This is a genomic window from Gammaproteobacteria bacterium, from assembly GCA_015709635.1.
Classification (GTDB): Bacteria; Pseudomonadota; Gammaproteobacteria; order Burkholderiales; family Nitrosomonadaceae; genus Nitrosomonas.
This window is the reverse complement of record CP054180.1, coordinates 2,479,870-2,595,212: the sequence shown is the minus strand read 5'-3', so window position 1 is coordinate 2,595,212 and position 115,343 is coordinate 2,479,870. Positions and strand designations below refer to the sequence as shown.

General features: G+C 49.1%; 82 protein-coding genes, 6 tRNA genes and 2 pseudogenes (2 of these 90 only partly in view). 61 read left to right on the top strand and 29 right to left on the bottom strand.

The window, feature by feature from the left end:
• Together HRU78_12345 and HRU78_12340 are read right to left on the bottom strand one after the other, a co-directional pair.
• Positions 1 to 1,746: the 5' portion of an EAL domain-containing protein gene (locus HRU78_12345; GenBank protein ID QOJ24337.1), read on the bottom strand. Its footprint begins 1,353 nt before the window's first position; 1,746 of the gene's 3,099 nt are visible here — the first part of the coding sequence; it begins with the start codon at positions 1,744 to 1,746; its stop codon lies beyond the left edge, outside the window.
• 339 nt (positions 1,747 to 2,085) lie between these two features.
• Positions 2,086 to 3,573, bottom strand: a complete 1,488-nt coding sequence (locus tag HRU78_12340) for an FMN-binding glutamate synthase family protein (GenBank protein ID QOJ24336.1) — start codon at positions 3,571 to 3,573, stop codon at positions 2,086 to 2,088.
• 111 nt (positions 3,574 to 3,684) lie between these two features.
• On the opposite strand from HRU78_12340, the gene nadC reads away from it, so the two are divergent.
• On the top strand, positions 3,685 to 4,539 hold the full coding sequence (nadC, locus tag HRU78_12335) for a carboxylating nicotinate-nucleotide diphosphorylase (GenBank protein QOJ24335.1): 855 nt from the start codon (positions 3,685 to 3,687) through the stop codon (positions 4,537 to 4,539).
• Positions 4,540 to 4,565: 26 nt separating this feature from the next.
• On the opposite strand, the gene cobA is transcribed toward nadC, so the two are convergent.
• From cobA to HRU78_12305, 6 genes are all read right to left on the bottom strand, one after another.
• Positions 4,566 to 6,017 carry a uroporphyrinogen-III C-methyltransferase gene (gene cobA / locus HRU78_12330; protein QOJ24334.1) on the bottom strand — a complete coding sequence of 484 codons (1,452 nt, stop codon included), beginning with the start codon at positions 6,015 to 6,017 and terminating at the stop codon, positions 4,566 to 4,568.
• A gap of 146 nt (positions 6,018 to 6,163) precedes the next feature.
• On the bottom strand, positions 6,164 to 7,162 hold the full coding sequence (locus tag HRU78_12325; protein QOJ24333.1) for a PstS family phosphate ABC transporter substrate-binding protein: 999 nt from the start codon (positions 7,160 to 7,162) through the stop codon (positions 6,164 to 6,166).
• 178 nt (positions 7,163 to 7,340) lie between these two features.
• Entirely contained in the window at positions 7,341 to 8,705 is a 1,365-nt protein-coding gene (gene glmM, locus HRU78_12320; GenBank protein ID QOJ24332.1) for a phosphoglucosamine mutase, read from the bottom strand.
• A 9-nt stretch (positions 8,706 to 8,714) separates the two neighbouring features.
• Positions 8,715 to 9,533 carry a dihydropteroate synthase gene (gene folP / locus HRU78_12315; GenBank protein ID QOJ24331.1) on the bottom strand — a complete coding sequence of 273 codons (819 nt, stop codon included), beginning with the start codon at positions 9,531 to 9,533 and terminating at the stop codon, positions 8,715 to 8,717.
• Positions 9,534 to 9,662: 129 nt separating this feature from the next.
• The gene (locus HRU78_12310) at positions 9,663 to 11,585 is read right to left on the bottom strand and encodes an ATP-dependent metallopeptidase FtsH/Yme1/Tma family protein (protein ID QOJ24330.1); all 1,923 of its coding nucleotides are present in this window, start codon (positions 11,583 to 11,585) and stop codon (positions 9,663 to 9,665) included.
• A gap of 173 nt (positions 11,586 to 11,758) precedes the next feature.
• Positions 11,759 to 12,376 carry an RlmE family RNA methyltransferase gene (locus HRU78_12305; protein ID QOJ24329.1) on the bottom strand — a complete coding sequence of 206 codons (618 nt, stop codon included), beginning with the start codon at positions 12,374 to 12,376 and terminating at the stop codon, positions 11,759 to 11,761.
• 30 nt (positions 12,377 to 12,406) lie between these two features.
• Between HRU78_12305 and yhbY the strand changes: the two genes are divergently transcribed.
• Positions 12,407 to 12,763, top strand: a complete 357-nt coding sequence (gene yhbY / locus HRU78_12300) for a ribosome assembly RNA-binding protein YhbY (GenBank protein ID QOJ24328.1) — start codon at positions 12,407 to 12,409, stop codon at positions 12,761 to 12,763.
• A 13-nt stretch (positions 12,764 to 12,776) separates the two neighbouring features.
• Here yhbY and greA read toward each other — a convergent pair whose 3' ends face one another.
• The 3 genes from greA to carA all read right to left on the bottom strand — a co-directional run bounded on the left by greA (position 12,777) and on the right by carA (position 17,709).
• The gene (gene greA, locus HRU78_12295; GenBank protein ID QOJ24327.1) at positions 12,777 to 13,253 is read right to left on the bottom strand and encodes a transcription elongation factor GreA; all 477 of its coding nucleotides are present in this window, start codon (positions 13,251 to 13,253) and stop codon (positions 12,777 to 12,779) included.
• A gap of 64 nt (positions 13,254 to 13,317) precedes the next feature.
• Complete coding sequence (carB, locus tag HRU78_12290; protein ID QOJ24326.1) at positions 13,318 to 16,527, bottom strand: carbamoyl-phosphate synthase large subunit; 3,210 nt, start codon at positions 16,525 to 16,527, stop codon at positions 13,318 to 13,320.
• Positions 16,528 to 16,554: 27 nt separating this feature from the next.
• A complete protein-coding gene (carA, locus tag HRU78_12285) occupies positions 16,555 to 17,709 on the bottom strand; it encodes a glutamine-hydrolyzing carbamoyl-phosphate synthase small subunit (protein QOJ24325.1) in 1,155 nt (384 codons plus the stop codon).
• Between the two features lie 399 nt (positions 17,710 to 18,108).
• On the opposite strand from carA, the gene HRU78_12280 reads away from it, so the two are divergent.
• Both HRU78_12280 and HRU78_12275 read left to right on the top strand, forming a co-directional pair.
• Entirely contained in the window at positions 18,109 to 18,603 is a 495-nt protein-coding gene (locus tag HRU78_12280) for a PH domain-containing protein (protein QOJ24324.1), read from the top strand.
• A 141-nt stretch (positions 18,604 to 18,744) separates the two neighbouring features.
• On the top strand, positions 18,745 to 21,063 hold the full coding sequence (locus tag HRU78_12275; protein QOJ24323.1) for an EAL domain-containing protein: 2,319 nt from the start codon (positions 18,745 to 18,747) through the stop codon (positions 21,061 to 21,063).
• 289 nt (positions 21,064 to 21,352) lie between these two features.
• Here HRU78_12275 and HRU78_12270 read toward each other — a convergent pair.
• The 5 genes and pseudogenes from HRU78_12270 to HRU78_12250 form a co-directional block, all read right to left on the bottom strand.
• A pseudogene (locus tag HRU78_12270) lies at positions 21,353 to 21,569 on the bottom strand (type II toxin-antitoxin system HicB family antitoxin).
• A gap of 39 nt (positions 21,570 to 21,608) precedes the next feature.
• Complete coding sequence (gene oadA / locus HRU78_12265) at positions 21,609 to 23,435, bottom strand: sodium-extruding oxaloacetate decarboxylase subunit alpha (GenBank protein QOJ24322.1); 1,827 nt, start codon at positions 23,433 to 23,435, stop codon at positions 21,609 to 21,611.
• A gap of 32 nt (positions 23,436 to 23,467) precedes the next feature.
• A complete protein-coding gene (locus HRU78_12260; GenBank protein ID QOJ24321.1) occupies positions 23,468 to 24,886 on the bottom strand; it encodes an acetyl-CoA carboxylase biotin carboxylase subunit in 1,419 nt (472 codons plus the stop codon).
• 164 nt (positions 24,887 to 25,050) lie between these two features.
• Positions 25,051 to 26,361, bottom strand: coding sequence for a porin (locus HRU78_12255; protein QOJ24320.1), 1,311 nt, complete (start codon positions 26,359 to 26,361; stop codon positions 25,051 to 25,053).
• Between the two features lie 229 nt (positions 26,362 to 26,590).
• Complete coding sequence (locus HRU78_12250) at positions 26,591 to 28,084, bottom strand: bifunctional metallophosphatase/5'-nucleotidase (GenBank protein ID QOJ24319.1); 1,494 nt, start codon at positions 28,082 to 28,084, stop codon at positions 26,591 to 26,593.
• A 375-nt stretch (positions 28,085 to 28,459) separates the two neighbouring features.
• Here HRU78_12250 and HRU78_12245 point away from each other — a divergent pair, with 375 nt between their 5' ends.
• Both HRU78_12245 and HRU78_12240 read left to right on the top strand, forming a co-directional pair.
• The gene (locus HRU78_12245) at positions 28,460 to 30,568 is read left to right on the top strand and encodes a ribonuclease E (GenBank protein QOJ24318.1); all 2,109 of its coding nucleotides are present in this window, start codon (positions 28,460 to 28,462) and stop codon (positions 30,566 to 30,568) included.
• A 45-nt stretch (positions 30,569 to 30,613) separates the two neighbouring features.
• Complete coding sequence (locus HRU78_12240) at positions 30,614 to 31,888, top strand: cytochrome P450 (GenBank protein QOJ24317.1); 1,275 nt, start codon at positions 30,614 to 30,616, stop codon at positions 31,886 to 31,888.
• Between the two features lie 184 nt (positions 31,889 to 32,072).
• Here the strand turns inward: HRU78_12240 and HRU78_12235 are convergent, their stop codons facing one another.
• Positions 32,073 to 32,264 carry a hypothetical protein gene (locus HRU78_12235; GenBank protein QOJ24316.1) on the bottom strand — a complete coding sequence of 64 codons (192 nt, stop codon included), beginning with the start codon at positions 32,262 to 32,264 and terminating at the stop codon, positions 32,073 to 32,075.
• A gap of 130 nt (positions 32,265 to 32,394) precedes the next feature.
• Here HRU78_12235 and HRU78_12230 point away from each other — a divergent pair, with 130 nt between their 5' ends.
• The 3 genes from HRU78_12230 (at position 32,395) to HRU78_12220 (ending at position 34,659) form a co-directional block, all read left to right on the top strand.
• Entirely contained in the window at positions 32,395 to 33,156 is a 762-nt protein-coding gene (locus HRU78_12230; GenBank protein ID QOJ24315.1) for a Mut7-C ubiquitin/RNAse domain-containing protein, read from the top strand.
• A gap of 208 nt (positions 33,157 to 33,364) precedes the next feature.
• Positions 33,365 to 34,408: a hypothetical protein gene (locus HRU78_12225; protein QOJ22218.1), complete on the top strand. Its 1,044-nt coding sequence runs from the start codon at positions 33,365 to 33,367 to the stop codon at positions 34,406 to 34,408.
• A gap of 77 nt (positions 34,409 to 34,485) precedes the next feature.
• Positions 34,486 to 34,659, top strand: coding sequence for a hypothetical protein (locus HRU78_12220; GenBank protein ID QOJ24314.1), 174 nt, complete (start codon positions 34,486 to 34,488; stop codon positions 34,657 to 34,659).
• Positions 34,660 to 34,666: 7 nt separating this feature from the next.
• On the opposite strand, the gene HRU78_12215 is transcribed toward HRU78_12220, so the two are convergent.
• The 3 genes from HRU78_12215 to HRU78_12205 are packed head-to-tail and all read right to left on the bottom strand — an operon-like array spanning position 34,667 to position 38,981.
• On the bottom strand, positions 34,667 to 35,158 hold the full coding sequence (locus tag HRU78_12215; protein QOJ24313.1) for a lipoprotein signal peptidase: 492 nt from the start codon (positions 35,156 to 35,158) through the stop codon (positions 34,667 to 34,669).
• 33 nt (positions 35,159 to 35,191) lie between these two features.
• Positions 35,192 to 37,990 carry an isoleucine--tRNA ligase gene (gene ileS, locus HRU78_12210; protein QOJ24312.1) on the bottom strand — a complete coding sequence of 933 codons (2,799 nt, stop codon included), beginning with the start codon at positions 37,988 to 37,990 and terminating at the stop codon, positions 35,192 to 35,194.
• 19 nt (positions 37,991 to 38,009) lie between these two features.
• The gene (locus HRU78_12205; protein QOJ24311.1) at positions 38,010 to 38,981 is read right to left on the bottom strand and encodes a bifunctional riboflavin kinase/FAD synthetase; all 972 of its coding nucleotides are present in this window, start codon (positions 38,979 to 38,981) and stop codon (positions 38,010 to 38,012) included.
• Between the two features lie 168 nt (positions 38,982 to 39,149).
• Between HRU78_12205 and HRU78_12200 the strand changes: the two genes are divergently transcribed.
• Together HRU78_12200 and slmA are read left to right on the top strand one after the other, a co-directional pair.
• The gene (locus HRU78_12200) at positions 39,150 to 40,187 is read left to right on the top strand and encodes an IS5 family transposase (protein ID QOJ24310.1); all 1,038 of its coding nucleotides are present in this window, start codon (positions 39,150 to 39,152) and stop codon (positions 40,185 to 40,187) included.
• A 294-nt stretch (positions 40,188 to 40,481) separates the two neighbouring features.
• Positions 40,482 to 41,084 (top strand): nucleoid occlusion factor SlmA, encoded by a 603-nt coding sequence (gene slmA / locus HRU78_12195; GenBank protein QOJ24309.1) that lies wholly within the window; start codon positions 40,482 to 40,484, stop codon positions 41,082 to 41,084.
• On the opposite strand, the gene moeB is transcribed toward slmA, so the two are convergent.
• The 4 genes from moeB to gpmA are packed head-to-tail and all read right to left on the bottom strand — an operon-like array spanning position 41,085 to position 45,380.
• Positions 41,085 to 41,861 (bottom strand): molybdopterin-synthase adenylyltransferase MoeB, encoded by a 777-nt coding sequence (gene moeB / locus HRU78_12190; protein ID QOJ24308.1) that lies wholly within the window; start codon positions 41,859 to 41,861, stop codon positions 41,085 to 41,087. It lies immediately after the preceding gene.
• A gap of 11 nt (positions 41,862 to 41,872) precedes the next feature.
• On the bottom strand, positions 41,873 to 43,318 hold the full coding sequence (locus tag HRU78_12185) for a S41 family peptidase (GenBank protein QOJ24307.1): 1,446 nt from the start codon (positions 43,316 to 43,318) through the stop codon (positions 41,873 to 41,875).
• Positions 43,319 to 43,367: 49 nt separating this feature from the next.
• Complete coding sequence (locus HRU78_12180; GenBank protein ID QOJ24306.1) at positions 43,368 to 44,612, bottom strand: peptidoglycan DD-metalloendopeptidase family protein; 1,245 nt, start codon at positions 44,610 to 44,612, stop codon at positions 43,368 to 43,370.
• An 18-nt stretch (positions 44,613 to 44,630) separates the two neighbouring features.
• A complete protein-coding gene (gpmA, locus tag HRU78_12175; GenBank protein QOJ24305.1) occupies positions 44,631 to 45,380 on the bottom strand; it encodes a 2,3-diphosphoglycerate-dependent phosphoglycerate mutase in 750 nt (249 codons plus the stop codon).
• Positions 45,381 to 45,674: 294 nt separating this feature from the next.
• Between gpmA and HRU78_12170 the strand changes: the two genes are divergently transcribed.
• From HRU78_12170 to HRU78_12130, 9 genes are all read left to right on the top strand, one after another.
• The gene (locus HRU78_12170) at positions 45,675 to 46,109 is read left to right on the top strand and encodes a rhodanese-like domain-containing protein (GenBank protein ID QOJ24304.1); all 435 of its coding nucleotides are present in this window, start codon (positions 45,675 to 45,677) and stop codon (positions 46,107 to 46,109) included.
• 9 nt (positions 46,110 to 46,118) lie between these two features.
• Positions 46,119 to 46,376, top strand: a complete 258-nt coding sequence (gene grxC, locus HRU78_12165; GenBank protein ID QOJ24303.1) for a glutaredoxin 3 — start codon at positions 46,119 to 46,121, stop codon at positions 46,374 to 46,376.
• 79 nt (positions 46,377 to 46,455) lie between these two features.
• The gene (secB, locus tag HRU78_12160) at positions 46,456 to 46,893 is read left to right on the top strand and encodes a protein-export chaperone SecB (GenBank protein QOJ24302.1); all 438 of its coding nucleotides are present in this window, start codon (positions 46,456 to 46,458) and stop codon (positions 46,891 to 46,893) included.
• Positions 46,894 to 46,925: 32 nt separating this feature from the next.
• The gene (locus HRU78_12155; GenBank protein QOJ25046.1) at positions 46,926 to 47,408 is read left to right on the top strand and encodes an SH3 domain-containing protein; all 483 of its coding nucleotides are present in this window, start codon (positions 46,926 to 46,928) and stop codon (positions 47,406 to 47,408) included.
• The gene (locus tag HRU78_12150) at positions 47,405 to 48,397 is read left to right on the top strand and encodes an NAD(P)-dependent glycerol-3-phosphate dehydrogenase (protein QOJ24301.1); all 993 of its coding nucleotides are present in this window, start codon (positions 47,405 to 47,407) and stop codon (positions 48,395 to 48,397) included. Before HRU78_12155 ends, HRU78_12150 begins: the two co-directional genes overlap by 4 nt.
• Before the next feature lie 236 nt (positions 48,398 to 48,633).
• Positions 48,634 to 48,906, top strand: a complete 273-nt coding sequence (locus HRU78_12145; protein QOJ24300.1) for an HU family DNA-binding protein — start codon at positions 48,634 to 48,636, stop codon at positions 48,904 to 48,906.
• 15 nt (positions 48,907 to 48,921) lie between these two features.
• Positions 48,922 to 48,997 (top strand) — tRNA-Val (locus HRU78_12140).
• Between the two features lie 18 nt (positions 48,998 to 49,015).
• Positions 49,016 to 49,092: transfer RNA gene (locus HRU78_12135), tRNA-Asp, on the top strand.
• Positions 49,093 to 49,163: 71 nt separating this feature from the next.
• Positions 49,164 to 51,050, top strand: a complete 1,887-nt coding sequence (locus HRU78_12130) for a SurA N-terminal domain-containing protein (GenBank protein ID QOJ24299.1) — start codon at positions 49,164 to 49,166, stop codon at positions 51,048 to 51,050.
• Between the two features lie 23 nt (positions 51,051 to 51,073).
• On the opposite strand, the gene fabI is transcribed toward HRU78_12130, so the two are convergent.
• Positions 51,074 to 51,859 (bottom strand): enoyl-ACP reductase FabI, encoded by a 786-nt coding sequence (fabI, locus tag HRU78_12125; GenBank protein ID QOJ24298.1) that lies wholly within the window; start codon positions 51,857 to 51,859, stop codon positions 51,074 to 51,076.
• Positions 51,860 to 51,995: 136 nt separating this feature from the next.
• Here fabI and HRU78_12120 point away from each other — a divergent pair, with 136 nt between their 5' ends.
• The 41 genes and pseudogenes from HRU78_12120 to HRU78_11920 all read left to right on the top strand — a co-directional run bounded on the left by HRU78_12120 (position 51,996) and on the right by HRU78_11920 (position 105,362).
• On the top strand, positions 51,996 to 54,188 hold the full coding sequence (locus HRU78_12120; protein QOJ25045.1) for an ABC transporter substrate-binding protein: 2,193 nt from the start codon (positions 51,996 to 51,998) through the stop codon (positions 54,186 to 54,188).
• Positions 54,189 to 54,202: 14 nt separating this feature from the next.
• Complete coding sequence (locus HRU78_12115; protein QOJ24297.1) at positions 54,203 to 55,180, top strand: ABC transporter permease; 978 nt, start codon at positions 54,203 to 54,205, stop codon at positions 55,178 to 55,180.
• A gap of 192 nt (positions 55,181 to 55,372) precedes the next feature.
• Positions 55,373 to 55,457 (top strand) — tRNA-Tyr (locus tag HRU78_12110).
• 85 nt (positions 55,458 to 55,542) lie between these two features.
• Positions 55,543 to 55,616: transfer RNA gene (locus HRU78_12105), tRNA-Gly, on the top strand.
• Positions 55,617 to 55,660: 44 nt separating this feature from the next.
• Positions 55,661 to 55,735, top strand: a tRNA-Thr gene (locus tag HRU78_12100).
• Positions 55,736 to 55,786: 51 nt separating this feature from the next.
• A complete protein-coding gene (gene tuf, locus HRU78_12095) occupies positions 55,787 to 56,977 on the top strand; it encodes an elongation factor Tu (protein QOJ24296.1) in 1,191 nt (396 codons plus the stop codon).
• Between the two features lie 60 nt (positions 56,978 to 57,037).
• A tRNA-Trp gene (locus HRU78_12090) sits at positions 57,038 to 57,113 on the top strand.
• Positions 57,114 to 57,258: 145 nt separating this feature from the next.
• Complete coding sequence (secE, locus tag HRU78_12085; protein QOJ24295.1) at positions 57,259 to 57,603, top strand: preprotein translocase subunit SecE; 345 nt, start codon at positions 57,259 to 57,261, stop codon at positions 57,601 to 57,603.
• Positions 57,604 to 57,624: 21 nt separating this feature from the next.
• Positions 57,625 to 58,158 carry a transcription termination/antitermination protein NusG gene (gene nusG, locus HRU78_12080; GenBank protein ID QOJ24294.1) on the top strand — a complete coding sequence of 178 codons (534 nt, stop codon included), beginning with the start codon at positions 57,625 to 57,627 and terminating at the stop codon, positions 58,156 to 58,158.
• Positions 58,159 to 58,283: 125 nt separating this feature from the next.
• Positions 58,284 to 58,715, top strand: coding sequence for a 50S ribosomal protein L11 (gene rplK, locus HRU78_12075; GenBank protein ID QOJ24293.1), 432 nt, complete (start codon positions 58,284 to 58,286; stop codon positions 58,713 to 58,715).
• A gap of 1 nt (position 58,716) precedes the next feature.
• Positions 58,717 to 59,409, top strand: coding sequence for a 50S ribosomal protein L1 (rplA, locus tag HRU78_12070; GenBank protein QOJ24292.1), 693 nt, complete (start codon positions 58,717 to 58,719; stop codon positions 59,407 to 59,409).
• A gap of 318 nt (positions 59,410 to 59,727) precedes the next feature.
• Positions 59,728 to 60,243 (top strand): 50S ribosomal protein L10, encoded by a 516-nt coding sequence (rplJ, locus tag HRU78_12065; protein ID QOJ24291.1) that lies wholly within the window; start codon positions 59,728 to 59,730, stop codon positions 60,241 to 60,243.
• A 53-nt stretch (positions 60,244 to 60,296) separates the two neighbouring features.
• Positions 60,297 to 60,680, top strand: a complete 384-nt coding sequence (gene rplL / locus HRU78_12060; protein ID QOJ25044.1) for a 50S ribosomal protein L7/L12 — start codon at positions 60,297 to 60,299, stop codon at positions 60,678 to 60,680.
• Between the two features lie 153 nt (positions 60,681 to 60,833).
• The gene (gene rpoB, locus HRU78_12055; protein ID QOJ24290.1) at positions 60,834 to 64,907 is read left to right on the top strand and encodes a DNA-directed RNA polymerase subunit beta; all 4,074 of its coding nucleotides are present in this window, start codon (positions 60,834 to 60,836) and stop codon (positions 64,905 to 64,907) included.
• 97 nt (positions 64,908 to 65,004) lie between these two features.
• Positions 65,005 to 69,207: a DNA-directed RNA polymerase subunit beta' gene (rpoC, locus tag HRU78_12050; protein ID QOJ24289.1), complete on the top strand. Its 4,203-nt coding sequence runs from the start codon at positions 65,005 to 65,007 to the stop codon at positions 69,205 to 69,207.
• 240 nt (positions 69,208 to 69,447) lie between these two features.
• Entirely contained in the window at positions 69,448 to 71,160 is a 1,713-nt protein-coding gene (locus HRU78_12045; GenBank protein QOJ24288.1) for a hydroxylamine reductase, read from the top strand.
• Complete coding sequence (gene haoB, locus HRU78_12040) at positions 71,157 to 72,191, top strand: hydroxylamine oxidation protein HaoB (protein ID QOJ24287.1); 1,035 nt, start codon at positions 71,157 to 71,159, stop codon at positions 72,189 to 72,191. The genes HRU78_12045 and haoB overlap by 4 nt, the downstream gene beginning before the upstream one ends.
• A gap of 100 nt (positions 72,192 to 72,291) precedes the next feature.
• A complete protein-coding gene (locus HRU78_12035) occupies positions 72,292 to 73,011 on the top strand; it encodes a cytochrome C554 (GenBank protein ID QOJ24286.1) in 720 nt (239 codons plus the stop codon).
• Positions 73,011 to 73,712 carry a NapC/NirT family cytochrome c gene (locus HRU78_12030; GenBank protein QOJ24285.1) on the top strand — a complete coding sequence of 234 codons (702 nt, stop codon included), beginning with the start codon at positions 73,011 to 73,013 and terminating at the stop codon, positions 73,710 to 73,712. The genes HRU78_12035 and HRU78_12030 overlap by 1 nt, the downstream gene beginning before the upstream one ends.
• Before the next feature lie 229 nt (positions 73,713 to 73,941).
• A complete protein-coding gene (locus tag HRU78_12025) occupies positions 73,942 to 75,438 on the top strand; it encodes a DEAD/DEAH box helicase (protein ID QOJ24284.1) in 1,497 nt (498 codons plus the stop codon).
• 188 nt (positions 75,439 to 75,626) lie between these two features.
• The gene (locus tag HRU78_12020; protein QOJ24283.1) at positions 75,627 to 76,856 is read left to right on the top strand and encodes a pyridoxal phosphate-dependent aminotransferase; all 1,230 of its coding nucleotides are present in this window, start codon (positions 75,627 to 75,629) and stop codon (positions 76,854 to 76,856) included.
• A 149-nt stretch (positions 76,857 to 77,005) separates the two neighbouring features.
• Positions 77,006 to 78,319 carry a homoserine dehydrogenase gene (locus HRU78_12015; GenBank protein QOJ24282.1) on the top strand — a complete coding sequence of 438 codons (1,314 nt, stop codon included), beginning with the start codon at positions 77,006 to 77,008 and terminating at the stop codon, positions 78,317 to 78,319.
• A 91-nt stretch (positions 78,320 to 78,410) separates the two neighbouring features.
• A complete protein-coding gene (locus HRU78_12010; protein ID QOJ25043.1) occupies positions 78,411 to 79,826 on the top strand; it encodes a threonine synthase in 1,416 nt (471 codons plus the stop codon).
• A gap of 73 nt (positions 79,827 to 79,899) precedes the next feature.
• Entirely contained in the window at positions 79,900 to 80,418 is a 519-nt protein-coding gene (locus HRU78_12005; protein ID QOJ24281.1) for a hypothetical protein, read from the top strand.
• 265 nt (positions 80,419 to 80,683) lie between these two features.
• Complete coding sequence (locus HRU78_12000; protein ID QOJ24280.1) at positions 80,684 to 81,403, top strand: DUF2971 domain-containing protein; 720 nt, start codon at positions 80,684 to 80,686, stop codon at positions 81,401 to 81,403.
• A gap of 659 nt (positions 81,404 to 82,062) precedes the next feature.
• Positions 82,063 to 86,121 (top strand): RHS repeat protein, encoded by a 4,059-nt coding sequence (locus HRU78_11995; GenBank protein ID QOJ24279.1) that lies wholly within the window; start codon positions 82,063 to 82,065, stop codon positions 86,119 to 86,121.
• 4 nt (positions 86,122 to 86,125) lie between these two features.
• On the top strand, positions 86,126 to 86,350 hold the full coding sequence (locus HRU78_11990; GenBank protein ID QOJ24278.1) for a hypothetical protein: 225 nt from the start codon (positions 86,126 to 86,128) through the stop codon (positions 86,348 to 86,350).
• A 245-nt stretch (positions 86,351 to 86,595) separates the two neighbouring features.
• Positions 86,596 to 87,240 carry a PEP-CTERM sorting domain-containing protein gene (locus HRU78_11985; GenBank protein QOJ24277.1) on the top strand — a complete coding sequence of 215 codons (645 nt, stop codon included), beginning with the start codon at positions 86,596 to 86,598 and terminating at the stop codon, positions 87,238 to 87,240.
• A gap of 568 nt (positions 87,241 to 87,808) precedes the next feature.
• Complete coding sequence (locus HRU78_11980; protein QOJ24276.1) at positions 87,809 to 88,504, top strand: succinate dehydrogenase iron-sulfur subunit; 696 nt, start codon at positions 87,809 to 87,811, stop codon at positions 88,502 to 88,504.
• On the top strand, positions 88,501 to 88,734 hold the full coding sequence (locus HRU78_11975; GenBank protein ID QOJ24275.1) for a succinate dehydrogenase assembly factor 2: 234 nt from the start codon (positions 88,501 to 88,503) through the stop codon (positions 88,732 to 88,734). Before HRU78_11980 ends, HRU78_11975 begins: the two co-directional genes overlap by 4 nt.
• A gap of 224 nt (positions 88,735 to 88,958) precedes the next feature.
• Complete coding sequence (gltA, locus tag HRU78_11970) at positions 88,959 to 90,260, top strand: citrate (Si)-synthase (GenBank protein ID QOJ24274.1); 1,302 nt, start codon at positions 88,959 to 88,961, stop codon at positions 90,258 to 90,260.
• A 29-nt stretch (positions 90,261 to 90,289) separates the two neighbouring features.
• Positions 90,290 to 93,130 (top strand): 2-oxoglutarate dehydrogenase E1 component, encoded by a 2,841-nt coding sequence (locus HRU78_11965; protein QOJ24273.1) that lies wholly within the window; start codon positions 90,290 to 90,292, stop codon positions 93,128 to 93,130.
• 12 nt (positions 93,131 to 93,142) lie between these two features.
• Positions 93,143 to 94,390 (top strand): 2-oxoglutarate dehydrogenase complex dihydrolipoyllysine-residue succinyltransferase, encoded by a 1,248-nt coding sequence (odhB, locus tag HRU78_11960; GenBank protein ID QOJ24272.1) that lies wholly within the window; start codon positions 93,143 to 93,145, stop codon positions 94,388 to 94,390.
• A gap of 243 nt (positions 94,391 to 94,633) precedes the next feature.
• Positions 94,634 to 97,009 carry a fatty acid cis/trans isomerase gene (locus HRU78_11955; GenBank protein QOJ24271.1) on the top strand — a complete coding sequence of 792 codons (2,376 nt, stop codon included), beginning with the start codon at positions 94,634 to 94,636 and terminating at the stop codon, positions 97,007 to 97,009.
• Between the two features lie 117 nt (positions 97,010 to 97,126).
• Positions 97,127 to 97,261 (top strand): annotated as a pseudogene (locus tag HRU78_11950) (dihydrolipoamide succinyltransferase).
• 551 nt (positions 97,262 to 97,812) lie between these two features.
• Positions 97,813 to 98,325: a chemotaxis protein CheW gene (locus tag HRU78_11945; GenBank protein ID QOJ24270.1), complete on the top strand. Its 513-nt coding sequence runs from the start codon at positions 97,813 to 97,815 to the stop codon at positions 98,323 to 98,325.
• Positions 98,326 to 98,448: 123 nt separating this feature from the next.
• Positions 98,449 to 99,206, top strand: a protein-coding gene (locus HRU78_11940) for an IS5 family transposase (protein ID QOJ25042.1) whose coding sequence is annotated in 2 segments (ribosomal slippage) — positions 98,449 to 98,764 and positions 98,764 to 99,206 — 759 coding nt in all. Because the reading frame shifts where the segments join, the coding sequence is not laid out codon by codon here.
• Positions 99,207 to 99,232: 26 nt separating this feature from the next.
• Positions 99,233 to 100,900, top strand: a complete 1,668-nt coding sequence (locus HRU78_11935; GenBank protein ID QOJ24269.1) for an MCP four helix bundle domain-containing protein — start codon at positions 99,233 to 99,235, stop codon at positions 100,898 to 100,900.
• A gap of 398 nt (positions 100,901 to 101,298) precedes the next feature.
• On the top strand, positions 101,299 to 101,811 hold the full coding sequence (locus HRU78_11930) for a chemotaxis protein CheW (protein ID QOJ24268.1): 513 nt from the start codon (positions 101,299 to 101,301) through the stop codon (positions 101,809 to 101,811).
• 42 nt (positions 101,812 to 101,853) lie between these two features.
• Positions 101,854 to 103,578, top strand: a complete 1,725-nt coding sequence (locus HRU78_11925; GenBank protein QOJ24267.1) for an MCP four helix bundle domain-containing protein — start codon at positions 101,854 to 101,856, stop codon at positions 103,576 to 103,578.
• Positions 103,579 to 104,129: 551 nt separating this feature from the next.
• On the top strand, positions 104,130 to 105,362 hold the full coding sequence (locus HRU78_11920; protein ID QOJ24266.1) for a D-alanyl-D-alanine carboxypeptidase: 1,233 nt from the start codon (positions 104,130 to 104,132) through the stop codon (positions 105,360 to 105,362).
• Between the two features lie 218 nt (positions 105,363 to 105,580).
• Here the strand turns inward: HRU78_11920 and HRU78_11915 are convergent, their stop codons facing one another.
• The 4 genes from HRU78_11915 to HRU78_11900 all read right to left on the bottom strand — a co-directional run.
• On the bottom strand, positions 105,581 to 106,129 hold the full coding sequence (locus HRU78_11915) for a FecR domain-containing protein (protein QOJ24265.1): 549 nt from the start codon (positions 106,127 to 106,129) through the stop codon (positions 105,581 to 105,583).
• 175 nt (positions 106,130 to 106,304) lie between these two features.
• Positions 106,305 to 108,215: a hypothetical protein gene (locus HRU78_11910; GenBank protein QOJ24264.1), complete on the bottom strand. Its 1,911-nt coding sequence runs from the start codon at positions 108,213 to 108,215 to the stop codon at positions 106,305 to 106,307.
• 2 nt (positions 108,216 to 108,217) lie between these two features.
• Positions 108,218 to 113,866 carry a hypothetical protein gene (locus HRU78_11905; GenBank protein ID QOJ24263.1) on the bottom strand — a complete coding sequence of 1,883 codons (5,649 nt, stop codon included), beginning with the start codon at positions 113,864 to 113,866 and terminating at the stop codon, positions 108,218 to 108,220.
• A gap of 43 nt (positions 113,867 to 113,909) precedes the next feature.
• On the bottom strand, positions 113,910 to 115,343 hold the 3' end of the coding sequence (locus HRU78_11900; protein QOJ24262.1) for a hypothetical protein. 1,887 nt of this gene lie beyond the right edge of the window; only the last 1,434 of its 3,321 coding nucleotides appear in the window; the start codon falls outside the window, past its right edge — the gene reads right to left on this strand; its stop codon occupies positions 113,910 to 113,912.

Sequence of the window (115,343 nt, the reverse complement as noted above, 5' to 3'; positions counted from 1 at the left end):
GCGTTCGAACCAACGGCCCAGATCATGCGCAATCGTATCGGTAAGATGCTGCTCGTAAGGTAAGGCAAATGGAAAATCCTGCGTGTAGGATACTTTTAATTCCCCGCATATTTGTCCATTGACAATAATCGGAGCGCTCAGGCTATTCGGAAGATGATCTTGAAATCCGGTGGTAGCGGATTGTTTGCCTCCAAGAATAATCGAAGCGACGGCTATATCCGGGAACTGCAACGCTTGCGTTAACGATTTCAATACGTGCTGACAGGTTATTTCACTATCTTGATCCCATTCCAGATAATTGCGCACCTGATACAGGCAATTGCTTTCCTTGAGCCGTTCGTTCAGATCAAGATCCTTTTGCTTGTGTGCGGTAACGTCTACCCGTACGGAAAGGTAACGATCGATTTTTCCGTTCGCATTGGTAAGCGGCACTATCGTTGAATCGACCCAATAGAGTTTGCCCGATTTATTGCGGTTACAGATTTCCTGATGCCAGGTTTGGCCTTTTGAAATCGTTGCCCACATTTCGGTGAAAAACGACTGGGGATGCGTGCATGAATTCAGAATGCGATGATTTTGACCGATCAATTCTGCTGGCGTATAGCCGCTGATTTCACAAAATTTCTCATTGACTTGAATGATCTTGCCTTTACGATCCGTGATTGAAATTAACGTAAGCTTGCCGATGGCATTCAAGTATGCGGTCAGCTCCGCTGAAATTTTCTCAGCGTTGTTTTTTGCTTGTATCAATCCCTTATGTGCTCTGATCGAAGCATTCTTCGATTTTATTGTTTTGTGAATGAGCGGTCTGGTCAACCAATAAACCATTGTCATACCGGCAAAGACAAGCAAAATCAGATAAAACGAAATCTTTTTTAACTGATACGGAAGATCACCGTACAATTCTTCTTCATCCATCTTGAGCACTGCGCCCAAGCCATAGGCAACGGGCGAGTGGGCTGCTACGACGTTAATTTGCCGGTAATCCTTGGTGAATTGAATGCCGTGTTGTCCTGCCAACGCAAAATGTACCGGCAACGGCTTGCCGTGCATGATGCGCTGCATGCGTTTCAATTGATTTCCATCCGTTGTGCGCAGGAAGCAATTTACCTCACGATTGCTTCCTTTGGCCGCTGCGCACAGGAGGAAGTCGCCTGTTCGGCCGATCAAGGCAGTCTCTGCGAAGATCTCCGTGAGATCCGGTATGAGTTCTTCGGTGACGACCCGGCCAATGAAATGATTCCTGTCATTCAGAATCTGCAGGGTGTTACGAATAATGAACTGCTTCTCCCATAATAATACCGAGAGAATATCGGGTTCCGTATTCAGTTCGATACCTGGACTCGAGTGACCGGAATTGATACCGGCATCCACGATGAGATTATTTTGGGCATCATAGATCCTAATGCCGACAAGACCGGTATTCAGTACTTTCCTCGCACCCTGCCATAGTTCGGAAATGTCTGCAGCATTGGATTCAGCGGAATAAATTTTTTCCAGGCTTTGGGACAGATTGATATTTTCAGAGACTGTCCGGGTATTGGATAGGGAGTGTGAAATCCGATTCTCGATCAGCTTGACGGTATTTTCTAACGCGATTCTGAGCCCTGAGGTGACCGTAGCCTCCGTTTGCGGTTGTATGACCCTGTAACCAAAGAAACCTGCTGCCAGGATAAGGATACTCAGCGTCAGTCCGCTGACAACACGGATCTTCTTGTCATCCTGATTGATAAAAAAACGAAACATTGTTTGATTTGTTGGTGGCCAGTAGGTGAGTTTTACGCGTAAGGCATACATTATCGGTAATTGAATAATAGACTTAAGCGCTGTTTAGGAGGCTTTTTTCCCCTTATTCTCAGTATGATGAAAGTGTGTAAATTGAGGGGTTATGTTTGGGAAAGCTCTGAAAAACTACTGCACTCGGCCGTGCTGCGTTGAAATCAGGTTCAAGAATGCTCATTTTTACCACTCATAAAATGCGCTTTTTTTCTTGATTTCACCTTGTTTGGCCGTCGCTCGCTACCTTTTTCAGAGTTTCCTTGGGATCGATACCGAGTGGAATAAAACAGTGAACCAACTGAGAAACTACATTTTTTTCCTCGAAGGTTCCGGGTAAGGGTAAAGAATATTCAGCGCTACGCTCTTTCCGGCGGTTTCGACAATACGCACATGTTCGCGTTTGAATTCCCGTGCATGGCGTAAGCCGCATGAATGGGCGATCATGTTAATCTCTTTGCTAACATTCCGGGCGTAGTTTGCGACGCGCAGATATTTTTCTTCCACGACCAAACCGTTTTGCAGCCGTTCATCGTGCGTTGTAATACCGGTCGGGCAGGTATTCAGATGGCAGCGCATCGCCTGGATGCAACCGAGTGAAAACATGAAACCGCGCGCGGTGTTGACAAAATCGGCACCGGCGCAGAGCGCCCAGGCGCCTTCCGCCGATGTCACCAATTTTCCGGCAGCCACTACATAAATGCGTTTCTTCAGATCGGATTGCAGCAAAGCATCGACTACGCGCGGCAACGCTTCTGCGATCGGCAGGCTGACGTGATCCATCAGCGTTTGCGGTGCGGCGCCGCTGCCGCCTTCGCCGCCATCGATGGTCAGAAAATCCGGCGCATAGTCGAGGCCGCGGCGGTTGATGTTGTCGCACAGTTCATTGATGAAATTCCACCCGCCAATCGCGGTTTTGATGCCGACCGGGCGACCGGTCAATTCACGGATATAACTGATTTTGTCAAGCAATTCGTCGATATTGTTGATGTCCTTGTGGCGGTTCGGGCTGATCGAGTCCTGATGCACCGGGATGCCGCGGATCGCGGCAATTTCTTCATGCACTTTACCCGCCGGCAGCAAGCCGCCCTTGCCGGGTTTTGCGCCTTGCGACAACTTAATCTCAAAGGCTTTGACCACTTTGCTTAACTCTTTCGCGCGTTGCGGCGAGAAATTGCCGTGCTCATCGCGGATGCCGTACTTTGCAGTACCGATTTGCATGATCAAATCGCAGTTGCCTTCCAAATGGTACGGCGCCAATCCGCCTTCGCCGGTATTCATCCAGCAACCCGCTTGTGCGGCGCCGAGCGACAATGCCCGCACTGCCGGTTTGGAAATGGCGCCGTAACTCATGCCGCTGATATTGATGATGGATTTTGCTTCAAACGGTTGCTCGCAGTAACCCTCGCCAATATACAGTGACGGCGTCGGCAACTGATCTTCTTCCTGAATCGGGAAAGCGGCGTTGACGAAAATGATCGAACCCGGCTGGCGCAAGTCGTTAGTGGAGCCGAAACCAACCAGGCTGCCTTTATTTTTGGAGTTTTTATAGATCCAGCCGCGTGTGGCGCGATTGAACGGCATCTCGTCGCGGTCGTTGGCGAAGAAATATTGCCGGAAATACTTGCCCTGGATTTCGAAAAAATAACGCAAACGGCCGATGACTGGATAATTGCGTAGAATCGAGTGCTTTTTTTGTGTTACGTCCTGGATAAACCAGACGACGATTAAACCGACAGCGGCCACACCTAGCATTGTGGCAATGCTAAAAAAGATCAAGTCAAATGCACCGGACATACCGTCTCCTTATTCCGCTGGTCAATCGATATACTAGCCGTTCGATGGGCGTAAGGGAACAGTTTGAGTAAACTATAATGCACGGTTTGACAGAGTAGCTAAGGATAAAAATTGCAAAATTTACACGACGAAATTTGCGACAACGTACAGCGGGCGTTACATGAGGATATCGGCAGCGGTGACCTGACGGCATTACTGATTCCAAGCGGAAAAGTACTGCAAGCCGCGGTGATCAGCCGTGAAAGTGCTATTTTGTGCGGTACGCAATGGTTTGAGCGATGTTTTGTATCGTTAGCACCCGATACGGTGATTGACTGGTTTGCCCGTGATGGCGATAGCGTGCAAGCGGGGCAGAAGCTGTGCGAAATTAAAGGGCCAGCGCGTACATTGCTGACAGCAGAGCGCTCCGCGTTAAACTTTCTGCAGCTATTGTCCGCCGTGGCGACGCAAACGCGGCGGTTTACAAGTGCCATCGCGGGTACTCGGGCGGTGATCGTCGATACCCGCAAAACGTTACCGGGATTGCGGCTGGCGCAAAAATTCGCGGTCACCTGCGGTGGTGGTGTCAATCACCGTATTGGTTTATACGACGGCATCCTGATCAAGGAAAATCACATCATCGCGGCAGGCGGCATCCAACCGGCTTTACAGAAAGCGATGAAAATTGTGCCACCCAACGTTTTTATACAGATTGAGGTGGAGTCACTGCAAGAATTGCAGGAAGCTTTGGCAGCAGGTGCCCGCATGGTGTTGCTGGATAATTTCGCGCTGGATCAGCTAGCGGATGCGGTGGCGCTGACCCGCAGACAAGCGGGTGAACCGGTGATACTGGAAGCATCCGGTAACATTTCATTGGAAAATGTACGCCAGGTGGCCGAAACGGGTGTTGACCGGATATCGATCGGCAGTTTGACCAAGAATATCCAGGCGATCGATTTATCGATGCGCTTTGCCGAGCCGGGATAAAAATGGTCGTGTGCAAGCTGGCTTTTTTATTCGAGTGGCTGCTTGGTTTCAGGTTCCAATGTCATAATATTTGCTTGCGCATTTTCTGAATCTAAAGCTGGTTCGAACCATGCAAGATTCCGATGGAGCTTGACGACTTCGCCAACGATGATCAGTGTGGGCGGAGTCAAATGGGCGGCTTCTGCCAGACCGGGTAATGTTTGCAGTGTGCCGGTCACGATTTTTTGTTTCTGCATCGTGCCCTGCTGAATGATGGCGGCGGGTGTGCTATCCGGCAGGCCATGCGCGATCAACTGCTGGCAGAGTACGGACAATCCCAGCAATCCCATATAGATCACGATAGTTTGATGGGGGCGTGCGAGATGCAGCCAGTCGAGGTCGATGCTGTTGTTCTTCAGATGGCCGGTGACGAAAATACACGATTGCGCATAATCCCGGTGCGTCAATGGAATACCGGCATATGCCGCGACACCCGAAGCGGCGGTAATGCCGGGTACCACCTGAAAGGGAATATGGTGTGCGGCCAAGGTTTCGATTTCTTCACCGCCACGGCCGAAAATAAACGGGTCGCCGCCTTTGAGCCGCAGTACTCGCTTGCCTTCTTGCGCCAGCCGCACCAGTAATTGATTGATCGACTCCTGCGCCAGCGTATGGCGGTTGCGCTCTTTACCGGCATAAATGCGTGTGGCGTCGCGGCGCACCATATCGAGAATCGCGGGCGATACCAGGCGGTCATAAACGACGGCATCGGCTTGCTGCATCAGGCGCATGGCGCGAAACGTCAGTAAATCCGGGTTACCTGGTCCCGCACCGACGAGATAAACCTCACCTTGCGGCGATTCGTCTTTTTCCTGCTGCAACGATTGCAACAAATAATCCTGTGCGGCTTTATCCTTCCCGGCCAATACCATTGCCGCAAAGCGGCCTTGCAGCGTTTTTTCCCAGAAAATGCGACGCTTCTCCGGGTGCGTGAAGTGTTGTTTGACGCGCTCACGGAATTTGCCCGCAATTGCAGCAAGGCGTCCATAAGCGGCCGGGATCATGGTCTCGAGCTGAGCGCGCAGTAATCGCGCCAGAACCGGAGATTGGCCGCCGCTGGAGATAGCAATCAGCAGCGGTGAACGGTCCACGATGGATGGCATGATGAACGTGCAAAGATCCGGATTATCCACGACATTGACGGGGATCTGCCGTTGTTGCGCGGCTGCGGATACTTGCCGGTTGGTGTCGCGATCATCGGTTGCGGCGATGACAAGCGCCGGGTTTCTCAGCTGATCGGCTTGAAAATTTGTAGCTAAATGCTGAATCTTGCCGAGCATGCGGTATTCATTCAGTTCGAAATTTAATTCGGGTGATACCACCGAGACCTGAGCGCCGGCTTGCAGCAGCAACTGGACTTTGCGTGTGGCAACTTCGCCGCCGCCGACAACCAGGCACATTTTATTTTTAATATCGAGAAAAACGGGTAGAAAATCCATGACAGCTTTTTCATCCAAAAATAAAGGAAGCGCCGATTCATTCTAAGCCAAATATTGGCTCATGCGTTAATCAGCGCTTCCTTGCTTTTACTGGGTTATTTCCAATCGATGCTTGAGATTGGGAAGATTTCTAGCCGGTTAGGATGCTATAAGCTGGACTCCAGTTTAAGAATATCTTCCAGTTTTATGTTGATCCCAGAACCTTTGAATACCGTACCCAGCTTCCTCTTGTTGAAGTGTTCGATATTGAGGTTGTAGACTTCTTTGGACAGTGGGAAATATTTGACCTCTTTTACCAGCTCGGTGGCGTTCTGCATATAGAAATTGACAAATTCCTTAATTTCCGCTTTTTCTGCCGATTTGGCATTCACATAGATGAAAATCGGGCGCGATAACGGTTTATAGCTGTTATTTTCCACGCTCTCGGCCGATGGCAGCACGCCACCGCTGCCATTATCAATCGCGACGGCGTTTATTTTTTTACTATTTTCGACGTAATACGCGAAACCGAAGAATCCCAGTGCATAAATGTCACTGGCAACACCCTGAACCAGCACGTTATCGTCTTCCGAGGCGGTAAAGTCACCGCGGCTGGATTTTGCTTTGCCGACGACGGCTTCGGTGAAATACTCAAAGGTACCGGAGTCGGCGCCTGGGCCATAGAGTTTGATTTTTTTGTCCGGCCATTCGGGGTTGATTTGATTCCAGCTCACGATATTGCTTTGCGCACCGGGTTCCCAGATTTTTTTCAATTCTTCAACGGTGATGGTTTTGCTCCAGGTGTTTTTGGGATTCACAACCACCGTCAGCGCATCGAATGCAATCGGCATTTCGATATATTGCACACCTGCTTCTTTGCAGGCATCCATTTCCAGTTGCGTGATGGGGCGTGAGGCATTGACGATATCAATTTCATTGCGGCAGAATTTTTTGAATCCGCCGCCGGTGCCGGAAATGCCAACGGTGACACGAACCGCGCCGCGTTTGGCGATTTGGAAATCTTCCGCGACCGCCTCGGTAATGGGAAAGACAGTGCTGGAGCCGTCAACTTTAACGATCGGGCTGGCGATTGCGGATGTGGAAGTCACAGATGCGCTCAACAGCGCAAGCGCAAGAAATGCTCTGAAGTTTAACGAGATTGACATCGATATGTTCTCCAAATAAGTAAATAAAGAGTAATGAAAGATTCTTGCAAGCAGGTGCGCTATCTTATTGCAGAATTATTACAGGATTATGACAATAATATTTTTGTCTTAAAACGGATGCGCATACAACTGCATGGGCGGCTGCATTAGAAAAGCCGGTAGTGAAAATGACCGGACACTAGGAATCGCTGCTGGCGGATTGTATGGTTTCAGCGATGCGTTCAGCCCAGTGATTGATTTTATGTTTCGATTCACCTTCCACCATGACGCGGATAAGCGGTTCGGTGCCCGATGCGCGGATCAAAACGCGCCCTTTGCCATTCAAATCGGTCTCAGCTTCTGTGCGCGTGGTTTGGATCGCTTTATTGGCGCTGAAATTGAAAGATTTGGGTATTTTTACATTAATTAGGCGTTGCGGGTAAAGCGAGACGCCGCGCATGAATTCAGCCAGTGTTTTATGGCTATCGCGCAATGCGTATAGCACTTGCAAAGCGGAAATGATGCCGTCACCGGTAGTGTGTTTGTCCATGCAGATGATATGTCCGGAATTTTCACCACCAAGCTGCCATCCTTTTTCTTGCAACAATTCCAGCACGTAGCGATCACCGACATTGGCGCGGAGAAATGGAATATTCATTTTTTTGAATTGATCTTCGATCGCCAGATTGGTCATCAGGGTGCCGACAACACCGCCGGTCAGCGTTTTTTTCTGCAAGCGGTGTTTGGCGATAATATAGATCAGTTGATCGCCATCATAGATTTGGCCTTTTTTGTCGATCATCATGAGCCGGTCGCCGTCGCCATCCAGTGCGATACCTAAGTCGGCACGATGCTGTTTAACCGCTTTTTGCAGTGCGGCGCAATGCGTCGCGCCACACTCGAGGTTGATATTCAACCCATTCGGCTGCACGCCAATGGTCACGACATCCGCACCCAATTCGTGCATGACGTGACCGGCGATATGATAAGCGGCGCCGTGCGCGCAATCGACAACGATGCGCAGTCCGCGCAGGTCAAGGTGATAAGGGAAAGTGCTTTTGCAAAATTCGATATAGCGGCCGGCGGCATCGTCAATCCGTTGTACTTTTCCCAACTGTGCCGAAGGTTTGGTTTCGATCGGTGCATGGATACCGCTTTCGATTTTATGTTCCATTTCATCCGGCAGCTTTCTCCCTTCGGCGGAAAAGAATTTGACGCCATTGTCCTCGAATAAATTGTGCGAGGCCGAGATCACGATCCCAGCTTGTAGTCGCAAGGCGCGAATAAGATAAGCGATGGCCGGGGTCGGCATCGGCCCGGATAGAATGACATCCACACCGGCGGCGCATAATCCCGCCTCCAAGGCGGATTCCAGCATATAACCCGATACCCGGGTATCCTTGCCGATCAGAACTGTCGGGCGTTTCCCTTGTATCAGATGCCAATCGGCTGCGGCGAGAACTTTACCGGCTGAATAACCGAGGTGAAGAATAAAGTCGGGTGTGATGGGTTCTTTGCCTACACGTCCGCGAATACCATCGGTTCCAAAATATTTTTTAGTCAATTTGAGCAGTTATGAATTGCGGTTAGAGACGGTTGAATCGGCTTCTTGGGTATCACAATTTCTCATTGCATCGTAGATAGCCAGCGCTTCCTTAGTTGCCTTAACATCGTGCACGCGTACAATTTTGGCACCTTTGACTACTGCTAGCAAGGCTGCCGCAGTGCTTTCATGGATGCGGTGATTCACGCTGTTCCCAGTGATGGCTCCCAGCATGGATTTGCGTGATAGACCGGCTAATACTGGAACACCGAGGTCAAGCAATTGATCCAGCCGGTTTAATAGGGTGAAGTTATGCTGCAACGTTTTGCCGAAACCAAAACCGGGATCGATGATCAGCCGGTCTTGTGACATGCCTGCGGTCTTTGCCGCCTCGATGCGTTGTAGTAAAAAGTCCTTTACTTCTTGGATGATATTGTTGTACTGCGGGTTTGCTTGCATCGTTTGCGGTATGCCTTGCATATGCATTAAGCAGATCTGCACATGGGTACTTTGCGCAACCGCTTCCAATGCACCGGGGCTTCGCAGCGCATTTACGTCATTGATCATGCAAGCCCCGGTTGCTATCGTGTGTTTCATCACCTCGGGTTTGGAAGTATCAACGGATATTGGAATTTTTGTATCGATGAGTGCTTCGAGCACGGGAATAACGCGCTTTAATTCCTCATCGATGCTGACTTGTTGACTTCCCGGGCGCGTCGATTCTCCGCCGATATCCAAAATATCGGCGCCTTCTTCGATCAAATTCTTTGCATGGGCAATTGCTTGCTGTGTTGATAAATAGCGTCCGCCATCAGAGAAAGAATCGGGTGTGACGTTGATAATTCCCATGATCAAAGGGCGATTGCTCGAGAGAATAAAGTTTGGCTGTGATGAAGACACGGTGCGGTAAAGAAGTTGTAGAAGTAAAAACGGGATACGATGGAATGATCGTATCCCGTTTGTTCAAGTTGTTGACGGTTAATCTGCTTCTTTAGCTATTTCTTGCGGTGCGGCAGGCTCTTTGGTGCCATTCGTTTTTGCCGCAGAAGAAGACTCCTCGCTCGTTTTTGAAGAAGACATGGATTGAGGTGGTTTGGGAGGACGTGGCGGACGGCCATCCATGATGTCCTTGATTTGATCGCTGTCGATCGTTTCCCATTCCAGCAAAGCCTGTGTCATGGCTTCAATCTTGTCTTTATTTTCTTCAATGAGCTTGCGCGCCAAGGCATATTGCTCGTCAATGATACGGCGGACTTCAGCATCCACTTTTTGCATGGTCGCTTCGCTCACATTTTTATGCGTTGTGACAGAGCGACCAAGGAAAACCTCGCCTTCATTTTCACCATACACCATTGGACCCAGCGAATCGGACATTCCCCATTGGGTGACCATTTGCCGTGCCAATTCCGTGGCGCGCTCGAAATCGTTAGATGCACCCGTAGTCATTTGATGCATGAAAACTTCTTCAGCAATACGACCACCGAACATGACGGAAATTCTTTGCAGAATCTCTTCGCGCTCCATGCTGAAGCGATCTTCCGTCGGCAATTGCATGGTTACACCTAATGCACGGCCGCGCGGGATAATCGTTACTTTATGCACCGGGTCGGTTTTTGGCAGCAATTGTGCTACTACCGCATGACCCGATTCATGGTAGGCGGTATTACGGCGTTCATGTTCCGGCATAACTACCGAGCGGCGTTCCGCACCCATGAAAATTTTATCTTTGGCACGTTCAAAATCGTCCATATCGACCAAACGCTTGTTGCTGCGTGCAGCAAACAACGCGGCTTCATTGACCAAGTTAGCCAAATCGGCACCCGACATACCGGGGGTGCCACGTGCCAGAATCTCGGCTTTTACATCAGGCGCTAACGGCACTTTGCGCATGTGTACATGCAGAATTTGCTCGCGTCCGCGGATGTCAGGCAACGGTACGGTTACTTGACGGTCAAAGCGGCCGGGGCGCAGCAATGCCGGATCCAATACATCAGGGCGGTTAGTTGCTGCGATGACGATTACGCCCATTGCACCTTCGAAACCGTCCATTTCCACCAGTAACTGGTTGAGCGTTTGCTCCCGTTCATCGTTTCCACCACCGAGTCCGGCACCCCGTTGACGGCCCACTGCGTCGATTTCATCGATAAAGATGATGCACGGTGCATGTTTTTTGGCCTGCTCGAACATGTCACGCACCCGGGATGCGCCTACACCGACGAACATTTCAACAAAATCCGAACCGGATATGCTGAAAAAGGGCACTTGCGCTTCACCTGCAATTGCGCGCGCCAGCAATGTCTTACCGGTTCCCGGACTGCCGACCATCAAAACACCGCGTGGAATACGTCCACCGAGTTTCTGGAATTTTGATGGGTCGCGCAGGAATTCAACCAATTCCGCTACTTCTTCCTTCGCCTCCTCGCAACCGGCAACATCGTTGAAAGTAACGGTGTTGGCTGATTTATCCAACATACGCGCTTTACTTTTGCCGAATGAAAATGCACCGCCATTGCGTCCGCCACCTTGCATTTGCCGCATGAAGAAAATCCATACGGCAATCAGCAACAGCATTGGGAACCATGAAATGAAAATGCTCATCAACATGGATGGCTCTTCTTCCGGTTTAGCTTCTACGATGACGCCTGCTTTGAGTAAATCGCTGACCATCCAGGGGTCGGACGGTGCATACGTTGTAAAGCGTCTGCCATCGGATTTGGTGCCTTTCAGGGTACGGCCTTCGATAACGACCTTGGCAATTCTGCCTTGATTCAATTCCGAAATGAACTGGGAATATTCCATCGGTACTTGCGCCGGTTGACGTACGCTGAATTGATTAAATACGGTCATCAACACAAGTGCAATTACCAGCCAAATGGCCATGTTTTTAATTAAGTTATTCAAGATAGCTCCTTGGTTTGCACCTTAAAAATCATTGATTGGACATTCTAACTCTATTCTGTCAAATAGAACAGAATAGTTCAAATAATACAAATTTGCTATCAAACTATATCCTACTCTCAACATTTATCTTTATTACCTAAGGGGGGCCATTCATTTCTCGGTAATCAGCACTATTACTTTTTTCCGAGGCCGACCAAGTATAATTCGTTGCTGCGATTTCGCGAGGCTTCTGGTTTTCTTATCACCACGCTGTTAAACCCTGCGCGCATGTCACGAAGAAACGATTCAAAATCCCTGCCCTGAAAAACTTTGACCAGGAAATTTCCGCCATAGTTCAGTTGCTCCATTGCGAACACCAGCGCCAATTCGGCCAAATACATACTTCTCGCTTGATCGCTGACTACAATACCGCTCATGTTGGGCGCCATGTCGGAAATGACAAGATCCGGTTGTTGTTCCCCTAGACGTTTTCTTAATTCAAGCACAGCACGTTCTTCTCTGAAATCATCTTGAATGAATTCAACACCGGGTAATGGTGCCATTTCCAGGATATCCAATGCAATTATTTTTCCTTTATGGCCCACTTTCTGACTGGCAACTTGTGACCAGCTGCCGGGGGCCGCGCCCAAATCGACAACAATTATGGCCGGCTTTAACAAACGATCCCGTTCAGCAATCTCAAGCAGCTTGTAAGCGGCGCGCGAACGATAACCCTCTTTCTTGGCTTGCTTGACGAAAAAATCGTTAACATGCTCTTTCATCCAAGCTTTACTGGTTTTGGCTCGTTTCATGAAGTAAAATATTACGTTTTAAGGGAATTTATGTTAACACTAACGATTGCTCAGCGGCGTGAACTAAAAGCGCAAGCCCATGCACTCAATCCGATCGTAATGATTGGAAAGTCCGGATTATCTGATACGGTTATTGGAGAGCTGGATCGTGGACTTACAAGTCATGAGCTGATTAAGATTAAGGCTCAAATCGATGATCGGGTTGCCAGAAATGCGCTTTTTGAAGAAATCTGTGACAAGCTGAGCGCTGCACCAGTGCAGCATATCGGTAAAGTTTTCGTTATTTACCGCCCTAAGTCGGAAGAGACTAACAGAAAAATTGAACGTTCCTCTCATAAAAAAAAGAAACAAGAGCCGTTTCGTACCAAACGTAGCTATCAGAACTGAGTTTTACCGGCATTCAAATGTATTTGACATCAAGTATTTCGTATTCCCGTATCCCGCCGGGTGCCTGAACTTCGGCGATATCTCCCGCATACTTGCCGATTAATGCGCGCGAAATCGGCGAGCTGATGGAAATTTTTCCCTCTTTGATGTTGGCTTCGTCGTCACCGACGATTTGATAGGTAACGGTTTCACCGCTTTGCAGGTCTTCCAATTCAATCGTGGCGCCGAAAACACAAGCACCATCCGCATTAATCAGTGCCGGATTGATGATTTGAGCGCTGGAGAGTTTGCTTTCCAGCTCGGCGATGCGGCCTTCAATGAATCCCTGTTTTTCCTTGGCAGCATCGTATTCGGCATTTTCGGAAAGATCGCCGTGAGAACGCGCTTCAGCAATCGCCGCAATCACTGCGGGGCGATGGATGGTTTTCATTTCGTGCAATTCTTTGCGTAGCGCCTCTGCTCCGGCTACCGTTAAAGGAATCGTGCTCATTGTCGTTTTTTGCCTTTCATTTTCATCCTGTTTTTTTAATCATCAAGAAGAGCTGATTTATGATCTATGCCTTCAGTTGCACATGCAATTTCTGCAGATTATACGCTTGCAGTTCGCGTCTATTGGTAATGCCGACACACGCAGCGCGCGCACCCGCTAATGTTGTATAGTAAGTCACTTTTGCCTGGAGTGCAGCGTGGCGGATCGAATAGGAATCCTTTATCGCGCTACGTTGATTTTTGACGGTGTTGATAATCAAGCTGATTTCACCGTTTTTAATCATATCGACAATGTGCGGACGACCTTCCGCAACCTTATTGATAATGATGACGTCGATCCCCGCTTCGGTTATTGCAGCGGCGGTACCGCGGGTAGCATAAAGAGTAAAGCCGAGTTCCGCAAGGTTGCGCGCGATTTCGACCGCATGCGGTTTGTCGGATTGACGCACACTGATAAAAATCTTGCCCGCGGTGGGAAGGCGGACATCGGTTGCTAATTGGGATTTGACAAACGCTTCGGCAAAAGTGGTGCCCATTCCCATGACTTCGCCGGTCGACTTCATTTCCGGTCCCAGTATCGTATCAACGCCGGGCAATTTGATAAAAGGAAAGACCGCTTCCTTGACCGAATAATACTCAGGGATCACTTCTTCGGTAACGCCTTGATCAATCAGGCTCTTGCCCGTCATGCAACGCGCCGCTATTTTGGCCAGTTGCAAGCCGGTGGCTTTGGAAATGAAAGGGACCGTACGCGATGCGCGAGGATTGACTTCAAGCACATATACGATGTCGTCTTGAATCGCAAACTGCACATTCATCAGTCCGATTACCTGCAGTGCCCGTGCCATCTCGGCGGTTTGGCGCCGCAATTCGTCGAGTACTTCCGGTTGCAGATTGAAAGTCGGTAGTGAGCACGCCGAGTCGCCGGAATGCACACCGGCCTGTTCAATGTGCTCCATGATGCCGCCGATCAGCACGGTTTCCCCATCGAAAATAGCATCGACATCGACCTCAGTGGCATTGGTCAGAAAATGATCCAGCAGCACCGGAGAGTCGTTGGAAACCTTGACGGCTTCGCGCATGTAGCGTTCCAGATCGGCTTTTTCATGCACAATTTCCATGGCGCGTCCGCCCAGTACGTAACTGGGCCGCACCACCAGCGGGTAACCGATTTCCTCGGCGGCGACCAGGGCAGCTTCGGGATTGCGGGCGGTACGGTTAGGCGGTTGTTTCAGGCCGAGCTGATGCAGCATTTTTTGAAAGCGTTCGCGGTCTTCGGCGCAATCGATCATGTCCGGGCTGGTACCGATAATCGGCACGCCGTTGGCTTCCAAATCGCGCGCAAGCTTGAGCGGTGTTTGCCCGCCATACTGCACGATTACGCCATGCGGTTTTTCCACCGCAACGATTTCAAGCACGTCTTCCAATGTCAGCGGCTCGAAATACAAGCGATCGGACGTGTCGTAGTCGGTTGAAACCGTTTCCGGGTTGCAGTTGACCATGATGGTTTCAAAACCGTCTTCGCGCAACGCCAGGGCTGCGTGCACACAGCAATAATCGAACTCGATACCTTGCCCGATGCGGTTGGGGCCGCCGCCCAGCACCATGACTTTCTTTTTATCGCTCGGATGAGATTCACACTCGTCTTCATAAGTGGAATACATGTACGCGGTGCTGGTTGCGAACTCGGCTGCGCAAGTGTCGACACGTTTATAGACCGGCCGCAGATTGAACTGATGCCGCTGAGCACGAATCGCAGTTTGCGCGGTATTCAGCAGTTTGGCCAGGCGCCGGTCGGAAAAGCCGCTGCGTTTCAGCTTACGCAGTGCCGGACGATCAAGCGCTGCTAGCGTTATGCCGGCCAGAGCTTGTTCCTGTTTGGCCAAGTCTTCGATTTGCGCCAGGAACCAGAGATCGATATGCGTCAACTGATGTACTTCGTCCAGCGACAGATTGCAGCGGAACGCATCGGCGATAAACCAGATTCGCTCGGGACCGGGGTTTGCCAGTTCGGTGCGGATCGTTTCCAGGTTATCGGTTTTTTCATCCAGACCGTCAACACCCGTTTCCAGTCCGCGCAAAGCTTTTTGCAGCGATTCCTGGAAGGTACGGCCGATCGCCATGACTTCGCCGACCGATTTCATTTGCGTGGTCAGGCGGTCGTTGGTTTGCGGGAATTTTTCAAAGGCAAACCGCGGTATCTTGGTGACGACGTAGTCGATGGTGGGTTCGAACGATGCCGGAGTAATACCGCCGGTAATATCGTTGCCCAGTTCGTTCAGCGTGTAACCAACGGCAAGCTTGGCGGCAATTTTAGCGATGGGAAAGCCGGTGGCTTTCGAAGCCAGCGCGGAAGAGCGCGACACGCGCGGATTCATCTCGATGACCAGCATGCGGCCGTTTTCCGGATTGATCGCAAACTGCACATTGGAACCGCCGGTTTCCACGCCGATTTCCCGCAATACAGCGATCGATGCGTTACGCATCAATTGATATTCTTTGTCGGTCAGCGTTTGCGCCGGTGCGACGGTGATGGAGTCACCGGTATGCACGCCCATCGCGTCGAGATTTTCGATCGAACATACAATGATGCAGTTATCGTTTTTATCCCGCACCACTTCCATTTCAAACTCTTTCCAGCCGATCACCGATTCTTCGATCAGTAATTCCTTGGTAGGCGAGGTTTTCAATCCGCGTTCGCAGATATCGAGAAATTCTTCGCGGTTGTAGGCAATACCGCCGCCGCTGCCGCCCATGGTGAAAGAGGGACGGATAATGACCGGATAACCCAGCATGGCTTGAACCTGCATGGCTTCCTCCAGGCTGTGCGCCACTGCGGATCGTGCGGAGCCCAGACCGATACGGGTCATCGCTTGTTTGAATTTTTCCCGGTCTTCCGCCATGTCGATGGCTTCGCGCGAAGCGCCGATAAGTTCGACGCCGTATTTTTCCAGCACGCCGTGCTTGACCAAATCGAGCGCGCAATTCAGCGCCGTTTGTCCGCCCATCGTCGGCAACAATGCTTGCGGCCGTTCGATTGCGATGATCTTCTCGATCATGGCCCAGGTGATCGGCTCGATATACGTCGCATCGGCCATTTCCGGGTCGGTCATGATGGTGGCGGGATTGGAATTCACCAGAATGATGCGATAGCCTTCCTCGCGTAAGGCCTTGCAGGCTTGCACGCCAGAATAGTCAAATTCGCAAGCCTGGCCGATGATGATCGGGCCGGCACCGATGATAAGAATGGATTGAATGTCGGTACGTTTAGGCATACTCTCTAACGGATAAATAGGGTGTGATTATTGGGAATGCCGGTTTTTGTGGTGCTGCATCATGGCGATGAATTTGTCGAACAAATAATCCGCTTCGTGCGGTCCGGGGCTGGCTTCCGGATGACCCTGAAAACAGAAGGCGGGTTTGTCGGTTAACTCGAATCCCTGCAGGCTGCCGTCGAACAGCGATACATGCGTGACCTTTGCGGTTGCGGGCAAGGTATTGCCGTCGACAGCAAAACCGTGATTCTGGCTGGTAATGATCACTTTGCCGCTGGCAACATCCTGCACCGGATGGTTGGCGCCATGATGGCCGAATTTCATTTTGACGGTGCGCGCACCGCTAGCGAGTCCGAGCAGTTGATGACCCAGGCAAATGCCGAATATCGGAATATTTTTATCAAGTAACGTTTGTGTGGCGGAGATGGCGTAATCGCACGGTTCCGGGTCGCCGGGGCCATTCGACAGAAAGACACCGTCGGGCTGTACTTTCAGAATATCCGCCGCCGCAGTCTGAGCTGGAAATACCGTGACCTTGCAGCCGCGCTGTGCCAGTTTGCGCAGAATCGTGCGTTTCATGCCGAAATCAAAAGCGGCAACGTGAAATTTGGGATTATCTTGCATCCGGAAACCGGATTCGAGCGACCACTCGCCTTCATTCCACGTGTACGATTGGCGGCAACTGACCACTTTGGCGAGATCCATTCCGGCCAACCCGGGAAATGCCCGGGCTGCTTGCAACGCTTTTTCCTCATCGATATCGCCAGCCATGATGCAACCGGCTTGCGCGCCTTTTTCCCGCAAAATCCGCGTCAGTTTGCGCGTATCGATTTCAGCGATGGCAACGACATTCTGTTCTTGGAGAAACTGCGGCAATGTGCGGGTTTTGCGAAAATTGCTCGCCATCAGCGGCAGATCGCGAATCACCAAGCCGGCGGCGTATACTTTATCGATATTACCGGATTCGTAATCTTCCGGATTGGTGCCGGTGTTGCCGATGTGCGGGTAAGTCAGCGTGATGATCTGCCGGCAATACGAGGGATCGGTCAATATTTCCTGATAACCGGTCATGGCCGTATTGAACGCGACTTCACCGGTACTGATGCCTTCAACGCCAATAGACACGCCATGAAAAATTGTCCCATCGGCAAGTGCGAGGATGGCGTGCGGCGGTTGTGACACAAAAACTCCTTGGAAACTGACAAGATCTGGAAAAAAGGACCGGCAACGATCGTTAAAATGCCCCGGCGATCGTTAAAATGCCCCGGCTATTGAATGCGGAATTATACGTGAAAACGGCTCATTTTTGTATGCGCGCGCTTTTGCTCACGAAGAAATAGCTTTATGAACTTTTGTTGATCGGACAATTTCGTCTGGTGCCAAAGCAGTATCGGCACAAGTTTTGCCCTTAAGGTGCTTGTAAGGCAAAATTTCCAGACTTTTCTTATCCAAATTTTTATTACACGAACATTAACCAAGATTAAGAATGGGTAAAATGAGCACGGTCTTATCTGTTCGTGAAATAACACTTCATTGATTTCTGGTAATTACGCAACTATTCAATTTCATAAAGATTAAATCATGCATGTCTTCAAGTCTAAAATCGATAACTGGGTACTGATTTGTTTATTGCTATCCATCTCAGCCTGTCTGCTGGGGGCATCCGTCGCGTTGTCGGTTGGCGGAACCGCCAATTATGTGTTTGCAGCGATCATATTGATTCTGGGTGCCGGTTTCCCGGTCTGGCTCTATGCTTCAACCCGGTACATCGTGACTGGCGATGATCTCAAGATCGTCAGCGGTCCGTTTTCCTGGAATATCCCCATTCAATCGATCGTATCCGTGCAAGAGACGCAGAATGCATCGGCCAGTCCGGCTTTGTCGTTTGACCGCCTGGAAATCATCTACGGGGAAGGCAAAGCCATCATTGTCTCGCCGCTTGATAAAGCAAAATTCATACAAAAACTGGGCAAGGAGAGATTCATTTTTAACCGCAGAAATGCCCGGTCAAAAGCTGCAGCTAAGGATTTCCGTAACAAAGCTAAGAGAAACAAAACGAACCGGAGCAATACGTAGCGTAGGCTCGATTGCATGCGGAAAAGACTCAGCAATAGCGTGCCGCAATGCGATTTTTCCGGGATCGCGCCTATCCGACATACTTGCATAATTCTGATTTAGATGGTTATCTTTGCACATTGATTTATCATTGAGGTAACCATGGGTAATGCTAAGCAAACCAAGTCTCAACTATTGCAAGAGCTGCAGCAGCTGCGTTCCGAATTGGCTGCGGTCAAGTTGATGACAGAAATGCGTACCCATGAGCTTTATGTCAGTGAGGAGCGGTTTTCGCTGGCGATGCGCGGCGCCAACGATGGATTGTGGGATTGGAATCTGGAAACGGATGAAGTGTATTACTCGCCGCGCTGGAAAAGCATGCTGGGTTACGCCGAAAACGAACTGGCGGGTCACTTAAGCACATGGGAAAACCTGGTTCATCCCGATGATAAAATCGTCGCACTGGAAAAAGTTCAGGATTACTTCGATGGCCGCAAAGATTCGTTCGAAGTAGAAATGCGCATGCGTCATAAGGATGGTCACGAAGTTTTTGTGCTATCCCGCGCGCTTCTGGTCACACGCGGATCGGACGGTAAACCGGTTCGTCTCGTCGGTACGCACGTCGATATCAGCGAACGCAAAAAAGCAGAGGCCTTTGACAATCAATACGCTGAAATTCTTGAGATGATCGCGATAGGGCGTCCTGCACCAAATATCTACGATGCCATTGCGCTGATGTATGAATCCCGTCACCCTGGCATGCGCTGCTCGATGCTTGAATTGAGCGGTAATAAACTTCTGCATGGCGGAGCGCCCAGCTTGCCGCAGGAATATTGCGAAGCCGTGCACGGCCTGGAAAACGGGCCGAGCGTCGGTTCCTGCGGGACATCTACTTTTACCGGGCAGCGTGTACTGGTAGAAAACATCGACACCGACCCGAAGTGGTCAAAAATCAAACATTTTGCGCTACCGCATGGTATGCGGTGTTGCTGGTCCGAGCCGATCAAAAACTCCAGCGGAAAAGTTTTGGGTGCGTTTGGCATGTATTACAATCATCCCGCACTGCCAGACGAGAAGGAATTAAAAGATCTGATTTCCGCTGCCCGGCTGACGGGGATCGTCATGGAACGGGATCAAGCGCAAAAACGCATCCGCACGCTGGCATATACCGACGAGCTGACAGGACTTGCCAGCCGTGCCTCGTTCATACAACACATGGAAGAAATCACCAAATCGTCTTCCCGGCATGGCCGCCGCTTCGGGCTGCTGTACATCGATCTGGATAACTTCAAATACATTAACGACAGCCTGGGGCATGACGCTGGAGATTTGTTGCTTAAAACCATTGCAGCGCGATTGATCCATACCTGCCGCGATATAGACTTCATTGCGCGGCTTGGCGGTGATGAGTTCTGTATCCTCATCGAAGAAGTCGAAGCGGATTACGCCGCCAATGTCGCAAAGCGCTGTCTTGAAGCTATATCTCAACCGATCGAAATTTATTCCAGAAAACTTACGCCGGCTTGCAGCATTGGCATCGCCTATTACCCCGATGATGGCGAAAATCTCTCCGCCTTATTGAAAGCGGGCGATATCTCGTTGTACACCGCCAAGGAGAATGGAAAAAATCAGTATGCATTTTATAAAGCCGAACTGACTCACAAGGCTGAGTATCGTTTTCAAATCGAACAGAATCTGCGGGAAGCCATCGAAAAACAACAGCTGTCCCTGGTGTATCAGCCGCAAATCAATATCAAAAGCGGGGAGATTTTTGGCGTCGAAGCGCTTTCGCGTTGGCATCACCCGCAATTGGGACAAGTTCCGCCCAACGATTTTATCGTCATCGCCGAAAGAATCGGCATGATCAAACCGCTGACCGAATGGGTGCTGCGCACCGCTTGCGGGCAACTGGTAGCCTGGAAACAAGAAGGTTTCCGCACGCTTCGCATGGCCGTCAATATTTCCCCCAGTCTTTTTCTGGACAATGGATTCGTGCTGCTGGTTAAGCGCATCATCAATGAAGTCGGCATCGTGCCAGCCGAATTGGAATTGGAGGTAACGGAAGGCATCGTGCAAACCGACCCGCGCAATCTAACCATTTTTCAGGACCTGAAAGATCTGGGCGTGCTACTGTCCATCGACGACTTCGGCACCGGCTATTCTTCGTTTGCCTCGCTGAAACACCTGCAAGCGGATTACCTAAAAATCGACAAATACTTTGTTGACGACATGCTGGCCGACAAGAAAACCCTTACCCTGGTCAGCTCGATGATAGAAATGGGACAAAAACTCGGCTATGGCATCATCGCCGAAGGTGTTGAGACACTGGAACAACTGGATATTCTCAAGAACCTCGGTTGTGAAATCGTGCAAGGCTATCTGTTCAGTAAACCGGCCGGTGCCGACAGCATTTCAGATTTGATGAACAATCAAATGCACAAAAATATTCTCGGGCAATGCCGGTTGGATGAGATGGCATAGTTGATGATGCTTTGCAGATGATCGCTGCATCGGCGGCGTAAACCTTCAAGAAAGACAAGAGCATCAACTTGCGATTCCCCACGGTTTTGCCACGAGGATAGGTGCAGGTGCGTAGAGCAATTTATTCGTCTTAAGGAAACGCTGATTAATTCGGCGGACGAGATGAAGCACGAGGCGCACGGAACACAGCAACCGAGACATATCAATAAGATAGGCGAGGAAGCGAGTACTGCGCAACGAAGTGATTCGCTCGTATAGTCAATTAATCAGCGTTTCCCTAACAATTCCATCATGTGTACATCAACCTGCCTTTGGGTTCCGGAATCAGTTTACCCAGCTTACGAGCGGTATCTAACCACTGCTCGATGACGATTTTTGCATTGGTGACCGCTAGTTCGTAGATTTCTCCGTCTGACATATAACTGGGTAATTCCGGAACTTCAACGATAAAAACGTGACCTGCTTTGCCCCCAAGAAATAATTAGCTCGTATTTTATCAATGCAATAATCCTTTACTTGGGTATGGTGACAATAAATATTGATCATCACCCCACTCCAATCTCAATCAACACCTCATTCGGATTCACCGATTCGCCTTTGATCACGTGCACGGCTTTGACGGTGCCGCTGATCGGGGCGGTGATTTCGGTTTCCATTTTCATCGCTTCGGTGATCAGCACCGGTTGTCCGGCGCTGACTTTCTGGTCGATTTTGACCAGTACGTCGAGGATATTGCACGGCATGCTGACGACGATATCGCCTTCGTTGGAAGGGCTGCGGCGTTTGCTGCCGATGGTGCTTTTGACGGCGCCTTGGGTGCCGCCATCGAGTACGATTTCATCGAGGGTTTCGACGACGATTTCTTCCGGCATGCCGTCGACCATGAAATAGAAGTGCCGCAACGACTGGTTTTTCGGGCTGGTACCGGTAACTTTGACGTGGTACGACTCGCCGTGCAGCGCGACATTGAATTCGGTCGGCGCTTTTTGCACGCCGTTGGCCGTTGTTGCCGCCAACTCCAGCGGTTCGGGTACCAGGTTGCCGGTTGAACGCAGTTCCAGAAACTGTTTGCCGACTTCCGGGAACATGGCGTAACTCAACACGTCTTCGTCGTTCAGCGCCAGATGGCCGATTTCCCGGCGCAGGTGGTCGAATTCCGGTTTTAGCAGATCGGCGGGGCGGCAGTCGATGATGTCTTCCTTACCGATCGCACGTTTTTGCAGTTTGGCATCAATCGAGGCTGGCGCTTTGCCATAGCCACCTTGTAAATAACGCTTCACTTCGTTGGTGATGGTCTCATAGCGTTTACCGGTCAGTACGTTCAACACCGCTTGCGTGCCGACGATTTGCGACGTCGGTGTGACCAGCGGCGGATAGCCCAGGTCTTTGCGCACGCGCGGGATTTCCGCATAAACTTCGTTGATGCGATCCAGCGCGTTGCGTTCCTGCAATTGATTGGCGAGATTCGAGATCATGCCGCCGGGCACTTGGAACACGTGCACGCGGGTGTCGACACCGGTGAATTCGCTCTCGAAACGGTGATATTTCTTGCGTACTTGCGCGAAATAATCGTTCACTTCCTGCAGCTTCTGCAGATCCAATCCAGTATCGTGTTTCGTGCCTTGCAGCGCCATCACCAAACTCTCGGTCGGCGGATGGCTGGTGCCGCCTGACCACGATGACAACGCCGTGTCGATATGCCGGCAACCGGCTTCGATCGCTTTCAACTGGCACATTTCGGCCAAGCCGGAAGTGGCGTGCGAATGCAGATGGATTGGCACGTCGACAGTGTTCTTCAATGCCTTGACCAGTTCGCCGGTCGCATAGGGCGTCAACAGTCCGGCCATGTCCTTGATCGCAATCGAGTCGCAGCCCAGCGCGGCCAGCTCTTTGGCCAGCGTGATAAAACTGGCGGTATCGTGCACCGGGCTGGTGGTGTAGCAAATGGTGCCTTGCGCATGCTTACCGGCTTCCTTGGTCGCTTCGATGGCGGTTCTGAGGTTGCGCACGTCGTTGAGCGCATCGAAAATGCGGAACACATCCATGCCGTTGGCCGCGGCGCGTTTGACGAAAGCGCGCACGACATCGTCGGAATAATGCCGGTAACCGAGCAAATTCTGTCCGCGCAGCAACATTTGCAGCGGCGTGTTCGGCAAGGCGGCTTTGAGTTTGCTCAGGCGTTCCCACGGATCTTCCTTCAAAAAGCGCAAACAAGCATCAAACGTCGCGCCACCCCAGCATTCCAGCGACCAGTAGCCGATGTTGTCGAGCATTTGACAGGCCGGCAGCATGTCTTCGGTGCGCATCCGGGTGGCGATCAGGGATTGGTGCGCATCGCGCAAAATGACATCGGTGATATGAATTTTTTGCATGGATTTTCCTTCGCTGTCCGATACGCCGGACACTATAAACCGGTATGCGAAGCGACGACGGCAGCGATGACGCTCGCCAGAACTTCCGGCCGGGGTTTATCGGAATAATGGATCAGGTTCGGGTTTTGCTCGACAAAACCGGTGTTGAATTTGCCGCTGCGGAATTGCGGGTGCTTCAGGATTTTCAAATAATACGGAATCGTCGTTTTGATACCGAACAATCCCATGTCGCGCAGCGTGCGCTGCCCGCGCTTGATCGCGTCCTCCCAGGTCAGCGCGCTGACGATGACTTTCGCCACCATCGAATCGTAAAACGGTGGAATTTCGTAGCCGGTATAAATCGCCGTATCGGTGCGCACGCCAGGGCCGCCCGGGGCATAGTAACGGGAAATGCGGCCAAAACTGGGTAGAAAATTATTTTTCGGATCTTCGGCGTTAACGCGGAACTGGATTGCGTAGCCGCGCCGGATAATTTCTTCTTGTTTAAAGCGCAACGGCAAGCCCGCCGCTACGCGGATTTGTTCCTCGACGATGTCGACGCCGGTGATGGTTTCGGTGATGGTGTGCTCGACCTGCACGCGCGTGTTCATTTCCATGAAATAAAACCGCCCGCTGTCGTCGAGCAAAAACTCGATCGTTCCGGCATTGGTGTAACCGACCGATTTCGCTGCAATCACCGCCAGGCCGCCGATATACTGGCGCTGTGCTTCATCCAATTGTGGCGACGGCGCGATTTCGATGAGTTTTTGATTGCGGCGCTGAATCGAACAATCGCGCTCGTACAGATGAATCACATTGCCGTGATGATCCGCGAGCACTTGAACTTCGATATGTTTCGGATTGACGATGCATTTTTCCAAAAATACGTCGGCGCTGCCAAACGCTTTGGTCGCTTCGGAAATCACCCGGGCGTAATTGCGTTTTAATTCCTCGGCATTGTCGCAACGACGGATCCCGCGCCCGCCGCCGCCGGAAGTCGCTTTCAACATCACCGGGTAACCGATATTTTCGGCGACCTTCAGTGCTTCTTCGACCGAATGCAGATTACCGTCCGATCCCGGTGTCACTGGAATCCCTGCGGCGATCATCGCATTGCGCGCCTCGGTTTTGTCGCCCATGCGATGGATCACGTTCGGTTCCGGACCGATGAAAATCAGTCCGCGCTCCTTGCAGGCGCGCGCGAATTGCGCGTTTTCGGACAAAAATCCATAACCGGGATGTATTGCATCGCAACCGGTCGCCAATGCCAGATCGACCAGCGCGTGAATATTCAGATAACACGCCATCGGCTCGCTACCGATGCAATACGATTCATCGGCTTTTTTGACGTGCAATGCGAAACGATCCGCTTCCGAATAAACCGCCACCGACCGGATGCCCATCTCGGCACACGCCCGGATGATGCGCACAGCAATCTCGCCGCGATTGGCGATGAAGATTTTACGTAACATTTTTGACCTGTTTTGAAAACGTAATGCCGGTATTTTACCCGATCAATTCCGGTTAGGGCGGTCGAAAGGAAATTTGCGAAACGATTGTGCTTTTAAACCCGATGATCGTCTTCTGGCAACCGTTCGTTTCCGTTTTCCGGGTTTCCTTGGATTGGCGTCTATTTTTAAAAAGGAATCATTGCATCCAGCGAGAATAAAAGTTGATCCTTTTTGCCATCGAACGGGTGGAAAGCCATGTCGATGCCATCTGCCCGGTCGTAGCGGATATTCTTGCGGATATTGAGATTGCGCACCGGCTTCCAGCCTTTGTTCCAGCGCATCGCCGGTTTCCAGTTCATGCCCAGGGTAACGGCGTAATAATCCGCAGGCGCGCTGACGAGAGGAACATTGCCGGCGTAGCTGACGCCCTTGTTGTTCATTGCCGACAGAATACGGTAAGGGGAAAATACCCGCCAGCCGTTACGGTCGTGAAAACGTTCGGCGCGAATGCCGATCGACAGGTTTTTTTGCAGATCGTAAGTCAGGTGGGTATTGATGCTATACCAGGCAGCATTGCGGATTCCTTCGGGCAGATTGATATCGGCCGCCCAACCGTGGGTATGTTGCAATACGGTATGCATCTTGGGTGTGAGCCAATGTTGCAGTACTACGCTGTACATCATCCAAGGTTGATTTACCGCCGTTTGGCCATAAGTGCCGCCCAATGCCATGCTGGTTCTTTTATCGTCGCTACTCCATGATAGATTGGCCAGTCCGCCCCAGTTGTCGAGCTGTTTGTCAAAGCCGCCGTCCCATCCGCCGGTGGCGCTACCGGTAGTCGCCGCGCCCTGGATGGTCCAGTTTTTATCGATATTGTAAGTACCTAAAAAACCGGTATGCGTGAACGGTTCGCCGCTATTCAGGATATAAGCGCGGGTGTAAAAAAAATTGTCGGGCGCGGGAACGCTTTCATAGCCCAGCGGTGTATAAAAATGCCCCGCCTTGATGTTCAGGCCGTTGCCGACCGGTACGTGTGCTTCCAGATAAGCTTGCGGCAGCGCGATGCCATAGGTGCGTGTCGACTTGCAGCAGAGATTCAGATCCCAGTTGCCGCGCTCCGACGGTTCGCCGGTATTTTCGTCGAACGCGGAAATACCGAAGGCCTGAGTGTAAATGGCATCGGTTCCAAATAGGAAATCGAAGCGCCCGCCAAGGCTCCAATTCGAGGTATCCGTTTCGACGCTGCGTTCGATAAAGAGGTTTAGCTGGTTTAACTGAAACCGGTTGGCGCGATCAGCGAAAGTAACCGCGCCGTTGAAACCATCCGACGGGTTATTGGCATTGTAGGTTGCTCCGCCGTTGATCCAGCCGCCGATTTCCAGGCCGCTGCGCTTGTATAAATCCGCTAAGCTGTTGGCATGAGCTTGGTCAACCGTGATGATTGCCGATGAAACCATTCCAAGTGCTGCACTGATCGTTTTAATGGGGTAATTCATAGTGTTGTTCCTTGTGTTTAGTCAAAATAACGCAAAGTTGATATGCTGCACGAAGCGATCCGCTGCTTCCGAATAAACCGTCACCGGATAGATCCATTACCTAATCAATCTGGGAAAGTTTATGCAATGTTTTCAATCAGAGTTGTTTTAGGAGGCCGCTGTTGTGTTTGAATTTAGAGCACACAATTCGCCATGAGAAATATTTCAATTACCGATATTCTCAAACTTTTCAATTATTCTTCAACTGATCGATGACCGTTTGACGGATGTCGGTGTTTTCACCCGAATTGACGATGACGAAATCCGGGTTGCCGGGTTTCAAATAATCCAAACCATGCTCTTTACCGGAAGCGAGAAAATCGTTGATCGCCAGTTGGTAGGTTTTTTTGACATCTATCGGTTTGCCGTTAATTTGCCAGGCGCCGTTAACCTGCTGCGCATTGGCGGATTGCAGAAAACCGCCCGCACCGGTATTTGCTGTTCCTTGGTTCAATACTTTTAACAACAGGCTGCCTTTGATCGCGGCCAATTGGACTTTGCCGCCGAACGGCAGTACCCGGATGACGTCGTAAACGGTGATTTGACCCGCGGGCAGCACGTCGTCGATGCGGATCGAACCGCTGTTGTAGAGCGAGAGTTCGGCTTCGGGGTAAGGACGCAGCAGGCTTTTGGCGATCAGTTCGGTGAGGTTGGTTTTGCGGGTGCGCACATTGGATTCGAGTCCATCCAATGCTTCGGTGGTGGTCGTGACCACCGCTTCGGGTTCAAATCCTTGCTGCCGGAAGGCGTCGAAGGCGATGTTCATCCATTTGTCGACCACGGTTTTGACGGCGGGATCTTCCGGGAGGCTATCGTTGATCGGGACAAATTCCGGTTTGACTTGGGTTTTACCGGTTTGCGGATCGAAATAAAGGTCGACCACGTACACCGAACGCACGTTGGCGTCGCCTTTCAGTAGTGGGGTGAAATTGCCGCGCCAGTTCTGATAGTTGACATGCTCATGTCCGCCCAGCAGCAGGCCGATTTGCGGAAATTTTTGCAGCAGTTCGATATCGTCGTCGATGGCTTGGTGCGTCAGGGCGATCATAAAATCGGTTTGTCCGCTGAGTTGTTTGATTTGCTCGGCGGTGGCCGTGATGGGATCGGAATAGCGCACGTAGCCCGGATTATTGGCCGCCAGCGTCAATCCGAACATGCCGATTCTGAATGTTTTCCCGCTTTTTTTATCTGTGACCGGAATGACTATGTTCTGTTTGACACCGGCATACGGCTGACCGCCGGCGGCAAAGACATTGCTCGATACCCAGGTGAATTTCGCTTCTTTCATACGCTGGTTGAATTGATTTTCTTTGACATCGAATTCATGGTTGCCGAAGGTGGCGTAGTCGAGTGCAAAGTGATTCAGCACATCGATCATTTGCCGCCCGGCGAGCTGGTCGCCTTCAAACTGGGCGGTGCCGATCGCGGATGGGCTGAACAGATCGCCGCCGAGTGTGGTGATGGTATTGGGATTGCGCGCCAGCAATTGCCTGCGTAACGTGGCGACGCGTGCAATGCCGCCTTCCTTGCCGCCGCTGACCGGGGTGATTTCGTAAATATCGTTAAAGTGCAGGATGGTGACATGCACCCGACTGTCGTTGACTGATGGGGCCGGTGTTGTGGCGCAGGCGGCCAGTGCGAAGGCAATGATGACCGGGATCAGGATGGCAAAAGATTTTTTCATGATAACACCTTGTAATTTAGGGAACTGTTTTGTTCAAAATTTCGTTTGCTGCGAATGTATGACAAATCGCATTCATCCGGTAGCCGTCGATGCGCTTCCGGTTCCAGTGTTCTCGCCCATCTGAAATATGTATCCGGGATGTGAGAATCTTGCTATCAACGGCAGCCGATTGTGAATATAATCCGAAGCTGCACATAATAACAATACAATCCGCCAAGATTGAGCGTTAAGCACGGACCTCGGACAGGATGATCCAAAGTCAAGTAACGTAAGGAATAAGCGCTGATTACAGAGCGATTGGCTGATTCGATTCCATGGCCTGCACTCGTCCTTATCAATACTGATTCAACAAATTCAAGCGAAAGGGGAATTATCGTGAAAAAAAATTTTGTATCGTCGCAAAAGCGGTTTTTATTTCTTTATTCAGTCTTGGCTCTTTCCATCGGCGTGCTATCGGGCTGTAAAGTAGGCCTGATCCCCGAGACCGAAGAGGCGCAAAATCGCTATGCCGCTACTGTTGAACAAGATCATCTTGGCGATAGTTATACTCAGATCAAGTACCTTGATCAGGGCTGGAAACCGGAAGATAGTTTGTGGTTTTATAACACCACGCAAGGCTCGAACCTGATGCCCTATGATTTCTTTCTGGCACTGGAAAAGCCGGGGGAATCCCAGCTTTTCCGTTCTGATGAGAATATGAATTTCTACCGGTATTTACCGCAGAAAGCTTCATCGGGCAACCCGGATGCACTGCCTGTTGGATGGGTTAAAGATGTCTACAAGGGTAAAGAATATGTCGGTTTAACTTGTGCCGCCTGCCACACTGGGCAGATAAATTATAACGGTGTGGGTATCCGCATTGATGGCGGTCCGGCTACGGCGGATATGGAAAACATCATGATCGATCTTGCAAAAGCTTTGCAATATACGCGTGAAAATGCGGAAGCTAAGCAGCGGTTTGTCAAGAAAGTGCTGGAACGGGGCAATTACAAAACGGAAGCTGATGTACTCGCTGATTTGAGTAAATATGAACAGCGCCTATACAGCTACACGTTCATCAACGCCAGTCAAACTCCCTATGGCTATGCACGGCTCGATGCCTTTGGCCGCATTTATAATCGCGTGCTGGAGCATGTCATCAACGAAAAGGAGTTGAGAGAATTATTGCATGATCGGAAGGTACGGTTTGATAAGGAGTTGACGAAGGCGCAAATCGAAGAGATTTCACGGTTGGATAAGGCGGTGACTGAGAAAGAAATCGACGAGATCCTGTCGAAAGTGGATAAAGTAATAACGGGAGAACAACGTGATCATTTGATGGAGCAGCTTAAAAAGCATCTTACTCCTTTGCAAATAGCGCTATTGAATGATGCAGTGTTCAATAGACCGGATGCACCTGTCAGCTATCCTTTTTTATGGGATATTGCGCAACACGATTATGTGCAATGGAATGGGATAGCCAATAATGCCGGGTTGGGACCGATTGGCCGGAACACGGGTGAAGTGATTGGCGTATTTGGCACGCTTGACTGGAGGGAGGAAAAGGGCATTTCATTGCCATCATTACTGTTCCAAGGTTCCGGCAACACGCGTGTCAGATTTGATTCTTCCGTTGATGTGCAAAACTTGCACAGAATTGAATCGCACTTGAAAAAATTAAATTCCCCGGTATGGCCGCAAGAGATTCTCGGAGACATTGATAAGGAAAGAGCTGCTAAAGGGGAAATATTGTTTGCCGAGTATTGTGCCGCCTGCCATGCTGCGGTCGATCGCACGGATCCCGATCGTCGCATCATTGCTAGCATGACGAGAGTCAGCGACGTGGGAACGGATTCAACCATGGCGAAGAACAGCTTTGCCTATCAAGGATATTCCGGCATTTTGCGCAACCAGTATGTAAGTCTTGAGGTAGGTAATCTTTTGCTGGATAAAAAGGCTCCTGTTGCCGCTTTGCTGACCCAGGCGACTAAAAACGTAGTGGCTACCCCCGATCCTGATAAATGGTTTTTCCAGCGGTGGGCGGATTGGGCTGTTAATCTCGTGACCGCCTATACTGAAAATGAGATTAAATCTTCCATCAAGAATGGTAATTACGATCCGGACACTACAGTCAATCCACTGGCTTCACTCAACGCCTACAAGGGACGGCCTTTGAATGGAATCTGGGCAACCGCGCCTTATTTGCATAATGGTTCGGTGCCGACGCTTTACCATTTATTGTTACCCAAAAAACGCGAAGGTGACTCGGATGACGGAGAATACCGTCCTGATCAGTTTAAGGTTGGATCACGCGAATTTGATCCGGAAAAAGTCGGCTTGAAGAGCGGTGATAAGGGTTTTACTTTTGATACCCGTTCACCTGCCAATAGTAATGCCGGCCACGAATATGCATCCGGTAAAACAGCGCAGCCTAATGGAGAAACTTTAAAGCCGCTGAGCAAGGAAGAAAAACTCGACTTACTGGAATATCTCAAGACTCTGTAATTTGAACGATCCATCATCATTAATGAATGAACAGGGAGGAATGAAATGAGTACAAGTTATCTTGAACGGTATGATGCAACCCCCGATGCAGAAAAATTCCCGCTGGTACGGCGCTGGATGGATACGGAACCTTTGCCGTTTTTCAAGGAATTGCGCGCCAATCGTCCGATTTTAGTAACGCCGGACTGCACGCTGGTAACCCGCTTTGACGATGTCAGGGAAATCTTGAAGATGTACAAGGTATTCACCGTCAAGCCCTATGTGCCTAAGATGGATAATTATCTGATGATGCACGATGACGATGCGTTGCATACCCGGGAGAAATCGTTGATGCAATTTATGCTGAATCGCGATGATCTGCCCAAGGTACGCAATTTAGTTGCGGAAATCGCCAGCGGGATTCTTGATGACGCCAACGGCAAGATCGAAATCGTGAACAGTTTTTGCCGGATGGTGCCGGCGACATTGGTGCAAAAATATTTTGGCCTGACCGGTGCAAAACGGGAAGATTTGATCGAATGGTCTTATTGGAATCAATACGATACCTTTCACAATCAGCCATTCGACCTGGTGCCGGCGGAATTATCGCAACGGATTATCGATCGTCACAGTGAGACTTCCAAAAAACTGGGCGACTATATCACGATGCTGATTGCAAAGCGTTTGCTGGCTGTGAAACTCGAGAAATTGACGTTCTCGACGATTGTCCGGTTGGATGACGATATTGTCACTCGGATGTTGCGTACCAGTTTTGCCAAAGAACTGGATTTCGATATTAAACGGTTGGGGATTAACGCCGGCGGTCTTCTGATCGGTGCAATCGAGACCACATCGCAAGCGGTAGCTCAGGTGTTGCAATACTTGTTCCAGCATCCGCAATGGCTGGCTGCGGCCAAATCCGCCGCGCAGAAGGAAGATGCCACCGAGTTCGACGGTATCGTGTGGGAAGCGCTGCGGTTTGTGCCGATCACGTCGTATTTGTTCCGCACCACCGTGAGCGACTATACCGCAGCGAAGGGAACTAACTATGAAACAGTTTTGCGTGCCGGTACTTATGTGCTGCCGGTGACGCTGTCCGCAATGTTCGATGAACGGGCCTTCGAATCGCCGGATGAATTCATTCCGCAACGCAACTGGTACAACTATTTCCATTTCGGCTTCGGTGACCATGAATGCCTGGGCCGTTACGTGGGTATGGTAATGATTCCTGAAATGGCGCGTCAGGTATTTCTGAGGAAAGAAATTGAGCCTAAGAGCAATATAGATTATAAATCCGGCCCGTTCCCGGAATCGTATGACCTATCATGGACTGCGGCGTGAACCTTGGGGTTTATGCTGTAATTGAACAGTATGGCGCTGGAAATGAAATTCAGTCTATTGCCTAGAGCATTTCATTTTTGGTGTTGCAGGAAGATTTTCAGTAGTGATTGATATAAAGACAGTGTTCTATAGCCCAAGTTGCTTGTGATTACTGACTATAGAACACTGGCCACCCTCTAAAACTCTAGTAACTCGATTTCTCTGTGGTTGATCTGGCTTTACCGCCGCCTTCCTGATCACCTGCTGGTATTTGGTGGAAAGGCTGAATGGTTTTGCCATAAGCATCCGGATTAGGTGTTTCTGGGGCTGTTGGTTTGCCGCCACATGCAACTAAAACTAAAACCGCTGCTACTGCTAAAAAATATGTAATTCTCATATAAAACCTTCTGAATGTTAGTTGTTAATTGATATTGTGTTACAACGATTCGCAGAATACAGTTAACAGTTATGCTAAACATTGATCTTGATCAAACTAAATCAACGTCGGCTAAAGGGTATTGTCATCAGTGGCGCAAATCGGCATCCGTTTTTATCGCACATTAAATGATTTCATCGCGCCAACGCTGGCCGATACCGAGATTATTCACAATTTTGACCGGAAAGCTTCGATAAAGGACATGATCGAATCTTTCAATGTGCCGCATACGGAAGTTGAGCGTATCGTGGTAAATGGCATTGCAGTCGGTTTTAACTATATTGTGCGGAATGGAGACTGTATCGAGGTTTTCCCGGCCTGTGAGAATCTCAGCACTATACCCGCATGTCAGCTCCGGCCTGCATTATTACCTCCGCTGTTATTCGTGGCCGACAGTAATCTTGGAAGATTGGCGCGCTATCTGAGATTGCTTGGATTCGATTGTCTGTATCGCAACGATTATGACGATGACGCGGTGGCAATAATAGCCAGTGAGCAGCAGCGCGTCGTGCTTACCCGCGACCGCTCGCTATTGCGGCGGAAAATTGTTACGTATGGGTATTTTGTGCGCGCGGATCAACCCAAAATTCAAACGAGCGAAGTTCTGAAACGATTTGCGTTATATTCTTTGATCAAGCCTCTGACACGGTGTACGCACTGCAACGGGGTGTTGGCAGAAACCGGGAAAAGCCAAATTGAATGCCGTCTCGAGCCATTGACAAGGAGGTATTACGATAAATTTTTAATGTGCCCGGATTGCAGCCGGATTTACTGGCAAGGAAGTCACTCAATACGTATCAAGCAACTGCTCGCTGAATTGGTTGATGAGAATAATAGCCAGGCTATACTTTAATTAAAGAACTCGCTATTGGTTTTATTCAGTAGATATTCAGATTGAACGCACTATGATGAAGTCAAATTTAGACAAAGCTGATTTGTAAAGTATCGGTGCGCTTTGTTTTCGAATCTAGAGGCAATGGCTTCAGTGAGTTCTGATCGAGGTTGATGTGAAGAAAATTAAATTAACGTGTTTGGCTATCGTCCTCTGCGGAATATTTTCCGTGACCCTGGTAAACGCGGAAGGGGATGGCGGCGGCGATTTCGATGGCGGGTTCGACGGTGGTGATTTTGGCGGCGACTATGGGGGTGACTTCGATCCCGGTGGTCATTCCGATTATTTCGAGCAGAGCGATTTTGATTCAAGTGATGCTTTTTACCAGCATGATCAATTTAATCAGCCTGAAGATTTCGGGTCGGTTGATGCTGCAAACCACGAAAGTCATTCCGGTGAGACCGGTATGACGAATCAATCAAATGATTTTGCTATAGAAGATACTGCGAGTCACCGTGCTGAAACGGCACCCAATGGTGATGGATTCGCACCTGAATCCTTAAAGAAAGAATTATCGGATCAAGCCGCTGATCTTGCGCAAACTCATACAACAGATCAGCGGAATGATGTTGACACAAACCCTAATGCACATCCGGGCGCAGCATCTGCGGATTCCATGCAATCCACTGGCGCATCGGATTCAGCTGGATCTGCCGATAATGTTACTACCGGTATCGACTCTTCTACCCAGACCGATACATCCGTACAAAATGTGAATACCCAGAATAATACGCAAATCGATCAAAATGCCGGGCACGACAACCATCAACATCACCACCACCACGGCGGAGGGCATCATTACTACGATAATTTCGGTTTGGGGTTTGGATTGGGTCTGGGAATAGGATTTGGCGGCCCCTTTGGTTATTACAGTCCGCTCGCTCCCTTCGGTTATTATGGCGGTTTTGGCGTGCCGTTCAACAGCTTCGGTTTTTACGGTGGCCGTGCCGGTGGGTTCTATGGGAATTACGCCGGTTTTGGATTGTATCGCTATTTTGAACCGTATTATCCGTTAGGCGGTTATCCGGCGGCTTCTCCCGTTTTTTCAGCACCCCTCAGAACCCCTACCTATGTGCAACGTAACGATGTTTCCAGACCTGCTGCACCGCAGCAAAAAAATTACTGGTACTACTGCCGCAATCCCGAAGGATACTATCCTTATGTGAAGCAATGCGCGGAGCAATGGATAAAAGTTCCACCGCAACCTTCCTGAGGATTGAAGCGGGCAGCGCTGTCCGGCGCGTTTTTTAGAAATCTGAGCGCAATAAATCTTAATTTTGACAGGAATCGATGATGACGAAACAAATAGCGAGCGTAATAATTTGTGTGATGGCAGTGCCGCTGTTATCCGGCTGCTGGATGCTGGTTGCGGCCGGTGTGGGTGCGTACGGCGGATATAAAATGAAAGAAAATGGCTATACCCTGCAAAATCCGATTACCAAGGAAAAGAAATCCAGCAAATGAGATTTGATTATTTTGTTTCTTTCGCTGCATCTTCCGGATTCTCTTTTTTCCGGAAGCTATCGTAAATCATCAGCGCGGCGCCGACAAAAATGGCGGAATCGGCAATATTAAACGCCGGCCAGTGATAGTTCCCAATATAGAAATCGAGAAAATCGACCACATGACCCAGCGTGATACGGTCGTACAAATTTCCCAGCGCACCGCCCAGGATCAAGCTCAACGACAGACAAAATAATTTCTCATGACGGTATTTGCTGAGCAGAAAGATGATCAATAAGGCCGCGCTGCCTGCGATGCCGCTCAGGAACCAGCGTTGCCAGCCGGGCTGCTCGCTCAAAAAGCTGAATGCGGCGCCGGGATTGTACGTCAACACCAAGTTAAAAAAGCCGGTGAGCGGAATGCTCTGGCCAAATTCCAATGCAGACTCGACCCAGAATTTGCTGGCAAGGTCCAATACGAGGACGATCAAAGCGATACTCAGGCTGATGTAAAGTTTCATAATTCCAAGTTTTTTTCAAAAGTAGCAAGGGCATTACGCAAAGTGCCGTTCTTCGCCAGCGCCGTAAAGATTGGTAATGCAGCGTGCGCACAAAGTAGGGTGCTCGGTATGCTGGCCGACATCCCGGCGATAATGCCAGCAACGCTCGCATTTGGTGTGAGTGCTGGATACCACAGCGATGCCTTCCGGTTGCGTATCGTCAGCCTGGGTTAAACGCACTTCGGAAACGATCAACACGAAGCGCAAGTCATCGCTGAGCGCATTGAGCACAGTGAAATCTTCTTTGCCAGCACGGATTTCGACGATGGCCGCCAATGAGGAACCGATTTCTCCTTGTGCACGTGCGTCTTCCAGTTTTTTTAGCACTTGTGAGCGCAATGCGCGTATTTCCGCCCAGCGCTGCTGCAATGGCGCGGTATCCGCTTGCGCCGGGAAGGTATGCCAGGTATGCAACAGCACGCTATCGTTGTTATCTCCTGTCAGATGTTCCCAAACCTCTTCCGAAGTAAAGCTCAGAATCGGTGCAAACAGCCGCACCAGACTATGCGCGATATGGTGCAGCACCGTTTGAGCCGAGCGGCGCGGCAGGCCTTGGGTTGCTGCCGTATATAAGCGATCCTTGAGGATATCGAGATAAAAGCCGCCCAAATCTTCGGAGCAGAAATTGTGCAATTTATGCACCACTTGATGGAATTCATAGCGCTGATAGTTTTGCGTCAAATCATACTGAAAGCTTTGTGTCAACGCCAGCATATAGCGGTCGATTTCCAGACAATCCGTGGCGGCAACTGCATCGGTATGCGGATTGAAGTCCACCAGATTGGCCAGCAAGAAGCGCAGCGTATTGCGGATACGGCGGTAGCTTTCCACTACCCGTTTGAGAATTTCTTCGGAAATGGAGAGCTCGCCCGAGTAATCGGTCGAAGCAACCCACAGCCGCAAAATGTCGGCGCCGGAAGTATCCATGACTTTTTGCGGTGCAATGACATTGCCTTTGGATTTGCTCATTTTGTGGCCGCTGCCGTCTACGACAAAGCCGTGCGTGAGCAAGGCATCGTACGGTGCGCGTCCGTCGATGGCGCAACCGGTCAGCAGCGAAGATTGGAACCAGCCGCGATGCTGATCGGAACCTTCCAGATACAAATCGGACGGAAATTTGAGCTGTGCATCGGCTTTCACCACGGTATCGTGTGTAGTGCCGGAATCGAACCAGACATCCAATGTGTCGGTCAGTTTTTTATACTCGATGGCTTCGGCGCCGAGCAATTCGGCCGCATCGAGCGCAAACCAGGCTTCGATACCTCGCTGCTCCACCTTTTGCGCTACTTGTTCAAGTAACTCAAGCGAACGTGGATGCAATGTGTGAGTGTCTTTATGCACAAAAAAAGTCATCGGCACGCCCCAATTACGCTGGCGGGACACGCACCAGTCCGGGCGGTTTTTGATCATCGCTTCCAGGCGTGCTTGGCCCCATGCCGGAAAGAATGCGGTGGATTCGACCGCTTGCATGGCCAGATCGCGCAAAGTTTTTGTCTGTGTCGTAGAATCGGCGGTATTGTGCAGATTCATACCGATGAACCACTGCGGTGTTGCGCGGAAAATGATGGGGGTTTTATGCCGCCAGCAATGCGGGTAACTATGGTCGATTTTTTTCAGGCAAAACAAATGATCGCTGTTTTTGAGTGTCTCGATAACGACATCGTTAGCTTTCCATACCGAAAGTCCGCCCACCAATGGCGTGCCGACGGTAAATTTGCCATCGCCAGCGACTGGACTTTCGCTCGGCAAGCCGTAATTCTGCCCGACAAAATAGTCATCCAAACCATGTGCGGGTGCTGTGTGCACCAACCCGGTACCGGCTTCCAAAGTGACATGCTTGCCACAGATGATTTTTACCGTGCGCGGCTCGAACGGGTGCTGCAGCGGCACATGCTCCAGTGCTTTACCCTTGCAGGTAGCAAGGGTCTCACCGGCAAGATCGTAGCGCGCCAGGCAGCTTTGTTTCAATTCGCTGGCAAGTATCAGCAATCCGCGTGCTGTTTGAATCAATTCATAATCGAAATCAGGGTGTACGCTGACTGCTTGGTTGGCGGGTAGTGTCCATGGTGTGGTGGTCCAGATAATGGCGTAAGCTTGCGCATTCTCAGGGATCGTGATGGCAAAAATACTGCCTAGTGCTGCCGCTGCGGAAGCAACGGAAAATCCGACATCGATTGCCGGTGAAGTTTTGTCTTCGTATTCCACTTCCGCTTCGGCCAAGGCGGAGCCGCAGTCGATACACCAATTGACCGGTTTTTGTCCTTGATACAGATAGCCGTTCTGATAAATTTTTCCCAATGCGCGGATAATGCCGGCTTCGGTTTTGAAATTCATCGTGAGATACGGATTATCCCAGTCACCCAGCACGCCCAGACGGATGAAATCGGCTTTTTGACGCTCGACTTGTTCCTTGGCAAAAGCACGGCAAAGTTCGCGCACTTTATCGGCAGGCAGATGCTTACCGTGTTTTTTCTCGATTTGGTGCTCAATGGGCAGGCCGTGACAATCCCAGCCGGGCACGTAGGGCGCATCAAAGCCGGCTAGTGTTTTGCTCTTGACGATGATGTCCTTGAGGATTTTATTGACGGCATGACCGATGTGAATGTCGCCATTGGCATAAGGCGGGCCATCATGCAGAATGAATTTGGGGCGTCCTTTGCTGGCGGTGCGGATTTTTTGATACAGATTTTTTTCCTGCCAGGCTTTCAGCATACCCGGTTCGCGGCTGGCCAGATTGCCGCGCATCGGAAACGGTGTGTCGAGTAAATTGAGCGTTTTCTTATAATCAGTCATGAAAGTTACGATGAATTAGTTAAAGGACGTTGCACATGCTATTGGAATGGATTGGAGTCGTCGTGAAGAAGCTTTTAGCTTGGGCGACATCTTGCTCGATCTGCCGGATGAGTGTGTCGATATCCCTGTATTTTTCTTCATCGCGCAATTTGTGCAGAAAATTAACTTGCAAATGCTGTCCGTAAATTTCTTGGTTGAAATCGAACAAATGCACTTCCAGCACAGGCTTGCCATTGTCATGCGTTGTCGGCCGCACGCCCAGACTGGCAACACCAGGCAGTGGAGTGACGGGCGAAGCATAAATGGCACCGCAGACCGAAACGGCGAAAATTCCCGACAACGGCGGACGATTATGTTTCAGTTGAATATTTGCGGTCGGAAATCCAAGTTGTTTGCCTAACTTATCCCCATCGACTACCCGTCCGCTGATGCTGTAGGGTCTGCCGAGCAATTTCCCGGCTTTATTCAGATCGCCACTGGCCAGCGCTTCACGTATCGCGGTACTGGAAACGCGCTGACCGTCGATAGTGACGCTCGGCGTGGCTGCGACGGTAAAATTATTTTCCGCGGATAACGCTTGCAACATGGCAAAGTCACCGGCGCGGCGCGCGCCAAAACGGAAGTCATCGCCTACCAGCAGCCAGCGTACGGCAAGTTCCTTTTTCAGGATGTCTGCGATAAATTGCTCCGCGCCGATTCTGGCAAAGTCATAATTGAAACGGCAAATGTGGATACAATCAACTTCCGCTTGGATCAAGCAGGTTAACTTTTCCCGCATGCTGGTCAGACGGATAGGCGCTTGGTCAGGAGCGAAAAACTCGCGCGGATGAGGCTCGAAAGTCATGACACAGGCAGGAAGTCCTAATCGGCTGGCGGCATCTTTCAAACGAGAAAGCATGGCTTGGTGACCGAGATGGATACCATCAAAATTGCCTATGGTTAGTGCGATCGGTGTTTTAGCACCGGATGACACCCTTCGCCACGTATGCATGCGCTCGAACCCAAAAAAGTAGCAATTCTAGCGTGTTTGAGGTGAACAGGTCTAGTTTGCATTGCGTGGCTGTGTACGTTGAATTCAAATAAGGGTACCTCGAAGAACCTCCCTTTACTGGTTTTTAGTAAAATCACAATATCATGAATTTTGTAGCTGCCCGACCCGATGAAACTGCGTAGCGCCATTAAGACCGACCTGTTTGCTGAAGAACACCACCGCCAGAAGATTGACTCGCTGGGGGACCCATTGGCTGATATCGAGTCGCACATTAACTTTTCGGCATTGGCGGCCAAGGTTGATGCGATTGCGCCGCGGTTGGTCAGTCCTCAGGGAGGGCGTCCGCCGTACCCCACTGAAACGATGGTGCGTATTCTGGTGTTGAAGCGGCTGTACAACCTGTCAGACGAGCAGATGGAGTACCAGTTGCTCGATCGCATGAGCTACAAGCGTTTCTGCGGACTCGCGAACGCAACGAACATTCCGGACCGCACTACGGTATGGACATTTGAGAACCGGATTGGTGAAGCGGGTGCGAAGGCGTTGTTCGATGGCGTGTCCTCGCAATTATTGAAGAAGGGCTTCATCGCACGGGGCGGCCAGATCATCGACGCCACGCTGGTGCCTGCGCCCAAGCAACACAACAGCCGTGGCGAGAAGGAACTGATTGAGCAAAGTGCGACGCCCGCTGACTGGAAGCCTGCGAAGCGGCGCCAGAAGGACATCGACGCGACTTGGACGAAGAAGCATGGCAAGAGCATCTTCGGCTACAAGCTCTCGATCAACATCGACAAGAAGTACAAGATTATCCGCAAGATCGAGACCGACACTGCCAGCACGCACGACAGTCAGGGCTTCGACACCGTCTTTGATACACTGAACATGAAGCGGGACGTGTATGCCGACCGGGGCTACCCATCCGAGGCGCGCCAAGCCTGGCTCAAGGAGAACGGCTTTCGCAACCAGATCCAGCGCAAGGGCAAGCGGAACAAGCCGTTATCCGAATGCCAGCAGCGGCGCAATCACCGGATCGCCAAGACTCGTGCCCGTGTCGAGCACGTCTTCGCCGCCATCACGCAGATGGGCGGCAAGATAATCCGCACGATCGGTGAGAAGCGGGCTAGCTTCGCTATGACGATGATGGCGGCCTGCTACAACCTGAAGCGGCTTGTTTATTTCCGCAAAGCCGGAATTAAAGCCTTCTGACGCCCGAATTGGGACGAATCGCCGAAGCCCAAGGCGATTCGAGGCAGACACGGGGCAACACCGCATTGGAAATGCCGTAATTTACCGAAGAAATCGAACCAAAATCGCTCGCCTACATCGTTGCGCAGCAGGATTCACCAAAAATCCGGGTTATTAGAGGTGCCCATAATTATAAATACTTACTGGAAAGAATGACGCATGGAGAATTAGTGATGGGATAGATTAGTACTCGCGCTGGTTTATTAATTTCGTTATATTTCTGCAATCGTTTTTGTTATGTTTGCGGCCAAATAATTGAAACATTCGAATCAACCAATCAAACCAAGTGAAAGAGAGGATCGAATCTTGCAGGCGCTGGCTTGTTTGCTGGAACATCCGCACAGAATTAAAATTACCACGGCTGCGTTGGCAAAGCAGTCGGGAATCTCGGCATCTGCGATCTATCGCTGCTTTTCCAATAAGTCGCACATGTTTGCGGCTTTAATTGAATTTATTGAGAAGACATTGTTTGTACTGATCAATAAAATTCTGCAAGAAGAACAGTCGAGTACCAAACAGATTGAGAGCTTGTTACTGCTATTATTAGGTTTCTCGCAAAAAAATCCGGGCATGACGCGGATTCTGATTGGCGATGCGCTAGTGAATGAGCATGATCACTTGCAATCGCGCATCCAGCAGTTGCATGATCGTCTTGAAGCTACTTTTAAGCAAGTATTACGATTTGCGGTCAGTGAGCAACAATTGAAACTGGACGCGGATATAGCAGCGCAGGCGAATTTGCTCATGTGCTTTGTGATTGGCCGCTGGTATCAGTTTGTAAAAAGTGAATTCCGGCGCGATCCGCTGGCTAATTGGGAAGTGCAACGGTTGATTGTGCTGCCGCGTGAGCTACTTTAGTTACTCATTGCATGTATTCTTTACTGGCTGCTGCGACCGGCACACGGGGCAAGCAGGATCTTTGTTTAGCCGGATGGAGCGCCAGTTCATTGCGAGACTATCTAACAGAAGCAGGCGCCCATTCAGATTTTCGCCAATATTCAGCAGAATTTTGAGTGCTTCCGCCGCTTGCATGCTGCCGATGATGCCGACTACCGGTGAAAATACGCCCATGATGGCGCACGGCATGTCTTCCTGATCGCCGTCAACGGGAAATAAGCAGTGGTAACAAGGGCTGTCGTCATGGCGTAAATCAAACACGCTGACTTGGCCGGAAAACTGCACCGCAGCACCGGAGATCAGCGGTTTTTTATAGGTGATGCACGCTTGATTAACGTCATGACGTGTACTGAAATTATCACTGGCATCAATGACGGCATCGGCTTGCGGCACAAGTAACGACAGTTTCTCAGCATCGACGCGTGCTTGAATGGCCGTGATATCGATTCCGGGATTGACTCTGAGAAGCGCTTGTTTAGCCGATAGCGTTTTTTCCATACCGATGGAGCCGCTGTCATGCATGATCTGACGTTGCAGATTGGTCAAGTCAACCTGATCGCCATCGCAAATCGTCAGCTTGCCAATGCCGCTCGCCGCAAGATATAAGGCGGCGGGAGAGCCTAATCCGCCGGCGCCGATGATTAATACATGAGATTGATTGAGTTTTTCCTGCCCCGCAATGTCAATTTGCGGAAGCAGGATGTGACGGCTATACCGCAGTAACTGATGATCATCCACAAGCCTTGTGATTAGCTTTCGCTTTTCTCAGTCTGTTTTTTCTCAGGTGATGCGATAATGCCTTTGAAGTAATTCATGGCTTGCTTCAGCAAAAGATCTTCCTCGGAGCCGAATTCCATGGGTGCTTTATTTTTGTCTTTGTTTTTCTTCTCTGCCTTTTCTTTCTTCTCTTTTTTCTCGCCGGTTGGTTTCAGTGCTGCTTTTTCAGCTTCGGAAGCAGCTTTTTTCTCCGTTTTTTTGCCATTCGACAGGTGTCGGTTTAAATCTGCTTCCCGCAAACGTTGCTCATCACCGCTGTCGGCTTCGTCCAGAATGTCGGGCGTAATACCTTGTGCCTGGATAGATTGACCATTGGGCGTGTAATAGCGCGCTGTCGTCAGTTTGATCGCGGTATTGTTTCCCAATGGCAGAATGGTTTGCACCGATCCTTTGCCAAATGTTTGCGATCCCATGACGATAGAACGTTTATGATCCTGTAAGGCGCCTGCAACGATTTCCGATGCGGAAGCAGAACCGCCATTGACCAGCGTGATCATGGGTACCGTTTTAACTTCGGCAGGCAATCCTTTCAGATAATCTTCATCCGGTCCGCGCAAATAATATTCCGGGTTGGCGTGCAATTTCATTTTGGCATCGGGGCTGCGTCCTTCGGTGTAAACGACCAAAGCATTTTCCGGCAGAAAAGCGGCTGATACGGCAACGGCGCCGTTGAGTAATCCACCCGGATCATTGCGCAGATCCAATATCAATCCTTTCATCGTACCGTTACTTCCGGCAAAAAGTGTTTTGATGGCTTGCGCCAGATTCTCGCCGGTTTGCTCCTGGAATTGCGTGATGCGGATATACGCATAACCGGGTTCGATCATTTTCGATTTAACACTTTGGATTTTGATGATGTCGCGCACCAGATTGAAAACCAGCGGTTCCGTTTCTCCTTCCCGTACAATCGTGATCTTGATCGAGGTATTGGGTTTGCCGCGCATGAGCTTGATTGCATCGTTCAGTGTCATCCCCTTGACGACAGTATCATCCAATTTGACGATCAGATCACCGGTTTTAATTCCTGCACGGAATGCCGGTGTGTCTTCAATCGGCGATATGACTTTTACGACACCGTCTTCCATCGTGACCTGAATACCTAATCCGCCGAACTCGCCTTGAGTGCCAATTTGCAGCTCTTTATATTCGTCTTTATCGAGATAGGAGGAATGCGGATCCAGTCCGATCAGCATGCCATTGATAGCTTCGGTAATCAGCTTTTTGTCTTCTACCGATTCGACATAATCGCTTTTGATACGCCCGAATACCTGTGCAAATGTCCGTAATTCCTCGATGGGTAGCGGATGAATTGCCTCAATATTATCTTTCTTGGCAATAGCGGAGAAATTCAAACTGAGCATTATGCCAGCGATTGCACCAACCAGAATTAAACCTGTTTTTTTGATTACGTTACTCATTTTGCTATCTCCGCACTGGTCAAATTTATGTAAATGGCTGCTGCTCTGTTCATTCTATTTTTATCCACGTCAACGGGTCAAACGGCTTTCCCCCGTGACGAAGCTCAAAGTATAGGCCTGAATCGGTATTTCCACTGCTATTTCCAACAGTTGCAATCGTATCGCCACCGCGAATAGTATCGCCTACTTGTTTGTGAAGTGTTGCATTATTGCCATATAGGCTCATATAGTTGTTTCCATGATCCAAAATTATCAAATTACCGAAACCTCTCAGCCAATCCGCAAATACGACTCGACCCGCGGAAATCGCTTTAACTTCACCACCATCCGGTGACTGTATAAATAAACCTTTCCATGTCACATGCTTACCTGCACGTTGACCACCAAATGTGTTTACAAGTTTCCCGCGCACCGGCAAATTTAATTTGCCCTTTAATGTTGAAAATGCGACACCAGTAGCGGAAGTATCAGGAAGCTTGTTGTTAATTACTGCATCTTTGGATTTTTCTTGAACAAGTAGTTGATTAATCTCATTTACTAAGTTTGTTAGGCGCTTTTCATCTTTTTCGAGCTTATTTAATTCTTGTTGTTGCTGGCTGATTTGATTGGATAATTGCACGAGGATCGTTTTGTGCTTGGCTTTCTCTTGTTCAAGTTTTTTGCGCTGATCGAAATATTCTGCCTGGATAACGGCAATTTTGTCTTTTTTTTGACGGCTGACTTGCGTCAGAGTTTCAATTTCATTCTGATTATGCTGAAGATTTTTGATGCTATTGGCGCGAGCTTGCGAAAATTGCTGGTAATAATAAACATCGCGCGCAATCTGGTGGGGGTTTTTCTGATTCAACACCAATCGCAAGTAATCTTGTTGTCCACCGATATATTGCTGATAGAGCAATCTGTCTAACTGGCTCCGCTCAATTTCAATTTCATCGCTTATTTTTTTGTGCCGTATTTGCAGCAATTTGTATTCTTCGACAGCTTGCCGGTCATGCTCGATAAGTTTAGCCATTTTTTGCGCAATGCTATTGATAGCACGCTCCGTATCCTGTAATACATTTGTTGTATCTTGTTTTAGCGCTTCTTTATCTACCAAGTCCTTTTGCAGCGACTGGATGCGCTCACGCAGTAGCTTGAGATTTTCCTGGTTGTTCGCAAATGCCGTTGGTGAGCAAAAAAGAATCAGAGTGCAAGCTGCTAGTGCTGATCGAACGCGTTTTGTATGGATTAAATTAAACGTATGAACTTCCGGATAGATGAGTTTTATTCGAAATAGTGTACAAGCTACACCCATTTTTGAATAAATGAACATTTAAGCCGACGATTTACCTTGGTTGGCTACGTTTTGCATCGCTTCCTGAATTTCAGCCGGGTTTCCGAGATAGTAACTCCGTATCGGTTTTAGATTGTCATCCAATTCATAAATCAGCGGGATGCCGGTCGGGATGTTGCAGTTTAAGATATCTTCGTCAGAAACATTATCCAAATATTTAACCAGCGCACGCAAAGAATTACCGTGTGCTGCGATGATGACACTTTTGCCTGCCTGAACTTGTGGTGCGATAGTTGCGCTCCAATAAGGTAAGAAGCGTGTGACTGTATCTTTCAGACATTCTGTCAGAGGGATATCGCCATGCGCCAAATTTTGGTAGCGCGGATCAGCGCCTGCATAGCGGACATCGTCAACGTTTAACGCCGGCGGTCTAATGTCATAGCTGCGCCGCCAGATGAGGACTTGTTCGTCGCCATATTGCGCTGCGGTTTCCGCTTTGTTCAACCCTTGCAGTGCGCCATAGTGCCGTTCATTCAAGCGCCAGGTGTGTTGTATGGGAATCCACATTTGATCCATTTCGTCCAGCACAATCCATAAGGTGCGGATGGCGCGTTTGAGGACAGATGTATAAGCAATATCGAATGCGAATCCGTGTTCGCGTAATAGCCGACCGGCATTTTGAGCTTCCTGTATGCCTTGGGGCGTTAGATCAACATCTGTCCAGCCAGTAAAACGGTTTTCTTTATTCCAGGTACTTTCTCCATGCCGCAGGAGAACAATTTTCTTCATATTGATCTTTTGATAAAAGGGGGATGAGTTTCGTCAAGCAGATTAAGAATGTTCGTATTTTATTATATTTTTGCTAATAAACACAGCATTAGACTGATTCTTTTACGACAAATAAACCGTGAGTGTTTTTTTCATGAAAATAATAACGAATTCTGTTTTTTTATTCTGGCATATAAGTCTATGAGCATAAAGCTACTATACTGCAGTCAATTGTCCGGAATTAAGAGAATCCCTTAATTTTTTAGTTTCTGATAAAATCAGCGATTTGAAAAAATCGAATAAAATAAAGCGAATATGGAATTATCATTATTTCAAGATCATTTTCTTCTCAGGTTAGAGAACCTGCTCTTCGTTATTACGGCTGTCATCAGTGGCGCAATGCTGTTATGGTCGATGTTGACGCAACGTGGTATCAAGGAAATCGATACGCGTACCGCGGTACAGCTGATAAATTACCAGGATGCTGTGGTGCTGGATGTGCGGGATGACAGTGAATTTGCCGCAGGTCATTTGCCAAACGCTAAACATATACCGGCTGAGAAAATTGAGGAGCGTTGGACTGAGTTGCAAAAATTCAAGGAAAAGCCGATTGTGGTGATCTATCGGGGCGGTATCCGATCCAACAATGCCAGCCTGGTTTTAAAGAAGAATGGCTTTTCCCAAGTAGTGAATCTAATGGGGGGTATTGATTCCTGGAAGCGTGCCGGTCTGCCAATGGTTAAGCGATAGAGGAAGTAAATGCCCAGAGTTATCATGTATACAACAGGTTTTTGTCCTTATTGCAGGATGGCGGAAAATTTATTGCGTGCAAAAGGAGTACAGGAAATTGAGAAAATCCGTGTTGATCTTGAGCCGCAACAACGTATTGAAATGATGGGAAGAACGGGGCGGCGTACCGTTCCGCAGATTTATATCGGTGACAAGCATGTTGGCGGGTATGATGATCTGGCGCAGCTGGATCGCGAAGGCGAATTGACAGTTTTGCTGGCGACTTAATCAAGGGATTATGGTTGATGCGATAGCAATTTGTAAATTTAAGTTAGCTTTTTAATTCACTATTGGATAAGGTCAATATATGAGCGAGCAACAGCAACCGATTTTTGCTATAGAAAAAATCTATGTGAAAGATTTGTCCTTGGAAATCCCCAATGCACCGAATATCTTTCTGGAAAGAGATACACCGGAAATTAATCTGCAGCTTGGAACAAAGAGTCAAGGGATCGATGAAGGATTATACGAAGTGCTGCTAACGGTAACGGTTACTGCAAAGATAAAGGACAAGATCATGTTCTTGGTTGAAGCTCAGCAAGCAGGGATTTTCCGTATCCGCAATATACCCAATGGAGAAATAGATCCGGTGTTGGGAATTGGCTGCCCCAATATTCTCTTTCCTTATTTGCGTGAAGTGGTGTCCGATGTCGTGACGCGCGCCGGGTTTCCACCGGTTATTCTCAATCCGGTTAATTTTGAAGCTATTTATCAGCAGAAAAGAGCGGAAACAAAACCTAATTAAGGGAAACTGCGAATATGGAAGTGAAGGTGGCAATGAAGAAAAGCTCGCTGATTCGTTCATACTGGTTAAAAAACAGAGTCGGTATTTCGCTGATTGGTATGTTGTTGTTTCTTCCTGGTTATACGATCGCTGAAATCGAGTTTCTCTCAATTGCTGAGAGTGCCGTTGTGATGTACGACGCACCATCGCTTAGAGCTGACAAACTATTTGTGGCCGATCGCCATCTTCCGGTCGAAGTTGTGGTGGATGTTGATGGTTGGGCTAAAGTGCGTGACAGTAGCGGAAGTCTTGCATGGGTTGAGAAAAAGGCTCTAAGTCCGCAACGTTATGTCGTCGTGACGGTACCTCTGGCCAGCATTCACAAATCAGCCGATATGAACTCGGAATTAGTGTTTCAAGCCGAGGAAAATATTGTCTTGGAGTGGTTGGATTCAAATAGCAATGGCTGGGTAAAAGTGCGTCATTCCGGCGGACAAACGGGTTACGTCAAAGTCAATCAGGTTTGGGGGTCATGAAAATTGCTGTACTGGGTGCGGGTGCATGGGGTTCCGCTTTAGCAATTAGTCTGTCTACGCGCCATCTGATTCATTTGTGGACAAAAAATCCTGATCATGCCATTGACATGGATCATCAGCGAATTAATCAAGCGTACCTGCCGGGCTACTCGCTACCTGAATCTTTGAAGATTACTTCAATACTTACCGAGGCATTGAGTGGTGCCGATCTGGCATTAATAGTTGTTCCTGTTGCTGGTTTGCGTGACACATTGCGGGCTATTGTTGACTGTAAGATCAAGGTGCCGATCATCTGGGGATGTAAAGGATTTGAATCAGAAACCGCTTATCTGCCGCATCAAATTGCTGCAGAAGAATTCTCCGATCTATTGCCGCCTTGTGGTGTATTATCCGGTCCGAGTTTTGCGAAAGAGGTGGCGCAAGGCTTGCCAACCGCTTTAACGCTGGCATCTCAGGATGTTGATTTCGCACATAAAATGGCGATGGAGCTACATGGTGCCAAACTGCGCATTTATACCAGTCAAGATGTTGTCGGTGTTGAAACGGGTGGAGCGGTAAAGAATGTGATCACTATTGCGGCAGGTATCTCCGATGGCATTGGTTTGGGGCACAATGCCCGGGCGGCGCTGATTACGCGAGGATTGTTAGAGACTATGCGATTAGGGCTCGGCTTGGGCGGAAGTATGAAAACCTTCATGGGATTGGCAGGTGTTGGTGATTTAATCCTGACGAGTACCGGCGATTTGTCCAGAAACAGACAAGTCGGATTGATGCTGGCCGAGGGCAAATCGCTGGATGATATTTTGAGCACATTGGGACATGTCGCCGAAGGTGTGCATACAGCGAAATCGGTTTTGCAATTAAGTCAACGATTGGATATCGAAATGCCCATTACTCAAGCGGTTTGCGATATTCTGCATGGCGTGGTGTCAGCCAAGAAAGCGGTTGAGGTGTTGTTAAATCGCGAACAAAAGTCAGAAATTTATTAGTGTAGAATTCCTCATGGAAACTTAAGGTTGATTCTGTCTCTGTGGGTTAATTGTTTGTTTGTAATGATTTTTGTTGTTTTATTGAACAGATACTTCCTCTAAAATAGTTGATTCGCTTGATAAATGATGCAATGAGCCGACCTTAATTTGCTTGACCGGGCGTTAACAGCTTGATATAAGAACGGCTGCAGTACTTGCTTGTGATTTAATTACCATTAACTAAGAAGGGGAATTATATGAACAAATCCGAACTTATCGAAGCTATCGCAAAATCGGCTAAAATTTCTAAAGCTTCAGCGGGCAGTGCATTGGATGGTGCATTAACTGCAATAAAAGGGGCGCTTAAGAAAAATGAAAGTGTAACTTTGGTCGGATTTGGGACTTTTAAAGTAGGTACAAGAGCTGCACGCACAGGCCGTAATCCCCGTACGGGTGCTGCTATCAAAATCAAGGCAGCGAAGGTTCCTAAATTCAGTGCTGGTAAAGCGCTCAAAGATGCAGTAAACTAGCGCTCTTTTTTGACCGGGTGCTTAGCTCAGCTGGTAGAGCGTCGCCCTTACAAGGCGAATGTCGGCGGTTCGATCCCGTCAGCACCCACCAGTCATTTTGCTAGTTCTAGGAGTGGTAGTTCAGTTGGTTAGAATACCGGCCTGTCACGCCGGGGGTCGCGGGTTCGAGTCCCGTCCACTCCGCCAAATCAAGTCAGCTTGCAGCAGCAAATTCTTTAAAAGTGATCTTCACTATCTGACATTCATAGGTTCTAATTGTGTTTGATTTTGTCAACCGTAAAAAACGTATCGTTCAAGTCTTTATGGGCTTGTTGATATTGCCTTTTTTGTTCTGGGGTATTGAGTCGTATCGCAACACGGGAAGGGAGGGTTATGTTGCCGTTGTTGATGGCGAAGAGATTTCGCGGCGGGAATATGAGCAGGCGTTACGTGATCACCATGAAAGAATGCGCTCTATGTTGGGAGCAAATTTCGATAGTGCAATGCTGGATACTTTTGAAGTAAAAAATTCGGTACTTGAGAGGCTCATTCAGCAGCGGTTACTATACCGGGAGGCGGCCGGTAACGGTTTTACCGTTCTGGATTCGCAAATCGTCAAAACCATCCGGGATGTTCCGGCATTTCAGAAGGATAGTAAGTTTTCTAAGCAGCAATATGAACAGCTGTTGCGTAGTCAGGGTCTCACTCCAGCGATATTCGAGTCGCGCGTTCGTCAGGAGCTTTTGCTGCAGCAGTTATTGGACGGTTATAGCGATAATGCGTTTGCTCCCAAAGTAGTCGCCGAGAAAGTGCATTATTTAAGTGAAGTTAAGCGCGAAATCAGTCAATCACAGATTACACCCGAACAATTTTTAGCGCAGCTGCTGGTACCGGAGGAAACGGATATAGCAGCTTATTATGACAAGCATAAAGCTGACTTCGATTTGCCGGAACGAGCACGGATTGAATACCTGGTTTTGTCGCTGGATGCGGTGGCTAAAAATGAAACGGTTAGTGATGAAGCTGTCACTACTTATTTTTCCGAACATCAGGAAGAATTCGGTCAACCGGAAGAGCGCAAAGCCAGCCATATTTTGATCAGCGCAGCAGCTGATGCCACAGACGAGGAAAAGCAAGCAGCTAGAGAAAAAGCCACAGGTATATTGGAACAAGTTAAGCAAAGTCCGGAGCAATTTGCGGAAATTGCCAAAAAGAGCTCAGACGATCCTGGCTCGGCAATGCGGGGCGGAGATCTTGGATTTTTCGGTCGTGGCGTAATGGTTAAAGCTTTTGAAGATAAAATTTTTTCAATGCAGTTGGATGAGATCAGTGACATTGTAGAAACGGATTTTGGTTTTCATATCATTAAACTAACAGCAATTAAAGAAGAAAAGCGACCTAATCTGGATGAAGTGCGCGAGCAGATTGCGGATAAGCTCAAGTTGGAAATGGTGCGCAGTGTTTTTGGCGAGATAGCCGAAGATTTCAGCAACATCGTTTATGAACAAGGCGATAATCTGCAAGCCGCCGCAGAAAAATTTGAATTGCCTATTCAGCAAAGCGACTGGATCACGAAAAACTCAATGGATCCTGCAATTCTGAGTAATGACAGATTATTGTCAGCCATTTTTTCAGAGGATGTTATTACAAATCATCGTAATACCGAAGTCATTGAAGTGAAACCGGATACCTTTGTGGCTGCACGTATTCTTGAACATAAGCCGGCGACGACGCAATCCCTTGAAGTTGTCAGAGAACAGATCGTAGAGAAGCTCAGAAAGCAAATGGCTGAAGCGAAGGCCGTTGAAGACGGACGAGCAAAGCTCGTGCGCTTGCAAACGGGAGAAGATGTGAACGATGTTGCCTGGGGCGATGCAAAACAGATTTCCTATATGCAGCCGCTAGGGTTGGATCATGAAGCTTTGCGCATAGTTTTTAGCGCTGACACTCGCACATTGCCAGTCTATGTGGGGGCAGTCAATGCAAAGGGCGGATTTGATTTGATAAGGATTAATCGCGTTGTAGAACCCGAATCTCCGGAAAAAACAAAGCTGGATAGTTTTACCAAACAACTTCAGCAAATGATCACACAAGAGGAAATGTCCGCCTACTTAGCCGCTATCAGACAGCGTTATGATGTAAAGGTCAAGCAGGATAGCTTTTAGTAGTCGAATTTTTACTGTTGGGCCTAGTCATTGAGATTAAACGCAACCGTATTAAAGCCTGCATCCACGTAAGTTATTTCTCCGGTGATGCCGCTGGCCAGATCGCTGCATAAAAAAGCGGCAACATTACCGACCTCCTCGGTAGTTACATTGCGACGTAGCGGTGAAACCTTCTCGGTGTAACCCAACAATTTGCCGAAATTTCCGATGCCGGCAGCGGCCAGAGTTTTGATCGGTCCGGCAGAAATGGCGTTGACGCGGATTCCCTTGGGGCCCAAACTGGAAGCCATGAAACGGACATTCGCTTCGAGGCTGGCCTTGGCTAAACCCATCACATTGTAGTTCGGCATGACCCTGACTGCACCGAGATAGCTTAACGTTAAAAGAGCGCCGTTGCGATTCTGCATTAAAGGTAATGCCGCTTTGGCAAGCGCGGAAAAGCTATAGGCGCTGATGTCGTGTGCGATGCGAAATGCTTCCCGATTGACGCTTTCCAAATAATCACCGGTTAATGCCTCGCGCGGTGCAAAGGCAACGGAATGGATAATGCAGTCCAAGCTATCCCAATGTTTCTGCAGATTCTCGAAACAGAACGCTATTTCAGTATCGCTGGCAACATCGCAAGGAAACAACAGATTGCTTTCAAATTCGGCGGCTAGTTTTTCCACACGGCCACGGACATCTTCCCCTTGGTAAGTAAAAGCCAGCGATGCGCCTTCTCGTTTCATGGCTTTTGCAATACCGTAGGCAATAGACCGGTTACTCAGCAATCCAGTGATGAGGACGCGTTTATTTGCCAGAAATCCCATATTTTTTCCTTGTAAAATTGTACAAACTGGCGAATTATAGCTGAAGGCGAGGAAAGTTGGGGTTGTGTGAAGGAAGAGATGAAAAGATGGCGGAGTTTTTTGTTGTGTACGCGAATTGCATCGCATAATGTCGGTTATGTATAAGCTGAATATTTCATCATATCTGCTGTTGATTCTGGTTTTGCTGACGGCATGCGGTAAACATAATTGGAATAATCCTTACGCGCCGGAGGATACGGGGAAAAACATTCTTTACACGGTGTTCACTGAACGCCCGAAACATCTTGATCCGGTGCAATCGTACAGTTCCAATGAGATTCAATTCACCGCACAGATTTACGAACCGCCCTTGCAGTATCATTATTTGAAACGGCCCTTTGTGTTAATTCCCGCTACAGCCAAGGAAATACCCACGGTGAAGTACTTTGACGCAGCAGGTGATCAATTGGCGGATGATGCGGAAGCGAGCAGTATCGCCTACAGTGTGTATGAAATTTCAATTAAGCCGGGCATTCTTTTTCAGCCGCATCCGGCCTTTGTTCGCGATGCGCAAGGTAATGGATTATTTTATAACCTGAATCGACAGGAATTGGCATCCATACGAAAACTTTCCGATTTTTCCCAAACTGGCACAAGGGAATTGGTGGCGGAAGACTATGTTTATCAAATCAAGCGCCTGGCGCATCCAAAATTGCACTCGCCGATATACGGGCTCATGGCTGATTACATTGCGGGACTCCGGGAGTATGCCGAGGTGTTAAAACAAGCCGAGCGGAGGAATCAAGCGGAAGAAAAAACATTTTTAGATCTGAGAGAGTATCCATTGGCAGGGGGGCAAGTAGTTGACCGGTATACTTACCGTATCACAGTTATAGGTAAGTATCCGCAGTTTGTCTATTGGCTGGCGATGCCTTTTTTTGCACCGATTCCATGGGAAGCGGACCGTTTCTATTCACAGCAGGGATTAATACAAAAAAACATTACACTGGATTGGTATCCGGTGGGTACCGGGCCCTATATGCTGACCGAGAACGATCCCAATCTGCGGATGGTATTGGAAAAGAATCCCAATTTTCATGATGAATATTATCCCGCTGAAGGCATGCCGGGAGGCGAGGATGATAATTTGTTAGCGGATGCCGGAAAGAAATTACCTTTTATCGATAAGATATTGTTTGTAAGAGAAAAGGAAAGCATCCCGCGGTGGAATAAGTTCCTGCAAGGGTATTATGATGCCAGCGGTATCGGTTCGGATAGTTTTGATCAAGCCGTGCAATTGGTGGGACAAGGCGAGGCGATGGTTACCGACGCGATGGCTGAGCAAGGGATAAGACTGGAGACGGCAGTGGCGGCATCAACCTATTACATGGGGTTTAATATGCTCGATCCGGTGGTTGGCGGAGTTGATGAGAAATCACGGGAGGCGGCCAGAAAACTGCGGCAAGCGATTGCAATCGCGGTCGATTACGAAGAATTCATTTCAATTTTTGCCAACGGCCGTGGTATGCCCGCGCAAAGCCCAATTTCACCTGGTATTGCAGGCTATCGCGATGGTGAGGACGGTATCAATCCGGTGGTGTACGATTGGGTGAACGGTCAACCGCAGCGTAAATCCATTCGCGTTGCAAAGGCATTGCTTGCAGAAGCGGGCTATCCGGATGGCATAGATCAACGAACCGGTGCACCGCTCATTCTGTATTTTGATGTGACGGCGCGTAGCACTGAGGATAGATCCCGGCTTGATTGGATGCGCAAGCAATTCCAGAAACTAAATATCCAGTTGGTGGTGAGGAGCACCGACTACAATCGTTTTCAGGATAAAATCCGGAAAGGAAATGCGCAGATTTTTGAATGGGGCTGGAATGCGGATTATCCGGATGCGGAAAATTTCTTGTTCTTATTGTACGGACCGCAGCGTAAAGTAGGGAATAGTGGCGAGAATGCGGCGAATTATCACAATGCGGAATATGATCATCTGTTTGAACAGATGAAAAATATGGAAGATGGACCGCAGCGGCAGCTCATTATCGATCGCATGGTGGAGATCTTGCGCTTCGATGCGCCGTGGTTGTGGGGTTATCATCCGAAGGATTACGGTCTGTATCATTCTTGGTATCAAAATGTTAAACCCAACCGGATATCGAATAATAATCTTAAGTATTTCAGAGTCGATACTGCGCTAAGGGCGCAAAAGCGGCAGGAGTGGAATGAGCCCATCGTCTGGCCGATCGCATTGATTTTTGCTGCATTGGCAATAAGCATTATTCCGGCGGTAACGGCTTTCCGCCGGCACGAGAGCAGCATCGCGCTGCGTGCTTCTTCATCATGAATCAGTTTGGTTAAATGCTGAGTTATATTGTCAGACGTATCTTTTACGCAATACCGATTCTGATCGGTGTCAATCTCATCACATTCATTCTGTTTTTTGTCGTGAATACCCCCGATGATATGGCGCGCATGCAACTGGGTATTAAGTATGTAACACCGGAAGCAATTGAAAAATGGAAAGCGGAGCGGGGCTATAACAAGCCGCTGCTTTTCAACCACGAAGCGGAAAAGCTGGATAAGTTTGCCGATACGATTTTCTTTGAAAAATCGATCTCAATGTTTGTTTTCGATTTTGGCCGTGCGGATGATGGACGTGATATTGCGCAGGAAATTAAGTCACGGATGCTGCCAAGTATGGCGATTGCGTTGCCGGTATTTGTTCTGGGACTGATCGTGTATATCACGTTTGCGCTGTTGATGGTTTTTTTTCGTGCCACTTATGTTGATTTCTTCGGGGTGATACTGTGCGTAGCGCTGATGTCTATTTCCAGTTTGTTTTATATTATTGTCGGGCAATTTTTGATCAGTAAGCTTTGGCATTGGGTGCCCATATCCGGTTACGAAACGGGATTGGATGCTGCAAGGTTTTTGCTGTTGCCGGTTATTATTGGCGTAATCAGTAGCGCCGGATCCAATATCCGCTGGTATCGCACCATATTTCTGGAAGAGATGAATAAGGAATATGTGCGTACAGCCCGGGCAAAAGGCTTGTCGGAGCGTATTGTTTTGTTCCGGCATGTTCTGAGGAATGCATTAATCCCAATTTTGACCGGTGCAGTCGTCGTGGTGCCTTTGTTGTTTCTCGGCAGTTTGTTGGTTGAATCGTTTTTTGGTATACCAGGATTGGGCAGTTATACCATTGACGCGATTAACTCGCAGGATTTTGCAATTGTCAGAGCGATGGTTTTTTTAGGCTCAGTGCTTTACATCATAGGTTTGGTCTTAACCGATATATCGTATACCTTGGTTGATCCTAGAATCCGTTTGGCATAAAGCCAACAGTAAATTTGTTTATTGATTTCTTTTATCGGTTGTGAAAATTCAACTGCCCAGTGCGCATACAATCAAATGCGATCTGGGTTTTTACAAATGCTGATGATGCATCGGTTGCTGCTGGCATATAACCTGTCGTTAAAACAAGATTGACTTATGAGTGCAAAATATTCATAATTGCCCGTTTCGTTTGGAGGGGTTCCCGAGCGGTCAAAGGGATCAGACTGTAAATCTGACGGCTCTGCCTTCGAAGGTTCGAATCCTTCCCCCTCCACCAATTTAGTAAACGGTAAGAAAATTGTGAGGTCGATAGTTTGCTGAATTGATTAAAGGCTTGCGCTTCCTTGCAATTGGTGAATAGCGCGGGTGTAGCTCAATGGTAGAGCAGAAGCCTTCCAAGCTTACGACGAGGGTTCGATTCCCTTCACCCGCTCCAAATGAGAATTAGAAGGTAAACGGTAGAGGTTGTTGTTTATGCTTGCCCATGTAGCTCAGTGGTAGAGCACTCCCTTGGTAAGGGAGAGGTCACCAGTTCAATCCTGGTCATGGGCTCCATAGATTGTACGTAGGATTGTATGGTTAAAGCACGCAAAGGGGAAACAAGACATGGCAAAGAGTAAATTTGAGCGGTCGAAGCCACACGTAAATGTTGGAACGATAGGACACGTGGATCATGGTAAGACGACGCTAACGGCGGCGATTACGACGATATTGACGAAGAAATTTGGCGGAGAAGCGAAGAGCTACGATCAGATTGACTCGGCGCCGGAAGAGCGTGCGCGTGGAATTACCATTAATACAGCGCATGTGGAATACGAAACAGCGAATCGTCATTACGCGCATGTGGACTGTCCTGGACACGCGGATTATGTGAAGAACATGATCACGGGCGCAGCACAAATGGATGGAGCGATTCTGGTTGTATCGGCCGCTGACGGCCCGATGCCGCAAACGCGTGAACATATACTGCTGGCGCGCCAAGTGGGTGTTCCCTACATCATTGTATATATGAACAAAGCGGACATGGTTGACGATGCTGAATTGATCGAGCTAGTCGAAATGGAAATACGCGAACTATTATCCAAATATGATTTCCCGGGCGACGATACCCCGATTATTGTCGGTTCGGCACTGAAAGCACTGGAAGGTGATCAAAGCGATATCGGCGAACCCTCCATTTTGAAATTGGCGGAAGCGTTGGATAGTTATATACCGCAACCGGAGCGCGCAATTGACGGTGCTTTCATCATGCCTGTGGAAGATGTATTCTCGATTTCAGGTCGTGGAACGGTTGTAACGGGTCGCGTGGAAAGAGGGATCATTAAAGTAGGTGACGAGATAGAGATTGTTGGTCTCAAACCGACACTGAAAACGGTATGTACGGGTGTGGAAATGTTCCGCAAACTGCTGGATCAGGGGCAAGCGGGGGACAATGTGGGAATATTGCTGCGGGGCACGAAGCGGGAAGAAGTGGAACGTGGTCAGGTATTGGCAAAACCGGGCAGCATATCGCCGCATACCAAATTCACAGCAGAGATTTATGTGTTAAGTAAAGATGAAGGTGGAAGACATACACCTTTCTTTCCCGGTTATCGTCCACAATTTTATTTTAGGACGACGGACGTGACGGGAGCGATCGAACTGCCGGCTGGCACGGAAATGGTGATGCCTGGGGATAACGTATCGGTAACAGTGAATTTGATAGCGCCGATTGCGATGGAAGATGGATTGAGGTTTGCGATACGTGAGGGTGGAAGAACGGTAGGTGCCGGCGTGGTCGCAAAAATCATCGAGTGATTCTTGATACAATAATAATTGTTTTTTTGTAGTTTTAGCTTCGGATATATTGTAGTTAGAAGGCCAGTAGCTCAATTGGCAGAGCGTCGGTCTCCAAAACCGAAGGTTGGGGGTTCGATGCCCTCCTGGCCTGCCACACTAACGGATAGTATTCAAGTATATAAGCCTGGTATGGTTAAGGTTGTTGTCAGCTAAAAAGAATAGAATTTGACCGGAATTGAGGTTTAGTGAGTAATCAGAAGGTTATTCATGATTTTAAGAAATATAAGGATTCGATAGACGTGAATAAACTGAAGCTTGGGCTTGTATTTGTATTCATCATTGCCGGGATAGCGGGATTCATTTATTTAAGTGAAAGCGCTATGGTCGTGCGTATATTGTCAATATTGGCAGGATTTGTGTTGGCAGCAGTTATTGCGAGATTTACAACCCAGGGTCAGGATTTTTATGTGTTTTGCAGAGAAGCCTCTGAAGAAGCGAAAAAGGTAGTATGGCCCAGCCGCAAGGAAACACTCCAAACATCAGGAGTGGTATTTGCATTTGTCATTGCCATGGCGTTATTTTTATGGATGATTGATGCTGCCTTGATGTCACTTGTAAAAATTATGATGAATCAAGATGCTTGATCACATTTCTCAGAGGAAAGAATGAGTAAGAAATGGTATGTGATTCACGCTTATTCAGGTTATGAGAAAAGTGTACAACGTGCATTGAAGGATCGCATTGAGCGGGCTGGTATGCAGGATAAATTTGGCCAAATTCTGGTACCGGTTGAAGAAGTAATAGAAATGAAAAGCGGTCAAAAGAATATCAGCGAACGGAAATTCTTTCCCGGATATGTGTTAGTGGAAATGGAGATGTCTGATGATTCCTGGCACTTGGTTAAGAATACTGAGAAGGTGACAGGATTTGTCGGAGGTTCTGTTATGAAGCCTACTCCGATCAGTCAGAAGGAAGTTGATAATATACTTCATCAAATTCAAGAAGGCGTTGAGAAACCGAAACCGAAGATCCTATTTGAAATAGGTGAAGCTGTGCGCGTTAAAGAGGGACCTTTCACAGATTTCCATGGAAATGTGGAAGATGTCAATTACGACAAGAGCAAACTTAGAGTTTCGGTTTCTATATTTGGGCGGCCAACCCCCGTTGAATTGGACTTTAATCAAGTAGAAAAATCCTGAGTAGTTAAGAACATTTGTGTTTCTGAAGGTTGAACAAACTGAACCAAGAGTGCTAGGCGATATTTTTATCATTTGTAACCGGGGAGAGCGAGTGATCGTTCGATTGCACCCGACAGGAGGATGAAGTGGCAAAGAAAATTATTGGATATATTAAGTTACAGGTACCTGCGGGAAAAGCTAATCCGAGTCCGCCTATTGGTCCGGCATTAGGTCAGCGTCAGCTGAATATCATGGAATTCTGTAAAGCGTTTAACGCGGCTACGCAGAAAATGGAACCAGGCTTGCCCGTGCCCGTCATCATTACTGCATATGCGGATAAAAGTTTTACATTTGTAATGAAAACAACGCCAGCGTCGGTTTTGATCAAGAAAGCCGCTGGTATCGGTAAAGGAAGCTCTAAACCGCATTTGGATAAGGTCGGAAAACTAAGCCGTAGTCAAGCTGAAGAAATTGCCAAAACAAAAATGCCAGATTTGACTGCGGCGGATTTGGATGCTGCCGTGCGAACGATTGCAGGAAGTGCAAGAAGTATGGGCATAGAAGTGGAGGGTGTATAGAATGGCGCGCTCATCAAATCGCTATAAAGCTATTGCCGGAAAAGTGGATCGCACTAAGGTGTATCCGGTAGATGATGCATTAGGGTTGATCAAAGAAGCAGCGACTGCAAAATTTGATGAATCTATCGATGTTGCGGTTAATCTTGGAATTGATGCGAAGAAATCTGACCAAGCCGTGCGAGGCTCGGTCGTTTTGCCAGCAGGAACTGGAAAAACAGTTCGTGTCGCGGTATTTGCACAAGGAGATAAAGCAAAAGAGGCTCAAGAAGCAGGGGCTGATATTGTAGGTTTTGATGATCTGGCGGCCGAGATTAAGGCTGGTAATATCAACTTCGATGTCGCTATTGCAAGTCCCGATGCGATGCGCGTGGTTGGTCAATTAGGTCAGATTCTGGGGCCGCGTAGTTTAATGCCGAACCCGAAAGTTGGTACAGTGACTGCGGATATCGCGGGTGCCGTTAAGAATGCAAAAGCTGGGCAGGTTCAATTTAGAGCGGATAAAACCGGCATCATTCATTGCACGATTGGTAGAGCATCGTTTGGTGTGGATGCATTAAAACAAAATTTAAAAGCGCTGATTGAAGCGCTTAACAAATCCAAACCGGCTTCGTCTAAAGGTGTTTATCTCAGGAAAGTATCGGTTTCGAGCACCATGGGTATTGGTGTGCGGGTTGATCAAACAAGTATTTCGTAGTATGTAAAGAACTTTGGGCCATTGAATGCGATAAGTATTGAGTGGAATATCAAAGACCGCTGGGGCGCACAAGAGTAAATGAATTGTAAAACTGGATTTTATTTGCGTCGCTTAATTTCTCGGCTATATGAAAGATGAAGTTGTACAAGTCATGTGATTTGTTTTCTTCAGTGTATCCGACTACCCAGCGTAGATGGTGAACCCAAAACAGGAGTCCTAGTCTCATTTTCCTGGTTTAAGGTCACCAGTGTGTAGTGTTCGGAGCAGAAGGCTGTATAGATGAACCGAATACTATTTTTAACTGATGGAGAGTGAACCTTGAGTCTTAATCTTGAAGAGAAAAAAGCAATTGTAGCGGAAGTGAGTGCTCAAGTGGCAAACGCTCAAGCGATCATTATTGCAGAGTATCGCGGGATGGAAGTTGGTCAAATGACACAGCTGAGAGCAAAAACTCGTGAATCAGGGATTTATTTTCATGTCATAAAAAATTCATTGGTTCGCCGTGCTGTAGCGGATACGCCCTATGCAGGCTTGGCCAAACATATGGTGGGTCCGCTTGCTTACGGCATAGGTACTGATCCAGTGGCGGCTGCAAAAGTGCTGCATGAATTTTCCAAAGACAATGAAAAGTTCGTGATCAAAGTTGGTGCAATTGGCGAGCAAGTCATATCGCGTGATGAAATTACTGCATTGGCGGCGTTGCCAGGTCGTGAAGAACTGCTAGCAAGATTGCTGGGAACAATGCAAGCGCCTATTGCCAAGTTTGTACAAACATTGAATGAGGTACCTGCTCGGTTTGTGCGCGGTTTGGCTATGGTGCGTGATAGCAAATAAAGTTTTTCAAACTTCCTTAATACGTAAATATAGAAAATAATCAGGAGAAAATGATGGCTGTAACAAAAGAAGAAATATTAGATGCAATTGCGAATATGACCGTACTTGAATTGTCGCAATTGATTAAAGAAATGGAGGAAAAATTCGGCGTGTCCGCTGTCGCAACCGCTGCTGTTGCAGTTGCTGCTCCAAGCGGTGGTGCTGCCGCTCCTGCGGCTGCCGAGCAAACTGAGTTTACCGTGATTCTGTCGTCTGCCGGTGAGAGTAAAGTTAATGTGATCAAAGTGGTCAGAGCAGTAACCGGACTCGGTTTGAAAGAAGCAAAAGATCTGGTTGACGGTGCACCGAAACCCGTTAAGGAAGGCGTATCGAAGGAAGATGCTGCTGCTATCCAGAAACAATTGGTGGAAGCCGGCGCAACTTGCGAAATTAAGTAATAAGAATTATAAATTTTTTGGGCTGGTAGGCTATTGAAGCCGCCAGCCTTTGATATTTTGACCATTTGATGTGTCATTTTGGGCATTTGAACAATTGATAGTTATCTGGCCTCAGCCCTTCAATCCTCTGTCTTCTTCTCTCGGAGAAAATTCATGAGCTATTCGTTCACAGAGAAAAAACGTATCCGTAAAAGTTTTGCCAAACGTGCGAGCGTATTACCCATTCCGTTTCTTCTCGCTACTCAGCTCGAATCATATGCAGCTTTTTTACAGGAAAATGTTGCACCTAATAAACGCCAAAATCAGGGATTACAAGCTGCTTTTAATTCAATTTTTCCAATCGAAAGCCATACCAAAAATGCACGGCTTGATTTTATAAGCTATGAGCTTGGGACACCGGTATTCGATGTCAAGGAATGCCAGCAGCGCGGACTTACCTATGCATCGCCATTGCGCGCCAGAGTAAGGCTGACGATTATGGATAAGGAAATATCCAAACCGACGGTCAAAGAAGTCAAAGAGCAAGAAGTTTACATGGGCGAGATCCCCTTGATGACCGAGACAGGCTCGTTTGTCATCAATGGCACGGAACGCGTGATCGTTTCACAACTCCATCGTTCCCCTGGGGTATTTTTCGAACATGATCGCGGCAAAACGCACTCTTCGGGAAAATTATTGTTTTCTGCACGGATTATTCCTTATCGCGGATCGTGGTTGGATTTTGAATTTGATCCGAAGGATTGTTTATTTTTCAGGATTGACCGTCGCCGCAAAATGCCGGTGACTACACTACTTAAAGCAATCGGCTGTACTACCGAGCAGATACTGCAAGAATTTTTCATTTTTGATTGTTTTCATTTCTCAGATAAAAGCATTCAATTTGAACTCGTACCAGAACGCATGCGGGGCGAAGTAGCGAGTTTTGATATAGTGGGCAAAGGTAAGAAAGTTATCGTTCAAAAGGATAAACGCATTACGGCTAAGCATATCCGGGAAATGCAGGAAGCTGGTATCGATCAACTGGATGTACCGGATGATTTTTTACTCGGAAGGATACTGGCACACAGTATAGTCGATAAGGAAACAGGCGAATTTGTCGCGCTTGCGAATGATGAAATTACCGAAGAAACATTGACTAAGATTCGTAAAGCCGGCGTAAAGAAAATTCATTCACTCTATGTGAATGATTTGAATTATGGTGCGTATATCTCACAAACATTGAAGATTGATGAGACAACCGACGAGATGAACGCGCAGGTTGCGATTTACCGTATGATGCGCCCCGGTGAACCGCCGACGGAAGAAGCTGTTAAGGCGCTATTTGCCGGTTTATTTTACTCGCCTGAACGCTACGATTTATCAGTTGTGGGTCGAATGAAATTTAACCGCCGGGTGGGTAGGACTGAACTGACGGGATCTCCGACACTATCCAATGAGGATATTATTGCGGTTATTAAAATTCTGGTTGAATTACGCAATGGCCGGGGTGAGATAGACGATATTGACCATCTGGGTAATCGCCGGGTACGTTCGGTAGGCGAGTTGGCGGAAAATCAATTCAGATCGGGATTGGTGCGCGTAGAGCGTGCAGTCAAGGAGCGATTAAGTCAGGCAGAATCGGAAAATCTGATGCCGCATGATTTGATTAATGCGAAACCGGTTTCAGCGGCTGCGCGTGAATTCTTCGGTTCGAGCCAATTGTCGCAGTTTATGGACCAAACGAATCCTCTATCTGAGGTCACCCACAAACGACGTATCTCAGCTTTGGGACCCGGAGGTCTGACACGTGAGAGAGCGGGGTTTGAGGTGCGCGATGTGCACCCGACGCATTATGGGCGCGTGTGTCCGATCGAAACTCCGGAAGGACCGAATATCGGTTTGATAAATTCGCTAGCACTGTATGCGCGAACCAATGAATATGGATTTATTGAAACTCCGTATAGTAAAGTGAAAGATAGCCGGGTGACGGAAGAGATCGATTATTTGTCCGCTATTGAAGAGGGCAATTTTATTATTGCTCAGGCAAATGCTGAGCTTAACGATAAAAATCAATTGATTAGCGACATCGTCTCCTGCCGCCACAAAAACGAGTTTGCATTGTCGTCACCTGAGCGGGTTGAGTATGTTGATGTGGCGCCAGCGCAAATTGTCTCTGTGGCTGCTTCACTCATTCCTTTTCTCGAGCATGATGATGCAAACCGTGCTTTGATGGGATCAAACATGCAACGCCAAGCCGTTCCTTGTCTGCGCGCGGAAAAACCGTACGTTGGCACCGGCATTGAGCGCGTGGTGGCAGTGCATTCAGGAACAACTGTGCGGGCTAAGCGCGGTGGAATTGTAGATTATATTGATGCCAGCCGGATTGTGGTGCGGGTGCATGATGCGGAAACTCGCATGGGCGAAGTGGGAGTGGATATTTATAATCTTATTAAGTACACCCGCTCAAACCAGAATACCAATATCAATCAGCGCCCCTTAGTCAAGGTTGGTGACGATATCAGCAGAGACGATGTCATAGCCGACGGCGCTTCCACTGATATGGGCGAACTGGCATTGGGACAGAACATGCTGGTGGCATTTATGCCGTGGAACGGCTATAACTTTGAAGATTCCATCTTGATATCAGAGCGGATTGTAGCTGAGGATCGCTTTACATCAATACATATTGAAGAGCTGTCCGTGGTAAGCCGGGATACCAAACTGGGCACCGAAGAGATAACGGCAGATATTCCCAATTTGTCCGAACATCAACTCAGCCGACTTGACGAATCGGGTATCGTCTATATCGGCGCGGAAGTCGAGGCTGGCGACGTACTGGTCGGGAAAGTCACACCGAAAGGAGAAACGCAGTTAACACCGGAAGAGAAATTATTGCGTGCCATTTTCGGTGAGAAAGCATCGGATGTCAAAGATACATCGCTACGGGTTCCATCAGGGATTTCAGGTACAGTCATCGATGTGCAAGTATTCACACGCGAAGGCATAGAACGTGACAAACGTGCGCAAAAAATTATTGATGACGAACTTGATCGCTATAAAAAGGATCTGGCCGATCAATTGCGTATCGTGGAAGAAGATGCGTTTGCGCGTATTGAACGTCTATTGACCGGTAAAATTGCAACCGGCGGACCGCATAAGCTGGTTAAAGGAAAAGAGATTACAACTGAATATCTGAAGAGTTTTGATCCGCATTATTGGTTTGATATCCGCTTAGCCGATGAAGATGCGAGCATACAGCTGGAGCAGGTGCGTGAAAGTATGGCGCAAAAGCGCAAAGCATTTGATGCGGCATTTGACGAGAAAAAGAAAAAACTCACGCAGGGAGATGAATTGGCGCCCGGTGTGCAGAAAATGGTGAAGATTTATATCGCGGTTAAACGGCGCTTGCAGCCCGGCGATAAAATGGCGGGACGTCATGGCAACAAGGGTGTGATCTCGAAAATTGTTCCTTTGGAAGATATGCCCTACATGGCGAATGGAACAGCAGTCGATGTGGTATTGAATCCATTGGGAGTTCCTTCCCGGATGAATGTCGGGCAAATTCTGGAAGTGCATTTGGGATGGGCCGCGAAGGGATTGGGCAAAAAAATCGATGAAATGCTAAAAGCCCAGCAGAATGCAAATGAAATCAGGGAATTTTTGGATAAGATTTATAACAGCAGTGGCAAAAAGGAAGATATAGCTTCATTATCGGATAACGAAATCTTATCGTTAGCGGAAAATTTGACCGAAGGAGTTCCGTTTGCAACACCTGTATTTGATGGAGCAACCGAGGATGAAATTAAGGATATGCTGGAGCTTGCCGGATTGCCGCGATCGGGGCAGATCACGCTGTATGATGGTCGAACAGGAGAAGCATTTGACCGGTCGGTCACGGTTGGCTATATGCATGTTCTGAAACTGCATCATTTGGTGGATGATAAGATGCATGCACGCTCTACAGGTCCTTACAGTTTGGTGACTCAGCAACCATTGGGCGGTAAAGCGCAATTTGGCGGACAGCGTTTTGGTGAGATGGAGGTTTGGGCGCTGGAAGCTTATGGCGCTGCTTATACCTTGCAGGAAATGTTGACGGTGAAATCCGATGATGTTACCGGACGTACTAAAGTATATGAGAGTATCGTCAAGGGGGATCATAAGATCGATGCCGGCATGCCGGAGTCATTTAATGTACTGGTAAAAGAAATACGCTCATTAGGAATGGATATTGATTTAGAACAATATTGATTGTTTGGAATCGTGGTGAATCGGAAGTGATTCTGTTTTGCCATTAATGCTTTGGTCTATATAATTATTATTGCCCCCTGATCGACAGGAGTGACAAATGAAAGCACTGCTAGATTTATTTAAACAAGTTACTCATAAAGAAGAGTTTGATGCCATCAAGATCGGTCTTGCATCACCCGAGAAAATACGCTCATGGTCTTATGGTGAAGTGAAAAAACCGGAAACGATTAATTATCGTACATTTAAACCGGAAAGGGATGGCTTGTTCTGCGCCAAAATTTTCGGACCGGTAAAGGACTATGAGTGCTTGTGCGGTAAGTACAAACGTTTGAAGCACCGTGGTGTTATTTGTGAAAAATGCGGTGTTGAAGTAACTTTATCCAAAGTTCGCCGCGAGCGGATGGGGCATATCGAACTTGCTTCTCCGGTTTCACATATCTGGTTCCTGAAATCACTGCCTTCCCGGCTTGGCATGGTGCTGGATATGACATTGCGGGATATTGAACGGGTGCTTTATTTCGAAGCGTATGTGGTTACCGATCCTGGTATGACGCCGTTAACGCGTTGTCAGTTGTTGACTGAGGATGATTATCTCATCAAAACAGAGGAATACGGCGATGATTTCAATGCCAGCATGGGAGCGGAAGGTATACGCGATTTGCTGAGTAATCTGGATATCAGCACCGAGATCGAGAACCTGCGTCGTGAAATGGAAAGCACCGGTTCAGAGACAAAAATCAAAAAAATCTCAAAACGTCTCAAGCTGCTGGAAGCATTTAATAAATCCGGGATTAAACCGCAGTGGATGATTTTAACGGTTTTACCGGTATTACCGCCGGATCTCCGGCCTTTGGTGCCGCTGGATGGCGGACGTTTTGCGACTTCCGATCTGAATGATTTGTACCGGCGTGTCATCAACCGTAACAATCGGCTCAAGCGGTTGCTGGAATTGAAAGCGCCGGAAATCATCGTTCGTAATGAAAAACGGATGCTGCAAGAAGCGGTTGACTCGTTACTGGATAATGGCCGTCGTGGAAAAGCGATGACCGGTGCGAATAAACGTGCACTTAAATCCTTGGCCGATATGATCAAGGGTAAAGGCGGTCGTTTCCGTCAGAATTTGCTGGGTAAGCGAGTTGATTATTCAGGACGTTCTGTAATCGTTGTCGGACCTCAGCTGAAACTGCATCAATGCGGCTTGCCGAAGAAAATGGCACTGGAGTTATTTAAACCGTTTATCTTCAATAAACTGGAGCTAATGGGGATAGCTAGCACCATCAAGGCTGCCAAGCGCGAAGTCGAAAATGAAAGCGCAGTGGTATGGGATATATTGGAAGATGTCATTCGGGAGCATCCCGTCATGTTGAACCGGGCGCCGACGTTGCATCGATTGGGTATCCAAGCATTTGAGCCGGTACTGGTCGAAGGCAAGGCAATTCAACTGCATCCGTTAGTGTGCGCAGCTTTTAACGCTGACTTTGACGGTGATCAAATGGCTGTGCATGTACCGCTCTCGTTGGAAGCGCAAATGGAGTGCCGCACATTAATGATGTCAACGAATAACGTGCTCTCTCCTGCCAATGGTGAGCCGATCATTGTGCCATCGCAAGATATCGTGCTTGGACTTTACTATACGACTCGTGAGAAAGTTGGTGCGCGTGGCGAGGGGATGATATTTCAAAATGTGGGCGAGGTTTCGCGAGCATATGAAACCCGAGCGGTAGAGTTGAATGCCAAAATTACAGTGAGAATCAAAGAATACGATACGAATGCCGATGGCGAGCGCTATGAAAAAATCACCCGCTGCGAGACAACGGTAGGGCGGACTTTGTTATTCGAAATTTTTCCGCCGGGCTTGCCATTTTCTTTACTCAATAAAACGCTCAAAAAGAAAGAAATTTCGAAACTTATCAATGCCAGCTTTAGACGGTGCGGATTGCGTGAGACCGTCATTTTTGCGGATAAACTGATGTATGCAGGTTTCAGTTATGCAACACGTGCGGGCATATCCATTTGTGCGGATGATATGCTGGTGCCGACGCAAAAAAGCGATATTATCGCCGCGGCGGAAAAAGAAGTGAAAGAAATTGAAGGACAATATACTTCAGGTCTAGTGACGCAAGGCGAGCGTTATAACAAAGTGGTGGATATTTGGGGGCGGGCGGGCGATCAAGTTGCTAAAGCCATGATGAATCAACTTGGTGTTGAACCGGTACATGATCAAATTACCGGTGAAGCTAAATTGAATGAAGATGGTAAACCGCTGGCGCAAGAATCTTTCAACTCGATCTATATGATGGCGGATTCCGGTGCGCGTGGTTCGGCGGCGCAGATACGTCAGCTTTCAGGGATGCGCGGATTGATGGCAAAACCCGACGGTTCGATTATTGAAACGCCAATCACCGCTAATTTCCGCGAAGGATTGAATGTATTGCAATACTTTATTTCAACACACGGTGCTCGTAAGGGTTTGGCGGATACAGCATTAAAAACGGCAAATTCGGGCTATCTAACGCGGCGTTTAGTCGATGTAACACAGGATCTTGTTGTCACCGAAGAAGATTGCGGTACGGGCAATGGTGTTGTGATGAAGGCGTTGGTAGAAGGCGGTGAAATCATTGAGGCATTACGGGAACGGATTCTTGGCCGGGTTGTAGCAATTGATGTGGTAAATCCTGAAAATCAGGAAGTCGTTTTTGCCGCAGGTACATTGTTAGATGAAGATGCTGTTGATTTAATCGAGTCACTGGGTATTGATGAAGTTAAAGTCCGCACACCGTTGACCTGCGAGACTCGTTACGGGCTATGCGCTAAATGTTATGGCCGTGATTTGGGGCGCGGTACCCCGGTCAATGTTGGTGAAGCAGTAGGGGTTATTGCAGCGCAATCGATTGGCGAGCCTGGTACTCAGTTGACGATGCGCACATTCCATATTGGCGGTGCAGCATCGAGAACGGCTGTTGTCAGTCAGGTTGAGAGTAAATCAAGCGGTATAGTACATTACTCTTCTACAATGCGTTATGTAACGAATGCGCAAAATGAATTGATAGCGATATCGAGGAGTGGCGAGATTATCATTCAAGATGAAAATGGTCGCGAGCGCGAAAGACATAAAGCATCGTATGGCGCAACATTAATGGTGCGTAACGGTGAAACGGTTAAAGCAGGACAGATTCTGACTACCTGGGATCCGCATACGCGGCCAATTATCACGGAATATAGCGGTAAGGTTCGTTTTGAGAATGTCGAAGAAGGCGTGACGGTTGCCAAACAAATTGATGAAGTGACCGGATTATCGACATTGGTGGTTATAGATCCGAAACGCCGTGGTGTTTTGCAATCAAAAGGCTTGCGTCCACTGGTGAAATTCCTGGATGATGACGGCAATGAAATCAAGATGGTTGGAAGTACTCAGTCGGTGAGCATTACATTCCAAATCGGTTGTATCATTACTGTTCGTGACGGACAACAAGTAAGTGTTGGTGAGGTGCTGGCAAGGATTCCACAAGAAACATCCAAAACACGGGATATTACCGGGGGGCTGCCGCGCGTGGCTGAGTTGTTTGAGGCGCGATCACCCAAAGATGCCGGTATGTTGGCCGAGGTGACGGGTGTAGTTTCATTCGGAAAAGATACCAAGGGTAAACAACGACTTATAATAACTGATCTCGAAGGGGTTGTGCATGAGTATTTAATTCCCAAAGATAAGCATGTCATGGCTCATGATGGGCAGGTTGTAAACAAAGGTGAAATTATTGTTGATGGTCCCGCTGATCCGCGCGATATATTACGTTTACAAGGTGTTGAAGCATTGGCGCGTTATATTACCGATGAGGTGCAAGACGTATATCGCTTACAAGGCGTTAGGATAAATGATAAGCATATTGAAGTCATCGTACGTCAAATGTTAAGACGAGTGCAGATTATTAACGCGGGGGATTCGTCGTTTATACCTGGGGAACAGGTTGAGCGTGCTGATCTGTTGATCGAAAACGAGCGACTGATTGCCGAGAAAAAGATGCCGGCTACTTATGAGTTCTTATTGTTAGGTATTACCAAAGCATCGCTATCAACGGATTCCTTTATCTCTGCCGCATCATTCCAAGAAACTACACGGGTGTTGACTGAAGCTGCAATCATGGGCAAGAAAGATGATTTGCGAGGACTGAAAGAGAATGTGATTGTGGGTAGGCTTGTTCCGGCGGGAACAGGATTGTCTTTTCATAGCAAACGGAAGAATCAAGAGAAGGTACCTGAGTTGGGTTTAGAATCAGGTATTTCAATAGATAGTACAGTTTAATGATTAAGAATCTACCACTCAAGCATAGATCTCTCCCCTTGACAGGGGTCGGAGTACTAAGTAGTCTTGGCGAGGATATTAGCAGTGTGGTTATGTTATGGAAGTAAAAGATAAGTATTGGTAGTGGTAGTATATGGCGGGGTAGTTTTGCCATATTTCAAGGATGGTCGAGAACAAGAAGAAGAGAAATAGGTAAGTAAGGTATAAGGGAAGCAATATGGAAAACCAAAGGAGAGAGAGATGAAAGGCAAGCTATGGCCGAAGGTATTGGCGGTGATGCTGGGAGGGTTGCTGATAGGAGCGGCGCACGCTGACATACCGACTGTACCGAACGAATTATACGAAGCACTGAAACTGGATCGTGCGAAAGTAACGCCGAAGGAACTGCACGAAGCGTTAGTGAAGCGCTACAAGGATCCTGCGCAAGGAGCGGGACGGGGCACGCTGGCGCAATACTGGGAACCGATACCGTACGGGATTTACCTGGACCCGGCGACATTTTACAAATCACCGACCACTAACAAAGAAGTGGCAAGCCGCAAAGAATGCGTGGAATGCCACACCGACGAATCACCGGTATGGGTACAAGCGTGGAAGCGTAGCAGCCATGCGAACCTGGACAAGATTCGCAATTTGAAAGCGGGCGAACCTACTTTTTATAAGAAAGCCAAACTGGAAGACATCGAAAAGAACCTGCGCTCGATGGGCAGACTGGCTGAAGGGGAAAACCTGAAAGAAGTTGGCTGTATCGACTGCCACGTCGACATTGGCGCGAAGAAAAAAGCCGACCACACCAAAGACATCAGAATGCCGACGGCGGACGTCTGCGGCACCTGTCACTTGGCAGAATTTGCGGAACGCGAATCGGAACGCGACACGATGATCTGGCCGCACGACCAATGGCCGGACGGACGCCCATCGCACGCACTGGACTACAAAGCCAACGTGGAAACCACCGTATGGGCGGCGATGCCGCAACGCGAAGTAGCCGAAGGCTGCTCGATGTGCCACACCAACCAAAACAAATGTGACTCATGCCACACCCGTCACGAATTCTCAGCAGCGGAATCCCGCAGACCGGAAGCCTGCGCAACCTGTCACAGCGGCGTAGACCACAACAACTGGGAAGCGTACTCCATGTCCAAACACGGCAAAATTGTCGGCATGCTGGGCAACCAATGGAACTGGGAAGCACCGCTGAAAGACGCGTATGCAGTGGGCAAACAAAGCGCACCGACCTGCGCCGGCTGCCACATGGAATACGAAGGCGAATACAGCCACAACATGGTCAGAAAAATCCGTTGGGCGAACTACCCGTTTGTTCCTGGAATTGCGGAAAACATCAAGAGCGAATGGTCGGAAAAACGTCTGGACTCATGGGTGGTTACTTGTACCCAATGCCACTCGGAACGTTTTGCCCGCTCCTACCTCGACCTGATGGACAAAGGCACTTTGGAAGGACTGGCTAAATACCAAGAAGCCAACGCCATCGTACACCAACTGTACAAAGAAGGCCTGTTGACAGGACAAAAAACCAACCGTCCTGCACCACCTGCACCGGAAAAAGAAGGCTACGCCTACTTTGCTCAACTGTTCTGGTCGAAAGGCAACAGCCCTGCAGCGATCGAACTGAAAGTGCTGGAAATGCATGAAAACGACCTGGCCAAAATGCACGTAGGCCTGGCGCACGTTAACCCGGGCGGCTGGACCTACACCGAAGGTTGGGGTCCGATCAACCGCGCCTACGTTGAAATTCAAGACGAAAACACCCGCATCCGTGAAATGGTTGCACTGCAAGAACGTGTTAAAAATCTTGAAAGCAAGAAAACCAGCCTACTCGACTTGGACGGCACAGCAGAGAAAATCTCGCTGGGCGGTTTAGGCGGTGGCATGCTGCTAGCCGGAACACTGGCACTGGCAGGCTGGCGCAAACGTAAGCAAAGCGAAGCTTGATAAGCGCTAACGCAGAAGACCGCACAGCCAAGGCAGTGCGGTCATCGGGAGACAAACTACTCCCGTCATTAGGAATCCTCCTGGTGACGGGAGGTTTGCTTTTACTGGGCTGGTTTGCGTATTTATGGTTCAAGCCGGTACCTGTCCCCTATCACTATCAACTGGTTGCGGAAGGCAATAGCGAGAAGTTCAGCAAAATGGACCTATCGGGCTGGCCGGAACTGAAACTGAGTCAATACAAAGTACAAGCGGACGGAGTAGCCAAACCGATTGCCGAATTCATGGTAGCGCGGCAGGACGATGAAGCACCGGTACTGATCTACTGGAAGAACAGCACCAACGAAATACTGTACAACTTCGACCGCAAACCATCGGAACTCAGCGCACTGGCCGCGGTGATCAAAAGGCACGCACCGAAAGACGCCCTGATACTGTCATGGTGGGACACCTCGCGGCAAATCAAACTGCTCACCGGCAACGACACACTCTTCACCAGCCACCTGAACGAACCGCTGATGATACCGGTACCCTGGCTGGAACAAAGCGAAGCGATCCAAGCGTATGAAAACCAATTCTGGGGAAGCAAAGCCAGTCAAAAAGAACGCGCACAATTCAAGCGTTTCAGCGAAGCCCTGACCGCCCCTGCGGAAGAAGGCGTCAAACAACTGCGGGAACTGGTAGGCTCAGACCGGGAAACCTACCTCATCGTCCACGTCACCGACCTGTACAAAGCAGGGCTCATGCACCCGGACAAAATCGGCGTAGCGTTCCAGAACTTCCCGATGACCGGCAACATGCACGGCATGATCAACCAAATGAAAGTGCAACTGAAGGAAAACGACTTCAACACCTACACGCTGCAATCGGTTGCGGACGAAGAAATCAGAGTATTCTTTTTGAGCGACGAAAAAAGCAGCCAAACCCTGCTGGCCAGAATGCTACCGTTTGTCGACAAAAAAGCCCCGACGGAACTGGACGTAGCGCAACTGATTTACCAACAAGGCGGCTACTGGGTCTACAAACTACCGTAGGCGGAAACGCGAGCAAAATAGCCATTTACACAATGCGGCGATAGCGTACAATACGAAGCCATCAAAAACTTGAATTAAAAAAGCATAAAGGAGGAGAAGGATGAAACACCCAATAACCTATATACTGGCTGTTCTGGCGACGGCCGCATTTTTTTCAGGTGCAGCGATAGCGGACACCTTTGAAGGACGCGCGAAATGCAGCTCCTGCCACAAATCGCAAGCCAAATCCTGGAAAGGCACCGCACACGCCAAAGCGATGGAATCGTTAAAACCGGGTGCGCGCAAAGAAGCCAAAGTTAAAGCCAAACTGGATCCGGAAAAAGACTACACCCAGGACAAAGACTGCGTAGGCTGTCACGTTGACGGCTTCGGCAAGAAAGGCGGCTACACCATAGACGCAGCGAAAAAACCGCTGGCGGCAGTCGGCTGCGAATCCTGCCATGGCCCAGGAAAGAACTACCGCGGGGATCACCGCAAAGCAGGACAAGCATTTGAAAGCAAAGGCACCACCACACAACGCAAAGTGGTTGCCGACAAAGGGCAAGACTTCCAATTTGAAGAAGCCTGCGCAGCATGCCACCTGAACTACGAAGGCTCACCCTGGAAAGGCGCGAAAGCCCCTTATACCCCATTCACCCCGGCAGTCGATGCAAAATACACTTTTGACTTTGACAAAATGGTCAAAGACGTCAAAGCAATGCACGAACACTACAAACTGGACGGCACCTTCGTAGGCGAACCGAAATTCAAGTACCATGACGAATTCCAAGCCAGCGCCAAGGAAAAGACAGGGGACAAAAAAGATAAAGGAAAAGAGTAATGACAGGCATACAAAAAGGAGCGATAGGCACACTGCTGACAGGCGGGTTGCTGGGCATCGTACTGGTAGCGGTCGTATTTGGCGGAGAAGCGGCGTTATCGACCGAAGAATTCTGCACCAGCTGCCACTCGATGACCTATACGCAAAAGGAACTGAAGCAATCGACGCACTACGGCGCACTGGGGGTGAATCCTGGCTGTAAGGACTGTCACATACCGCAAGGGTTCAAGAACTTCCACCTGGCCGTATATACCCACGCAGTGGACGGAGCGAGAGAACTGTACCTGGAACTGATGAATGACTACTCGACGCTGGAGAAGTTTAACGAGCGTCGTTTGATCATGGCGCACGATGCGCGGATGAACCTGAAGAAATGGGACAGCATCACGTGCCGGGACTGCCATAAGAACCCGAATCCGCCGGGAGCGGATGCGCAGGAAGCGCACAAGAAGCTGAAGACGGAAGGTGCGACATGCATAGACTGCCATCAGAACCTGGTGCATGAAGAAGCACCGAAGACCGACCTGAATGCGAGCTTGAAGGCGGGTAAGCTGGTATTGGTGAAGGAAGAGGATGAAGGTAGTGGAGGGGAAGACGAGGAAGAGGACGAGGATGAAGGCGAAGGTGCGAGCAGCGGTGCTGGCAGCTCAGCTACGAGCTCGGAAGCCTCAGATGATGAGGACGATGACGATGAGGAGTAACTAACTCTTGGTCGTAAGTCTCTATATTCCTTTTTTGAGAGTTAAAAAATTCTTAATAAAGTTAATGGCGTAATTTAAAAAGAACCCGCACAGAAATCTTTGTGCGGGTTCTTTTATTTATTGAAATAGCATCGATATCATTAATATGATGATCATTCTTATCAAAAACTTCAATTATGAGTTATGTCTATAGTAAACAAATCAGGTAATTTTCAGGAGCAGTAAAAATATGTCATTTGAGCAACTCGGTTTATCGACCGATTTATTGCGCGCAATCTCCGAGCAGGGATATGTAAACCCCACTCCAATTCAAGAACAAGCAATCCCAGTAATTTTAGAAGGAAAAGATGTGATGGGCGGTGCTCAAACAGGCACCGGAAAAACTGCAAGTTTTACCCTTCCAATGTTACAAAGGCTGGAGATTCATGCAAATAGCAGTATGTCACCGGCCAAGCATCCGGTCCGTGCATTAATTTTAGTTCCAACGAGAGAGCTTGCCATGCAGGTGCACGATAGCGTTAAAACCTACGGCAAGTACTCAGCGCTTAGATCGGCCGTTGTTTATGGCGGAGTCAATATCGATACACAAATCGACATCGTTCGCTCCGGCATAGAGATTATGGTCGCGACACCCGGAAGACTGCTGGATCATATTCAACAAAAGACTCTAACACTGGCAAAAGTCGAGATACTTGTTTTGGATGAAGCCGATCGTATGCTGGATATGGGATTCTTGCCCGATATAAAGCAAATTATTCAGCTGCTTCCGGAACAGCGGCAGAATCTCATGTTCTCGGCTACTTTTTCACCGGAAATCAAAAAACTAGCTAACAAGCTATTACAAAATCCTGTATTGATCGAAGTTGCGAAACAGAATTCAGTGAGTGAATTAATAACGCACGTTGTTTATCCGGTTGAATCCGTTAGAAAACAAGAGCTACTCATCCAATTGATCAAGCAAGAAGATTTGCAACAAGTGCTGGTTTTTACGCGAACCAAGCATGGCGCGGATCGTTTAGCACAACGCTTAAAGCGTCATGAAATTACCAGTGAAGCGATACATGGCGATAGAAATCAGCTGCAACGTACACAGGCATTGGATAATTTTAAGCAAGGCCAAATCCGGGTACTGGTCGCAACCGATGTCGCTGCGCGCGGACTCGATATAGAAGAATTGTCCCACGTCATTAATTTTGAATTGCCCAATAACCCGGAAGATTATGTGCATCGCATCGGTAGAACCGGACGTGCAGGAGCGAAAGGGGTTGCGATTTCATTGGTCAGTAAGGAAGAAAATGATTTACTGGCGGGAATAGAGAAGTTATTGGGAATTAAAATCAAAACCGAGCAAATTGGTGGATTTGAATCAAAGGAAACACAAGTTCGCGATTTTAGAAGAAATGCGGCAGTCGAAGAACAAAAGAACGGGCGTAGCGGACAATCCAAGCAGAATAAAAAGAATAATTCATTTGTAAAACACAATGAAAAAGTTATTCACTTCAATAAGGAAGTGAATGGCAGAAATACCAAGCGTGCGGATAATAAAGCTAACGATCCGTTATTCACTCAGCCTTATATATCCAAGTATGCCGATGTCAATGCCTTAATCGAGGAATCAAACGAATCGGATAAGAAACCAATGCATCGGCGGTTTTCCAAAAGACCAATACCGGCATTGTTTATCTCTCCCGCAATCAATAAACAGAAAAAAAGCGAAGCCTCTTAACTCATCTATTGTTGCGCTTCATGAGTGATGAAGGCATAAAACCAAATTCAAATGAAAAAAGCCGTGTATTTCGTTCGAGAGAATGCGGGGATAGCCGATATAATATTTTCTTGATTAACTTGAAGAATAATCGCATTGCAAAACTTTGATTCTTTCTTTATTCAGTCCTGACCATTCTACTGCTCATCATGCGTCCAATTCTGAAATCCAGCAAATTAACCAATGTATGTTATGACATTCGTGGTCCGGTGATGGAGCGTGCCAAGCAAATGGAAGAGGAAGGCCATCACATCATCAAACTGAACATCGGCAATCCGGCAACGTTTGGTTTTGATGTACCGGAAGAAATTCTGCAAGATGTGATCCGCAACTTGTCGGATGCCTCGGGTTATTGCGATTCCAAAGGGTTGTTCGCGGCGCGCAAAGCGATCATGCATTACACCCAGGAAAAGCAGATCAAGAATGTTCAGTTGGATGATATTTTCATCGGCAACGGTGTATCGGAACTGGTCGTGTTGACGATGCAAGCGTTGCTGGATAATGGCGACGAAGTATTGATACCGATGCCGGATTATCCGTTGTGGACGGCTGCAGTTGTGCTGTCCGGCGGTATGGCGCGGCATTATGTGTGCGATGAAGCATCGGGCTGGTTGCCTGATCTCGACGATATACGCGCCAAGATCAATCCCAGGACACGCGCCATCGTCATCATCAATCCCAACAATCCGACCGGCGCACTCTATCCGAAGGAATTGCTGCTGGAAATCATTGAAATTGCCCGTCAGCATCAACTGATCATTTACGCCGACGAAATTTACGACAAAATTCTGTATGACGATGCGACGCACACATCGATCGCCTCACTGGCCGATGATGTGCTGTTCGTGACATTCAATGGATTATCGAAAAATTACCGCGCGGCCGGTTTCCGCTCTGGCTGGGCGGTAGTCTCCGGTGAGAAAAACCATGCGCGCGATTATATCGCGGGGCTGAATATGTTGGCCTCAATGCGGTTATGCGCTAATGTACCATCGCAATTCGGCATCCAAACAGCGCTAGGCGGTTATCAAAGTATTTACGATTTGACATTGCCGACCGGACGATTGATGCGTCAGCGTGATACCGCGTGGAAATTACTGACGGACATTCCCGGGGTAAGCTGTTTTAAACCGCAATCGGCGTTGTATTTGTTTCCACGGCTTGATCCGGAAGTTTATCCGATTGAGGACGACCAGCAATTTGTGCTTGATCTTCTGCTGGAAGAAAAAGTGCTGCTGGTACAAGGCACCGGTTTTAACTGGATGAAACCGGATCATTTTCGTGTGGTATTCTTGCCCAATGTTGACGACCTGACTGAAGCGGTCGGCCGCATTGGGAATTTTCTACAACGTTACCGCAAACGTCACGGCACCAATTAGCAGAAACAACCAGCTAATGGCTATACAACTTTCTGCATTTTAATTCTTGTTCGCTTCAACTGTTTAGTGCATTGCTTGCCGGGCACTAATTCCATTTCTCGCTTATAATCTCATACCGCAAATTTTCAGTTTTTTTACAGCACACTATTATGAATCCGATACAAATAGGTTTATTGGGCGTTGGTACCGTCGGCGGCGGCACCTATACCGTTTTGAAACGTAATCAAGAAGAAATCGCACGTCGCGCAGGCCGGGGAATTGTTATCAAAATGATCGCCGATACCAATCTGGAAAGAGCGCGTAGCCTCGCCGATGCCGATGTCATCGTCACAGCCGATGGTCACGAAGTGACCCGGAATCCGGAAATCGACATCGTCGTCGAATTGATCGGCGGGCAAACCATTGCCAAAGAATTGATCTTGGAAGCGATTGCCAACGGCAAGCACATCGTCACGGCGAATAAAGCATTGCTGGCCAATCATGGTACCGAAATTTTCGCCGCCGCGCGCGCCAAGGGCGTGATCGTTGCTTTTGAAGCGGCAGTCGCCGGTGGTATTCCGATTATCAAAGCGCTGCGCGAGGGGTTGACGGCCAATCGTATCACCTGGATTGCGGGCATCATCAACGGTACATCGAATTTCATCCTGTCGGAAATGCGCGATAAAGGCTTGCCGTTTGAAACGGTGCTGGCGCAAGCGCAAAAGCTTGGCTATGCCGAGGCCGATCCGACGTACGATATCGAAGGCATTGATGCGGCGCACAAAATAACGCTGATGTCGGCGATTGCATTCGGTATTCCGGTGCAATTCAGCAAAGTGTATACCGAGGGCATTACCAAACTGACCGGAGAAGATATCCGCTATGCCGAAGAATTGGGTTATCGCATTAAACTGCTCGGTATCACCAAGCGTGTCGAAAAAGGTATCGAATTGCGCGTGCATCCAACTTTGATTCCGGTACGCCGCCTGATCGCTAATGTCGAAGGCGTGATGAACGCGATTGTGGTCAAAGGCGATGCCGTCGGTGCCACACTATATTACGGCGCCGGTGCCGGAGCAGAGCCTACCGCCAGTTCGGTGATCGCCGATCTGGTCGATGTCACGCGCCTGCATACCGCCGATCCGATGCATCGCGTACCGCCGCTGTCATTCCAGCCGGATTTGCTGTCCGATACGCCGGTGATTCCGATGGAGGACGTAGAAAGTTCTTACTATCTGCGCATTCAAGTGATCGACAAGCCCGGTGTGATGGCGGAAATTACTCGGATTGTGGCGGAACAAAATATTTCCATCAGTGCGTTGCTGCAAAAAGAAGCGAGCGACGAATCGGATCAAGTCAGTGTCATCATGCTGACGCATTTGACAGTTGAGAAAAACATCAATGCCGCTATCAGCCGCATCGAAGCATTACCGGTCGTCACCGGCAAAGTGTTCCGGCTGCGCATTGAAGAATTGAACAACTAACGTGGGAACCGGCGATGATGCAGCAAACTGCTTTGACGGCGTTTGCCGCGTCCCCGGTCTCTCATTGTTGTATAACCTGAAGAAACCAACCATGCATTATATTTCTACCCGCGGCGGCATGCCGCCCAAAAGCTTTTCTGAAATTCTGTTGAGCGGCCTGGCACCGGATGGTGGTCTGGCGATTCCGGAAGCGTATCCCCAAATCACATCAACAGAACTATCCGCGTGGCGGGGATTGAGCTATCCGGCGCTGGCATTCGAAATCCTGTCGCGCTTCGTCGATGATATTCCTTCAGACGATTTGCGCAGCATCATCCATCAAACCTATACCGCGGAAGTTTTCGGCACACCGGACATCACACCGCTGAAAACGCTGGAACCGGGGCTGCACATTTTGGGATTATCCAACGGACCAACGCTGGCATTCAAAGACATCGCGATGCAGCTGCTTGGCAATCTGTTCCAATACCAGCTCGCCAAAACCGGCGACGAATTGAATATCCTTGGTGCGACCTCGGGTGACACCGGCTCCAGCGCCGAGTACGCGATGCGCGGCAAGCGCGGCATTCGTGTGTTTATGCTGTCGCCGCTCGGCAAAATGAGCCGCTTCCAGACCGCGCAAATGTTTTCACTGCAAGACAAAAATATTTTCAACATCGCCATCCGCGGAGTGTTCGACGATTGCCAAGACATCGTCAAAGCAGTCAGCAATGATCATGCGTTCAAAGAAGCGCACCGCATCGGTACCGTCAATTCGATCAACTGGGCGCGCATCGTCGCGCAAGTGGTGTATTACTTCAAAGGCTATTTTGCCGCGACCAAAAGCAACGACGAACAAGTGTCGTTCGCCGTGCCGTCCGGCAATTTCGGCAACATCTGCGCCGGTCACGTCGCGCGCATAATGGGATTGCCGATCAAACACCTGATCCTGGCGACGAACGAAAACGACGTGCTCGACGAATTTTTCCGCACCGGCGTGTACCGTCCGCGCACGACTACCGAAACCCAACACACCAGCAGTCCGTCGATGGATATTTCCAAAGCATCCAACTTCGAACGTTTCATCTTCGATCTGACCGGCCGCAACGCGCAACAGGTCAAAGAACTATGGTCAGCAGTCGACAAAGGCAACGCCTTCGACTTATCGAAAACCCCGCTGTTCGCCAAAATCCAGGACTACGGCTTCGTCTCCGGCAGCAGCAACCACGCTGCGCGCATCAGCACCATCCGCGACATCTACCAACGCTATCAGATGCTAGTCGACACCCACACCGCCGACGGCCTCAAAGTCGGCCAAGCGCACCGCGAAACCGGCGTGCCGCTGATTTGCCTGGAAACCGCGCTACCTGCCAAATTTGCCGAAAGCATCCAGGAAGCCATCGGACGCGAACCGGAACGCCCGACGGGCTTTGAGAATCTGGAAAGTTTGCCGCAACGGTTTGTGGTGAAGGATGCGGATGTAGCTGCGGTGAAAGCGTATATTGATGAGTTCAGTAGGGCGCAATAGCATTGCGCCGAATGACGATGGTGCATGCGCTACGCTTATTGGTACCTTACGAGTTAAGAAACTGGGAAAATAAATGAAGCTTATCGATCACCGAAAAGCATTATCTGAAAATGTTGATGCATACTCGTATGAGTTACGTGACGAAAATATTGAACGTTTAATAAGATCTTTGATTCCACATCTTAAAAGCTCCGGTTTTAATGTTTCTTTCAAAGCATCATTCGATAATTTATCAGAAATGATAAAAATGCTATTTGAAGCACAAGATCATAGGCCATTTTTTCATGTCGAGGGTACTGAGCTTCCACTTTGCTGGAATTCTCCCAAAGATTGGGATAAAAACTATATCAAATATGAATGGGGTCATCTGAGATCACGAAATCAAGCACAAGATAAATCCCATAAGATTGAAAACTTAGGATTGTATTCAGCTCGCTGCAATCAGCATATTCAAAGTAGTATGCATATAGAAGAGCTTATGATTTATGGCGGAATTCTTGCTCAAAGAATAAGCAATGTTCTAACTGAGAGGCGCAAGCTTTTTAATTCATGTCGTTGGAATGCATTGGTTAAATATTTATTAGAATCATGATGGCGAGTACTGTAAGGATGGGGAGTGTGAATAACACAAAAGGATTCAGGTCTAGATATAATTCAATTATTCTTTCAACCTCATTAAGGTACCAGGTCTTGATATAACAGTTATGCTTCTTCCTTTGACGCTATAGCCCTTTTAATCATTTTTTCCACATTCGGTTTCATTTATCCTTTAAGAAAATAAATTTCATCAAGGATGTATGGCATTTTCTTAAAAAATAAAAGATGAATATGAAACGGCCACTCCAACCGACTTTTCGATGATTGTCTACCACTTCACTTCTTCCGAATTTGCCCTAAAAGCCTTGCGTGACCGCCGTTTGAAAATTTCGCGCATCAATGAACTGAATGATCCGTTTGAATTTTGTGCTGCCGATTTTTCCGATAGCGATACTCAAACCAAACAGGAAACATTCAATAATCAGGCGAACGATCACTATGGAGTGATTTGTTTTTCAGAACAATATCAGGATCCGGTGTTGTGGAGTCATTATGCAGATGGGCATCGCGGTGTTGTGTTGGTGTTTGAAATTCCCGACGATAAAGCCATTGCCATCAATTATCAGCCTGAACGCTTCAAGTTGGATGTTGATGCCGCACGTAAACGCTGTAGTTTTGAAGAATCGGACTTGAATCAATTAATCTCAACAAAATTTTCAAGTTGGGGTTATGAAAGAGAGATTCGAATGATGTGCCGCCTGAGCGATCATTTCTGTCAAATCGATGCAAAAGGGAAAAAAGTCTATTTTGAGTCATTGAGTCTGGAATCCTTCGGCGTGGATGCGTTAAAGCTCATCGGAATGATTCGCGGCGCTCGTTGCGATTTGAAACCCGCGGATATCGCGAGCGAATTACTGGCAGTCGATACGCTGCCGGTTCAGGATGCCCAATTGGATTCATCATCGTTTCAAATCATTGCTGGAGAAGCCTATCCAGTGAGCGGAGTACGATCGTTTTCCGTTTGCTGTTTCAGGGTTTGATCAGCCTGGGGTTGACATAGTCGCCCAGCGGCACGCAGGCGGCGCAATCAGCGAGGGTTACCAAATGAGATACACAAAGCCGCGCTGCAACAAACATAATTAATCAGCATTTTATTCCTCATATCCAAGCAATTGCTTCCATACTATTAAATCGCAAATAAAGAACAAAGCTCCCTTTGTTCTAAGCTTTTTTCCATTTCAATCGCCGGTAATATGGCAAAAAAAAATGACTGGATTGTTGTTTGAATGAGGGAAAAGTAATGAATAGAGAAGCTATGTGTGATTTCTGTAAAAAGTTTCTAAGCCTGTTTCTTTTGTCCGTATTCGCAACGAATTCTGAAGCCGCCGGAGAAATAAATATTCCCGATGGTGTGCAAATACAGCCGCCAATAAAATTTGTATGGACAAGAAATACTATAGATACACGCGGCATGACAGAATATCAATTTGAATTAAATAGCGCTGCGTATCCTTACTCTCAGTCTTATCAACAGGCACTTGAGCCGCTTAGACGGGAAACATGTTCAGAATATGGCGGTGCGTGGCTTTGTCATCCTATTGAAGATTTTCCGTATTACCCGGGCTATAGTGGGTGGATTAAGGGTTATAGATTTTGCCGTATATACGAACCTGGTTACTGTGGTTGGCATACATCAGCGATGGAAGGTATCTGTCCTGGGAACTTAGCCGGGTACAGCATCAAGGATATTTATAACGTCGACCGTTATGGCTATATCGCTTGCCCTGTTCCTTCTTATCCGGATGGTGAGAAAGATCTGGCTAAACCTGAAGAATGCGGTGATAGAACACCAAATCCGGTTTATCTGGGATTAGGGCGCAAAGAACTGACAATTCCGATTTATCGCATTGGCAGCAGTAGTTTTCCGATAGATTTCCAACTGTTTTACCAGCATAACGATACAAAAAGATCGAGTACAACCTGGCGTCATTCTTACTACAAATTCATAGTTTTGGATGGATTGCCTAGTCCAGTGAGTGCACGTATTTATCGCGGTAGGGGAGCAGTAATATTTAATAAGAATCAGACGACTGGGGAATGGCATAGCGACATTGATATCAATGACTCATTGATCGAATTGTTCGATGATGCTAATAACCGTTTGGGTTGGGTATATCGGGATAGTTTGAATGACAGGATAGAAAAATATGATGTCTCGGGCAAATTATTATCAGTTGAAGACAGAAGCGGAATTACTCACTCACTGACTTACAGCGCATTAGGTAATTTATCCAGAGTAGCCGACTCGTTCGGAAATCAGTTGCAGTTCACGCATGATGATTATGGTAACTTTGCCACACTGACCGGCTTAGCTGGGAATCTTTATCGATTTACTTACCAAAGCAACGGCAACCTGACTTCAGTTACCTTTCCCGACGGTAAAGTCCGCACCTACCATTACAGCGAACCGGCTTTTACAAGCGGAGCCAGTTTACCTAATGCCTTAACCGGCATCACCGATGAGAACGGTGTGCGTTTCGCTACTTATACTTATGATGCACAAGGCCGTGCGGTAGTAACTGAGCATGCGGGCGGGGTAGAGCGCTATGTGCTGGGTTATAGCGCCGATGGCAGTAGTACCCTCGTGACCGATTCGCTGAATAGCCAATACACCCACCACTTTCAAACCATTCTGGGTGTCGCTAAAAGCAGCGGTCAATCGCAGCCTGCCGGTTCGGGTTGTAGTGCTGCTTCCAGTGCAACAACCTATGATGTTAACGGCAATGTTGCTAGCCGTGCCGATTTCAATGGCAATAAGACCTGCTATGCCTACGACCTGACCCGGAATCTGGAAACTGCCCGGATTGAAGGGCTAAGCAGCGGCAGTAACTGCCCAGGGGATTTATTCAGCTATACAGCCGCCGCCAACAGCAGCGAGCGTAAAATCCTCACGGCTTGGCATGCGAATTTCCGCTTACCGGTCAAAATCACTGAAGCCGGACGGGAAACCGGTTATGTCTATGACACGCACGGCAATGTCGCGCAACATCAAATCAAAGACACCGCAACAAACGCCACGCGGGCATGGAGTACGAACTATGTTTATCATCCCAGTATTCCGGGGGTGATTTTGCAAAAAATAGAGGACGGCCCGCGCACCGATGTAACCGATATCACTACCACCGATTATTACGCGCCGGATGCAGCTTGCACTGGTGGCCATTCTGGTTGCCGCGGGGAAATCGCCAGTATCACCAACGCTTTGGGTCACGTCACGCAAATCACGCGCTATAACGCCCACGGCCAGCCGGAAGAAATCGTCGATCCCAATGGCTTGGTTACGAGTCTTACCTACGATGTTCGTCAGCGTATACTCAGCCGCACAGTTGGTACGGAGATTACGCGCTATCAGTACGATGGTGTTGGGCAGCTCCAAAAAATCACTCTACCCGATGGCAGTTTCTTAAGCTACACCTACGATGCCGCGCATCGCCTAACCGCGATAGCCGATAACCTGGGTAATCGCGTGCAATATACACTGGACGCTATGGGTAACCGTACCAAGGAAGAATTATTCGATCCGCTCAATAACCTGACGAAAACCCAGCAACGCGGATTCGATGCGCTAAACCGGCTGTGGAAAGACACCGGCGCACAAAGCCAGACCACACAATATCAATACGACGCGCAAGGCAACCTGAAACAGGTTGCCGATCCGTTGTTGCATACCGCCACCTATCAGTTCGATACGCGCAACCGCCTCAAAGAAACCATCGATCCGGCCAACGGCCATACCCAGCAAACGCTGGATGCGCTCGATCGGCTCACGCAGGTAACCGATCCGCGAAATATTGCCACCACCTACACAGTCAGCGGCTTTGGCGACCTGACGCAGGAAGTCTCCGCCGATCGCGGCACCGCGACCTACACCTATGACAGCGCCGGCAACCTCAAAACCGTCACCGATGCACGGGGTGTCAAACACACCTATACCTGGGATGCGCTGAACCGCCCCACTCAACGCACCCATGCCACGGTTGCCGGAATTCCCGGCACAACCGCGCTGACCTGGAGCTACGACGCGGGCAGCAATGGCATTGGCCGGTTAACCGGCCTGTCGGACGAATCGGGGTCTACCAGCTTCAGTTATGACTCGCATGGGCGTTTGCTCAACACACTACAGATTGCAAGGATAAACAATGCCAGCTACACGCAAACGCTCAGCTACCACTACGACAGCTTGGGCCGCTTAGACCAAACCACGTACCCATCCGGCACGCAAATCACCACCAGCTATGGCGCCGATGGCCGCCCAAGCGAAATCCGCGTCAATGGCAATGTGCTGCTGAACAACATTACCTACCACCCGTTTGGCACACCGAAAAGCTGGGTATGGGGTAATGGTCAAGCGTATACGCGTAGTTTTGATCTAGATGGGCGGCTCAAAACCCACTCTGCCGGTGGCGATACCCGGACATTAATCTACGATCCTGCCAGCCGCATCACGCAAACAACCGGTCCCGATCCGGTGTATAACCGCAGCTACGATTACGATGTGCTGAATCGTCTGATCAGCCAGTCGGATAATTCTGGCTTCAAGCTCTGGGACTACGATCCCAACAGCAATCGCACCCAGGCGCAATTTGGCGCTACCGGTTATCCGTATACCATAGCTTCGGATAGCAATCGCCTGATGAATGTTGCCGGGCCGGTGGCCAAGACTTACAGCTACGACGCTGCCGGCTATCCATTAAGTGATGGCATCGCTACTTTCACCTGGAATGCTGCTGGAAAACTCTCGATGGCGATCAAGAGCGGTAAAACGCACACTTATAAATACAATGCTCTGGATCAACGCATTATCAAGAACGGCCCGTTAAGTCCGAAGTTTTTCTTCTTTTATGACCCCAATGGACAATTAATCGGCGAATACCGGGATGATGCAATCACTGCAAAACCCGATGATTGGCTGATGCGGCAAGAAACCGTGTGGCTGGGTGATATTCCGGTTGCAGTGATCAAAAAAAACGCTCCGGCCAGCCCGATCCAGGTTTATTTCATACACGCCGATCATCTCAACACTCCTAGAGTGATCGTGAACACGAATAATACTGCCGTGTGGCGTTGGGATAACACTCATGCTTTTGGTGCCAATCTAGCCAACGAAAGCCCGCTGGATGCGACTCAGGTTTTTGAATACAACCTGCGATTCCCCGGGCAGTATTTTGATAAGGAAACGAATCTTCACTATAACTATTTCCGCTATTATGAGCCTGAAACTGGGCGGTATATCTCACCGGATCCGATTGGGTTGATGGGAGGAATGAATATTTATACATATGTCAACGGCGCGCCGACGATATTTACTGATCCAACTGGAGAAAATCCATTATTAGGTGCGGCCATTGGGGCTTTTGGAGATATTGCAATTCAACTTGCATCCAATGGTATGAGATTCGAATGTATCAAATGGGGTGTTGTTGGAATTGCAGCTTTAGCAGGAGCGATAAACCCATTCAGCGGATTGAAAGCGGCTAATTCTGCATTAAAGGCTCAAAGACAATTTGCACGAGCAGAAAGATTGCGCCAGGGTAGTCGAGCCTCCAAGCGGACGGCTCAGAGAGGATGGCGCCATAATTCCAGAGCGTTTGAAGAATTTGCTTCATGGGTTGGCGTCGAAGGCACAGCAGAAGGAGTAGGAAACCTAATACCGAATGAACGGCATATTCGCATTGAAAATAACTGCGAGTGTAATTAACGTTATGAGTGAACCGACATTTTTACAATATTTGATTCGTGTGGGTGGTGTAGGAGCGATATTCGTCATTGCGATCCTAGTAACGACTGAATTTCTTCCTGGATGGGAAAGTTATGTAGTTCTTGCTATTTCGGGTTTGGGAATTCTATCGCTTACGATTAAGGACATAGTAAGGAAGAAAAAGCGTTACAAAAAAAGCCATAGACTAGATTTGAAAAGAAAAAAGTAGGATTGTTCTATCCCGCTACAAATTAGCTACTCGTGCGATACAAGCAGGATCTTATTCGCTCGCGGTAGTTTAAAAAGAAAAAATGGATTGGATTTATTCTGATAAATTTAATCGTTTATTGAACTCATAGCAAGGTCTATGTCAATCATCATGGTTTTTTAGGGAGAATATTATGCAACTTGCTTCCATTCCGAAAATGCTTCAATATTATCAATAGATCTTATCTGTGATTAAGAGGATATAGAATGAAAAATCGTAATTTATTTCTATTTCATATACCAATAGCTATGTTGGTGGCAATGTTTATGATTTCCACGGTTCAAGCAAAGGTTATAACCGGTACAATTAAATCGTATTTTGTTGGAGAAGCGCCTGTTCCTGGAACTATGCTGTTCAGTGATGGAGTTGATCATATGTTTGTGCCATGGACTTCAACTTTTTCTATCGATAATCCTCTAGTTTTCTTCTTTGGGAGTAATGATCCTAGTAGTATTTTTGTCCCTAGCGATTACCTCACTGATGTTGGATTCGCTGCTGGAATAACGGATATTTCGCAAATTACAGATGCCTCAATTTTTAGTTTCTTTAATGGCTATATTGGCCCCAATAAAAGTGGCGATTTTGTTGTTGTGAGGAATACTTTTACAGGGCATTACGGTGCGCTCCGAATTGACAGTGTTGAGTCCAACAACACTTATTTTCCTGATGGCCTTATATTTTTTGGATCCATATTAAATGGAACCTGGTGGATCCAAACAGATGGCACTGGAAATTTCTCATCTCTAGCATCTCCTGTTCCTGAGCCATCTGCATTTATGCTATTGAGTATCGGTGTGCTTGTTTTGTTGAGTTATTGTATTCGTCTGAATAGAAATAAATTACTTGGCTGAGTAACGATTTGGAATTTATTCAGTATATAGATTCCAATAGAGTGCACTTTATCAACTGTGCAATTCATCGAAAAACATTCATTCAAGTACAGATGATTGGTATTGCCACAATTGCTCAAAAACTTTTTGAAACATATCGATCTTCGTATCTCGACTCATTAATTTATTAAAGTATTTTAATAGTCAATAACTTATGATATGTCTACTACACCCCGAGGGTGACCGTGGATCAAGCCAACGCCATCGTCTGGCACTGGGAGAACATTCATGCGCTTGGTGCTAACTTCCCTAACGAGGACCTGGATGACAATGGCTAACTGTTTGAATATCATTCTCGATTCTCTAGTCAGTATTTCGATAAATCAAGCTTGACAGATACGCATTTATCTTTGTGCTGAAATGAGGTGCTGTTTGCAGAAGTGATCGCGGTGGACGGTGTTTCTTTGATCTGTCATCCGGTTTGCAATTATAACCAAACGGTGTCAATCCGGTTTCAAATCTGTATACTTCATGCCATTCGAAATTATTTTTGACTTGAGTCCATCATCCAACCAGCCGGAGCCAGTCTATGAAGTTTTCGATTTACCGCTACGATCCCGATAAAGACGACAAGCCTTATATGCAGGATTACGACATCCAGCTGGCGCCGACTGACAAGATGCTGCTGGATGCGTTGCTGCGCATCAAGTCGATCGATGATAGTTTGAGTTTGCGCCGTTCGTGCCGCGAGGGGGTGTGCGGGTCGGATGCGATGAATATCAACGGGCGCAATGGATTGTCGTGCATTACGCCGTTGCGCGATCTGAAAGAGCCGGTGGAGATCCGTCCGTTGCCGGGGCTGCCGGTGATTCGTGACCTGATCGTCGACATGACGCAATTTTTTCAGCAGTATCATTCGATCAAGCCTTACTTAATCAACAATGATCCACCGCCGGAAACGGAGCGGTTGCAGTCGCCGGAAGAGCGCGCGGCGCTGGATGGTGTGTACGAATGTATTTTATGCGCATGTTGTACGACAGCGTGCCCATCGTTCTGGTGGAATCCGGATAAATTCGTCGGTCCGGCAGGGTTGCTGCAGGCCTACCGGTTTCTGGCGGATAGCCGTGATCAGGCGACTGCGGAGCGGTTGGATAATCTGGAAGATCCTTACCGGCTGTTTCGTTGTCATTCCATCATGAATTGCGTCGATGCGTGCCCGAAAGGCTTGAATCCGACCAAAGCAATCGGCAAAATCAAGGACATGATGGCCAAAAGAATGGTATGAAGGAATTCGAACGCGCGCGCTGGCGCTGCCGGCGCGGTTTGCTCGAATTGGATATCGTGTTGCAGCGTTTCATGGACCGGTACTACGCGCAATTGGATCGGCAGAGGCTGGAACAATTTGAACGATTGTTGTCGTTACCGGATAATGATTTGTGGGATTTGATCTCGGAAAGAAAAACTCCTGCCGATCATAGCTTGCAAACGGTACTGGAATTGCTGCAAAAGAGTTAGGGAAGCTCTGAAAAAGGTAGCGAGCGATGGCCAGGCAAGGCGAAATCAGGTGCAAAAGCGCAGTTTACAAAAGGTAAATGAGCATTTTGAATCTGATCTCAACGCGGCATGACCGAGTGTAGTAGTTTTTCAGAACCCCCTTAGGTTTCCGGCGGTATTCTGGCGGCTCCGGGGCCTGAAACAGTGCATACTAATCAATCATTCGCATTAAGTGGAGAAGTCATATGGCACAAAAAGGCACAGCGACGCTGAATCTGAATAATGGCAGCGCGCCTATCGAGCTACCGGTTTTAGCGGGAACCATAGGTCCGGATGTCATCGACATTCGCAAGCTGCATGCACAAAGCGGTATGTTTACTTACGACCCCGGGTTTGTGTCGACGGCCAGCAATAGTTCCACGATCACCTTCATCGACGGCGACAAAGGGATTCTGCTGTATCGCGGCTATCCGATCGAGCAACTGGCGCTGCATTGTGATTTTATCGATGTTTGTTACTTATTGCTGCACGGTGAGTTGCCCGCACCCGAGCAGAAAAAAACCTTCGATGCCGCGATTAAAAACCATTCGATGCTGCACGAGCAGTTGGTGCGTTTTTACAGCGGTTTCCGCCGCGATGCGCATCCGATGGCAGTGATGGTCGGCGTGGTCGGTGCGTTGTCGGCGTTTTATCATGACTCGTTGAATATTTCCGATCCGGCGCACCGCGAGCAATCGGCGTTCCGTTTGATTGCGAAATTGCCGACGATTACCGCCATGGCATATAAATACAACATCGGGCAGCCGTATGTGTATCCGCAAAACAGACTGGGTTACGCGGAAAATTTCCTGCATATGATGTTTTCCGTGCCGACGGAGAAATATGAAGCCAATCCGGTGATCGTGCGCGCCTTGGATCGGATCCTGATTCTGCACGCCGATCACGAGCAAAATGCCTCCACCTCGACGGTGCGGCTGGCAGGTTCCAGCGGTGCCAATCCATTCGCCTGCATCTCTGCCGGTATTTCCTGCCTATGGGGTCCTGCGCATGGCGGCGCAAACGAAGCGTGCCTGCATATGCTGGAAGAAATCGGTGATGTGTCGCGCATCGATGAATTCATCCGGCGCGCCAAGGATAAAGAGAGTAATTACCGGCTCATGGGCTTCGGCCATCGGGTATATAAGAATATGGATCCGCGCGCGAAGCTGATGCGCGAAACCTGCCATGAAGTGCTGAACGAGCTGGGATTGCACAACGACCGCTTGTTCAAGCTGGCGCTGCAACTGGAAAAAATTGCGCTGGAAGACGATTACTTCATTTCGCGCAAACTTTATCCCAACGTCGATTTTTATTCCGGCATCGTGCAGCGCGCTTTGGGTATACCGACCAGCATGTTTACCGCGATTTTCGCCATGGCACGCACGGTCGGCTGGGTGGCGCAGTGGAGTGAGATGGTGTCCGATCCGGATCATAAGATCGGCCGTCCGCGCCAGTTGTATACCGGTACGACGATGCGCGACGTACCTGATTCGTATCGCAAGAAATAGCCGTTTATTGATTCCGGGGCGCCTATCCTATGAATAAGCCGTTATTGGATGATACGCTGTTGTCCGGCGCGAATGCCGCGTTTGTCGAAGCGGTTTATGACGAGTATCTGCATAATCCCAATTCGGTCGCGCTCGCTTGGCGCGAGTACTTTGACCGGCTGGCAAAGCAGCCGGAAATTACCACGGTCAAGCAAGCTCAAGTTCCAGCCGGTGAGACATCTGCGGTTGCAGGCGCAAAACCTGCCGCAGTAGAAACACAAACCGCATTGTCCGACGTGGTCGGTGCGGATACCGACGAACGCAAGCAAGTGGCCGTTTTGCAGCTCATCAACATGCACCGTTATCTCGGTTTGAATCAAGCCAAGCTCGATCCGCTCGGATTGAAACAGCATACCGATGTGGCGGAATTGAATCCGGCGCATTTCGGCTTTACCGAAGCGGACATGGACAAGGTGTTCAATACCGGCTCATTGGTTGGTCCGGAGCGTGCGACACTGCGGGAAATATTGCAGATTCTGCGCAAAACCTACTGCGGTTCGGTTGGCGCCGAGTACATGTATATTTCCTCGGTAGAACAGAAGCGCTGGATTCAGGCGCGATTGGAAGGCCAACGCTCGAACCCGGATTATTCCGCCGACTATAAACGCCACATTCTCGAACGGCTAACGGCTGCGGAAGGGCTGGAGCGGTATTTACACACCCGTTATGTCGGGCAGAAGCGCTTTTCCGGGGAAGGTAACGAAAGCTTGATTCCATTGCTGGATTGTCTGATTCACCGTGCCGGTAAGGCCGGTGTGCAGCAAATCATCATGGGTATGGCGCACCGCGCCCGGCTCAATGTGCTGGTAAATACCTTGGGGAAAATGCCCGCCGAACTGTTTCGCGAATTTGAAGGCACGCAACCGCAAGCTTTGCCGTCCGGCGATGTGAAATACCACCAGGGGTTTTCTTCCGCGATCAAAACCGCGGATGGCATCGTGCGCTTGGCCTTGGCGTTCAATCCTTCGCACCTGGAGATCGTCAATCCGGTGGTCGAAGGCTCGGTGCGCGCGCGCCAGCATTTGTTGAACGATAAACTGGGCGATCGGGTGCTGCCGGTGCTGATTCACGGTGATGCCGCCTTTGCCGGGCAGGGCGTGGTGATGGAAACGCTGAATTTGTCGCAAACCCGCGGTTACGGCACCGGCGGTACGGTGCATATCATCATCAACAACCAGATCGGGTTTACTACATCGGATCCGCGCGATAGTCGTTCGACGTTGTATTGCACCGATGTTGCCAAAATGATCGAGGCGCCGATTTTTCACGTCAACGGCGATGATCCGGAAGCGGTGCTGATGATCGCCGAACTGGCGTTCGATTTTCGCATGCGCTTTCACAAGGATGTGGTGATCGATATGGTGTGCTTCCGCCGTCTGGGTCATAACGAACAGGATGAACCGATGGTGACGCAACCGCGTATGTATCAAATCATCAACCAGCATCCCGGCACGCGCAGAATGTATGCGGATAAACTGAGTGCAGAAAAGGTTATCAAGCCGGAGGATGCGGAGCAACTGGTGCAAGCGTACCGTGATGCGATGGATGAGGGCACCAATCCAAACAAGACCGTTTGCTATGACTACAAGTCGCCGTATACCATTAATTGGGAGCCTTTTATCCGGCCAGTCAAATGGAACAAGAAAATTAAAACCGGCATGGCACTGCAAACGTTGAAACAGCTTGCCTTGCGGTTGACGGATATTCCCGAAGGCTTCAAGCTGCATGCGCGCGTGGCGAAAATCATCGCCGACCGGCGCCTGATGGGTAACGGTGAATTGCCGCTGGATTGGGGCATGGCGGAGAATCTGGCGTACGCAGCCTTGTTGAAGGAGGGTTATCCGGTCAGATTGTCGGGGCAGGATTCAGGGCGCGGTACTTTTTTTCACCGCCACGCCGTGCTGCACGATCAAGTCGCGGCGGATCAGAACGAGCGCATTTATGTGCCGTTGCGTCATCTGTATCCCGAACAGCCGGATTTCGTCGTCATCGATTCGATGTTGTCGGAAGAGGCGGTACTGGGTTTTGAATACGGTTACGCCACGACGCAGCCGAACGAATTGGTGATCTGGGAAGCGCAATTCGGCGATTTCGCCAACGGCGCGCAAGTGGTGATCGATCAGTTCATCGCCTCCGGCGAAGCCAAATGGGGACGTTTGTGCGGCTTGGTGATGATGCTGCCGCATGGTTACGAAGGGCAGGGGCCAGAACACTCGTCGGCGCGATTGGAACGTTACCTGCAATTATGTGCGGATTACAACATTCAGGTGTGCGTGCCGTCGACACCGGCGCAGATGTTTCATGTGTTACGGCGGCAAATGATCCGTTCGATCCGCAAGCCGCTGATCATCATGAGTCCGAAAAGTATGTTGCGGCTTAAGGAATCTACTTCGAATCTGGATGAATTGGCGCACGGTCATTTTTATCCGGTCATTTCCGAAACTGACAATCTGGATTGCGATAAAGTAAAACGTATCATCGCTTGCAGCGGAAAAATTTATTACGAGTTGATGGCTTATCGCAAAGAACAACAGATCTCTAATATGGCAATCATTCGTTTGGAACAGCTCTATCCGTTTCCACACGAAGAATTCCAAGCCGAAATTGATCGTTTCAGTAATGCCAAAGAAGTTGTCTGGTGCCAGGAAGAGCCTGGCAATCAAGGTGCGTGGCATCGCATTCAACACTATTTATTGCGCCATATGAAACCGGACCAAGTGCTGGGCTATGCGCTGCGCGCATCTTCGGCCTCTCCCGCGGTCGGTTACACGGCAAGACACAAATTTACACAGAATGAATTAATCGTCGCAGCATTCCGAGAAAAAATTTAGTACGAGGACGCCATGCTGATTGAAGTCAAAGTTCCCGCATTATCCGAATCCGTAGCGGAAGCTACCTTAATTTCCTGGCATAAAAAAGCGGGAGAGTATGTCAACCGATCGGAAAATCTGATCGATATCGAAACCGATAAAGTGGTGCTGGAGTTGCCCGCGCCGAACGCCGGTGTGCTGGCCAAAGTGCTGAAGGGCGATGGCGCCACCGTGGTCAGCGGCGAAGTGATTGCGATGATCGAAACGGAAGCGGCTGCGGTAACTGCAAAACCGGAAACTCAGGCCCCAGCGCCTGCCGCCGGTCAACAAACGCAAGCGCCTGCTGCGGTTAGTGCTGAAACGGCGGGTGCCGAGGCAGTCGATACCGCAATCCCGATGCTGATGCCGGCGGCGCGCAAACTGGCGGAAGAAAACAACCTGAAAACCACGGAAACCTCTGCGATCAAGGGTACCGGTCTTGGTGGTCGTATCACCAAAGAAGACGTGCAAGCATACATGGATAGCAGAACTGCTGCGGTTGCAAAAACCGGAACCGGCGGCAGTGGCGGTGTAACGGGCGGACGCACCGAGCGCCGCGTCGCCATGTCGCGGCTACGTCAGCGCATTGCCGAACGCCTGGTGCAATCGCAATCGACCGCGGCGATTCTGACGACGTTCAACGAAGTCAACATGCAAGCGATCATCGATTTGCGCACGCGTCACAAAACCGAATTTGAGAAAGAACACGGTGTCAAGCTCGGCTTCATGTCGTTTTTTGTCAAAGCGGCCGTTGCAGCGCTGAAGAAATACCCGATCGTCAATGCCTCCGTCGAAGGTAACGAGATCGTCTATCACGATTACTACGATATCGGCATCGCCGTCGGCAGTCCGCGCGGATTGGTCGTGCCGGTCATTCGTGACGCCGACAAACTGTCGACGGTGGAAATCGAACTGCAAATCGCCGATTTCGCCAAACGCGCGCAGGACGGCAAACTGAGTATCGACGAACTGAGCGGCGGTACATTCTCGATCACCAACGGCGGCGTGTTCGGCTCGATGCTGTCGACGCCGATCATCAATCCGCCGCAAAGCGCCATTCTCGGCATTCACGCCACCAAGGAACGCGCAGTCGTCGAGAATGGGCAGATCGTCATCCGGCCGATGAATTATCTGGCGTTATCCTACGATCACCGCATTATCGACGGCCGCGAAGCGGTGTTGTCGCTGGTCGCAATGAAAGAAGCGCTGGAGTATCCGATGAGTCCGCTGCTGGAGCAGTGAGGAGGGAATGGATCAATGATTGTCCATTCCTGACCGAGATTCGCGTTTTCTTCAAGATTTAAATTCAGAGTTAAATTTTTCTCGACGATTTGTGTATTTTTTCCGCGCAATAACTTCATGGATCCGGATTGCCGGATTTAAGGAATACGCCGGTTAGGTTTAATTTGCGCTATCGGTAACTTCGGCGATCTCTGCAGCGGTAAACGGTGAGGTAATATTTTGAGTTCAATCCCGGCGATCTTCATGAAATTATTCCACCCAGCCAAACTTTTCTTTTGCCTCTTTTTCCTGTTATCCGCCTGTCAAGATGGCAACAACCCGATAGCTAGCCGCCAGCAAGCACCGGTGCCGGTTGCGCTGCCTGCCGCTGTGGAAAGAACCGTTTCGTATCATGCAGAGATCCGTCCGATTCTGGAAGCCAAATGCTTGTCGTGCCATAGCTGTTACGATGCGCCGTGCCAGCTCAAGCTTGAAAGCGCCGAAGGATTGCTGCGTGGCGCTTTTCGCGAATCGATTTATGGCGGAGCGCGAACTGAGGCCATGCCGCCTACCCGGATCGGAATCGATGAGCTGACCGTTTCGGGATGGCGTGAGCGTGGCTTTCATTCGGTGCTGCACTCTGACGATACACAATCCGAAGCTTTGATCGCGGGGATGATATCGCTGGCGAAACAGTATCCATTCCCGCCGAACAGCAAAATACCGGATTCGATCGATCTGAGCATTAATCGGAAAAATCAGTGTGTCTCCAGTGAGAAATTTTCCGCTTATGCGCGTGATTATCCACTTAGCGGTATGCCGTTTGCCGTTACCGGACTCAGCGATCAGGAGTATGCGCTGTTGGCCGGCTGGGTCAAACAAGGTGCGGTGATCACCGATGAACCGGTGATGCTGAGCAAAGGTGAGCAAGAGTCGCTGCGGAAATGGGAATTGTTTTTCAATCGCGCTGATGATCGCGGCAAACTGGTGGCGCGCTGGTTGTATGAGCACCTATTTATGGCGACACTGTATTTTCCGGATCTGGATGGGGAACTGCGGTTTTTTGAGTTAATCCGCTCAGCGACACCGCCCGGCAGGGATATCATCCCGATTCCCACCGTATTTCCCAATGACGATCCCGAGCAGCCGTTTTTTTACCGTATTCGCCCGATTAGTGGCAGTATCCTGCACAAACGGCGGATTCCGTATCCGCTCAGCCAGGCAAAACAACGCCGTATCAATGAGTTATTTTTTACCCAGGAATGGCCGGTGGGCGATTTGCCGGGGTACAGCTATGCGGAACGGGTGAATCCGTTCGCAACGTTTGCGGCCATTCCGGCATACGCTCGTTACCGCTTCATGCTGGACGACGCCGAATACTATATCCGGAATGTCATCCACGGGCCGGTATGCCGCGGTCAGATCGCCACCGACGTGATACGCGATCGATTCTGGGTGTTATTCCAGAATCCGGAATTCGATCCTTTCATCACCAATAACGCTTATCGACATCAAGCGATTCCGTTACTGGAGATGCCCGGGCAAAACGACGATCTGCTGGCGATGGGCGAGGAATGGTTCCGCTATCTCGGTCATCATAACGATTATCTGGCACAACGCCGCAGTCAGTATGCAGCGCAATATCCCGGCGGCGCATCGCTGGATCATCTCTGGGATGGCGATGGTCGGAATACCGATGCCTTGCTGACCATCACCCGCCACTACGATAGCGCTTCAGTCGCCAGAGGATTGGCCGGAGATATTCCACAGACGCTATGGCTCATGGATTACCCGTTACTTGAACGTACCTACTACATACTGGTGGTGAATTACAACGTGTTCGGCAATGTTGCCCATCAATTATTGACCAGACTGTATTTCGATCTGATACGCAATAGTTCGGAACATAACTTCTTGCGCTTGATACCTGATGGTCAACGCACCGGTATATTGCACGACTGGTATCAGCAATCGGGCAAACTGAAATTCGGTACTTTTTACGAAAAAATCGACGATGTGTCGCCTTCGGCAGAGAGCTTTACAACCGAAAATCCGAAACGGGAGCTTGCCTTACGGATCCTGCAGCGTTTTGAATCCGTTAATGCGATGGCGGACGATCCGGTCAATCGTTGTCAGGCGGAGAAGTGCGTTCGCTCAGGTCAGCCGCTGTGGATACAAAAAGCGGATCATGCGTTGTCCGCCATTGCATCCCGCCCGGCGGCCGATTTGGCCGGTATCAACCGGTTGCCGGAAGTGACGTTCGTGCGAGTCAAGCACGGCCAGGATAACCGCACGGTCTATACCTTGCTGCGGGATCGTGCGCATAGCAACGTTGCATTTATACTGGGCGAGGAATTGCGGTATCAGCCGGAAAAAGATCGCCTGACCGTATACCCCGGCATTACCGGCAGCTATCCGAATTTCATTTTCGATGTGCCCGACTCGGATATCGAAAACTTTGCAGTGCTGCTTGGCGCAGCCAAAAAAGAGGAACACTTCGAACACATTGTGAATACATGGGGTGTACGGCGCACACATCCGCAATTTTGGGAGATTCTGCACGATATTACGGCCTGGCAGAGAGAGCGGGAGCCCCTGATCGCCGGTATCTTCGATATCAACCGCTATGAGAATTTTTAGCATTGCTACGATGGAATTAATGCGACCATCGTTTTTCTAGCATCATCAATCCGCTGCAAAGCGCTATTCTTTGGCATTCATGCCACCAAAGGAATGTGCAGTCGTCGAAAATGATCAATCGTCATTCGGCCGATGAATTGTTCGACGTTGTTTTACGATCACCGTATCATCGATGGCCGCGAAGCGGTGTTGCCGCTGGTGGCAATGAAAGAAGCGCCGGAGTATCCGATGAGTCCGTTATTGGAGAAGTGAACTGCTCAGGTAAAGTGGTACGATCAACTCGCTTCCTGGTATTGGTACAGTCCAAATAGACTATCAACATACGGTTTGAACAGTTTTTCAAGTTATAGCCCATAATTTGTAAAGTTTGTCTGACTTGTGCTGTATCCGGATCATGATCAGTAAGGCATCCCGTTTAATCTATCCCAAGCATGTGCAGCCGTCCGGCATGCTCCAGAATGAGAAGCGCGGAATAATCCGCGCACATCATCAGTTTCAATAACAATCTCAGAGATCTCATCATGTTGAGATTCGAGTCTACTGTATCAACTATCGATTCATCACTGGCCACTGTTTCAGACTCCTGCTGACAATTTTTTGAACAGCAGCAATCCGGTGTATTGATTTCACTTTATTTCTTTAAAAATAATTAAAGAAAGCCTTTATTATTCCGTAAGAAAAGACCTACATAAGGATTAATCTTTCATGCGGTTGAGTAATAGGGGAAAAATCATGTTTTATGAAGTGGATGCAGAAATTGACGTTGACTTGGATTTGTATAGCGGACAACAGGAGTTTAGGCAATGTATGTAGAACAGACAATAAGTAAAGTCACCGATTCATCCGGTTCAGTGATAAATCGGATGGCAAATGAATTTCTGACCTTTCGTCTTGGCAGCGAGGAGTATGGAATAGAAATTCTAAAGGTACAGGAAATCCGTGGATATGATGCGATTACGCAAATAGCGAATGCGCCTGATTTTATAAAAGGTGTGGTCAATTTGCGCGGCATCATCGTGCCGATTGTCGATATGCGGATTAAATTCCGATTAGGTAATTGGACGTACGATCAATTTACCGTGGTGATTATTTTAAATGTTGCCGGACGAGTCATGGGGATGGTTGTCGATGCTGTGTCCGATGTGATTACTCTGGGAGCCGAGCAAATGCGGCCAACGCCGGGATTGGGTTCGGTGATTGATACCGAATATATTATGGGACTTGGTACTGTCGATGAACGGATGCTGATATTGATCGATATCGAGAAACTCATGAGTAGCAGCGATATGGGGTTGATCGAACAGAGTATTAATTAGTTAGGAATTGTTTTTTTTATTAGGAAAATTTAACGGAGAAAGTGATGTTTACAGATACGTCGATTAAATTCCGCTTGATGCTTGTGATTAGGGCCTGTTAACACTATTTGATATAATACGGTGATGGAAATCACCGAAACTCAATATCAACAGATCGAACACTGCATGCCGCGCCAGCGTGGCAATGTCAGTCATTCCAATCTACAAATTCTCAATGCTATTCTGTATGTTACCGAGCATGGTTGCAAGTGGCGCGGACTACCCAAGCGTTTCGGTAATTGGCATACCATCTACACTCGAATGAATCGATGGGCGAAAAGCGGCGTGCTTCAAAAAGTTTTTGAGCAGCTGCAGCATCAACAAATCATTCGCATCAAGATTGAAGCCGTTTCGATGGATAGCACCAGCATCAAAGTGCACCCTGATGGTACTGGTGCATTAAAAAAAACGGCCCGCAATCCATCGGCAAATCCCGAGGTGGCTGGACCACTAAAATTCATCTGGTTGCCGCAGATACCAGAACAGCCATAACTTTTTCCTTATCTCCGGGGCATACACATGACGCACCGGAAGGACGACAACTCCTGTTAGCACTCGGCCCCGTCTCTTCTCCTACTCATCTGCTGATGGATCGCGCTTATGAGGGTGATCAAACCAGACAGCTTGCATTGGAGCTCGGTTATATCCCGGTTGTCCCACCCAAAACTAATCGGCTGGAGCTCTGGGAATATGACCGCGCCATGTACAAAAAACGCAATGAGATCGAAAGATTATTCCGCAGACTCAAGGGATTCCGTCGAATATTCTCCAGATTCGACAAACTGGATGTCATTTTTCTCTCATTCATCCATTTCGCTCTCATCGTCGAAGCACTTAGGTAGTGTTAACAGGCCCTAGTCTATTGTCAATGCTAATGATAGGTATCGGTGTTTTAGGTTTATATGGCTTCAATCATTCCAACGCGGGATTGAAGTCGGTATATGAAGACCGTACGGTGACAGCAGTGCAGTTGGGAAAAATTCTGGATGTTTGGTATCAGGTGCGAAAAAATGCGACAGATGCTACCGAATCGAAGAATGCCGAGATTGCAAAGAAACTTGCTGAAGAAGCGAACCGGCTTGTCAAGCAGAACGAAGGTGTTTGGGCGCAATATTTGACAACAAAATTAACACCGGAAGAAGAAATACTCACTAAAACGAAAGGTGAGCAGCATGTTCAGTATGTCAATTCAATGAATAAAACCTTGCAATTTGCGATAGCCGGAGATTTTGAAGCTGCAGCGAAAAATCTTGCCACTGATACCATGCAAAAATTTAGTGTGCTGAGAGATACCGTATTTGCTTTGCTCGATTTGCAAGGAGCAGTCGCCGCTGAGGAATATGCCGCGGCACAAAGCAGTTATGAAAGTATTTTCATTGCATCGGTGGCAACCATGGCAGGAGGCGCTGGACTTGCGATTATTTTGGGATTCTTGTTGCTGCGCTCAATTGTGGCGCCTCTGGATGAAGCGATTGAAATTGCGAATCATGTAGCTTCAGGTGATCTGACCTCGCATATCGTTGTGACTTCAACCAAATCATCTACAGGACGCTTGATGCAAGCACTGAAAACGATGAACGACAATTTGATCGATCTGGTAGGCAAAGTGCGTTCGGGAACCGATCAAATCACAACGGCATCGGGAGAAATCGCGTCGGGCAACTCGGATTTAAGCCAACGTACGGAAGAACAGGCATCCAGCCTGGAAGAAACCGCATCGTCGATGGAAGAACTGACATCGACAGTCAAACAGAATGCGGATAATGCGCGTCAGGCGAACCAGCTGGCTGCAGGCGCTTCGGAAGTTGCGATGAAAGGCGGCGCAGTGGTCGGACAAGTGGTGCACACCATGAAATCAATCAACGAAAGCTCGCATAAGATAGTAGACATCATCAGCGTGATCGACGGCATTGCCTTCCAAACCAATATCCTGGCGCTGAATGCTGCTGTGGAAGCGGCGCGTGCCGGTGAGCAAGGCCGTGGTTTTGCTGTCGTTGCTACGGAAGTGCGCACACTGGCACAACGCTCGGCGGCAGCGGCGAAAGAGATCAAGGAACTGATCGGTGATTCGGTGGCGAAAGTGGAAGACGGCACGCGCCTGGTTGACGAAGCGGGAGCGACCATGGATGAAATCGTCAGTGCGGTAAAACGCGTAACGGACATCATGAGCGAAATCTCGGCAGCATCGCAGGAACAAAGCTCCGGCATCGAACAAGTCAACCAAGCGGTAACACAGATGGACGAAGTCACGCAACAAAATGCCGCGTTGGTGGAAGAAGCGGCAGCAGCAGCGGAATCGATGCAGGAACAAGCGCAAGCACTAACGCAGGCAGTCAGCACCTTTAGACTATCGGGAAGTCATACAACACCGACGGCGATCAAAAGAAACAATCGCCCTGCTGTAGTAGCCAAGCTGCCGAATCGCGGTCCAGTAACAAGAAAAGCCGCGATAAAATCAGAAACGAGTACTGCAGCAGTACCGGTTCAACCGCGCAAAGCGGCTGCCGGCGGCGGGGACGATTGGGAAGAGTTCTAGATTCGATCGAATCAAGACAAAACGCCATCCGGATTTTCCGGGTGGCGTTTTTTTATGCATGAAATATAGACATCAAAATACCACTCTAATTTTAAGTCATGATTTGTATGGTTAACTCTGATGAATTATATGAAAAATTTCATATTCCAGAATTAGTAAATGAGCATAGATGAAAGATAATTCCTACAAATAAATAAATTTATTTCTTATATTTTAAAGGGAATAGACTGACATAAGTAAATTGCCCAGAATCCGTAACAGCTAGCTGTGCTCCAAGAAGCAAAAAATTATAAAAATTAATAGGTTTGTGAAGGGAAATATTCACAAAGAATATGTAGAAGTTCGAAGATGATCGATTAATTCAATTTTAGGTAGTTTGTATAAAAGGAGCAGAAGCTATGTTACAGAAACAAGCTGTTAATGTACTTGCTGAGTCACCTGATTCGGCAGTTCAACATATGACCAATGAATTTCTAACCTTTCGATTGGGGAGTGAAGAATACGGTATTGAGATACTCAAAGTGCAAGAAATCAGAGGATACGATTCTGTTACACAAATAGCGAATGCCCCTGAGTTTGTTAAAGGTGTTGTTAATCTACGTGGAATCATTGTTCCGATCGTAGACATGAGAATTAAATTCAAACTGGAGAGTGTGGATTACAACCAATTTACCGTGGTGATTATTTTAAATGTAGCCGGGCGAGTTATGGGAATCGTTGTCGATGGCGTATCGGATGTGATCGATCTTGAGGCTGGTCAGATTCGACCTGCGCCTGAATTTGGTTCCGTCATCGATACCGAATATATCACAGGGCTGGGAACGGTCGGAGAACGAATGCTGATATTGATCGATATCGAAAAGTTGATGAGCAGTAGTGATATGGGGTTGCTTGAGCGAAGTGTAAGTTAATAGGTAATTAATTTTTAATGGGAAGATTCCAAGGAGGCTCTAGTGTTTAATAATATGACAATTAAATCGCGATTAATATTGGTAATAAGTTTGTTGTCGATATTGCTGGTTGGTATCGGTAGTTTGGGTATTTATGGATTAAATCAAACGAATGATGCTTTCAAAGGAGTATACGAAGATCGTACTATTCCATTGGGAGAATTGGGTTTAGTGATTGATCGCATGCAGCGAACACGTTTAAATGCGATCATTGCTTCTTATGCGCGCAAACCGGAAACCGTAAAAGAACGGCAAGCAATGACGGATCAACGGGATGTTGAAATTGCTACCGCCTGGCAGAAATACATGGCCACCAATTTGATACCTGCAGAAAAAACACTGATAGAAAACTTCAATCACGAGTGGAAAGCCTACACGGAAGCGCGTAACCGTACCATGGTCCTGGCGGCGGCTGGTGATTACGATGCGGCAGTTAAAAATGCTACAGAGGCAACGCCAAGATTTGATGCGGCACATGCCACCATGTTCAAGTTGATTGAACTGCAACGTGATGAAGGTGCGAAAGAATTCGCCGCGTCTCAAGCTAATTACGAAAATATTTTCATAACCAGCGTTATTGTAATTGCATTAGGTATAGTGCTGGCAATAGTAATAGGTCTCCTGTTGATACGTGCAATTGTAGGTCCTTTGAATGAAGCCATTGCAATTGCTAATGCAGTTGCTGCGGGCGACTTGACTAGCCGTATTGATGCCAGCTCAACCAACGAAACCGGCCGTTTGCTGCAAGCTTTGAAAACCATGAATGACAATTTGTCAGATTTGGTAGGTAAGGTGCGGATGGGCACAGATCAAATTGCGACAGCTTCCGGTGAAATTGCTTCCGGCAACTCCGATTTGAGCCAACGTACTGAGGAACAAGCATCCAGTCTGGAAGAAACTGCATCCTCAATGGAGGAGCTGACATCGACAGTCAGACAAAATGCGGATAACGCTCGTCAAGCCAATCAATTGGCAGCAGGCGCTTCCGAAGTTGCCGTGAAGGGAGGAACAGTTGTCGGTCAAGTGGTGCAAACCATGAGTTCGATCAATGAAAGCTCGAAGAAAATTGTCGACATTATCAGTGTCATAGACGGCATTGCCTTCCAAACGAATATTCTGGCGTTGAATGCCGCAGTGGAAGCAGCGCGTGCCGGTGAGCAAGGCCGTGGCTTTGCGGTCGTTGCTACGGAGGTGCGCACGCTGGCGCAACGTTCGGCAGCAGCGGCGAAAGAGATCAAAGAGCTGATCAGCGACTCGGTAGCCAAAGTGGAGGATGGTTCGCGCCTGGTTGATGAAGCGGGTGCAACCATGGATGAGATCGTTAGTGCAGTGAAGCGCGTAACCGATATCATGGCCGAAATTTCCGCTGCATCTCAGGAACAAAGCTCAGGGATTGAGCAGGTTAATCAAGCAGTAACACAGATGGACGAAGTCACGCAACAAAATGCCGCGTTGGTGGAAGAAGCTGCGGCAGCGGCTGAATCCATGCAAGATCAAACACAGGCACTGACACAGGCAGTCAGTACTTTCAAATTGTCGAGGGATAGTGGCCATGCTACAGCAACCCCGGTAAAAAGAAGTAATCGCGCAACACCTGTTGCCAAGCTGCCTAATCGTGGATCTGCTACCAAGAGGATAGCAGCCAATACTAATACAGCCCCAGCAGCGATAGAAGCGCAACCGCGCAAAGTCGCCGCCGGCGGTGGCGGTGAGTGGGAAGAGTTCTAAGCCCGTGGTACAAGAACACTGCTCCAGTGGCAGTGTTCTTGTGTTCTTCATCATAGTCCAGCAAAACCAATTCTCCTTTTAAAAGCGCATGTCATTGCGCTTAACCGCACTAGCTCAGACCCGATCGTACAATTACCACCGAAACTGGGTAACAGTATCAAATTAAATTCGGCTCAGGTTTTTGCTATTCCGAATTTCTTTCCTGTTGTGCAAAGTCTCCTTGGGCGTTTTTCCATTGCAATGTGTTCATATGACGTTCTTCAATCACAAAAAGAAGTCATAAAATGCTTTGTAGATAGAGGGAAATATGCTATTTATTAAGAAATACCGCATAGAGTTACTCTAGTAAAATGTAGAGACGTAAAATTATGCGATGGAAGTCGTGAGGTTATCGTCCTATGGTCAATGTGAAAAATAATAAAAAAATCGGTATCAGCAGCTGCTTGCCATTGTCTGCGCAAAAAGGGAGTTTGCTCGGCTGGGACGGAATTGCTTTATGCCAGTCATGGAAGTTTCTTGATATTGACCGATATTTGGAGAGGATAAGAAATATGGCGATGCTGGAGTATGCGATAGTAAAAGGTTTTTTTGTTCTCGCAGTGTTATGGTCACTGTTTCTGACTAACCCAGTACAAGCGAATTCGCGCTCCGCTTCTATCGTAATCGATGCAGACACCGGTGCAGTGTTGCACGAATCCCATGCAGATGCCAGCCGCTATCCCGCTTCGCTGACTAAAATGATGACGCTCTACCTTTTGTTCGAGGCCATTGAGCATCGCAGAATGACGCTGGATTCCCGCATGCCGGTGTCAGTGCATGCCGCTTCGATGCCATCGACAAACATCGGTCTGCGTGCCGGGGATAGTATTAGTGTGCGCGAAGCGATTCCGGCTCTGATCGTGCGCTCAGCAAATGATGTGGCAGCCGTGGTGGCGGAAGCTTTAGGCACAAGTGAAGCTGGTTTTGGTCGCATGATGACCGAGAAAGCGCGCAAGTTGGGTATGCATTCCACGACTTTCCGCAATGCTTCCGGTTTGCCTAATAATGAACAAAAAACAACAGCACGGGATATGGTTACCCTTTCAATGCGGCTGATCAAGGATTTTTCCAAATACTATCATTACTTTTCTACCCAGTCGTTCAGCTACAAAGGCATCACTTATAAAAGCCACAATCGTATGGTACGCAACATGCCGGGTGTTGATGGGTTGAAAACCGGTTTTATTCGAGCTTCCGGTTTTAACGTGGCGACTTCCGCCAAACGCGGTAACCGCCGCTTAGTGGCAGTGGTCATGGGGGGAAATACTGCGGCTGCACGTGATCAGCACATGGCGCAGTTGCTTGATCGTAGTTTTAACCAAGGCTCGACCCAATTAGCCGGTAATACCGCTACTAGTCTTGCGGCATCAACCGATACGAAGAAAGATAAAATTCTGGTTTCAAAACCTAAATCAGCTGCCGCGATAGAACGAGGTACTGAATCTTCCGTGCGGTCGGCCAGCAAACCGGCCAGTAATTCGCCACCGCAGGTACAAAAGCCTGCTCTGCAGCCCAGCAACAGTTGGAGTGTGCAGATTGGCTCTTATCAGGAATCCGATCGAGCTCATGCTCAGGCACAGGCAGCCGCGCGTTGGGTACCGGGCGAAGTAGTGGTTACCGAAGTGGAAATCAGCAATCGTAAGATGTACCGGGCGCGGTTGATCGGTTTGCAGGAGCATCAAGCGCGCAATGCCTGTCAAAGCTTGACACGGCAAGGAATGGGGTGCCTCGTGGTGCGGTTATAAAACTGATAGAGCGAACAGTATTTTGGTGGCTATGTGACTAAGGAAATTTGAAAAAGGTAGCGAGCGACAGCCAGGAAAGACGGAATCAGGTGAGAAAGTGCAGTTTGGTTTACGAATGGTAAATGAGCACTTTGAACCTGATTTCAACGCAGCATGGTCAAACGCAGCAGTTTCTCAGAGCTTTCCTGAAGTGTAATAACGCCAGAAATTCTTGCAGATTATTGATCGGAGCGCCAAGGTGCAATTTCCCGCTCGCTTACCAAGCGATGCTTGCTTATTTTGGTGTCGTCAAAATCCGCTTGTTCCAGTGCATTGATCTGATAAACCCCGGTTGCAACGTGAAGCTTGATATGTCCGTCTGCAACTGCGATGTGGCCGGTGCCGTCTTTGTGCATAAAAATACTGAAGCGGGTTCCAAAATCTTTGATAATGGCGCTGCCGACTTTTACTTCAAGTTGATCGGTGGAGTCTTTCTTGATATCGAAATAGACATTTCCTTTGAATAATTCCACCTGTAGCGGTTTACTTTCTTTTACCGCGACAGAGCTGCGTTTGTCCAGCGCCATCTCGATATCGGGCGCTATCACAGCAGCAAGCGGTTGTTCCGATTTTGTTTCATAAAAACGGATGCTGGGTGGCTTGCCGAAATACCAAGTCATTAAGCCAAGCATTATACAAACACCCATGATTGCACTATGGACCAAGAAACGCCGCCACTTAAAAACAAAAGTAAATGGCTGGATAACGGGGGGCTCAGGTTCCTGCATTTTTGTTTAGGAAGTGAAATAAGAAGAAAGTGGAAATTATATACTGATGAAAATATTTTTTTCAGCCTGGAATACAAACGGGATTTCACTTTATATTGTGTCAGGACTACTGCTCTGTTCCGGATGATAACAGCGATCGGAACAGATTGATGGAGGGATTTAATTCTCGTAAGCGTTATTTGCTAGGTGGCCGCAACGCAGGACGCAAACGCTGATTGGTCGGTTTGACGCGATCGAATGCCAAACCGCTGCTGCCTTCGCCACGGCCGGTTTGTTTTTTCACGCCGAGCCAGCAAAAGACCTGACCGTTGTTCCAGCGCGTGCGCTGATACGCTTGCGTAACTTGGATACCGGCGCGCGGCACTTCTTCTTCGTGCAGAAAATAAGGTTGCGGCGGCTGCTGATCGAGCCCTTGGCGCAATAATACCGTGCGCGGTTTGACTTTCTCCGGCGGATTGGGATCGCCGAGGATGATTCGCGGCATTGACGCACGCTGCAACTGGATTTCCCGGTTGTTGTTGTCGAGATGCACGGGAATCATCGGAATCCAATTCTCCGGTACACCTTGCATCAATTGATAACGAATGGCCGCGCTCGATTCGGGGATTTCCGGTACCACCAGACCGCCTTCGATTTCGCCATCCAGAATACTTTCCAGGCGGCTGAAGAGTTCACGCCCCGCTTCGTTGCCCGGTTTGCTGCGGCCTGTCGCCAGGGGAATATTTTTTTCGATGCCCCACACCATATTGGCGACCTCATCGCGTACGAACCATAGCTCGTCGACCGGTTTTCCTTCCTGAATCTTGGGGACGGTCGGTAATAACAGCAGCGAGGTATCGGCGCGCACGTCGTCGCTGCCTTTGACCGTGAGGTTGTACATGGCCCAGCGCTGCCAGTTTTCATCGCTGCCGGAACCTGACGCCGTGACCCAGATTCTTTCGCCGAACACGTTGGTGACAGCAAGACCCTGTACATCGGCGATACTGCCGACCGGCAATTGGAAAGGCACCAAAAACCAATCGTTGGCATAAACCAAGCCGAATTCCATCAGCAGCAATTTGTTGATGTCGGTGGTATCGGGTTTGATATCGCCGAAATTGGTTTTGCCTTCTTCAAATGTCCACCAGCGTGTATTCGGCATGCCTTCAAACTGAATCGCCGTCGGAAAAAACGACAGCGTGGTGGTTCCTTCCACCGGACTGCCGTTGCTCGTGCCCAAGTTTTGCCGGGCCGGATCGACGTCCAGGTTGTACCAATCCAACCGGCCTTGATAATACTCCTCGGCGGTCATGACTTTTTCCGCGCCATGCTGCGGTGCCGATACCGCAAACCGATATTCCAGTTGCTGCGGCAGCCAGGCATCGTTTTGGCCTTGATCCGGCTGATAGAACAATTGCTCATACCATTGCACAAATTTTCCGGCTAGACCGTCGATGGTTGTTTTGTCGCCGTCACTGGCCAGGGTGATGCCGTCGTAAGCGTGATGCAAGCTATCGGCTTTTAGATAAAAATACAAATTGGCGCCATCCATGGCGCGTCCCGCCATCGCCGAGAAGCTTTGCCACACCGCTGGATGCGCGGTCAGGAAAGCATCGTTGTGGCTGGCCGGATCAGGTTCGGCAATGCGATAACCGGTGTGTTGCAAGTATTGCGGTTTCAAAGCGGATAAACTGGCCGCCTGCAAATACTTCAACCATTGCCGCCCCATCAGCAGACGGATATCCAGCGAAAGAATGTGCTGTTGCCCGTTGTAGGGTAACGACCTTTGTTCGACGATTGCTTCCAGCGGCGCCGATCGGTCGAAATCCTGCGCGGCGGCATCGCCCGGCTGATAGTGAGTCAGCTCGGTGGTGGCCATGTGCACTTTGGCGAAGATCGGCGATCCGGCATCGTCGCCCTTGAATTCCCCGGTTTGCCACTGTTTGCACAACATCCACAGCGGATCTCGGACTTCGGCGCGCAGCGCGCGGATGAAGTTTTTGGTGCGTGGCCGTCCTTCCAGACGATTCCATAGCACCACCGTGGGCAGCAAGACTTTGCGCTCGAGCACTTCCTGAATATTCTGAATCGCAATAAAATCGTTCATGGTCAACTCTCTACGTTGGATTTGAATTGCACCGCGTTATTGAAGGCCAGATCGAGTGTCATCATGATCGGATAGCGCGTTACCGAAGAAATTACCGCAGGCAGGAAGCGCGCATACTCCGTCTCATTCCAATGCGCCGGTTCAACGGCGCGTTTGCTGGCCATATCCAAGGTTTCGTGCAGGGTATCGACCAAATCCTGCCATTGCCAGTGACCGGTGAAGTTGGCCGGTAATGCCAATAGTAACGACTGCGGCGCTTCGCAATTGGGGCGGTCGTAATGAAACGTCAATCCGGTGGTTTCCTGGGTTGTCGGAATCACCTCAGTCCATTCGTCGAGCAACAGCCCGCAAATTGCAGTGTTCTGTACAAAAGCATCGACGTAATGCGCGGTATACAGCAGTTTATCGCTATCGATCACAAACGGCTCGGCGGTGCCGGGCTGGGTATCGGGGTATTGCAACGCCAGCCAGTGATCATCGGTGCGATAAGGAAACTGCAACGGCGTCAAATTCAAACTGACATTGTTCAACGCTTCGCCAAACTGCGTAACGCTTTCCCAGCGCTGCAATTTTTCCCGTACCCGTGCAACGCCGTATAGCCAGTTGTCTTCGGGAAAATCCACGCTCAGATCATTTTTTTGATAGCTCAGCAATTGCGCACGATTGTCATAGCTTTGCTGCCACTCGCTGCCATGCGCGGCGGCCAGATTAAACTCAGGCAGAATAACAAAATCGTCGTGCGTCAACTGCCGGATCGCGCGCGTCAGCTCATCGATGCGCTGCTCGGCGGAAGCCGACGCATCACCGGTGATCAAATCGTTGGCCGCCGCCACGCGTTTGTCGATATCCGCCGCCAAGCCCGTCACTTTGGTTTGCAAGATTTGTGCAAAGCTGACGATGGTTTTTTTATTGTCGGCAATATCCAATGTCTGCGTGTCATGTAGTGCGATATCGCTTTCCCGGGCAATCATCGCGGCGTATAGCGCGCCAACTTGACTGGCGGTCGCCAGCAGATTTTCAAGATTGGTCAGACTGTTCTGAAAACTGGTTTTATGTGTGGTATTCAGTGTGGTCAATAAATCGTTGGGATCGTTTGAAGCTGGGATCGGGATTGATTCGGTTACAATCAATAACGCCGCTTGCATCAGATACTGCATTTTGTCTTCGACCGGTGTCGCTGGATCCAGCGCGGCAAAATCGGCGATACGTTGCTCGAATTCCAGCAACGCCGCTTGCCAGCGCGTGACGATGCTTTGCAGTTTTTCCAGCAACGCAAGGAATTGGGTGCGCCGCCAGTCGTACACAAAACCGGTTGCCGCGCCGGTCAGGCCGAATCGATTGACTGCCAGGGCAAGCGGCAAATAACCGTTGATCATTTCATCGAGATGATTGAGCGCATTGTTTTCCGCTACGGCCGGATCGGGGTCGTTCAGCCAGGTATCGATTTGCGTTTTCAGCGCATTCAAAGCGGTTTGTTGCGGCAGCAGCAAATCGCGCACCGTGGTGACTTTTTCCGTACGGATCGCTGCTACGCCATCATCTTGTTGCGAAGCCTCATTCGGCAGTTTTACGTCGGTGGTTTTGAGCGGTCGCGATTGAGTGATCAACGCTTTCAGATCGTTGAGCATCGGCATCACTTCAAAGAACGAATATTTTCCAGCTTGCTTACCGCGGTATTGGATTTTGATATCGCTATCGATACGCACGCCGGGAATCGCATAGACCTGGGTCAGGATACGGTCGTCGAGCGCGGTCATTTGCTGCTGGTCGCTCGACAGCATGTACATCAGGTCGGTAGCCAGCAAGCCCAAATCTTGCGCACTGACCGTTTGTTGTTCCTGTTGCGCGTTGCCTTGATGGTAATAGTCGACGGTACAGAAAATGCCGCCCATTGCCGGTAGCAGCTGCGTCAGCCATTGATTGACCGCCGGTTCGCCTTTGGCGCGCGGCGTGCTGTTGCCCGGATCGGCGGGATTCAATCCGGCGCGCAAGTGCAGGCCGATCCGGTGCGTCAGCGTGACGCCGCTGCGCGGCGTTTGCACCACTTCCGGTACCGGCGGGAAATGTCCCTTGCTGAAGGCATCCAGCGTTCCGGCGGCGCGCTCATAGTTGCCACGTACCACTTGGTATACGCCCTCAGCCATCGCGAGATCGGCGACGGCATCGTTGATATTCATGATGCGTTGCACTTCGCGGTTGATTGCATCCAGTTTGTTCTGCTCGGTAATCGTTGGAAGTTGCGCAATACCGAACGGATAATTCCGGTTCGTGCCGGTTTGTGCTTGCACATGCTCGATCAGCGCTAGCCCGTCGACGACGTTGCGCGCTTCAACGGCGCTGATCGGTTCGTTGCTAGCGGTTGCGGTGGTTGATAACCGGTCGCCCGCGAGCGGGAATTGCTTGCGCAGATCGAAGATGATGCTGTCGAGGAATAAATCGCCGGCATCGTGCAAACCGCGCTCCAGATAATAACCCAGCAGCGCCGACAGGCTCTGGCCGTTGCGCATGCCGTCGATGACGTTCATCGCCAGCCGCACGCGTTCGGAGGTGAGATTGATCGCCAGACTATCGGGATTGCTCGGTGTGGCGTTGGCCAGATAACCGTTGCGCAGCACGGCGGCGGTGACGGCATGATTCAACGAGGGCGCGTGGATATAACCGAAATTCTTGTCGTCCTCGGCCAACGGGGCTTGACCGGGTTTGTTGAAAATTTTGTCGAGTTCTCCGGTCAGTTTGATCGGCGTCAGATTTTTGTTTTCCGGCCGGACATCTTCTAGCCAGGCAAAAGCGCCCAGATAGCAACCATGATTATCGGCGTCATGGCCGTTGCCGGTTTCACCGGGTACGGTGCCGGGTACTGGCTGCGTTTGCCCGGCGATTTGCTGCATGATGTCCAGTTGCACATTCAGCAGCCCTAACCACCAAGCATCGAGACGATAGCTGCAGCAATCGATGTGCTCGGCGAAAATCCGTTCCAGCCGTGCCGTCGGTGTTTGCTGCAAGCGCTCCAGCGCACCGATTTGGGTATTCAGGTAAGGATTGCGCAATGTCAGTATCTGCGGAATGAAATCGCCGATTTGCAACTGCGGTTGACTGGTGATCGCCGGTTCCGCTTTGTACAGGTATTGCCACGGACTGCCTTTGTCGTCTCCGGCTTCCTGAATGTGCATGAACTTCGGCTCGCGTTTCGCCACAGAGAATTGCTGCGGATCGAGCACATTCGCTTCCAGGTGCAGACGCAGACTGGTGTCGAGGTAGGATAAATCGAGTGCATGATGCAGCATCAGATAGAGCAAGGCGGTCGGCGGCTTATCGTCGATAAATCCTTGCTGCAGGCGCAAAGTGTTATGCGAATCGCGCGCTGCGGCAGCCAACCACTGGAGATAATTTGTGTTAGTGGTGTGATAAATCCGCACCGGATTGAACTCGGACAGCGCTTGATCGTCGATCAGCGGGCCTTTCAGCAGGTTGGCGGCGAGCGTGAAGAATTTGTTCAGAATATCAGGGATCTTGTTGTTGTCCTGCGCCGTATAGCCCAATTGCGCCAGCAGCGCAAGGCCGCTTTGGGTATAAAACAACGAGGCAATCGTGGCGTAGATCGCGCCATTGATACCGGAAGTTTTATAGCGGTTGTAGAGCTGCTCGGCACTTTCCGCGTAGCGTTGATAAAACTCGACCGATGCCGGATGCAGCCCGACGATATCGAGCAAGGCTTGCTGCGGATCGGTTTGCGGTTTGCCGACGTACGATACCTGCGGCAGCAGCGAAGTCCAGCGTTCGTCGGCCTTCTTGATAAGGCTGTAAAGCCGGGATAGGAATAGGAACGAGCCGGAAATTTGCGATTCCAGCCGGTCGTCACTGAAGACTTTACGATTGATCCACGCCATGCGCGAAAACGGTGTTGCCGGCAGGATCCCGTACGGTTGCTTGCCGATGCGGATCGCAGGCAGCGTGCCGCGACCCAGCACATAACGGTTGAAATAGTTGCGTGTGCTGGTGATGGTGTCGTCGTTGAATACCGGCTCCATCATTTGTTCCATGAAATAACCGAGCGTTGCCGGCCACAGCGCCTCGTTCATCGCCCGGGCTTCCAGCTGATCGTTGGCGTAATACTGCGGCGATAACTTCAGGATCGCCGGGTCGAGACCCAGGCTTTGCGCCAGCCAGCGGCCGTCTTTGCGGGTGCGCCAGTCGGTGGGATCGTCGTCGCTGCCGTCGCTGGCGTATTGATTGAAATAGTGATCGTAACTGGCGTCGGCGTCGCTGAACCAGGTATAGCCGCTATCCTGATCTTCGACGTTATTGGTCGGCGCGCCTTGCATCAGGAAACTGAATCCTTTGCGGCTGCGCTGATGGTGTTGAATCAACTGCTGCAGTTGCTCGCGGCTTTTGCCGACGTCGGCGCTGAGCCGGACACCGAGCACAAAAAGACGGTCGAAGCCGCGCCGCGCCTGGCTATCGTTCAGATTAATCTTGAACCCCATGCCCTTGGCGACGGCTTCGTCAAAATCGGTGACCCATTTCATCTCATCCGGTACGATCAATTCACCATCTTCCAGTTGTAATTGCTGATCTTCCGGTGCATTGGGGTTGGGGCCAACGATCAGTTCCGAAGGCACTGGACTGCCGATGTGTAGCAGCGTTTGCTCCTTGCCGTTGAAGCCCATGACCACAAACCGCTCCGGTAACAGTGCCACGCGTGCCGGGTTGGTCCAGGCTTGCAGTTGCGTATCGACTCCACTGACGACGGGTAATTCCAGAAATTCGACGCGCACGTTGGTGACGGTTTCGGGTTGCGCCGGTTTGACATTCAGATTCTGTGGCTGGTACGACGTGATAATTTCCTGCGCGCGTGCTGCGCCGAGATCATTTTTGAGTGTGGCATATGCCGCATCTAATGCGGTGGTATCGTTATTGGCGCTGAAAACGGCCTGCCAGTATTGCTGCACAATCGGTTTCTCGGCTGCGGGCAGCGCCTGTTCCGAAACGATCACCAAAATATAATCGCCATCGCCTTTGACCGGTTCTTCAGCCAGATTCAGCGGTTTGAATAATTGGCTCAGCCAATACGCCCGGCCGGCGCCGTGGCTTTTGACCAGCGCTTGCCACGCCGCGCGTTTTTCGCTATCGACACCACCTGCTTTCCAGATATTGGTCCAATAAATGCGCGTGTTGCTGATTTCGACTTCGGAGGGGATTTCTTCAAAAGTGTCGACGCTGATGTCGTCCGGGTAGACGCGTACCCATAACTGATCGGTACTGACATCGCGTCCGCCGGGGCCGGTGACTTTTTTGAAGCGCGTTTCGATGCGCAGCGGAAACAGCAGGATCGGATGGATATCGTTCAACTGGCCGATATTCTGGGTCGGATCGGAAAAAATCTCGAACAACGATTCCCGGTCGATCAATACTTGCCGGTTCCGCTCAAGCTCGGCTTGCAATTTGGCGGTGTCAGCCTGCAACGCTTCTTGCTCGCGCAGCAACGCCTGTAATTGTTCCTTGGCTGCACCATCGGAGCGGCGGCGCAATGACGCGATCAAACGCTCGGTTTTTTGCAGTTTCTCGTTAGCGGCAGCCCAGTTTAACCGGCCTTGCCGGTGCTGGCGGCGTGCTTGATCGATCTGCTCTTGCGTGTCTTTAAATTGAGTCATAAGCCATTTCTGTCGGTTGAGATTTTGTACTTATGTAACATGCTTAATCGCGCGGCAGCATTTCGGCAGCATGCACACCGACGAGCACCGGCGCTTGGAATAGAATGTAAGCCAGTTCCGCCGAATTGATATTGTTTGTCCAGCTCAACAAATGATCCTCTTTCCACTGTTCCGCTTTTTCCTGCGCGGTGCCGCCCGGTTCTGTGTTTGGCAGGCTGAGTGCTGGGGCGGCGGCGATGTCGATAAACTCGCCGTCACTGATGCCGGGCGCTACATCCGCCCAAGCCAGATCGTTCCAGACCTGAATGGGGTTGGTGCTTTCGCGGCTGATATCCAGACCGAAACGCGGTTCACCTGGACGCTCCTTGATCACGAAGAACCAGCCCGGCTCGTCGTCAACCTCGGGATTGCCGCGTGCTTCCTCTTCGGTCAAATCGAAGCCGAAAAAGTAAATGTCCGGTTTGACTTGCGCTTCGTACAGTGGCGTCTTGATCGGCACGCTGTCGTCGAACACCCGTTCGGTATTTTTGTTCGGCGCCGGATTGGTATCGCTGATCGGCTGCCATTTGGCTTTTTGCGCATAAATCACCGCATTCGGGTATTTTTTCAGCAATTCGCCGCGAATCACCAATACCAATTCCTCTTCGTTTTCGAGGCCTTGTTCGCGATTATCGTGCTCGCCCAGTTTGGAGAACCGCGACCAGCGGTGAATCGGCGGAATGTCTTTCAATTCCTCGCGGCGCTGTTCGCTGTCTTCGGTCGGGCTGAGAAAACCGCTGACATCCCAGAACTGCCGGAAATAGGAACCGCGCTGATCGGTCGGATATTCGCGCCACAACAACTCGCGTGCGAATTCATGATTGAGGCCGACCATATAGGACTCGATGAACGGCTGGTTGGTCTTCAATAACGTGATGGTGTTTTGCGCGATGAAATTCAGGTTCGGCACGAACTGCTCGGTGGATTTATCGACCAGCGGTTTGTACATCGGAACATCGAATTCCGGATACGCCATCGCTTCGACAAACTTTTCGCCGATCAATCCGATGATATGCGCCGGTAGCAGGATGTTGCCCAGCGTCCATTTCGGAATCGTAACCGCCGGATTCAACTTGACCAGCGTATCTGTTGCCAATTGGGCGACATTCACCGGCACGGCTGCGGGCATAACACCGGCCTGCAGGCCGTTTTGCAGCAGTGTGTAAGAATCTTTCAGCGCGGTTTTGAAGCGGCTCGATTGCGCATTGTCGACTGCACCGGCGCTAGCGGGTTGCGGCGGATTGGCCGGATCCAACGCCAGCAGATTCAGTTCCGGCGTCAGCACAAAATTACTGCTTGGCGGCATCGCATCAACTGCAGCCGGTGTTTGCCCGGTTTCGGATACCGAATCGGCTTGATTCATTTGTGTAATTAAACGCTGCGCGGTACGGTAAGCCAGCAATAATCCCGCGCCAGCGATTGCCGCTGCAGCCCAGAT

Excerpts from the sequence above, each read along its gene's own strand:
- HRU78_11920 (QOJ24266.1), top strand. The coding sequence starts at position 104,130 with ATGGCGATGCTGGAGTATGCGATAGTAAAAGGTTTTTTTGTTCTCGCA.
- HRU78_12045 (QOJ24288.1), top strand. The coding sequence starts at position 69,448 with ATGAAAGGCAAGCTATGGCCGAAGGTATTGGCGGTGATGCTGGGAGGG.
- secB (QOJ24302.1), top strand. The coding sequence starts at position 46,456 with ATGAGCGAGCAACAGCAACCGATTTTTGCTATAGAAAAAATCTATGTG.
- HRU78_11935 (QOJ24269.1), top strand. The coding sequence starts at position 99,233 with ATGCTAATGATAGGTATCGGTGTTTTAGGTTTATATGGCTTCAATCAT.
- HRU78_12150 (QOJ24301.1), top strand. The coding sequence starts at position 47,405 with ATGAAAATTGCTGTACTGGGTGCGGGTGCATGGGGTTCCGCTTTAGCA.
- HRU78_12155 (QOJ25046.1), top strand. The coding sequence starts at position 46,926 with ATGAAGAAAAGCTCGCTGATTCGTTCATACTGGTTAAAAAACAGAGTC.
- HRU78_12020 (QOJ24283.1), top strand. The coding sequence starts at position 75,627 with ATGCGTCCAATTCTGAAATCCAGCAAATTAACCAATGTATGTTATGAC.
- tuf (QOJ24296.1), top strand. The coding sequence starts at position 55,787 with ATGGCAAAGAGTAAATTTGAGCGGTCGAAGCCACACGTAAATGTTGGA.
- HRU78_12280 (QOJ24324.1), top strand. The coding sequence starts at position 18,109 with ATGCATGTCTTCAAGTCTAAAATCGATAACTGGGTACTGATTTGTTTA.
- rpoB (QOJ24290.1), top strand. The coding sequence starts at position 60,834 with ATGAGCTATTCGTTCACAGAGAAAAAACGTATCCGTAAAAGTTTTGCC.
- HRU78_12325 (QOJ24333.1), bottom strand. The coding sequence starts at position 7,162 with ATGTCAATCTCGTTAAACTTCAGAGCATTTCTTGCGCTTGCGCTGTTG.
- HRU78_12235 (QOJ24316.1), bottom strand. The coding sequence starts at position 32,264 with ATGAGAATTACATATTTTTTAGCAGTAGCAGCGGTTTTAGTTTTAGTT.
- HRU78_12250 (QOJ24319.1), bottom strand. The coding sequence starts at position 28,084 with ATGAAAAAATCTTTTGCCATCCTGATCCCGGTCATCATTGCCTTCGCA.
- HRU78_11915 (QOJ24265.1), bottom strand. The coding sequence starts at position 106,129 with ATGCAGGAACCTGAGCCCCCCGTTATCCAGCCATTTACTTTTGTTTTT.
- HRU78_12005 (QOJ24281.1), top strand. The coding sequence starts at position 79,900 with ATGAAGCTTATCGATCACCGAAAAGCATTATCTGAAAATGTTGATGCA.
- HRU78_11975 (QOJ24275.1), top strand. The coding sequence starts at position 88,501 with ATGAAGGAATTCGAACGCGCGCGCTGGCGCTGCCGGCGCGGTTTGCTC.
- carB (QOJ24326.1), bottom strand. The coding sequence starts at position 16,527 with ATGCCTAAACGTACCGACATTCAATCCATTCTTATCATCGGTGCCGGC.
- HRU78_12015 (QOJ24282.1), top strand. The coding sequence starts at position 77,006 with ATGAATCCGATACAAATAGGTTTATTGGGCGTTGGTACCGTCGGCGGC.
- rplL (QOJ25044.1), top strand. The coding sequence starts at position 60,297 with ATGGCTGTAACAAAAGAAGAAATATTAGATGCAATTGCGAATATGACC.
- HRU78_12000 (QOJ24280.1), top strand. The coding sequence starts at position 80,684 with ATGATTGTCTACCACTTCACTTCTTCCGAATTTGCCCTAAAAGCCTTG.
- HRU78_12035 (QOJ24286.1), top strand. The coding sequence starts at position 72,292 with ATGAAACACCCAATAACCTATATACTGGCTGTTCTGGCGACGGCCGCA.
- HRU78_11930 (QOJ24268.1), top strand. The coding sequence starts at position 101,299 with ATGTTACAGAAACAAGCTGTTAATGTACTTGCTGAGTCACCTGATTCG.
- yhbY (QOJ24328.1), top strand. The coding sequence starts at position 12,407 with ATGTTAACACTAACGATTGCTCAGCGGCGTGAACTAAAAGCGCAAGCC.
- HRU78_12340 (QOJ24336.1), bottom strand. The coding sequence starts at position 3,573 with ATGTCCGGTGCATTTGACTTGATCTTTTTTAGCATTGCCACAATGCTA.
- HRU78_11965 (QOJ24273.1), top strand. The coding sequence starts at position 90,290 with ATGAATAAGCCGTTATTGGATGATACGCTGTTGTCCGGCGCGAATGCC.
- HRU78_12185 (QOJ24307.1), bottom strand. The coding sequence starts at position 43,318 with ATGAGTAACGTAATCAAAAAAACAGGTTTAATTCTGGTTGGTGCAATC.
- HRU78_12305 (QOJ24329.1), bottom strand. The coding sequence starts at position 12,376 with ATGAAACGAGCCAAAACCAGTAAAGCTTGGATGAAAGAGCATGTTAAC.
- gpmA (QOJ24305.1), bottom strand. The coding sequence starts at position 45,380 with ATGAAGAAAATTGTTCTCCTGCGGCATGGAGAAAGTACCTGGAATAAA.
- greA (QOJ24327.1), bottom strand. The coding sequence starts at position 13,253 with ATGAGCACGATTCCTTTAACGGTAGCCGGAGCAGAGGCGCTACGCAAA.
- HRU78_12260 (QOJ24321.1), bottom strand. The coding sequence starts at position 24,886 with ATGTTACGTAAAATCTTCATCGCCAATCGCGGCGAGATTGCTGTGCGC.
- HRU78_11910 (QOJ24264.1), bottom strand. The coding sequence starts at position 108,215 with ATGAACGATTTTATTGCGATTCAGAATATTCAGGAAGTGCTCGAGCGC.
- rplA (QOJ24292.1), top strand. The coding sequence starts at position 58,717 with ATGGCGCGCTCATCAAATCGCTATAAAGCTATTGCCGGAAAAGTGGAT.
- cobA (QOJ24334.1), bottom strand. The coding sequence starts at position 6,017 with ATGGATTTTCTACCCGTTTTTCTCGATATTAAAAATAAAATGTGCCTG.
- HRU78_12255 (QOJ24320.1), bottom strand. The coding sequence starts at position 26,361 with ATGAATTACCCCATTAAAACGATCAGTGCAGCACTTGGAATGGTTTCA.
- HRU78_12240 (QOJ24317.1), top strand. The coding sequence starts at position 30,614 with ATGAGTACAAGTTATCTTGAACGGTATGATGCAACCCCCGATGCAGAA.
- HRU78_12120 (QOJ25045.1), top strand. The coding sequence starts at position 51,996 with ATGTATAAGCTGAATATTTCATCATATCTGCTGTTGATTCTGGTTTTG.
- HRU78_12215 (QOJ24313.1), bottom strand. The coding sequence starts at position 35,158 with ATGAAACTTTACATCAGCCTGAGTATCGCTTTGATCGTCCTCGTATTG.
- folP (QOJ24331.1), bottom strand. The coding sequence starts at position 9,533 with ATGGGAATTATCAACGTCACACCCGATTCTTTCTCTGATGGCGGACGC.
- HRU78_12200 (QOJ24310.1), top strand. The coding sequence starts at position 39,150 with ATGAAACTGCGTAGCGCCATTAAGACCGACCTGTTTGCTGAAGAACAC.
- HRU78_12010 (QOJ25043.1), top strand. The coding sequence starts at position 78,411 with ATGCATTATATTTCTACCCGCGGCGGCATGCCGCCCAAAAGCTTTTCT.
- HRU78_11905 (QOJ24263.1), bottom strand. The coding sequence starts at position 113,866 with ATGACTCAATTTAAAGACACGCAAGAGCAGATCGATCAAGCACGCCGC.
- nusG (QOJ24294.1), top strand. The coding sequence starts at position 57,625 with ATGAGTAAGAAATGGTATGTGATTCACGCTTATTCAGGTTATGAGAAA.
- rpoC (QOJ24289.1), top strand. The coding sequence starts at position 65,005 with ATGAAAGCACTGCTAGATTTATTTAAACAAGTTACTCATAAAGAAGAG.
- HRU78_11955 (QOJ24271.1), top strand. The coding sequence starts at position 94,634 with ATGAAATTATTCCACCCAGCCAAACTTTTCTTTTGCCTCTTTTTCCTG.
- HRU78_11980 (QOJ24276.1), top strand. The coding sequence starts at position 87,809 with ATGAAGTTTTCGATTTACCGCTACGATCCCGATAAAGACGACAAGCCT.
- HRU78_12025 (QOJ24284.1), top strand. The coding sequence starts at position 73,942 with ATGTCATTTGAGCAACTCGGTTTATCGACCGATTTATTGCGCGCAATC.
- HRU78_12275 (QOJ24323.1), top strand. The coding sequence starts at position 18,745 with ATGGGTAATGCTAAGCAAACCAAGTCTCAACTATTGCAAGAGCTGCAG.
- HRU78_12205 (QOJ24311.1), bottom strand. The coding sequence starts at position 38,981 with ATGCATACGTGGCGAAGGGTGTCATCCGGTGCTAAAACACCGATCGCA.
- gltA (QOJ24274.1), top strand. The coding sequence starts at position 88,959 with ATGGCACAAAAAGGCACAGCGACGCTGAATCTGAATAATGGCAGCGCG.
- HRU78_12145 (QOJ24300.1), top strand. The coding sequence starts at position 48,634 with ATGAACAAATCCGAACTTATCGAAGCTATCGCAAAATCGGCTAAAATT.
- HRU78_11945 (QOJ24270.1), top strand. The coding sequence starts at position 97,813 with ATGTATGTAGAACAGACAATAAGTAAAGTCACCGATTCATCCGGTTCA.
- grxC (QOJ24303.1), top strand. The coding sequence starts at position 46,119 with ATGCCCAGAGTTATCATGTATACAACAGGTTTTTGTCCTTATTGCAGG.
- HRU78_12180 (QOJ24306.1), bottom strand. The coding sequence starts at position 44,612 with ATGGGTGTAGCTTGTACACTATTTCGAATAAAACTCATCTATCCGGAA.
- HRU78_12220 (QOJ24314.1), top strand. The coding sequence starts at position 34,486 with ATGATGACGAAACAAATAGCGAGCGTAATAATTTGTGTGATGGCAGTG.
- HRU78_12115 (QOJ24297.1), top strand. The coding sequence starts at position 54,203 with ATGCTGAGTTATATTGTCAGACGTATCTTTTACGCAATACCGATTCTG.
- HRU78_11995 (QOJ24279.1), top strand. The coding sequence starts at position 82,063 with ATGGAAGGTATCTGTCCTGGGAACTTAGCCGGGTACAGCATCAAGGAT.
- oadA (QOJ24322.1), bottom strand. The coding sequence starts at position 23,435 with ATGCAAAAAATTCATATCACCGATGTCATTTTGCGCGATGCGCACCAA.
- odhB (QOJ24272.1), top strand. The coding sequence starts at position 93,143 with ATGCTGATTGAAGTCAAAGTTCCCGCATTATCCGAATCCGTAGCGGAA.
- HRU78_11985 (QOJ24277.1), top strand. The coding sequence starts at position 86,596 with ATGAAAAATCGTAATTTATTTCTATTTCATATACCAATAGCTATGTTG.
- fabI (QOJ24298.1), bottom strand. The coding sequence starts at position 51,859 with ATGGGATTTCTGGCAAATAAACGCGTCCTCATCACTGGATTGCTGAGT.
- HRU78_12170 (QOJ24304.1), top strand. The coding sequence starts at position 45,675 with ATGGAATTATCATTATTTCAAGATCATTTTCTTCTCAGGTTAGAGAAC.
- HRU78_12030 (QOJ24285.1), top strand. The coding sequence starts at position 73,011 with ATGACAGGCATACAAAAAGGAGCGATAGGCACACTGCTGACAGGCGGG.
- HRU78_11990 (QOJ24278.1), top strand. The coding sequence starts at position 86,126 with ATGAGTGAACCGACATTTTTACAATATTTGATTCGTGTGGGTGGTGTA.
- ileS (QOJ24312.1), bottom strand. The coding sequence starts at position 37,990 with ATGACTGATTATAAGAAAACGCTCAATTTACTCGACACACCGTTTCCG.